Origin of the sequence: uncultured Porphyromonas sp., assembly GCF_902489635.1 — a bacterium.
In the GTDB taxonomy this organism is placed as follows: Bacteria; Bacteroidota; Bacteroidia; order Bacteroidales; family Porphyromonadaceae; genus Porphyromonas.
On the sequence record NZ_CABUAN010000001.1, the window covers coordinates 1 to 115,343 of the forward strand.

A 115,343-nucleotide genomic window follows, 5' to 3' on the forward strand; every position below is an offset into this window, starting at 1 on the left:
AAAATTCTTCGGACTTATGATTTCATTCTTCCGAAGTTTCATTTCATTCTTCCGAAGTTTTGTTTCTCCTCTCCGTGGGGATTTTTTGTTTGCTACGTAGCTATTGGAGATTTTCTCAGGTGAGATCCGAATCCTCGCAAATATCGGAGTGCTCAGCACATCTATTCCTCGTTTGTCGTTGTGTTCTAGTCCATGAAAAAGCAATATATGGGCTAATCCTTGAGACTCCTTTGCGATATCTTTGTTGATTTCAGAATGGGTTTTATGTTTAGTTACGTGGTGAGATTATATGTTTTAGAAGTGAGAAGTGTCTAGTCCCCCAATTCCGTAAATCTTACGAAAAGCACATTTGCAGGGATGCATTTTTATAACTCTCTAGTATTGATCGATTACGTCAAAACCATCGTATGGAAAGTGTTTCCCGTGCCAAAGGTCTAAATAGAATATGATTACTCGCTTTTCAATCGGGATGGAGCTGTCAATAAGCACTCCATCGCAGTCCCCAGCCGCCAGTCCCTCTTCCAATGAGTCTTTCATCCTTTGGAAGAAACGCTCATCTCGAGATACATTGTCAGCTAGCATCTTCTCCCCGCTCCACCAAAGAGCATCAATAGAGCCTCCGTCAAACGGATTCTCATCTTCGCCTTTGTAGTATCGGCACAGCTTAATCAATTCGTCTCTAGTCATAACTCAATACTTTGACACCAAAGATACAAACTAACAAATACAACAACACCATGAACGACAACAACGCACCGCACTACACCGAGCTACCCATAGTACAGCTCGAGGCGAACAAAGAGCAGATTGACGGGCTACCAGCCACCCCCCGCAACATACAGCCCGACAAGCTAGCCAAGCTCAAGCGGAGCATACTGGACAATCCCGAGATGCTCCAGCTCCGTGGCATCCTCGTCTATCCGCACGGGGACAAGTACATCGTCATCGGGGGCAATATGCGCCTCCGAGCTATGGTCGAGCTGGGTATGACCTCCGCCCCCTGCGTCGTTATCCCGAGCCACGTCACAGCCGACATCAAAGTGACAAAAATAACTCCCCGACAAACTTGCGTATATCACAAGTTTGTTATACCTTTGTATTGTCAAAGTAAAGCAAGGATGAAGTACAGCGAATTAGTAAGACAGATTAAAGCATTGGGCTGGTACAAGCTCAAGCGTGGCGGGTCGCACGATGCGTACGCCCACCCGACTATAAGAGGACGCATCACAATGCCAAGGCACGGATCTAAGGAAGTGCCCGCAGGTACAGAGAAAGCAATCCTAAAGCAAGCAAAGGGCGGTAAGTAGATCGCCCCGACACTCCTAGTAAAGAAAACACCTAGTAAAAACAAGCCGATATGAATACAATAACCGCACACATCGAGGGAACAAAGAGCAAAGGCTTTGCTATCTATGCCACCGCATTTGATTCCGCCATTGCATCAGATGGGGCGACAGTAGCTGAAGCGCAGGCAAGCTTCCGAGAAGCCATTGAGACGACAGCGCTATCATACGAAGAGACGGGCGACAACGATATAGCGCAGGCTCTCCGAGAAGCTGAGGTCGAGTATATCTATGACGTGTCAGCACTCTTCTCCCTATTCAAGGATTTAAACGCATCTCAGTTTATCAAGCGCACAAGCATCTCCAACGAGACATTACGACAATGGAGAGCGGGGCAAAAAGTTCCCAAGCACCGCCTGCAAGAGGTCGAGAGTGCCATACACCAGCTAGCAGAAGAGCTCCGAGCCGTACGACTACGATAATGTCAGTGCTTGCTTTACTTTGACAGGTCGCAAGCCGACTGCAAGCCCTCACAGCGTGAATCGCTCGTGGGGGCTTTTTTCGTATCCACACCTCACGCAGGTGACAAGAGATAGCCTTTGGCTTTTGGTCATTAGCCAGCCAAAAGCCAACCGCTAACAGCTAACCGCCAACCGCCAAGCTGGGCAGTTGTGTGCTTTTTCGTACATTTGTAAGCGATTGCAGTCGGGCTATGTAGAGCCGACTGCGACAGACCATTTTATTTCAGTAGACTTTATCGATCTCATCGTGCTATGCAAGAGCCAAACAAACCTAGAGTGATCATCAGTGGAGGCGGTACAGGTGGACACATCAACCCCGCCCTAGCTATTGCCGACGAGGTACGTCGACGCTACCCCGGGAGTCAGATACTCTTCGTGGGTGCACTGGGGCGTATGGAGATGGAGCGTGTCCCCGCAGCTGGTTATGAGATCGTGGGACTGCCCGTCATGGGGATGGATCGTAAGCGTCTCTGGCGCAACTTTAAGGTGCTGCGCTCTCTCATCAAGAGCCGCCTAATGGTTCGCAAGACTTTGACAGAGTTTCACCCCGATCTAGCGGTCGGTGTGGGTGGCTATGCGAGTGCCCCCACGCTCAAGGAGGCACAGCGTAGCGGCATCCCTACCCTCTTGCAAGAGCAAAACAGCTATGCCGGTGTGACCAATAAGCTCCTAGCTCGTGATGCGAAGTGTATCTGCGTCGCTTATCCAGGCATGGAGCGCTTCTTCCCGAGTGATCGGATCATCCTAACGGGCAACCCCGTACGTCACGCTATCGAGTACAATCATACGACCCGTGAGGAGGCGTGTGCGTACTTTGCACTCCCCTCTTCACTCTCGCGTACGATCCTAGTCATGGGCGGTAGTCTCGGGGCTAGGACGATCAATGAGTCGGTCGTGGCTGCGCTACCTGAGTGGAGCAAGCTAGGCTATCAGTTGATCTGGCAGACGGGACGGAGCTACGAGCATGAGGCACAGGAGCTTATCAAGGAGTACGATATTAGTAAGCGGGCTTATGTCTCGGCATACGTAGAGCGTATGGATCTAGCTTACCGCCTGGCCGATGTGGCGGTGTCTCGTGCGGGCGCGCTGAGTGTCTCGGAACTTTGTCTCTCGGAGCTTCCTGCTATACTGATCCCCTCGCCCAATGTGGCTGAGGATCATCAGACGAAAAATGCGCGTGCACTCTCTACTCGAGGTGCTGCGATCCTTCTCCCCGACAGCGAAGCGGTAGGTCAGATGGGGCTCACCATCACGGAGCTACTCAAAGACGAGACACGAAGGGATGATATGAAAGCTGCGCTCCGTGATCTAGCTACACCGCAAGCGGTGGAGCGCATCGTGGATCAGATGGAGCAGCTGTGGTAGCCTCTTATATTACTTTGCAAAGACCTTTCTCTAACGCATGAGTTACGTTTATCTTATAGGTATCGGCGGTGCTGGCATGAGTGCTCTAGCACGTTACTATCATCTCAAGGGGTGCAACGTGTCGGGCTACGACCGCTCTCACAATATGTACACGGACGAGCTGGAGCAGCTAGGCATCGCTATACACTACGATAGCGACGCGACGTGGCTGGAGACAGCTCCGATGACGCCTGACAATACCCTAGTCATCTACACGCCTGCTATACCGCACGACCACCCTGAGCTGTGCTATCTGCGTAGTCATCACTTCCGCGTCTTGAAGCGTGCTGAGGCACTGGGTGTCATAGCCGAGAGCTATCGTACACTGGCCGTTGCCGGTTCGCATGGTAAGACCACTACGACCAATATGCTAGCGCATATCCTAGATGGTGCCAAGGAGGTGGGCTGTACCGCATTCATCGGTGGACTGGCTGTGGATACAGGCTCTAACTTTATCTACTCCAACCACTCCGATCTGCTGGTGGTAGAGGCGGACGAGTATGACCGCTCGTTCCTGCATCTGAACCCCTATATGGCTGTCGTGACCTCGACCGATGCGGATCACCTAGACATCTACGGAGACTATGAGGGGTACCTCGCAGGCTTTGAGCAGTTTTGCAGTCAGCTAGAGCCTGGTGGCACGCTGCTGATGAAGGAAGGGCTTCCGATCAAGCCACATCTAGCCGAGAGGGTGCGCACATTGACCTATGGCAGTGCCTCTACGGCGGATGCTTACTACGATCATGTGACCGTCGGAGATGGGACAATCCGCTTCGACTGGCACTACCCAGAGGCGGGGCTTCATCTAGAGCAAGTGCGTCTAGGGGTGCCTGTACGTACCAATCTGGAGAATGCTACGGCAGCTATGACCATCGCTTACCTCAATGGAGTTGCTCCGGCTGACATCGTACGAGGTGTGGAGAGCTTTCGAGGCACCAAGCGGCGCTTCGAGCTGGTACTGCAGACGGATCGACACCTACTCATCGATGACTATGCGCATCACCCCGTAGAGCTAGACAGCTCCATTCGCTCGATCAAGGAGATCTACGGCTCGGAAGATGTGCTGGCTATCTTTCAGCCACACCTCTACTCGCGTACGGCAGACTTCTATAAGGACTTTGCCGAGAGCCTCTCGCACGTGGATCAGGTGATCGTGCTAGACATTTACCCAGCCCGTGAGGAGCCTATGCCTGGCGTCACTTCTGAGCTTATATATAAGGAGTTGACAGCGCCACACCGCTGGCTATGTACCAAGGAGGAGCTACTCCCCCTACTGCGACAGATAGAGCTGCCACGCGTGGTGGTCACGGTCGGTGCGGGAGACATTGACAAGTTGGTCCTCCCGATCAGAGATTATCTAGCTACACTATAATAATAAGGCATGCGCTACCTATACCTCTCTCTCGCTCTGCTCCTCGTGGGACTACTCTGCTACCTGGCGGTCTCGTCACCACAGACGGCACCAGTACGTATCTCCGATGTGAAGGCGGATATTAAGTACGAGGGTGAGCACCCCTTGATGCCTGAGCGAGATCTCGTGAGCGAACTGAAGGCGCTAGGCTTTCGTCCCATAGGTCAGTCGGTAGACTCACTCTCTACGATGGCTATCGAGTCGCAGCTGATACGCAACGGGCTCTTTAGTCACATAGACCTCTACACCACTCCTGGGGGCGTGCTGCACGTATCTATGCTCCAGCGCGAGCCTCTCTTTACGTTGCTCACGCCACAGGGCAACTACTTCGTCTGCAAGGATCAGACGGTGGTGCCGATAGAGCGTAGCGAGGACTACTACACGACCTTCCTACCGGTCAGTGGCAGCATCTCTGTAGATCAAGCGGCGCACGAGCTTTACCCGTTGATGCAGCTGATCCTTGCTGATCCGCTCTGGCGAGATCTATTCATACATATCTATGTAGATCCCCTCCGAGGGGTCATCGCCACGCCACGAGCTAGCAATACGGAGATCATCCTGGGGACTAGCCCCAACTGGGAGGAGAAACTGGATAATCTCAGACTCTTCGTCGAGCAGGTGATCCCCATATTTGGCTGGAATAGCTTTATTTCTGTACATTTGGAGTACAAAGACCAAATAGTAACCGTCCCGTCAGAGGAGGGAGCTTTACAAAGACCTTGATAGAGCCTCTCGAATCTGGCTTAACACATAATCGTATACTCTCAACGCACTCTAATGTTATACAACGAAGATCTCTACACTGCCATAGACTTAGGTAGTGCTACCATACGGGGTATGGTAGGTACCAAGAAGGATGGCAAAGTCCTCCCTATCGCCATAGCCGAGGTGCCCACAAGCAACGCAATCCGCAAGGGGGTCGTCAACAATATGGAGGAGCTACACAACAAGCTCAAGGTACTGATAGATCGTCTCAACGAGCAGCTCCCGGATCAGCACACAGAGATCAAAAAGGTCTACGTCGGCTTCGGCGGTAAGTCTCTTATGTCACGATCCTACAAGATCAATCATAAGATGGACAACCCCGACGGTGAGGAGATCAGCGACTACCATATCAACCTCATCAATAAGCGAGTCAAGAACTACCGACTCAACGCTCACGAGGTGCTGGATGTGTCGGACCCTTACTGTCTCGTAGACGGACGTGTGGAGAGAAATATCAAGGGACTGCTCTGCACGGAGTTTTCGATCCACTTCAACCTCATCACAACTCGCTCTAGCAATGTCAACTTCATCCGTATGGCTATCGAGGACCGTCTAGGACTCGAGCTAGAGGCTATACTCCCCTCTCCATGCTGCGAGGCGGACGTACTCCTCTATCCCGATGCTAAGACGCTCGGCGTAGCACTAGTCAACATTGGTGCGGGCACTTCCTCTGTCGCTATCTACAAAAACGACACGCTGAAGTGCTTACGGGTCATCCCCTTTGGTTCGAAAAACATAACCAACGACTTGATGTCTCTCCACATCACTTACCCCGAAGCAGAGAAGATCAAGCTGGAGGAAGCACACCCCTTTACCGATGCTTATGATGATGAGTCTATCACGCTCAGCTCTCCAGACGGTACTCGCGAGCGAGAGATCAAGATGCGAGACATCAACAGCCTCGTGACAGCCCGTATGAAGGAGATCACCGCCAATGTGCTTCGAGTCATTCGTGACTTTGAGGCGGGTGCTAGACTGGGTTCTGGCATTGTCCTAGCTGGGCAAGGCGCACTCATGAGAGGCTTCATAAACTACCTACAGGGCGAGAGCAAGTTCGTCTCACTAGCGCGAGAGTTCAACGATAAGGTGTACAAGGACAACACACCCCTCTCTAGCGATGTGGACTACGCCGGCTGCGCGGGACTCATCTATCGCGCTGAGGTCAACTGCGTCGGAGCTATCGACACGCCTCAGACGACGGTCTCTCCGTCAAGCAAGGCTACCACACAGCCTCAGCCTGCAGCTGTACAAGCCGATACGCCCCAGGAGGCTCCCGAAGAGACGACCAGTACCGCCACACCTCAAGAGGAGCCTGAACAGCACACCCAGCAGCAGGCTCAGGCATCGCTCTTTGACCTGCCCGATGTCGACCAGCCGCATAAGACTGTAAAGCGGGAGCCCAAGAGTGTCAAGCGCAAGAAGTCCTTCAACTGGTTCTCCAAGATCAAGGACGTACTGACCAACGACGACATCGACTAGTCCTCCCCGCTTACCTTCAATTTATCTAACCTCTTACCTCTTTCGACAAATGGATAACGCAGACAAGCTCGTCAACTTCAAATACAATAAAGCGGTCGCTCAGAGAAAGCTCATCAAGGTGATCGGCGTAGGTGGTGCTGGAGGCAATGCCGTCAAGCACATTCACGCTTCTGGACTCCAGGGCGTATCCTATCTGCTCCTCAACACTGATGAGCAAGACCTCGCCAAGAGCGGACTAAAAGATGTAGCCGTCATCGGGCAGAAGCTAACCCAGGGACTAGGTGCCGGAAGCAAGATCGAGGTCGGCGAAGAGGCCGCCTTAGAAGATCGAGAGCTCATCCACTCCCTCCTGGACGACAACGAGACACAGATGGTCTTCATCTGCGCTGGTATGGGAGGCGGTACGGGTACTGGAGCTGCACCTGTCATTGCGAAGATAGCGCGGGATATGGGACTGCTCACCGTCGGCTTTATCTTCATGCCTTTCGTCCGTGAGGAGAGACAGCGTATGATCAAAGCGGCACAAGGTGCCGAGCGTATGCGACAAGAGGTAGACTCGCTGGTCATCATTGCCAACGAAAACATCAACCAAGTCTACGGTGAGCTACCCTGGAACGAGTCTCTCAACAAGGCAAATGAGATCCTTGCCAATGCGGTACGAGCCATTACGATGGTTATCACCAACGAGATGGAGATGAACCAAGACTTTGCCGACGTACGCACCACGCTCAAGGACGGAGGCATCGCACATATCAGCATCGGTTATGGCGAGGGTGTAGACCGTGTGAGCAAGGCTATCGACTCCGCTCTGCGCTCACCGCTACTCAACAATGACGACATCACCACGGCGACAAGGCTTCAGCTGGCTATCTTCTACGATCCGTCCGACGCGCTGACGACAGACGAGATGGACGAGATCAAGAAGCTCACCTCCTCCATCCGCAATCTGCAGAACAATAAGTCGGGACACGCCTTCAATGAAGAGCTGGGCAACAAGGTGATGGTGGTCATCATCGCATCAGGCTTCCAAAAGGAAGCGCACATGCCTATGACCGCTATGGATGTAGAGGACTATGTGCGCCAGACGGAGATCGAGAAGGAGCAAAACAAGCTGCTCAACCAGTACTACTCCGAGTTTGACCTGGAGCCACGCAGCTCTCTGCCTACCTTTGTGCCTATCGTGCTGACTGACGATGAGCTAGATCGTGACGACCTGATAGACTACCTCGATGAGGAGCCTGCTAAGAACCACAGCTACTCAGAGGTCGAGGAGCGACGTGCCAAGTACAAGTACGGCAACCAGACACCTGCTATGTCTCAGACGCTTGATACGTCAAAGGTTGCCCAGCGCTCCACACCTACTCGGATGCCTGGCGCAGACGTAGAGGAGCTACCCAACGTCGATCCTACGAAGGAAGGTACAGAGCCTACCACCCAATCAGTTAATCAGCCCAAGATCATCAAGTTCTGAGCCGGAGCTCTAGCAAGTATGTCCCCCTCCATTGTCTTGCTATGCGCTATGGGCAAAGAGCACATGGCGATACAATCCGCTCTACAAACTCTAGCACCCGCTGTCGAGCTACTGGAGCGCACTTTGGTCGAAAAGGCTCCTTTTGCCGTCTATCGCTACACCTTACGACTAGAGGAGCGTGCCACAGAGTGGACCTTTCACCTCATTGAGACAGGCATTGGCAAGGTGCACGCAGCGCTTGCCACACAGCGAGCCATCGAGCACTATCAGCCCCAGCTCTTAATCAACGTAGGCGTATCGGGAGGACTTTACGCAGGGGCACAAGTCGGCGACCTTTGTCTCTCGACGGCTTACCGCTACCACGACGTCTGGTGCGGTGAGGGCAATGAGCGTGGACAAGTACAAGGCATGCCAGCTCAGTTCTCCGCAGATGCCGCAGCCATTGCGGCTGTAGCAAAGCAACTAAGCATACCGCTTCACGAGGGGTTGCTCCTCTGTGGTGACACTTTCATACCCGACGCCGAGCATCTAAGAGCCTTCGCGCAGCAGTACCCCGACCTCGTTGCGGTCGATATGGAGAGTGCTGCCATCGCTCAGACAGCTTATCTATACCAGACGCCACTCGTCAGCCTACGCATCGTCAGCGACACGCCACTCACGCATCAGGATCATGGTAAGCAGTACGCAGACTTCTGGCAGCAGAGAGACCTTTTCCTACCGCCCTTTGCAGATGCTATGCACCTCGTCTGCTCGCTCGCAGGGAGCCTCTAGCTGTAGGCACCTCCCCACAAAGCGTCTAAACCGATTCCTTTCACTATCTTTGCAACAAAGTCAATCAAACCATTCATATTATGAAACACTTATATCGCAACTTACTCCTACTCTGCATCCTCAGTCTAGGACTCTTCAGCTCTTGTCAAGAGCCTGATGCTATCGTTCCTGCCGACTCGGAGGAGATAGCTAATAGTCAGCAAGTCAGTGGAGGCGTCGTAGGCTTCTACCTACTTAATGAGGGCAACTTCCAGGCAAACAACAGTTCGCTGGACTACATGAACCTCGTCAACGGCACCTACACACGAAACATCTACGCCTCAGTCAACCCCAACGTCGTCAAGGAGCTTGGCGATACGGGCAATGATCTACAGGTATACGGCTCTAGACTCTACGCCGTCATCAACAGCTCTAACAAGGTAGAGGTGCTCAACGCTCAGAGTGGTAAGCGCATCGGTCAGGTAAACATTCCTAACTGTCGCTACATCTGCTTCAAGGGCGACAATGCTTACGTCTCTAGCTACGTCAGCACCTCAGAGACACGAGACGCTCAGGGGCAAGTCCGTGGAGCCGTCTATCGTGTCAATCTCAACACACTAGCTATCACGGGGCAGGTCGTCATAGGCTATCAGCCTGAGGAGATGGTTATCAAGGGCGAAAGACTATACGTCGCTAACTCTGGTGGCTATATGAAGCCTAACTATGAGCGCACCGTATCGGTCATCGACCTCAAGAGCTTCACCGAGGTAGATAAGATCGAGGTTGGTATGAACCTCCACCGCCTCAGAATGGACCACAATGGTAGACTATGGGTCACCTCGCGTGGTAACTACGGCAACGTACCCTCCAACCTCTACTACATAGACATCGATCCAACTACGCAAAAGGTTGCGAAGCTCGACTCGCTCAATATACCTTGTGCTGAGATGGCCTTCTATGGGGACAAGCTCTACTACTACAGCAGCATCTGGGACAATGAGACTCAGAAGATGAAGACAGGCTTCGGTCTGGTTGACATCAACGCTGCAAAGCCTCTCACCGAGAGCTTTATCACAGATGGTACGGATGCAAACATTCAGACAGCATACGGTCTCGCCATCCACCCCGCTTCAGGCGACATTTACATCACGGATGCCAAGGACTTTGTCTCTAGTGGTACGCTATACTGCTACACACCCGATGGCAAGCTCAAGTGGCAGACTGGACGCACCGGTATGCTACCCGCTCACATTGCATTCGTAAAGCAATAACTAGACAGCAACGAGGCACACGATAAGTGCCCATATCTGTCCGTTAGACAGCTACGTAGGGGCGGACTCTTAGGGAGTTCGCCCCTACCCTTTTTATATACAGGTTTCTATCTCGATGACTACTCTCATCTTCTCACTCATCCTCCTCTGCGCTGCCACTCCTTATATGTATGGGCAGCAATACACCTCTCCAGACAGCGTATCCACGCACCATCTGGAGACAGTTGTCGTCCGCGCTCCCCGTGAGCCAGACTACAAGCGAGGAGTCATACCCGCACAGCAACTCTCAGGGCAAGAGCTCAAGGCGCTCAGTGCCTTCTCCATAGCAGATGCACTCCGCTCCTTCTCAGGCGTTCAGGTCAAGGATTTCGGCGGGGTCGGTGGACTCAAGACGGTCAACATCCGCAGCATGGGTACCCACCACGTTGGGATCTTTTACGATGGTGTGGAGCTGAGCAATGCGCAGAATGGGCAGATAGACCTCGGCCAGTACTCCCTCGACAATATGGAGGCGATACAGGTCTTCAATGGGCAGAAAGGCAGCTACCTACAGCCTGCCAAAGACTTTGGCTCTAGCGGTACCGTCTACCTGCAGACACGCAAGCCGATCTTTACCGATGGTGCACAGACCAATCTGAGAGCGAGCCTCAGGACTGGCTCCTTCGACCTCTTCAATCCCGCCATACTGATCGAGCACCGACTAGAGCCCAGGGTTACCATGTCCTTCAATGCGGAGTGGATCAAGAGTAGCGGCAAGTATAAGTTTAGGTACAAGAAGGTCCTGCCTCTCACCTACGAGATAGCTTACGACACCACAGCCGTCCGGCACAACGGAGACATCAACGCCACACGACTAGAGGGCAATCTCCATATCGGGCTCCCCGACGGACAGATGCTCGTCAAGCTCTACAACTACAACAGCGAGCGAGGCATACCAGGTGCTATCGTCAATAATGTGTGGCGTCGTGGTGAGCGTCTCTGGGACAACAACAGCTTCGTCCAGACCACCTACGAGCAGCAGCTCAGCGACCGCATACGACTACATGCCATCGCCAAGTATGCCTATTATCAGACCCACTTCGTGCGCAACGAGGCGACAGCAGCCTTCAAGGTAGACAACCTCTACCAGCAGCAAGAGCTATACGGCTCGGTCGCCTCAGCCTTCCAATTGATTGACCACTGGTACCTCTCCGCCGCCTATGACCTACAGTGGAACAAGCTCGATGCCAACCTCTACGACTTCGTCTACCCACACCGCTTCACACACCTGCTCGCTCTCGCCTCGACCTATACCAACGACTGGATCAATGCACAGGCCAGCCTCCTCGGCACGCTAGCTCAGGACAAAGCAAAAAAGCTCACCAAGGCTCCCCTCTTTCGCAAGCTCACACCCGCAGCGATCCTTTCGATCAAGCCGTGGCAAACCGTAGACCTACGGTTCAACGCCTTTTACAAGCAAAGCTTCCGTTTACCCACCTTCAACGATCTATACTACACCGAGATAGGCAATATCAAGCTCGACCCAGAGCACACGACCCAGTACAACCTGGGGTTACAGTACCAGCTCACACCGCAGAGACCGTGGCTCTACGCCCTAGACTTCAAGGTAGATGCCTACTACAACCTCGTGACCAACAAGATCATCGCCTACCCTAAGGGGCAGCAGTTCCGCTGGACCATGATCAACCTCGGCAAGGTAGACATACGTGGCATCGATGCGCAGTGCACCTGGAGCCTCGTGCCTGTCCGTGACCTGCAGCTATCTCTGCGGGCTCAGTACACCTACCAGAGAGCTATCGACATCACAAGCCCTAAGGACAGTTACTACCGCCACCAGATCCCCTACATCCCCTGGCATAGCGGCTCCGCCACGGCAATCGTTCAGTACAAAGGGTGGCAGCTCAACTACAACTTCATCTACGCTGGCGAACGATACAGTCAGCTGGAAAACTTCCCCGAGAATCACCTCCAACCGTGGTACACCAACGACCTAGCCCTCGCCTACGAGCGCACCCTACGAGGGTACGGACTGCGTCTGCAGCTTGAGTGCAACAACCTCCTAAGCCAAGCCTACGACGTCATTGCCAACTACCCCATGCCGCTACGCAACTACCGCCTCACACTCGTCGTCACCCACTAGTCAAGCTAGACGAAGCAGTAAGCTTCGCCCCGATATTTGATGAGAGGAGATGTCTTCACCGGCATCTCCTCTCTTTTTGTCGCGTGGCTCTATCGTCGTCCGAGACGGTAGCACTGAGGGCATACACCCCAGTAAATTAGCAGCGGCGTAACGTCACCATAGCGAGGTGGCGTGACCGTCTGAAGCTCCGTTAGTGCGGCGGTGCTACGATGGAGCAACGCGGTGCCACAGTGCCGGCAAAGCAGTAACGCCTTGCTTTGACATAGTGACTGCCGCACTAATGAGCCAGCTAGCCCCATCGGTAGGGGTAGCAAGATCCCGATCTTGAGAAAAAGGTCTACGCAAGTATAGATTGTCGTATTTCCGATAGCTAGGTCACGCTCCTTAGCGAGTGCGATCAGGTCCTCTGACGAGAAGATCCCCATCTGCTCCCCTATCAACTCTAAGATAGCTTCGCGAGTGCGGCTACGGTTCAACCCCTGCTCCTTGATATAGTTTTGTAGCAAGAGACGCTCCTTAGCCTTGAGACTCTCAGAGAGACGAGACATACGACCTAGCTGCGATTAGAGACCGAACTCTTGTCTGATACGCTCCACATAGTCCAGCTTCTCCCAGGGGAATAGCTCGACCTCCATCTCTATGGTACCCCTGTGAAAGGTCTCGAAGCTCTTCTTGACCCGACGCACATCACGTCCGAAGTGACCATAAGCTGCGGTCTCCTCATAGATCGGCTTGCGTAGCTCAAAGCGCTGCTCGATAGCATAGGGTCTCAGGTCAAAGACCCGCAAGACGCGCTGCGCTATCTCGCCATCACTCATATTGATCTTCTTACCCGAAGTGTGGACGTAGATGCTCACAGGCTCTGCCACACCGATAGCGTAAGAGAGCTGTACCAGCATCTCTGAGCAAACGCCCGCAGCGACCATGTTTTTGGCTATATGACGTGCTGCATAGGCACCTGAGCGGTCTACCTTAGAGCAGTCCTTGCCCGAGAAGGCGCCACCACCATGAGAGGCGCGACCACCGTAAGTGTCTACGATGATCTTACGACCTGTGAGACCCGTATCTCCGTGAGGACCGCCGATGACAAACTTGCCCGTAGGATTGACCAGCAGGCGATACTCCTGCACCGCAAAGAGATCAGCGTACTGCGGGTAGTACTTCTCCACACGCGGGAGCAGGTAGCGGCGTATGTCCTCTGTGATTTGCTCCTGCATCTTCAGGTCGGCAGCATGCTGCGCCTCGTAAGAGTCGTCAGCAGGCTTGATGAACTCATCGTGCTGCGTACTCAAGACGATCGTATCGATACGCACGGGATGGTTGTCCTCATCATACTCTACCGTCACCTGACTCTTAGCATCAGGTCTTAGGTAAGGCATCAGCTCCGGCTCCTTCTTGCGTATCTCAGCAAGCTCGAAGAGCAGCGCATTAGAGAGGTCGAGAGGCAGTGGCATATAGTTGGCCGTCTCGGTCGTTGCATAGCCAAACATCATGCCCTGGTCACCAGCTCCCTGCTCCTCAGGGTTGGCACGATCCACACCACGGTTGATATCGTTACTCTGATCATGGATAGCACTCAGTATGCCACAGCTACGAGCGTCAAAGCCATACTCAGGCTGGTTGTACCCGATACGATCAACCACACGTCTCACGGTCGCATCTAGATCTACATAAGCATTGCTACGCACCTCGCCAGAAACGATCACCTGTCCCGTGGTGACGAGCGTCTCACAGGCGACACGCGAATTAGGATCGCCAGCTAGCAGCTGGTCTAGGATGGCATCGGATATTTGGTCTGCCACTTTATCTGGATGTCCTTCAGACACCGACTCGGATGTAAAGAAGTAATTCATACTACTGATATACTGATTGATGTAAATATATTGAGTCGAGGCTACTAGACCGAGCCAGAGCCTCTGGTTACAACAAGAAAGCACCTCACCAGTCTGACGGATCAGCTCGTGGGGTGCTTTGATATCTCTATGCTTGCTTAGAAAAGATCCTCCTGCTGCGATCTCTGCTAGAGAGTGGTGCGGAGGTAAGTTTTTAGCATTTTTCTAAGTGGTTGCAAGCTTATCAAATCCATCCACTACGATCCCAAGATTGCATCAGAGCTTCTTGTCATCTCGTGGATGCAAAGGTAAGACAAACTTTTTAATCCTGCAAGGGGTGGCATCTGCCCTAGCTGAAAATCCAACGCTAGCTTGTTACAATAATTTAGAACCGACTACATATCGAAACGGCACCATGTCGGGGAAAACTGATTTCCACGTGGATATTTCGAAATTCCCACGTGGAGAAGAAAAAATTCCTCGGAAGTTTCATTTGATTCTTCCGAAGTTTCATTTGATTCCTCCGAAGTTTTATTTCACGCCCACGTGGAAAATAAAAAATATCCACGTGGAGATTTGAGATTTTCCACGTGGATATTCGAGAAAGGAGGGGATCGGACGAATTTCCCCGTAAAGATATGTAAATGGAGATTAGAGGTTGGAGGTTAGAGAGCAGGGCTGACACATTATATATATAGTGACCTCAGCTATGCCTTGCTTGTCGCTCATGTGTAGTCCCTGACAGAGCGATTACAATGCCTCACCTCTGGTTTGCGCGTACAGAGCCAGTGGCGAGTCCCGCACAAGCTATCTCTGCCAGCTCTGGGGCTAAGAAATAGACTTCGCCGATGAGTGATGCAGTGCAGACGGATGTAGTCTAATGATGCGCTGATTGGAGCTGCCTCTGAAGGGGAGCTGTGGGTCGTGCAGGCTCTGAACGAAGCGTCCGTCAACGAGTACATCTATGTAGTCTAGTAGCGGGGCGCGTGTGGGATCTTGCTCTATCTGCTCGAGCGTGTAGCCCGTGTAGCACCAGATCTCTTGCCCCGTGTCGTGCTTGAGCCGCTGGAGCAGCGTGAGTAGCTCCTCAGGACTAAACATCGGGTCCCCTCCACTCAGCGTGATGCCGTCGAGGAGGGGGTTGCCGTTGATGTCGTCGATGATCTGCTGCAGGTAAGCCTCCGTCAGGGGCGTCCCTACGAGCGGATTGTGACTCTCAGGGTTGTGACACCCTGGGCAGTGATGGGAGCAGCCCGCTAAGTAGATCGAGCAGCGTATCCCATCACCGTCGAGGATGGTCTCGGGTATGACCTTGAGGACGTTCATCCGAGAGAAATCTGACTAGTGATGCTTGACGCGATCAGCCTCCTCGGCACGCTTGGCAGAGTTCCACGAGGCGAGGTCGCCCGTCAGGTAGCCCGTGATGCGACGCATACGTAGTATATCCTCGCCACCACATATCGGGCACTTAGCATAGATGACCCCCTTGTAGTGACACTCGCGACAAGTATCTATCGGGTGATTGATCGAGCCGTAGCCAATGTGGTTGTCCTGCATCAGCTTGACAATCTTGGCAATTGCTTTGACATTCTTCTTAGCCTCGCCATCGAGCTCTATATAGGTGATGTGTCCTCCCAGTGTGAGTGCGTGGAAGGGCGCCTCCAGACGTATCTTGTCCGCGATGCGTATCTCCTCCTTGACATCAATGTGGAAGGAGTTGACATAGTAAGCTCTGTCGTTGACCCCCTCGATGATCCCGTAACGCTTACGATCGAGGCGTGTGAAGCGACCTGAGAGCCCCTCGGCTGGAGTGGCTAGTACCGAGTAGTTAAGGTGATAACGCTCCTTAAACTCCTGTGCCACCTCACCCATGATCTCGATACAATGATAGAGCGTATGCCAAGCATCCTCGTTGGTGCCGTGCCCCTCACCGTAGATAGCGCACATAGCGTTGTGCCCTCCGATGAAGCCGATGCCGAGTGTGCCACTGTCTATCACGTGACCGACAGGATCGTTGGGACGCAGAGCTCCCCCACCCTTCCAGACATCATTGCCCATCATAAAGGGGAACTGACGTGCCAAGGCCGTTGCCTGAAATTCGTAGCGCGTGTGTAGCTGTTCGCCCACGAGGCGAGCCATCTCACGTATCGAGGTGTAGAGCTTATTGATAGCTATACTGCGCATCTTGCCCAGATCCTCCTTCGTACCCATCTGCTCCTTAGCATAGCGCATCGCCTCGATCGCTAGGCGCGGCAGATTGATCGTCGTAAAGGAGAGATTGCCGCGACCTATTGAGGTGCGAGGGCCATTGATATTCTCGAAGACACGCGTACGGCATCCCATCGTCGCTAGCTCATGTCGGTAGCGCAGCGGATCCTCCGCATCCCACTCATCACTATGATTGAAGGGCGTATCGAGAAAAACAAAGTTCGGGAAAAGCGCCTTCGCCGTCGTCTCGCAAGCTTTCAGGAAGAGGTCAAAGTTTGGCGTCTCAAACTCTATCTCCCCAGCCACGGCACGGTCGAAGTCTTTCATCGCACGGTCAAAGTCAGCCTCGGAGTAGTTGACCCCCTCCTTAACCTTAAAGATCTGTATCGGGAAGACTGGCACCTCGCCACCTACGCCTAGCCCCTCGGTCGTTGCTTTCATCAGCTCCTCGATCACCATACGTCCCTCAGCAGAGGTGTCGGTACCATAGTTGATCGAGCTAAAGACCACCTGATTACCTCCACGTGAGTGCATTGTGTTGAGGTTGTGTATGAAGCCCTCCATCGCTTGATGCGTGTCACGACGTGTGCGCTCGAGTGCTTGGTTGATCAGATAGACCAGCTCTTTGCGAGGTATCTCCTTATTGACCCGCTGGCCCAGAGCTTGGCACAGATTCGTCACCGCTGTCGAGGTCGGCACGATACTGTCCAGATGCTGCCCCGCCAACTCTCGTATCTCTCGTACCGTGGGCAGGTCTGTAGCACCCTGACAGTGGAGGAATAGGAGTGTCGTGTCGGCCACATGCTTGAGAAAAGTCTTGTAGACCCCAGGTGCCATGAAGAAGTCAAAGGCTGGTATCGCCTGCCCTCCGTGCTGCTCGTTTTGGTTCGTCTGGAAGACGATCGTCGCCAGCGTCGCATAGCTCTGTATGCTCTGAGGCGTGCGGATGCTACCATTCTTCGTGTGGAAGCCTCGCTCATAGAGATCCGCCAGGTCGTACTGGATGCAGGTTGTCGTCTTCGTGGGGTAGTAATCGAGGTCGTGGATATGTATATCTCCACGACGATGCGCCTCAGCGTACTGCGTGGGGAGCAGGTAGCGGTAGGTGTAGTCCTTAGAGACCTCCGAGGCAAAGGTCATCATCTGCCCAGCGGGTGTGTGACTACTCATATTAGCGTTGCTCAGGTTGACATCGTTACTGTCGATGGTCACGATGCCGTCCAGGTTGCGCTTGAGCTCGCTCTTCTTCTGACGCTCCGTGTTGCGCCACTCACGATAGAGTATGTAGCGCTTAGCCACCTCAGGCTGCACCTTCATGAGCTCGCTCTCGACGAGGTCCTGCACCTCCTCGACAGAGATGACCTCCTGGTCGATGCGCGCTAGCACGCCCATGGTAACGGTCTTCGCCTCTTGGAGACACTCAGTCTGACCTGTGGCGATGTAGGCTTTGAGAACGGCGTTCTCAATCTTCGACGGGGTAAATGGCTCTTGCAGCCCATCCCGCTTGATGATTTGTTTGATAGTTGTTGTCATACTTCAATTCCCGAAAGTAATGTGAGGACATCCACATTTCTTCCTTCTCTCGTGCTATCTCCGTCTACTAGGGTCGGTCTTCTGACTTATCTCGTCGGGACTAGGCTGTGTGTGGCGTAGCCCTACTTGGAGCGATCTCCTTCCCATCTTACATTGTTCAGACAGTGGATTATGTGATCCTCCTCTATAGCGAGAATTACAGCAGCGGGTTCTGTACTGGACTTGCACCAGTTTCCCAGTGACTAGGCGATGTGCACTAGTACACCCTATTAGTATTATGAGATTGCAAACGAACGAAAGGAGGTCGGCGTAAAACATCCTCGTTTATTGCAAGTGCAATATTACAACATTCCAACGAGATAACCAAATAAAACAACTTCAAAATCGATAGCTGTTGAAAAGTTATCCAAAGCAAATTCGTAATACGCTGTTGTTTAGTAATTTGTGAAAACGCTACTTCCGAGAAGTTTTCCAATTAGGATATTCTGATACCTCGTTTCGTCTACGAACTTGTCGACACCGACAACTATAACCCTTTGTATGGACGCACGACCATGCGTCCATACAAAATCGTTACTCGTTTCGCTTTGATACTAGAATGTGCGAATGCGTGCAATACCGCCAAAAGTTTTGTAGTATCAAAAGTTTGTTGTACTTTTGCATCGTCAATGAGACGCCGAAATAGCTCAGTTGGTAGAGCAACTCATTCGTAATGAGTAGGTCGCCGGTTCGAGTCCGGCTTTCGGCTCTTATATCACCTACTTAGGGCGTCGTCTATAGTGGTCTACCCGACCCTGTAGGGGGTGCCTTTTTTCTTTATAACTAACAACATAGTACCACAATGAAATCAGATATTCAGATAGCTCGTGAGTGCCAGCTCAAGCCTATTGAGGAGATCGCTCACCAGCTCAACATCACAGATCAAGAACTAGAGCCTTACGGGCACTACATCGGTAAGGTATCGCACGAGCGCATGGATCCCGACAAGATAGCCCAGAGCAACCTCATCCTCGTGACCGCGATCACACCGACCAAGGCCGGTGTCGGTAAGACCACCGTCTCCATCGGTCTCGCTCTAGGACTCAACAAGATCGGCAAGAGTGCCGCCGTGGCTCTTCGTGAGCCCTCGCTCGGACCCTGCTTCGGTATGAAGGGTGGTGCCGCGGGTGGTGGATACGCACAGGTGCTCCCCATGGAGAACATCAACCTCCACTTCACCGGCGATTTTCACGCCATCACCTCGGCGCACAACATGATCACCGCACTCCTAGACAACTATATCTATCAGAATAGAAATAGCTGCGAGGGACTCTCCGAGGTGCTCTGGAAGCGCGTCCTCGACGTTAACGACCGCTCACTGCGTAACTGCATCACCGGTCTAGGGGGCGTAGGCAATGGCGTCCCCACAGAGACCGGCTTCGATATCACCCCCGCGAGTGAGATCATGGCGATCCTCTGCCTCGCATCAGATCTAGACGACCTGCGCCGTCGTATCGACAATATCCTACTCGGCTATACCAAGGCTAAGGAGCCATTTCATGTCAAGGATCTAGGCATCGGAGGTGCTATCACCATCCTCCTGAAGGATGCCATCAAGCCTAACCTCGTACAGACCACCGAGGGGACACCCGCCTTCATCCATGGCGGACCTTTTGCCAATATCGCTCACGGCTGTAACTCGATCATCGCGACTAAGATGGCTATGTCTTGCTGCGACTACACGATCACGGAGGCAGGCTTCGGTGCCGACCTCGGTGCAGAGAAGTTCCTAGACATCAAGTGTCGTGTAGCGGGCATCACTCCCAAGCTGACAGTCATCGTCGCTACCCTCGCGGGTCTTAAGATGCACGGCGATGTCAACGAGAAGCAGATCTACGAGAAGGACATAGAGGGTGTGCGTAAGGGTCTTGCTAACCTCGATCGTCACGTGCACAACCTGCACAACTTCGGGCAGACGGTGGTTGTCGCCTTCAACCGCTACGCTACCGACACCGACGAGGAGATCGAGATCGTACGCAATCACTGCGAGCAGGTCCTAGGCTGCGGCTTTGCGATCAACAACGCTTACAGCGAGGGTGGCAAGGGTGCTACCGAGCTGGCTAAGCTGGTCGTCAAGACCATCGAGGAGCACCCCTCAGAGCCTATCGATCACGTCTACGAGCTCAGCGAGCCGGTCAAGACAAAGGTCGAGCACATCGCTAAGCGCATCTACGGCGCTGCCAACGTCACCTACAGTAGCAAGGCAGAGAAGAAGCTCGCTCGCATCCACGAGCTCAACATGGAGCGCTACCCTATCTGCATCGCCAAGACGCAGTACTCCTTCTCGGCAGATCCCAAGGGTTATGGCGACATACGCGACTTCGACATGAAGGTCGAGGACATCGTCCTCAACAGCGGCGCTGAGATGATCGTCGTCATCATGGGCAGCATCATGCGTATGCCAGGACTACCCAAGGAGCCACAAGCCATCCACATGGACATCGTCGATGGCGTCATCGAGGGGCTGAGCTAAAAGCAAGTCGGGTAAACCGACGAGACGTAATCCCCACTGTAAGGATCACGTCTCTAACATCTAATTCAATAGCCACGGAGAAGGTAGATATCTTCTCTGTGGCTATTTTTCATTCTCCACGTAGGGAAGAAAAAATTCCTCCGAAGTTTCATTTCATTCCTCCGAAGTTTCATTTCATTCTTCCGAAGTTTTATTTCGCGCCCACGTGGAGATCTTTTCGTCCCTCCGTGGGGATTTTGAAATCCCTTCCTTGGAATTTTTTCGTCCCAACCCAGGTGGGACAAATTCGTCTCATGGGTATGGGACGACTCTTCCGGACTATTTACCACATTATATAGGTAGCCTAGTCGACACGTGTAACCCGCTAAAGGTTCGCTAGCACCTACTAGACGACGTCACACTTTGGCACAATGCATAACTCCGTAACCATTGACGGGGACGGACGCACAGATCGTGCGTCCATACCAGTCGTTACACGTCTTGCTGTATTACAACGACCATGCGTCCGTATGTCACGGCTGGTTCGGAGACAGACGCTCCGCGGGAGTGCGTGCGTCCTTTGAGGAGTGGAGGGTGAGAGCTTTTTTTGTACCTTTGTGGCGTATATACCTTTTTTGAGATGATTGCAGCGAGCAAGAGTCTCCTTATTATATAGTCGACTACAACACACCACTTATGTCTGATCAGATACATATCACACTACCCGATGGCAGTGTGAAGGAAATGAAGCAGGGGGTGACCCCGCTAGATATAGCGAATAGCATCAGCGAGCGACTGGCGCAGGAGGTGCTGGCTGCTGAGTGCGATGGCAAGCTCATAGATGTGCGTACACCGCTGATGCATGATGCCCACATCAAGCTCCTCAAGTGGGAGGACGAGGGCGGCAAGCACGCCTTCTGGCATACCTCGGCTCACCTTATGGCGGAGGCACTGCAGGAGCTTTATCCTGGCGTACAGTTTGGCATAGGGCCTGCTATCGATGCGGGCTTTTACTATGATATAGATACTGGTGACGAGGTGATCAAGTCGGAGGATCTGCCGAAGATCGAGGCTAAGATGCTGGAGCTGGCACGTCGCAAGGAGACGCTCGAGCGTAAGTCGATCTCTAAGAGCGATGCTCTGGACTTCTTCAAAAAGACGGGTCAGGGCTACAAGCTAGAGCTGATCAACGATCTAGAGGATGGCACCATCACGACCTATACGCAGGGTGCCTTCACGGACCTCTGCCGTGGTCCGCACCTCCCCTCTACAGCACCTATCAAGGCGGTCAAGCTACTGAGCGTGGCTGGTGCTTATTGGCGTGGCGATGAGACGCGCAAGCAATTGACTCGTATATATGGTATCACCTTCCCCAAGAAGAAGCTCCTCGATGAGTATCTCGCACTGCTCGAAGAGGCGAAGAAGCGTGACCACCGCAAGATAGGTAAGGAGCTAGAGCTCTTTGCTTTCTCACAGCGTGTCGGACAGGGCCTGCCTCTATGGCTACCACGTGGTACGCAGCTGAGACTCAAGCTCGAGGACTTCCTCAAGCGTATCCAGAAGCGCTACGGCTACCAGCAGGTCATGACGCCTCACATCGGCAATGTGGAGCTCTACAAGACGAGCGGTCACTATGCTAAGTATGGTGCTGACTCATTCCAAGTGATCACGACTCCTCAGGAGGGTGAGGCCTTCATGCTGAAGCCGATGAACTGCCCCCATCACTGCGAGATATATAGGCTCAAGCCGCACTCCTACAGAGATCTGCCAGTACGTCTGGCTGAGTTTGGCACAGTCTATCGCTACGAGCAGAGCGGTGAGCTACACGGCTTGACGCGTGTACGCGGCTTTACGCAAGACGATGCACACATCTTCTGCCGTCCTGATCAGGTCAAGGAGGAGTTCCTCAAGGTGATGGACATTATCTTCATCATCTTTAAGGCTCTAGACTTTGAGAACTTTGAGGCGCAGATTTCTCTACGTAGTCAGACTGACCGTAGCAAGTACATCGGTAGCGAAGAGAACTGGGATCGTGCTGAGCAAGCGATCATCGAGGCTTGTCAGGAGGCTGGTCTACCAGCCCATGTCGAGTACGACGAGGCTGCTTTCTACGGTCCGAAGCTTGACTTTATGGTCAAGGATGCTCTCGGTAGACGCTGGCAGCTGGGTACGATCCAGGTAGACTACAACCTACCAGAGCGATTTGACCTAGAGTACACAGGCGAGGACAATCAGAAGCACCGCCCCGTGATGATACACCGCGCACCCTTTGGCTCTATGGAGCGATTTGTAGCGGTACTCATAGAGCACACAGCGGGCAAGTTCCCCCTATGGCTGGCACCCGACCAAGTGGTCATACTGCCTGTCTCGGAGCGTTTCAACGATTACGCTTATGAGGTGGCTGCAGCCCTGAGCGAGCAAGACATTAGCGTATCCGTTGACGACCGCAATGAGAAGGTGGGTCGCAAGATACGTGACAATGAGCTCAAGCGTATCCCCTACATGCTGATCGTCGGTGAGCAGGAGCAGGCCGACGGCACAGTTTCAGTGCGTAAGCAGGGCGAGGGTGATGCAGGTACAGAAAAAATTAGTACCTTTGCCGAGCGTATCCTTCAGGAGATAGAGAGTCAGATGAATGCCAGAGGGTAGTCATCCGCCTTTTATCTCAAGAGAAAGATAAGTCGTATCAATCTAAGCACTAGATCAAATAACCCCAACCTAGCACACTGCTAACGAATCACTAACTGCTAATTGCAGACGAATGGCAAACAGTAGAAATTTCAGACGTCCACCCATCAAAGAGCAACCGAACCGGATCAACGAGCAGATACCTCATCGTGAGGTACGTCTCGTCGGTGACAATGTAGAGCAGGGGGTCTACCCTATCCAGCAAGCTCGTCGTATAGCCGAGCTGCAGGGTCTAGACCTTGTGGAGATCTCTCCGAATGCGGAGCCGCCCGTATGTCGTGTGACTGACTACCAGAAGTTTCTCTACCAGCAGAAGAAGCGACAGAAGGAGCAGAAGGCTAAGCAAGCTAAGGTGGTCGTCAAGGAGATCCGCTTCGGACCTCAGACGGATGACCACGACTACAACTTCAAGCTACGTCACGCCGAGGGCTTCCTCAAGGAGGGCTTTAAGGTGAAGGCGTACGTCTTCTTCCGTGGTCGCAGCATCCTCTTTAAGGATCAGGGCGAGATACTTCTCCTGCGCTTTGCCAACGACCTAGAGGATCTGGCACGTGTCGAGAACATGCCCGTGCTGGAGGGCAAGCGCATGACGATCATGCTAGCCCCCAAGCCAGCCTCTGCCAAGGGTAAGAAGAAAGAGCCTAAGCAGACCAGCGAGGAGCAGGCTGATCAAGATGCCTCTGAGAAGAACGATGACGAGTAGTCACAGTATAGACACATTCATGAGCAAATAAAGTCACCTACCCTACCAGCTATGCTCCGTGCGTAGCAGACTATCCAAACAGGCATAGGCGTGCCTCTAGGTAGTTGGTCAGGATGGTGCATCTAACAATAGTTTCACACAATTCAAAATCCAAACAAAATGCCTAAACAGAAGACAGTATCAGGCGCTAAGAAGCGTTTTTTCCTGACAGGTAGCGGACGCATCAAGCGTAAGCATGCGTACAAGAGTCACATCCTCACCAAAAAGAGCAAGAAGCGTAAGCGCAACCTTACCTACACCGCTCTCGTGGATCCACACAATGAGAAGAGCGTCAAGGAGATGCTCAACCTTTAATCGAGGACTCAACAGAGTTTAGTACGTATTTATCAAACACACTAATCGACACAAGAAATGCCTAGATCAGTAAATCACGTCGCTTCACGAGCTAAGCGCAAAAGAATACTCAAGCTAACACGCGGATACATCGGTGCCCGCAGCAACGTCTGGACCGTAGCCAAGAATGGCTGGGAGAAGGGTCTCACCTATGCTTACCGTGACCGTAAGAACAAGAAGCGCTCTTTCCGCGCTCTATGGATACAGCGTATCAATGCTGCTGCACGTCTAGAGGGTATGACCTACTCTACACTGATGGGTGCCCTACACAAGCAGGGGATTGAGATCAATCGTAAGGTCCTCGCTGACCTCGCTATGAACAATCCCGCAGCCTTTAAGTCTATCTGCGAAAAGGCTAGAGGCTAAAGACGGGCTCTATAAATACAAAGCCTAGGCGCAAGACACAGGACGCACGATGTCTCCTTGATGACATCACGATCTTGAGTCTTGCGTCTAGTCATTAATCTATCTTCTATCGAGTCGCTATGGCTATGGTCAGCAGACGTCTCCAGCTGTAGCAGGCTTAGGTGTGGCGACACACTCCTTTCTGTCATCTTACAACACTCTTCAATCCATAATATAGTATGTCAGCTCTTCAAGCAATCTCACCTCTAGATGGGCGCTATGCGAGCAAGACGGCTCCTCTAGCAGCTTACAGCTCCGAGTCGGCGCTCATCCGCTACCGTGTACGTATCGAGGTGGAGTACCTCATAGCGCTAACCCAGGCGATACCCGCACTGAGCAAAGCCCTCCCAGAGCCTAAGCAAGAGGCTCTCAGAAAGCTCTACAAAGAGTGGTCTACAGAGGCCGCACAAGAGGTAAAAGATATCGAGGCTACGACCAATCATGATGTCAAGGCTGTCGAGTACTACATCAAGCGTCATCTACCTCAACTAGGACTAGAGGAGATTGAGGAGTTTGTCCACTTCGGACTAACATCGCAAGATGTCAACAATACCGCCTTCCCGCTGATGCTTCGCGAGGCACTGCACGAGGTCTACCTCCCCACGCTCCATAAGCTCATCGAGCAGTTGCGTCAGCTCGCCAATGAGTGGCACGATGTCGCTATGCTGGCTCGCACACATGGTCAGCCCGCTAGCCCCACACGTCTGGGCAAGGAGATTATGGTCTTCGTCTACCGCTTGGAGCAGCAGACCAAAGCTCTAGAGCAGGTGCCTATCACGGGCAAGTTTGGCGGTGCTACGGGCAACTTTAATGCGCATCATGTCGCCTACCCCACCATTGACTGGGTTGCTTTTGGCAATAGCTTCCTCACATCACTAGGGCTAGAACGTGAGCAGTACACGACGCAGATCTCTAACTACGACAACCTCGCTGCCCTCTTTGAGGCGATGGCGCGTATCAACACGATCCTCATCGACCTGGCTCGAGACTTCTGGAGCTACATCTCCATGAGTTACTTCGGGCAGAAGATCAAGGCGGGAGAGGTCGGCTCCAGTGCTATGCCTCACAAGGTTAACCCCATTGACTTTGAGAATGCTGAGGGCAACCTCGGGCTAGCTAATGCCGTGGCTCTACATCTAGCCTCTAAGCTCCCCATATCTCGTCTGCAGCGTGACCTGACCGACTCGACGGTGATACGCAATCAGCTCGTCCCGATGGGCTACACGCTGATAGCTTTCAGTAGTCTCTCTAAGGGTCTTGGCAAGCTAGTCATCCACCCCGAGCGCATCGCTCATGACCTCGACTGCAACTGGGCCGTGGTCGCCGAAGCTATCCAGACGATCCTGCGTCGTGAGGGTTATCCGCACCCTTATGAGACGCTCAAGGCACTGACCCGCACAGGTGAGGAGATAAGTCAAGAGACGATCGCTCACTTCATCGACACCCTAGAGGTTGCCGAGGAAGTCAAAGAGGAGCTTCGTCAGATCACTCCGCACAACTACGTAGGGCTCTAGTCTGCTAATAAATTAGTACCTTTGTCGTAGCTCGATCAACTAGTAAGATCCACAGTTAGTCAGATCCGAAGGAAAGCCTGTTGACGTTGTTTTAACAGCGACAGAGTCCCCTTGATACAGAACATACCACGCAACACACTAAACTTGTTGTGTAGTCATCAAACAGCTTCATGTCTATAGACAGCAATCCTACATCAGAGGCACAGCACAAGAAGAGTTCCTCTGCTGATTCATCTGCCGAGGTGCCTGCGTCCGCATCTACTGGCAAGCGCAGACGTCAACGTATAGCACGGCCCGCTACCAATGAGTCCTTGATCCGTGTCAAGGTCAGTGGCGAGGAGAGTGCCACCGTAACGCATCGCAACATAGATGCCTCTGAGATGGTCAAGCCCCGCGACATCAATGCTGAAAAAGCTTTAGAGCGAAGGCATAACTTCGATGAGCAGCATACTGGAGAGCAGAGTTTTCACAAAGTCGTGGCACCGATGTCTCTTGTTGGCGATAGCAATCAGGAGGACCCTGTCATATACCCATACGCCAAGCAGAGAGGCAAAGTTACCCACCCCAAAGCACATAGCGGAGAAACTCGCACCTCATCACCACGACGCAAGAGAGGAGCCAATGCAACGGATCGTAAAGATAAGCGCTCCGCAGCTCCTCGCAAGAACGCGGGTCAGCGTCCTAACAAGCAGCGCAAGGGCGAAGCTACGCCACGCACTTCTAAGGCTCCCGTAGAGCCAGTACGCTACGCCTCTCCCCTAGTTGAGGCTGGCGAACCGATACGACTCAATAAGTTCCTCTCCAACTCAGGACTATGTTCCCGTCGCACGGCAGACCAGTACATCGCCGCAGGACGTGTCAAGGTCAACGGCACCGTCGTCTCCGAGCTGGGCTCGCAGGTGCTGCCGACCGACCAAGTGATGGTCGATGACAAGTCGGTCTCTCTAGAAGCTAAGGTCTACGTCCTACTCAACAAGCCGAAGAACTGCGTCACCACGCTCACCGATCCCGAGGGGCGGCGTACCGTCATGGATCTCGTGCACAACGCTTGCACCGAGCGCATCTACCCCATCGGTCGACTAGACCGCAACACGACCGGCATCCTCCTTCTGACCAATGATGGCGACCTAGCGGTGCGCTTGATGCACCCTGCCTTTCGCAAGAAGAAGATCTACGAGGTAGCCCTCGACAAGGAGGTCACCGTAGAGCACATGCAGATGATCGCTCACGGCTTCGAGCTAGAGGATGGCGAGATACACGCCGATGCTATCAGCTATATCACCGGACAGACCCACGACAAGGTCGGCATAGAGATACACTCGGGTCGCAACCGCATCGTGCGTCGCATCTTCGAGCATCTAGGCTATCGCGTCGTGCACCTAGACCGTGTCTACTACGCAGGTCTCACCAAGAAAGATCTACCCCGCGGTCGCTGGCGCTACCTAACGCCCGAGGAGGTACGCTACCTCCGCATGGGTGTCAAGGAGCAAGAGGAGAGCGGCGTAGCACCCACCACCAAAGTCTATCACAAGCACCAAGAGACGCCAGATCATCCCTTCTCATCTGAAGAGATAGAAGACTAAATAGGTATAAACCATATCAGCAGATACTATGAATAACTCACTACCACGCACTACTATCAAGGAGCTCCCCCAGCTAGCACAGTGTCAGCTCCCCCAGCCCGTCTGTGTCAAGGGATGGGTACGCACCAAGCGAGGCAACAAAGCTGTCTGCTTCGTTGCGCTCAACGATGGCTCGACAGTACATAACATACAGATCGTCATTGACAAGACCCAGACCGACCCCAAGCTCCTCGAGCAGATCACCACAGGCGCCGCTATCGGCGTTGTTGGCACGCTCGTCGCTTCACAGGGTCAAGGGCAAGAGTACGAGATACAGGCTAACGAGATAACCATCTATGGCACCTGTGATCCCGTCCGCTATCCACTGCAAAAGAAGGGGCACACGCTAGAGTTCCTCCGTGAGATCGCTCACCTGCGTCCACGTACCAACACCTTTGCAGCCGTTCTCCGCATTCGCCACAACATGGCTTATGCGATCCACACCTTCTTTCACGAGCGTGGTTACTTCTACCTTCACACCCCGATCATCACCTCGAGCGATGCCGAGGGTGCTGGGCAAATGTTTACCGTCACCACGCTAGACATGAACAAGCTCCCCCTCGCTAAAGACGGGAGCGTGGACTACAGCAAAGACTTCTTTGGCAAGCACACCTCGCTGACCGTATCGGGACAGCTAGAGGGTGAGCTAGGAGCCATGGCACTAGGCGGTATCTACACCTTTGGTCCTACCTTTAGAGCTGAAAACTCCAATACCCCACGCCACCTCGCTGAGTTCTGGATGGTCGAGCCTGAGGTTGCCTTTATGGATAATGAGGGCAACCAAGACCTCGCCGAGGCATTCACCAAGCACTGCCTCCAGTGGGCTCTCGATCATTGTATGGACGACCTTGAGTTCCTCGCCGAGCATTACGACAAGGAGCTCATCGATCGCATCCGCTTCGTCGTGGAGCGTCCATTCGTACGCACCACCTATACCGAGGGTGTGGCGATCCTCGAGGAGGCTGTCCGTGGCGGCAAGAAGTTCGAGTTCCCCGTCTACTGGGGTGCCGACCTCGCCAGCGAGCACGAGCGTTACCTCGTCGAGCAGCACTACAACGCGCCCGTCATCATGACCGACTACCCGAAGGAGATCAAGGCCTTCTATATGAAGCAAAACGACGACGGCAAGACCGTCCGCGGTATGGACGTCCTCTTCCCGCACATCGGTGAGATCATCGGAGGTAGCGAGCGTGAGACCGACATCGACAAGCTCACGGCACGTGCCGAGGAGGTCGGTATCAAGGACAAGGATCTGTGGTGGTACCTCGACACCCGTCGCTACGGCTCAGCACCACATGCGGGCTTCGGACTGGGCTTCGAGAGACTCCTCCTCTTCGTCACTGGCATGACCAACATCCGTGACGTGATCCCCTTCCCCCGCACGCCAAACAACGCCAACTTCTAATCCCCCCCACTCGCTAGAGGACTAGCAATCATATCTTATCAGTCAAGGCTGTAGCACCTCCCCATATGGTGCTGCAGCCTTTTCTATTTGTTGCCCGGCAAAGATAAGCTAACTATCAGTGCCAGTTGGGTGAAACTCCAGTGCCACCCCCCCATAGGCACTACAGTTTCATAGGTAAGAAACTACAGTTTCATAGGTGAGAAACTACAGTTTCATACGGAGGAAACTGGAGATTGGTCGAATAAAAAAGGAGTTGCCGCAGATACGACAACCCCTTGGTAGGTGTTAGTGGATCAATGTATAGAGAGCGTGAGTAGTAGCCGACGAAGCTTTTACTGGAGATCTGTGCTGTAGATCGAGTCGGGATAGGTTGCCTCGACGAAGAAAAGCGCACGAGCTGGTGCCGCTGAGCCAGCTAGCGTGCGGTCTTCGCTCTGGATCAACTCTGCGATAGAGTCTGGCGTGCGCTGTCCGTAGCCCACCTCGAGGAGTGTGCCCACCATCGTACGCACCATGCCGTGGAGGAAGCGATTGGCACATACCTCGTAGCGCATCGCATCCCAGAGACCAGGCATCTCAACCTGCTCCCAGTGCGCTGTGTAGACGGTACAGCGATTGTGCTTCGTCTGCGTGTGTAGCTTGCTAAAGGAGGTAAAGTCGTGCTCACCGATGAAGTGGCGACAAGCTTCGTTCATCAGCGCCATATCAGGGAGCGTACGTCGCTCCCAGCAATAATCGCCCCAGAAGGGGTTGCTACAAGCCGAGATGTAGTAGTGATACCTTCGTGAGGTAGCGTCAAAGCGTGCGTGAGCCGTCGGGATGACGGGCGTGACAGAGCGAACGGATATGCCACCACGCAGTATGCCACACAAGCCTCTCTGTATCTGTGCTAGTGGCGGATGTGGAATCGGCAAGTCGGCATGTGCCATCATGCTGTAGGCGTGTACCCCAGCGTCTGTACGCCCTGCGCCTGTGACCGGTATCGGCTGGCGAAAGAGTATCGCGAGGGCGCGCTCTAGCTCAGACTGCACCGAGACACCACGAGGCTGTACCTGCCAGCCACAATAGTTGGTGCCGTCGTAAGCGACCTCGAGGAATACACGCTGTACAGGAGCCTCCATGGCTTTAAGAGTAGGTAGCTATCACGACTTAGAGGCCGCACTACGCTTAGGCGCAGCCTTTTTGGCAGTGCTAGTCGTCTTCTTGGTCGTACTCTTCTTCTTAGCCGTGCTAGTGGCCTTTTTCGCTGTTGTGCGTCCCTTCTTCGGGGTCTCTTTGTCTTGCTCAGCGATGATAGCGACGACCTCGGCGTACGTCAGCTTCGTGGGCTCAGCTTTCTGCTCCTTGGTGAGCTTGTAGTTCTTCTTGCCCACCTTGATGTAAGCACCCCAGCGTCCGTCACGGATCGCAATATCGGGATCCTCGGGGAAGGTCTTGAGTAGACTGGCTGCATCCTTACGACGCTTCTCCTCGATAAGCTCGATTGCCTTCTGAAGGGTGATCTCCTCGGGTGTCAGACCGCTACTCTTAGGGATCGATGTGAAGGCACCTTTGTGGCGTAGGTAAGGTCCAAAGCGCCCCACGGCAGCAACCACTTCGCCACCCTCAAACTCACCGACCGTACGAGGCAGGTCAAATAGCTTGAGCGCCTCCTCTAGCGTAATAGTCTCTATGAGCAGATTGCTCGGGATACTGGCAAAGCGAGGCTTGAGACGCTCCCGCTCCGCCTCGGGTAGAGAGTTGTCGGGTGTCTCTCCGATCTGCACCATCGGGCCGTAGCGTCCGATGCGAGCGATGACCGGCTTGCCACTGACAGGATCGGTGCCGAGGAGTCGCTCGCCGGTATAGCGCTTGGCTCCAGACTGACTCTGCTCCTCGATCATCGGGTGAAACTTATCGTAAAACGTGCCGATCAGATCTTGCCACTGAGCCTCACCCTCGGCAACTTTGTCAAAGCGCTCCTCGACATCTGCCGTGAAGTTGTAGTCGACGACACGGGAGAAGTTTTCCATCAAGAAGTCGGTCACGACCATTCCCATATCCGTCGGAACGAGCCGTCCGCGATCGCTGCCATAGCGCTCCTTCTGCTTGTGCGACTTGATCGTTGTATTTCCAGTGCTGTGCTGCCAGCTGAGGTATAGCACATCGCGACTCTCGCCTTGGCTCTCGCCACGACGCACATATTCTCTGTTTTGGATCGTCTGGATCGTCGGAGCATAAGTAGATGGACGACCAATGCCTAGCTCCTCCATCTTGCGAACGAGGGATGCCTCGGTGTAGCGTGGCTTCGGCTTGGTAAAGGATTGCCGTCCCTCTATCTCTCGTAGCTGTAGCAGGTCACCCTCCTTCAGCTTGGGAAGCTCATTGCTGCTGGTATCTTCCTCGTCATCACGGCTCTCTGTGTAAGCACTGATGAAGCCATCGAAGACAATCACCTCGCCACGAGCCTCTAGGCGAACGGGGTCAGCACCCTGCGAAGCTATCTGCGCTATCGTTCGCTCGATGCGAGCGTCGGCCATCTGACTAGCGAGTGTGCGCTTGCGTATGAGGTCGTAGAGTGCTTGCTCCTGCTTGGAGCCTTGTATCGTAGCGTTGCGCAGATAGGTGGGGCGAATAGCTTCGTGCGCCTCCTGCGCCCCTTTGCTCTTAACGTGATAGCGTCGGCGCTGATAGTAGTCGGCGCCCCACTGCTCTAGGATCACCGTCTCGGCATCGTGGAGTGCGAGGCTAGAGAGATTGACCGAGTCGGTACGCATATAGGTGATGAGACCTCGCTCGTAGAGTGCCTGCGCCACACGCATCGTATTGGAGACGCTCATACCGAGCTTGCGAGAAGCCTCCTGCTGGAGCGTACTGGTGGTAAAAGGTGCCGACGGAGAGCGACGTCCAGGCTTCTGCTCCACCTGCTGCACAGCAAAGGCGGACTGACTATCGATAGTTCGCTGCATGAGCTGGCGAGCAGCCTCCTCTGATGGGAGGTTGTCAGGGAGTGTCGCAGAGAAGGTGTCCCCCCCCTTGGTCTCTAGGCGTGTCGTGATGGCAAAAGAGGTCTCCGGCTGGAAGGCTAGTATCTCGCGCTCCCGCTCTACGATGAGACGCACCGCAACGCTCTGCACACGTCCTGCCGAGAGCGAGGGGCCGACACGTCGCCAGAGGACTGGCGAGAGCTCAAAGCCCACGATACGATCTAGGACACGACGCGCCTGCTGCGCATCGACTAGGTTTTCGTTGATCGAGCGTGGATTCTGTATGGCATGCTGTATGGCACTCTTGGTGATCTCGTGGAATGCGATACGGTGAGTCTCCTTGTTCTGTAGGTCTAGCACATGATAGAGGTGCCAAGCGATCGCCTCTCCCTCGCGATCTTCATCGGATGCGAGCCATACGATGTTACTCGCCTTGGCAGCTTTGCGTAGCTCCGATACGAGACGCTGCTTGTCTGCGGGGATCTCATAGATGGGTGCGAAGTGATGCTCTACGTCTACACTAAAGCTACTCGGCTTGAGGTCACGTATGTGTCCATAGCTCGAGAGCACTTTGTAGTCATCACCGAGGAATTTGCCAATTGTCTTCGCCTTTGCGGGGGACTCTACTATTACTAAGTTCTTCTGCTTTGCCATAATCTCACGCTGTCAGAGACTCTTGCCATAGTCTCAATTGGTGCAAAGGTACTCTTTTATAAGGAAACAAACGCTTTAGCAGAAAAAGAGAAAGCGTCCGTCAATCTAATGAGTAGATCGGCGGACGCCTTGTTATTGTTAGTGTAAGGGTCTCTGTAGACTAGTTGACCTTGACTAGACTATCCATACCACGCTTGATAGCCTCCTCGTTGAGGGGGATCAGCTTGTGGTGACGCTCAGGCAGAGACTTCTTGAGTCCTGCGATGATGCTCTCAAGCTTTAGCATAGGAGCAGCCTTGAGCATACCACCGAGTATGATCATGTTGAAGATCTTGTCATTACCCATCTCTAGGCTCTGCTCAGTAGCAGGTACCTCGTAGATGTTGATATCCTTACGATCAGACTTGTGCTGGATGAGAGCTGGGTCGTAGATGAGGATGCCGCCCTTCTTAACACGGGGGCCGAACTTGTCGAGTGATGGCTGGTTGAGTACGATGACTACATCATACTCGTTGACAACAGGCGAGCTAACAGGCTCATCGCTCACGATGACCGTGACGTTACTCGTACCACCACGCTGCTCAGGTCCGTAAGAAGGCATCCACGATACCTCCTTGTCCTCCATAATGCCTGAGTAAGCGATGATCTTACCCATAGAGAGTACGCCCTGACCTCCGAAGCCAGATATGACTATTTCGTAATTCATAGTTGTTCCTTTCGTCTGATTAGATTTTCATTGTAACCACCTCGTCGTTGCTACCCTTAGACTCGACATCCTTGATGTCACCAAGAGCGTACTTGTCGACCATAAACTTTGCCATCCACTCATTAGCCTTAGCGGGGCTCATCTTCCAGCCTGTATTGCAGGTTGAGACAAACTCAACGACGCTGGTACCCTTGCCTGCGAGTGAATTTTCAAAAGCCTTGCGTAGAGCCTTCTTAGCCTTACGTACAGCACCAGCTGTATGTACACTCTGACGAGTGACGTAGCAGGTACCATCTAGCTCAGAGAGGATCTTAGAGATGACGAGTGGATAGCCGTTAAGCTCTGGCGTACGACCATCAGGACAGGTGACTGTCTTCATACCGAGTAGTGTGGTAGGAGCCATTTGACCACCAGTCATACCGTAGATACCATTGTTGATAAAGATGATGACAATGTTCTCACCACGGTTTGCAGCGTGGATCGTCTCAGCTGTACCGATAGCAGCTAGGTCTCCATCACCCTGATAGGTGAAGACGAGCTTATTAGGGTATAGACGCTTGATAGCAGTAGCTACAGCGGGCGCACGTCCGTGAGCAGCCTCCTGCCAGTCGATGTCTATATAGTTGTATGCGAAGACGGAGCAGCCCACAGGAGCTATACCGACGGCCTGGTCGCCCATGCCCATCTCCTCGAGGACCTCTGCAACCAGCTTATGCACGACACCGTGGCTACAGCCGGGGCAGTAGTGCATCGTGTTGTTGTTGAGCAGACTTGGCTTCTGATAGACCAAGTTCTCTGGTTTGGTTATATCCTTTATATCCATGATATTTGTTGTCTATTACTGGTTATTGATAAGGGTAAGCTTACTTGACGAGCTTCGTACGCAGAGCGTTGAGGACCTCGTCTGGAGAGAATAGCATACCACCCATACGTCCGAAGTGCTCTACAGGGCAGCGGCCATTGACAGCTAGTCTGACATCCTCGACCATCTGACCAGCATTGAGCTCGACAGAGAGGAAGCCCTTGACACCACGCTCAGCAAGCTTGGTGATCACCTCGTATGGATAAGGCCATAGCGTGATAGGACGTACGAGACCTACCTTGAGGCCCTCTTGGCGAGCTACCTGAACGACCTTCTGGCAGATACGTGCAGAAGAGCCGAAAGCTACGAGTACGTAGTCAGCATCCTCTGTCATCGTCTCCTCGTAGCGTATCTCGTTCTCCTCAATCTTACGATACTTCTCCTGGAAGCGTAGGTTGTTTTGCTCCATCACAGCTGAGTCTAGCTCGAGAGATGTGATGATAGAGCGCTTGTCAGGTGTATGACCTGTAGTAGCCCAGGGGCAGCTAGCAGCGATCTCCTCATCAGTGTGACGAGGCTTCTGCTCGGGTAGAACCACCTTCTCCATCATCTGTCCGATGATACCATCGCTCAGTATCATAACAGGGTTACGATACTTAAATGCTAGATCCATACCGACACCGACGAAGTCGACCATCTCCTGTACAGAGTAAGGAGCTAGTACGATGAGGCGGTAGTCACCATGTCCACCACCCTTGGTGGTCTGGAAGTAGTCAGCCTGACTTGGCTGGATCGTACCTAGACCAGGACCACCACGCATCACGTTGACGATGAGTGCGGGTAGCTCAGCACCAGCGATGTAGCTGATACCCTCAGCCATGAGGCTGATACCAGGGCTAGAGGAGGAGGTCATGACACGCTTACCAGCGCCAGCACCTCCATATACCATATTAATAGAAGAGACCTCGCTCTCAGCCTGTAGGACGACCATACCGGTCTTCTCCCAGGGGCGTAGCGACATAAGAGTCTCGAGCACCTCAGACTGAGGTGTGATAGGATATCCGAAATAGCCATCCAGTCCGTTAAGGATTGCCGAGTGTGCCAGGGCCTCGTTGCCCTTCATCAGTTTTACTTCTGCCATGATAGCTATAGGATTAAAGGGTTACTTTATAGACGCTGATACAGCCGTCGGGACAAACCACGCCACAGTTAGCGCAGCCAATGCATGTTTCGGGGCTGCTCATATAGCAGTAGTGATACCCCTTGTCGTTCACCTCGTCTGGGTGAAGTGAGATACTCGCAGTAGGACACGCTACAACGCAGAGGTTGCACCCCTTGCAGCGTTGCTCGTTGACTACGATTGCTCCTCTAAATTTTGCCATGTGTAGTACTTTATAGATATTGTACCCTCCTCCCGTCTACTGACAAAAATCGGGTACTGTGATACAATTGGTTTTCTTCGACCTCAAAGTTACAAAGAATATTCGGAATACCTACCATTAGGTAGAGAAAAAGATTGTTTTCCCGACATGTTCTTCGTAAAGAGGCTCTTTTGAAGATGAATAGCCCCCTAAAAACAACTAGAGACTGCAGCTAACGAGCGACAGTCTCTAGAAGGATAGGTGCGAAAGATACGGACTACACAGCCGACTATTGCTGTCCCGTTAGCGTCATCGAGCGAAAGTCATCAATAGCCTTCACGAATTCAGCTAGGGATACGCCATCCCACGTGGCACCCTCTGTTGGACGCTGATACTTAGGGAGGATTACGATGTGATTGTCTTCTAGAGTAAGTGCAGAGGCGAGGTTTGTAGCCTCCTTCTCACTGTACTCTTTTTGGCCAGTGAGGGCTCGCACAACCTCGACAGCCTTACGTGTCGTAGCATCAGTCTGATCGAGGATAGCCTCCTGCTCAGATAGGTGCATAACGGTCTCTATGACCTTAGCGATCTCTTGCTGAGATTTGTCCAGCGTCACCTGCTGCTGTCCCTTTGCCACGAGTGGTAGCATGAATAGGAGCAAAGCGCATAACCATGTCGTATGTTTCATAATTATAAAGCTTAGAAGTTAGTATTGTTGGTTTGTCATTTCGCTCTAGTTAGATCTCTCATTGAAGTCTCCCGCTGATTCAACACCTTGTACCAGAAGGTGAAACAAGCAGGAAACAATCACTACGCCACAAAGATAGTTTTTTTTGCAGACAACAAAACGCTAAGCTCCACTGGACGGGTAGCAACGTAAGGCACTAGAGAGTGGAATGTACGGAAGGCGGCATATTTTGCTCTCAGCAGTTATTTCAGTAGATTTGCGTTAGAATCGATCGGGCGTATCCGTAGGACCTCGCCCCTAAGTAAGACTATTACCGATGAACTACAAAGGATTCCTATATACGTTACTGCTCTGCGGCAATCTGCCACTAGCCTACCAACTACAGGCGCAAGAGACCTTTAGCATACCCACCGAGCAGCATGCTATCGAGGTGACCCTCGCAGCGGGCTCACCGCTACGTACCACGATGCTCCTCACCCCTGCACAACGTCTGAGCAAGGTGGATGGGTGGTTTGCCACCTCTGGGGCGCATCTGCTGGGTCGTCCGAGTGCTGCTGCCGAGCTGGAGGAGTATATCACCACAGATCCCATCTCCCGTCAAGCACAGGTCGCGCGCATAGCTCGTGCTACACACTACCTATATAATAAGGAGTACAATCGTGCTCGCCATACGCTAGAGCAGGTACGTGAGCGGACCTTGACACGTGAGGTGCGCAGCGAGTGGCAGGTCAAGATGGCCTACGCACTCCTATTGTCTGGTCGTCCTGTGGAGCAGGTAGAGCAGCTCTTTGAGATGACCGCTGCAGGTGATGACTACTGGGGCGATGTGGCTAGGCTCTATCTAGCGCAGCTATACATCGCGCAAAACAATTTGGACAAGGCTGAGCGCACGCTCATCCCAATACAGGATCAGGGAGATCTGCAGTACGACGCTCGTCTGGGACTGGCACGGATAGCACTTTATCGGCAAAACTATCAGTCGGTACTCACGCACACCGAGGCACTCGCCACGGCACATCTCTCGGAGGAGCAACGCACGGAGAGTCAGATTCTAGAGGCAAATGCTTGGTATCGTCTCGAGGAGCCGAGCAAAGCGATCGAACGTCTGGCCCCATTAGCAGAACAAAAGGCTAATGCCCTGACTCCCGAAGACCAACTCATACTCGCGGCTGCCTACATGGAGACAGAGCGCACGGAGCAAGCGATCCCGCACCTACTCCTAGCGACCCGTGGCGACGCGGAGACCAGTGGCGTGGCCAACCTTTACCTAGCACGTGCTCGTAGAGATATGGGGCTTTACTCCGAAGCCCTTGCCTCCTATCAGGTGGCGGCAGATAGAGCCGTAGCACCCACGATCCGTGAGGCTGCCATGTATGAGCAGGTATTGCTGATGCGCAGCAAGGCGAGCGGTTCGTTTGGTCAGGAGGTGAGGCTCTGCGAAGAGTTTCTCAACACATTCGCCCAGTCGGCACACCGCGAGGCTATGGAGCGTTTTCTCATTGAGAGCTACTACCGCAGCCCTGACTACCTAACTAGTCTAGCCTCCATAGGACGTATCCAGAGACCTTCGCCCGTAATTGTAGAGGCGCAGTGCTATCTGCTCAATCAGCTCACACAGCAGGCGCAACAGGCGGGCGACCTAGCCCTAGCACAACGCTATAACCAGCAGGCGCAGCAACTTGCCACAAAGTCTGCTCACCAGACCGAGGCTGAGCTGCTAGGGGCGCAGCTTCTCTCTCAGCAGGGTGCCTACAAGCGTGCTTCACAAGCCCTCACGGCCATCCTCAATAAGCGCACAGCCTCTAGCCAGCAGCTACAGATAGCTCGCTACCTACTAGGCTATAGTCAGATCAAGCAGAAGCAGTACAGTGCTGCCACACAGACGCTCTCCATACTACTCCAAGAGGGCACGCTCGACAACACGCTACAAGCTGATGTCCACGCCCGTCTAGGTGACGCACACTATATGCAGGGTCACTACACGCCAGCCGTACGCTACTACGAGGAGGCTTATAGGCTCGCACCGGACAATCAGGTCTATGCGCTCTACATGTTGTCAGACATTGAGGGCCTCAAGAAGGACTACAAGGCGCAGATAGCTGCTCTCGATAAGTTGGTCGCTCGCCACCCCAATAGTCTCTATAAGCCTCGTGCTATGTACGATCAGGGACGCGCTATGGAGCTGTCGGGACAACATGCGGAGGCTATCGGAGCCTTCACACGCCTAGCGCAAGAGTACCCACAGAGTGAGTATGGGCGCAAGGCAGCCCTGCAGTTGGCACTACTATATTATAATAGGAATGAGACGAGCCGAGCTATCGAGACCTACAAAGCACTCCTAGCCGAGGCACCACAGAGTGAAGAGGCAAAGCAAGCTTACGAAGCACTCAAGAGTATCTACATCGAGGAGGGACGCTCCACAGAGTTTGTTCAGTACGCGAATAGCATTGGCGGAAGCTACGCCATCAACGAGAGCGAGGCGATGAGCATCTCCTTCGAGACAGCTGAGCGAGCTTACCAGTCGCGACAGCCACAGGCGGAGCGTCTGCTCAAGGAGTATCTAGCACTGAAGCCTCAGGGAGCCTCTTCGCTCTTAGCGCATTACTACTTGGCCGATATCTACGAGCGAGCTGGTAAGGAGGCGGACGCTCTAGCACTCTATGAGCGCATCTACCCCAGCCGCAAGCAACTGTCGCAGGAGCTACACATAGGTTTGCTTCAGAAGATGTCAGCCATGCGCCTTCATCAGCGAGCTTATGCGCAAGCATTGCCCTTGCAGCAGGAGCTACTCACACTACCGCTAGAGCCAGCGAACTACCAGACGACACTGCTCTCGGCCACCGAGAGCGCGCTCCAAGCGGGACAGTATGAGTGGGTCATCAAGGTCGTAACCCCACAGCTAGACAAGTCTAAGGGGTGGAGCCAAGAGCAACTAGACCTCCTGACTTGTCGCCTAGCGACCAGCTACGTGAAGACAGGTCGAGGCAACCAGATCGAGCCACTCCTGAAGCCACTTGTCGCCCGCATAGAGACCTATGCCGGCACCCAGGGCACGCTCCTATTAGCGCAATACTACGTCTCCAACAAAATCCAGCAGAGCTACTCGAAGCAGCTACTCGACAAGTTGGTCAACGACGCTTACCCAGACCCCGAACTATCTGCCGAGACGATTATAACGCTCTCCGACTGGTACCTCGCCAAGGGAGACCCCGACACGGCAAGACTATACCTCGAGAGCCTGCTCAAGAACTACACCGACGAGACCTCGCCGATACGTCAGCGTGCTGCCGAAAAGCTTGCACAGCTTCGCCAGAGCACCGCTCGCTAATATCTCTCTACCCTACTATTCCAACGATTAAGTCTACAAGCGATGAAACGACTATATAGTCTCCTCCTAATCCTGCTCAGCACACTACTCCCTGCTTTAGCTCAAAACACCAAAACATTGGCCGAGCGTGACACGATCAGCCGCGAGGTCACCGTGGTGAGCGACAAGGTGAGACAGATCGATGACACCAATCCTATCTTTACCCCTATACCTCTGACGAAGCCTCAGATCGAGCGCTACAATCCAGCTACGCCTCGCTCCACGAGAGACTTCACGCCGACCCTCTCGCCAGCACCGACGCCACAACTGTCGGGCTTTGCCCGTGAGGTGCCTCAGCCGTACAATGGCATCATGGCTCGCCTCTTCGGAGGCTTTGCTCCAGCTTTCGGTGGAGATCTGGCGGGACAGTGGCACTTCGGGAGCCAGCACAACGTCCTCTCCCTCGATCTGACGCATCGGTCGGAGCTTTTCTCGCTCAGCAAGAACTGGCCCAACCACTCTGTGCATGGCCCGATTGATGAGTCCGATGCGGACTATCACTACCTCGAGGAAGTCCCCGACCAGACGAATATGTACCGCCACGCTACAGAGGGCGTCCTAGGCTACAGCTACCACTGGCGAGAGAGTATGATCAAGCTGCAGGGAGGCATACGCAGCCACATCTTTGCGCATACGCCTACGCAGCAGAGAATGCAGATGAACGAGATACCCCTACTAGACCGCACTGGCTGGCAAGATGCACTGCGCGAGTACAGTCTGACGGGTCGCATAGACAACCTCCAGGCGCAGAACTGGTCTTTTGACCTTGGCGCACGCTACTCCTTCCTATCCCACTCACTACCCAGCCCAGCTCAAAGGGATCTCATTGCAAGCGAGCACATGCACGTGATAGACGCCGATGGAGCTACCGCTGTGCAGCTCTCTGACGATTGGTCTCTCGGATTGGGAGCCGATATGCGTATCCGCACGGGCCAGCCGTCACAGCTCTTCCTCCTAGGGGCGCACCCGCAGTTCCGCTATCGTGGGTTCGTCAACTTTGCCGATCTCGACTTCTCAGGCGGTGTGGGCGTGGACTTGGCCAACCAAGAGGTGCTGGTCTACCCAGAGGTTCGTCTCTCGCTCTCTGATCAGAGACGCTGGGAGTGGTACCTGCAGGCATCAGGTGGGCTACAAGATGTCAATCCCTTTGACTACCTAGCCCGCATACCAGGCATCATGCTCGACGCACTGCCTAGACCTGAGCGTCAGCAGCTCGGCTCTCGCACAGGCGTCAAGCTACAGCTCGGCTCAGGCACTTACGAGCTATACGGCGGGTACGATCACTACGCCCGCACTTACGGCTTCAACCTCCTACCCTACTACACGGGCGAAGAGCTGTACGGCTCATGGCTACAGTCGCAGCGCAACGAGTACACTAAGCTCGACATCTTCTACGCTGGTCTAGACCTCTCTACCGTCATTGCACAGGTCTGTGAACTAAGCCTCGGAGCGCAGTTTAACCATCTTGCCAACTACTCTTGCCGCGTTCCCAAACCTTACTTCCAAGGCTATGCGAAGCTAGCCGTCCGTCCTACCAAGCGCCTAGACCTTCGTGGGGTGGTCTACTACGACACCAGCCTCACGACCAAGATCCTGCACCCCGCCCAGGCTCCCAAGACTGGGCTTCGCGAGGGTGCCGCTAGGGGTTCACTCACGCGACTCACCGCTGAGGTGACGGCGCAGTACCGCTTGACCAAGATGTGGACGCTCTTTGCCACCTTCGACAGTCAGCACTACGGACTAGGTGCTTACGACATGTCGCAGCCCTACAGCGGGCGTATCGGGGTACAGTTTAACTGGTCCGCATTATAATAAGGAGTAATATGATGAATCAAGCAAAGAGTGGCGGCTATAAGTTCCTCGCCATCAAAGACCGCAACTGCCTACTCGGGAGCAATGGCGAGATCGCTCTGGAGGACCGCGAAGCTCTCCTAGAGGTGCAGGAGGAGTACGCCCTGCGTGTGGCGGTCGCCAGCGAAGCGCCTATGAGTAGTCTCCTGAATATCTCGGAGCAGCTGCAACTACCGCGCAACAGCGGCTACATCATCTCCCATCTAGGCGCACGCATTCACAACTGTCGCACGGGCCGTGAGCTAGCCTCTCGTCCTCTGCGTGCTGAGCAGCTCACGCATCTCTATGAGCTGGTCGATAGCGACTACACGCTGGCACTCATAGGTGAAAAAGCACTCTACGCTACGAAGACCCATCAGCCACGTATCCTCCAGCTAGCCAAGCTCTGGGGCATGCCGATCCTAGACTTGACCAAGGCAGATGAGCCCTTCAAAGCTCCCGCCGAGCCAATCTTTAGAGCCCTCATCTTAGCCAGACAAGATCGCCTGGCTAAGCTGAGCGACCAGCTCAACGCAGAACAAGGTTTGACCGCCACCCTCTACGATGAGCCGATGAATGAGCTCTCGATCGTAGCCTCTGGCGTCAGCCTGCGCGGTGCACTCGACTTTATCCTCGACCGACTAGACCTCAATCAGCAAAACATCATCGCCGTCGGCACCACCCTAGAGGATGTTGCCATGGTACAGCGCGCTGGACTGGGCGTAGCTATGGCAAACGCTCCCGAGCCACTCAAGAGTTGCGCCGACTACATCACCACCTCTTGCGATGCTGCGGGCTTAGCCCACATGATCACCAAGCAGATCAAGCTGCGCTACGACGGAGTCCCCTTTGACCCTGAAGATGCCAACGAAATCATGCCCAATACGCTCATGGGTACGCTCGGCATGCGTTGCACAGAGATAGCCCGTGGCTATGTCACGGGTACGATGCCCGTGGACAATCGTACGAGACAACCGATGGGTATACTGCACGGAGGGGCTTCGCTAGCCTTTGCCGAGACCCTTGCGGGACTAGGATCTGTAGCCATCGCCAACGAAGGCGAGATACAAGTCGGCATGCAGGTGAGTGGCTACCACGTCTCCTCGACAGTCATCGGAGACACCGTGCGCGGCGTCGCTACGATACTCCACAAAGGGCGCAGCACACATGTCTGGAACGTAGATATCTACTCCACCCAGAGTGGCAAGCTCATTTGCACTTGCCGTGTCATCAACAGTATCATCAAGCAGCGCTAAGCATCGGCACACGCTATGAGCCAACTTCTAGAGCGATTTCTCCGCTACGTAAAGGTGCACACCACCTCCGATCCGAATAGCCCGACGAAGCCCTCGACACCCTGTCAGTGGGACTTGCTCCACCTGCTTCACTCCGAGCTAACGGAGCTACAGATACCCTCCACCTGCTACGATGCAGGCTATCTGATAGCGCAAATCCCTGCCACTGCTGGCTACGAAGAGGTGCCTCGCATCGCGCTCCTCGCTCATGTAGACACCTCGCCCGAAGCTCCTGGCGAAAAAGTCTCTCCCTGTCTCCACCCCAACTACGACGGCAAGCCGATACAGCTCAAGGACAGCATACTAAGTCCCAGCGACTACCCCGACCTGCTGCGCTATGTGGGGCATACGCTCATCACGAGCGATGGGACGACACTCCTCGGAGCTGACGACAAGGCGGGCGTCGCTATTTTGATGACCCTTGCTGCGGAGCTTCAGAGCAAGCCCGAGCTAGCGCACGGACCTATCGCACTAGCCTTCACGACAGACGAAGAGGTCGGGCGAGGACTAGAGTCCTTCGACGAGAGCCAGCTTCAGGCGACCTACGCCTACACCATCGACGGAGGACTCGAGGGCGAGTTTGAGTACGAGTGCTTTCACGCAGCCTCTGCACGCATCACCGCCACGGGGCACAACGTCCACCCAGGCAGTGCCTACCACACGATGCGGCATGCCCTCCAGTCGCTCATCAAGCTCGACTACAGACTAGGTTACATGAGCGAGCGGCCCGAGGTGACCCAGGGACGGGAAGGCTTCCTGCACCTATGCCACATGTCGGGCGATGTCTCGTCCGCAACCGCTGAGTACATCATCCGCGACCACGACCGCCAGCTCCTAGAGCAGCGCATAGTCCGCATCCAAGAGGTGGCTCAGCAGATCAACGAAGAGCCACACGCTGCACAGCTAGCGGTCGAAGTCTCCTACCAGTACCGCAATATGTACGACTACATCGCTCCGCACCCAGAGGTCATCGAGCACGCCATCGCAGCCTACGAGGCGGTCGGTGTCCAGCCGATCATCCAGCCGATACGTGGAGGCACAGACGGGGCGGTTCTCTCGGAGCGAGGCATCCCCTGCCCCAACATCTTCACCAGTGGGGGCAACTTCCACTCCCTCCACGAGTACTGCTCGCTCGATGCTATGGAGCGCTGCCTCGCCATCGTGACGCAGCTAGTTCGTCGCTACGCCACATCGCAGGCCTTAGACTAAGAGCCAACGCATTAAATCTGTAGCCCGCTAGTAGGAAATCTCTCCTGCCAGCGGGCTACATCCTTTTTTAGCGGTCCCCTACTATAATAGGATGCTGTCAAAGCGCCTTCATATCGCACTGAACTCTTGACAGATACGAGTTCCAAAAGTTGTTCCCCTCTTGGAACTTTTTAGTTCCAAGGGAGGAACTTTTTAGTTCCAGCGGAGGAACTTTCGAGTTCCAACGGAGGAACTTTTAGGGGGAAGGACATTAGGAAGAGAATTGCGGGTAAGTGAATGGAAATGAGAGCGGTTCGCACAATATCTCAGTGGTTTGCACTGCGAGGTAAAGTGCAAAAGAGATGGATTTGAGCAGAAGTTCCGTTACCAAATCGTTAGCCCATTCTCCGAATGGTAACGAAGAGGTAGGAGTAGGTAACTGACGGAAGAGTATTCAGTAAGTGAACACTCCGCAATTGTGGTGCTGTTTTGAGCCGTATGAGATGGAGTTAGAGGCTGCTCGCAACCTCTTGGCATTTCCGTTGCAGGATGAAGGAGCAGAACTAAGCCGAAGAATGTTCCTTTTCTCCGTCTTTACAGGCTTGGCTTTTGTTGACTTGCAGGGGCTACGAGCTTCGCAAATCGAGACGAACAGCGAGGGGAAGCGGTATATTCGCAAGGCAAGACAGAAAACGGAGGTGGAGAGCTTGATACCCCTGCATCCGATAGCGGAGCAGATACTCGCCCTTTACACGAAGGCGAAGAGCAGAGGAGATTACAAGATATTCCCCGATACAATGAGCGACTGGAAGCTACTCCGTCATCTCAAAGCCGTGGGGTTGGCATGTGGCATCCGTACTCCGTTGACTTGGCACTGTGCAAGACACTCGTTCGGCACGCTAACGCTAGAGGCTGGTGTGCCTATCGAGAGCATCGCTAAGATGATGGGGCATTCGTCTATTGCCAGCACGCAAATCTACGCCCAAGTCACCGACCAGAAGATTGCAAAGGATATGGACAGATTGACAAAAAAACAGCTGTCAAAGACTTCCTCTTTCTCACAAGAAAGATAGACATAGATAATAATATAGTCAATGATCCTTTTTGTAAAGGACCATTGACTATACCATCATTGGGAGACCTTTGCACAGAGGTCTCGGTCAGCTTTGAAAAGTTATTTAAAGCTGTATTTGGAATACACATCCGTGTCAGACTCTCTATGATATAGAGCCTTACAATCGTCTATGATATCCTCTGTACCAAATCCTTGAATGGCTCGGCCCATTAAGAACGAGACCGTATAGTCGTTCCAGTCTTTGCCTAATGACGATGCTTTCACCGCTCCTTCATTGAGGTACTTCCACATTTCCGCTTCACTGATGTATTGCAACCAATAACACCATTTTGCCAAGCTCACCAGTCGGCATACGTCCCAAGCATACGTGGAGGTTGTGGTCCGGACTTGAGCCAAATCCGTTTTTAGCCCGTCTGCTATCAAAGTCTGCAGCTCAATAAGTTCCTCGGAAGAACCTCTTTGAGCAAGGACTTCGTCCAATTCCGTACTCTGCTCTAAATTAAGCAGAGCGTTTAGCGTCTCTAGAGCATCTTCCCGACCATTAATGCCCCATTGTTTTTGAAGCCCGGTCTTGTATACATTCATATTATCATCGGTGATAATACTAAGGATGTCCTCACTGCGATAACAAGACAAGATGGCTCCAAATACCAGTAACCTTTTCTTTTCCTCGGTGAGCGGTGTTTGAGGATGAGAAGCCAAAAAGGCTTTCAGGTTTTTCTTAGCAAAGATCCGAGACACGATTTCAAACACGATAAAAGCAATAATCAAGACAGCGACTATTGCCACGATGATTTTCCAGATCATACAAGTATTATTTTGAAGTTAAACATAAGTCTATTATATCATATTTCCTACTTATCCACATGCTTCCCCATCATTTCTTCTACAGAAAGACAGAACCCGATCTCTTGGTAGATTTCAAGCAATAGGTCTTCGTTTAAAGATGTTTTCCCGCTAAGGCGAAGAAATCCTTTTGGCATATTGGAGGCATAATAAAATGTATCTCCGCTAAAGGAGAGCATCAAGTCATGAGTAAAGGAACAACGAAGAGCGGTAAGTTTCTTCATCATTGCCGGGGTCAAAATCATACGGGCTTCTACCTCGTCATCGGCATATACGGTAAAGAGACGTTCAAACTCAGGGTCTTCCAAATAAACAAACTTTGCTTTATGTCTCTCCCTCAGTTTTTGTATCGTCAGAGCGAAGTAGCCCAACTTATCCTCCAAATGGTCGGGGAGCAGCATAACAAATCCCCTGCAAGTTCTTGGAAGACGGCAGTAACCAAACATTCCCCTAAAGCTGAACATCGTGCTCTCTACTTGTGCGCCCCACATCGGACTGAAAATCGCCCGACAGAGGAGCCTAAAGGATCTCCATGGTTTAGTATTCTGTTCATTTGTTGCCGTTACTCCTATATCGGCTATTGTCAATGCTTGATGCTGAGTTGGGAAACTCAATGCACCGTAACTTGCCACTTGCAGAGTACCCTCCGACCTATTTGGGGTTCCGAATAGTCTGCTTGCCCGAATATCGGACACCTTTACTTCTTTTGTCGGAGAATAATTTGCATCCGGAAATAGCTGGTTGATAATTTGCCCCATTACTTTTTCCTCTTTCTGCTTTAGTACATTTAGGCATAAAGAGAACAGCGTATTGAGGACCACAAAGGCGACAAAGAATATGACGACATACGTTGCCGTTATTTGTGAGGTTTCATAATTGTCCGCATCGACGATATACCTTCCGAATATAGTGAATGCAAGCCAAAGCAGAGCCAAAGGGTAAACGGAATAAATGAGAAGCCTAACAATCTTACGCCACATAGCTATGTGGGTTAGTTGCCCTCTCATTTGTTGAGCGACAATCTTGAAGTCAATCAAGTGGTCTTCTTTCATCAATTATCCGAAAATCTCCTTGATATGAATGTCTCCCAACTCACTTTCAGGAATTTGTATCAATGCTTCTTTCCCAAGATGTTTTCTTGAAGCGATGTATGAAGACGGGAACATTTCTACGGCATTGTTGTAATCCGTTACGGTTGCGTTATAAGTTCGGCGTATAGCCTGCAATTCGTTCTCCATATCCGTTATCTGATATTGGAGATAGACAAACTGCTCATTGGCTTTGAGATCCGGATTACTCTCAACAACGGCCTTAACTTGTTTGAGAAGAGCGGAGATTTCTGTCCCGTCCTTGATTTGTTCTGCTTCGGGGGCTCCGTCTGCTCGAGACCTTAGTTCGGCTATGCGGGTAAGGATTTCATTTTCGTGTCCCATATACGCTTTAAGAGATGCCACCAAATTGGGTATAAGGTCATTTCTCTGCTTGAGTGCCACACAAATGCCACTCCGGCATTGTTCCACCCTGTTTTTCTTGGCAATGAGATTATTAGAGGTGATTATACCCCAAATCAGTATAAGCACAGCTATTGCGATAAGGACACTCCCGGCAATTATTGATGCAGTCATACCAATTCGCTTGTCTCAATGATTATTTCTTAGTACTCTTGTCGTCTTCATAGTGGCGTCGTACTCTTTCCATACCCCCGAACGTTCTCCATCGGCATACTGTCCCTCTACAACCAAAATCGGATTTCCGTTGCGCAAAACTTCTTCTTTGTACGCCCCATGTAGCACGCCCATGCGATAAGTTCGTGTGACTTTGCTTTCAACGCCATCTCCCTGTTTCGTGAGTTTCCACTCGACCCCGTCTTTCTTCCCATTCACCCAATGGGTCTCAAGTATTTGAGCACCGTTTTGGCTGTCATACCGCTTCTCAAAGCCGTTTTCCACACTTTCCTGGTATTCTTTCTCCAAATCCAAACGACCGTCTTTGAAATAGGTTTTTACACAGCCATCGATTTTGCCCTTCTTCATAGGGGTAATCTTGCTGACAGTTTTGCCGTCTTGGTAGTACTCCGTGAACACCCCATTTCTTTTCCCCTGGTCATACGCTCCCGTTTCTCTCAGTACACCATCCCGATAGCGGTGGTACTTGCCATCCATCAGTCCGTTAGAAAAGGAAATAGTCTCTTCGTCAAGCCCCCGCTTGATACGCCACTCTCCCTGCAAGGGTTTTCGGCTGTCCTTTTCGAAATAAACTGTCGTATTGTTTTCGCCCGATAGGGGTAAGAGTTCATCGCTTAGAATCACCTTTTGAGCCGATACCGAAAGGCTCAGCAACAGCGAGAAGAAAAAGAGAATATATCGATTCATATTATAATAGGATGCCCAATTATTTAATTGGTTACTTTTGCTTCATTGCCTGTTTAATAAACGTGAAACTATGTGCTTCGCTTCCTTTGTCCTTTGTTGCTTTAAGTTTCTCTGCTCTCGAGCATATAAGAAAATATCCTGCCTCTTTTATCAAGAGGCAAGAGCATACACAGATACTCAATGGCAAAGATAGAGTTTTTTTGCGATACTCTGACCAAAACAATGGATAAAAACAAAGACCTACATCATTACCGATGAAGGTTTCTGTTGACATAGTTCTCACTCAGTATTCTGTTGATGTCTGAGAGGCGATAGAGAATCTTCCCTGCGATTTGGGTGTAAGGGATAATGCCCTTATCCCGATAGTCTTGCAGGGTGCGAGGGGAAAGGAACAGTCTCTCGCAAACCTCCCGTCCTGTGAGGTAGATTTCACCTTTAAAAAGAGGACGATGAGTTTGAGCGATATTTCTCACTCGATTCGTCAAACCTTTAATGCCAGAGAAGCGGCAAAGCGGATCTTCCCGACAGTTTTCCAAAAACTTTCCAGCCTTGGAAAATAAAATTTCCAACGGTAGAAACTTTAATTTCCAAGGGAGGAAAAGAAGTTTTCCAACGCTGGAAAGTTTCTTTTCCAACGCTGGAAAACTTCAGTTTCATGAGAAGGAGCTCGTCAAGCTCCCCTAAATGCTTATTTAGTATGGCCTAATTTGCTACCTTTGCAACGATGAATGAGAGAGAGATAGAGGCTACTGATCAAGCCGAAGACAATAAGCGAACGCAGGACCTGCGCACGCAGCCGATCCCTAAGCTACTCCTGAGGTATGCTATACCAGCCGTGGTGGGTACGGTCGTGCAGGCGCTGTACAACATCGTGGACACGATCTTCATCGGCCAGGGCAGTGGCGAGCTGGGCATCGCTGCGGTCTATATTGGCTTCCCCTTGCTGATCCTCCTCATCGGCTTCAGCATGCTCGTGGGGACGGGTGCCTCTGTTGGCGTATCGATCGCTCTAGGCAGGAGGGACTCGGATCGCGCCGATCGCATCCTGAGCAATGCGGTCTATCTGACCTTTAGCTTCTACATCCTAGCGGTCACACCCTCGATGATCTTCCTAGATGATCTATTGCGACTCATCGGGGCGAGTGACAATATCATTCCCCTGGCAAAGGACTACCTCCACATCTACTTGCCAGCTATCATACTGAGCAACCTGACCTACGGATACAACAATGTGATGCGTGCGTCGGGCTACCCGACGAAAGCAATGATCACGATGCTCATCGGGGCGGTGATCAACGTGGTGCTGGACTACCTCTTTATCATGCGCTTCGGATGGGGTGTCAAGGGTGCTGCCTGGGCAACGGTGATTGCGATGTTCTGCACGATGGTCTTCGTGCAGTATCACTTCTTCCAGCGCAAGAGCTTGGTGCGCTTCAAGCGACAAAATATGAAGCCCTCGGGACCTATCCTCCTATCGATCATCAGTGTCGGTATAGCACCCTTTGCGATGCAGGTAGCGGGCAGTGCCGTGAGCTTTGTGCTCAACCATAACTTTGCGCACTTTGCTAAAACGGTGGCTGAGGCGGATCTATCCATAGCAACCTACGGCATCATCAACAACTACACGACACTCATCGCACTCACTATCATCGGTGTGGCGCAGGGCATGCAGCCTATCGTGGGGTACAATTACGGGGCGGGACATATCGAGCGCTCGCTGAGCTGCTACAAGCTCGCTGTCGGGGTCAATACGGTCATCTCTATAATAGGCTTTGCGGCCGCCATGCTGCTACCGGAGCAACTCTTTAGCCTCTTCAATGCGTCGCCTGCGCTGATCGCGATAGGTCAGCGTGCCATACGTATAGTCTTCTGCGTCTTCTTCGTCGTAGGCTTTCAGATTACCACCTCGCAGCTCTTCCAGAGTCTTGGGCTGAGCCGTCAGGCTATCTTCATCAGCTTGACACGACAGATCATCTTCCTCCTACCAGCACTGCTGATCCTCCCCCACTTCTACGGCATTGATGGCGTCTGGTATGCGATACCTCTGGGCGACCTCTTGGCGACGGTCGTCTCGGCTTCGATGATTATCTACTACTTCAAGAAGTGGACTAGCGAGCAAACTTCACCCTTAGCGTAAGACATTCTAATATGCACGTACTCCTCTATACGCTCTTCATACAACTCATAGGTATCCTCTACCTCGTGTGGCGTGGAGGGCAGGCGGTGCCTCGTGGCTGGTGGCGACGGTCGCTGCGTGGGGTGCTACTGGCCGACCTGCTCTTCGTCCTTGTGGTCGTTTTGCTGCGCCATCAGCTCTCATCGGCGTTGCTCACCTTTAGCATCGTCTTCGTCTGCTCGTGGGCTTTCGTACTCCTATATATAGTACCGCTAGCACTCCTGATCAATGGCGGACGACTACTCTACAAGCGCATCACGGGGCAAACGCTTCGCGCACGGCTCGGCGATACGGGATACCAGCGAGCTAAGTGGGTTCTCTTTTTCGTAATGGTAGCGATCTCGGCAATCCTCATGATGTATGGCTACCAGCAGGCTGCGACACCGCACATAGTGGAGCATAAAGTGGAGCTGACCAAGCCGCTAGGTGCTGATCGGGAACATCTGCGGGTGCTCTTCGTGTCGGACCTCCACTTTAGCGAAACGATCGGCCGACCCTTTGCAGAGCGGCTCCTAGAGCTTTACAAAAAGACAGATCCTGACTTGATGCTCGTAGGTGGGGATATCTTTGACTACTACCCCGACCTCGCATATCTAGACAGCATCCCCGAGATTATGCAGCAGATCACCCCGCCACTGGGCTGCTACTACGCACTGGGCAATCACGAGTATCGCTCCGATATGGCAAAGAAAAAGGCCTGGATCAAGCTCGTCGGGGGCATCCTCCTCGTGGACTCTATTGCAACGCCTGGCGGAGCGGTGACGCTCATTGGGCGGGATGACTATACGCAGCGTGGGCGGGCTACGCTTTCCGAATTGGTCCACCAGATACCGCAAGAGAGCCAGCAACTACCGCGCATCCTCTTCGAGCATCAGCCGAGACAGTTAGACAGCCTCGCAAGCAACGGCATTGACTTGGCACTATATGGGCACACCCACGACGGACAGATCTTCCCCTTCTCCCTACTGGTGCGTGCTTACTATCCGATAGCGCACGGCTGGACCGAGCGATACGGCACGCCTGTCTACGTCTCTAGTGGATATGGTGCTGCGGGGCCGGCGATGAGGCTTTTTACCAATAGCGAGGTGGTTGTCTTCGACTTGTACAGCACTAGCAAGCAATAAAGCCTTGGCACAGCAGATCATACTACTGACCAATACGGGCTCTCCACGGACGGCCAACGAGGAGGATGTGCGAAGATACCTGCGGGAGTTTCTCACCGATGGGGACATCATCTCCGTGCCCTATCTGATGCGACAACTACTGGTACGGGGTATCATCGTGCCACGTCGCACGCACTTCTCATCAGAGCGGTATCATCGTCTCTTGGCACTCTCCGATGGGGTCATGCCTCTGCCCGCAGAGATGCAACGACTCGCAGAGCAAGTCGCTCAGCTGACGCAGCTCCCGACGCTCTATACGCCACGCTATGCACAGACAAGCCGCGCTGAGTGGGGCGAGCGTATCGCCCAGCTTGTCGGTACAGACGATGTGGAGGTGCTACTGCTCCCGCTTTTCCCTCAGTACACAAGGAGCAATGCGGGGAGTGCTATCACCTACTTCTCGGATCTGCCCAAGCCTACTGGCGGGGAGTACAAGACGACTGTGCTGACTCCGTGGGGTACCGACGCGCACTATATCCAGCAATTGGCCGATCTGCTCCAACGGCATGTAGATACGAGCGACAGCACCTACCACTACATCGCCTCCTATCATAGTATCCCCGAGGCGCATCAGAAGTACGACCAGACGCACGGCTGGGACTACCATGCGCAGTGTGTCGCTACGCTACAAGCGGTGGTCAGCAGGCTAGGCGTACCTGAGGAGCGTGTCCATCTCACCTTCCACTCCGCTATGGGACATGGGCGCTGGCTAGAGCCGACGCTCGTCAGCGAACTGCAAGAGCTCGCCGCACAGGGCGTTCATCGCGCCGTACTCTTTAGTCCTAGCTTTGTCGCAGATTGCTTGGAGACAAAGCTCGATCTAGAGCTAGAGGCTCATGAGCTATTCCTCGCAGCCGGTGGCGAAGAGCTTATCTACGTCCCCTGTCTCTCCACGCACCCCGATAGTGGTGCGCTCATCGCCAGCTTAGTCGAGCGGGTACAACGGCAACGCTAGCCAGCACAATGGTGTGACAGCCTGACGCCAACAAATTAGACGCTACTGGGGATCGCTCACCGATCCCAATACCTAGCTATTAGTAGAGATGTGGCACGGCTCCAAGGTGAGCCGACACATCAATGCCGCAAATCTTACGAGCGACCCTTTGTGGGGGAAAACGAGACGTGTAACCCTTTGTGGGGACGCACGGCTCGTGCGTCCGTCCCCGTTAAAGTCTCGATGCAGTAACCTTTGACACAACGGACGCCCTCCCACTAGACACTAGCCGAGCGTCCCCCTACCAGCCATTACTCGTGAGATTTGCGAGGTGTAGGGATGCTCTCTTTTGCTTGTTTGTATCTTTTCGAGTATCTTCGGGGTATCAAAGAAACTAGATTGTATTATGAGACTTCGCACCACACTATCTATATTGTTTGCCACCTTACTATCTGTCACTATGACTATGGCACAGCAACCAACCAAATCTAGCCAAGCTCTCTACAAGGAGCTACAGGATTTACAGAAGAAGCGGCTACCGACACAGACACTCTCCTGCGCCGAGCGACTCGCCACTCAGGCTCTCCGTGAGGGCAATCTCAACTACACCATCGAGGCTCTGGAGGCGCACAAGACGGCTCTTCGCAGACTAGACTACAACCGTCTGCTGGAGCAGTTTCCCCTACTCCACACCACGTGGCAAGGACGCAATAAGTTGTCGGTGCGAGATCAGCGCTTCCTCGCTCTATACATAGCATGGGAGTATATCGACAAGAGCTCTGATTGGAGCTTTAGGTCAGAGGGACTAAGCCTCACGACCCAAGAGCAAGACAGTGTCACGCCTCGCTACTGGAGTGAGGCGGACTATATGAAAGCTATCGATCCGCTACTGGAGATAGCTTTCGCTCCCAGTGCTGAGCTCTACAAGGTGATACCACGGCAAGAAGCGAAGCAACTACCCGATGCGCTTTACGCTAATCGCCTTCCCGAAGAGGGTAACTATACGTTTATAAGCCACCTGCTGAAGGCTCTACCCCTCTCCCAGTTGCAGAAGCTAGAGCAGCAAGTCGGACGCACACAAACTTGGTCGGATCGGATTGGCTCGCTCATAACGGAAGATCAACTCCAGCAAGCGGACGAGGGGGCTAGGCTCTACGCCCTTTATCAAGCGGTAACCCTCGAGGAGACAACCCGTGGCGCAACTCTCAGTACCGTAGCGGAGCAATTAGAAGGCTTACTCCAGCAGAGTCAGCAGATGCACCTTGAGACGATGGAGATATACAAGCGACTCTTCCAATACTACTATGCCAACGGCTCTGACCCTCTGCGTGCCTACCACTTCATCACGCCTTACCTGGAGTGGCTAGACAAGCAGGGCAAGTACTCTGAGTTCTGTAAAGGTATCCGCCGACAACTGTTTACGCCACAGGAAAGCATCTCTCTGACTAGCTTTATCTTGGCCGACCATCGGGGAATGGTAAAGGTGGAGCTGGCCAATGTGGAGCGACTGGAGCTCAAGCTCTTTGCGCTTACGCCACAAGACGCTATCAAGACGAAAAGAAGCTCTATTCCCGAGCAAGCCAAGCTCGTCTGGAGTCACACACATCAGGGGAAGCAAGGTCTAGAGGCGATGGTGCACCAGAGCGACTCGATAGAGCTTCCCACCCTGCCCACGGGACACTATCGCCTGCAAGTAGTCTTTCATCGCACAGCTGAAGCAAAACAGATAAAGTACGTGAAGCAGACGAAGACCCTTGCTTACGACTGCACCGTAAGCGACCTATGGACGCTGGATCTAGGCAACGGAACAACTCAACTGCTGAATGCCCTAACGGGGCAGGCACAGACGGCGCCCATACAGCTGTGGAGCTATGGGGACAAGCGCTCAGGGTGGCACTCGAACTATAAGCCTACACTAGACAAGATTGGCGAGCGAACACCCGACAAGCTCGGCATCTTTGCAACACCTAGGCAGGCTCAGCGACAGCGTGCTGAAGCTTTTCGGGTGGAGAGTGCAGACCATCGGTTGCTCTTACCCTTATGTAACGATTGGTATGGCTACCGTGGCGAGCGTGGCACTTTTCAGCTATCCAAGACGGTAAGCACGGCGCTCCTACAGACAGATAGAAGTATCTATGAGCTGGGTGATGAGATTCAGCTTTACGCTGTCGCTTACCGAAGGGGCTACGACCCGAAGCAAGCGATGGTGCTGCCCAAGCTTGACCTGACTATCGAGTTATACACGCCACAGGACGATATGATCGACTCGATCACAGTCCAGACTGATCAGTGGGGACGTCTCCATGCGACCCTCCAGCTTCCCAAAGAGGCGATGACGGGCGGCTACACCATTGAGGTCTCTTGTGATAGCGATCTAGATGATTTCGCTGACAATACGACAACCATTCACGTAGCGGAGTATAAGCGTCCGAGCTTTAAGGGTGCCTTGACCCTGCCCGAGGTGGCTATGAAGCTGGGAGACACGATTACCGTTCGTGGCTCTGCAATGACTTACAGTGGCTATCCGCTCGCAGAGGCATCTGTAGCCTACAGCGTGACGGGAAGCTATAGGAACTGGTTGTTTGATGAGGGTGTTCCCGATCAGTTACTCACCTCTGACACGCTCCAGGTCAATGAGCAGGATGGGAGCTTTGAGTTTCCGATTACCCTCTCAGACTTACGCACCGAGGCTATGCGTCAGAACACGCAACATTGGGCAGTTCACACCTACCGCATAGAGGTAACCATCACGGCACCCAGTGGCGAGACGCAGCGACTGGAGCGATCTGTTTGGATCGGCTCGAAACCTGTATATATGGAGTATGAGGGGGCGGATACCTTCTTCAAGGGAGAGCAAAAGGACGCTCAACCTTTTACCATCCATGTGACCAACGAGGACGATGCTCCCATAGCCACAACGCTAGAGCTACGACTCACCTCGCTCGCTGACACGACAAGCTCTTGGTCGGTGGAGGTGCCAGCCAACGAGAAGCTACACCTGCCCGCTGAGTGGCTTCGACTACCTTCGGGCTCCTACCGCTTGACTTACATTTATCACGATAAGAGGGGCGAGACGCTAGCGAAGGAGCAAGAGATTGTTCTCTTTGCAGAGCGTGACAAGCATCTATCAATACAAAGTACGCTGTGGGCGGCTTCGCCCTCGGAGGAATACCCACGAGGTGGCGCACCTACGATATACTATGCCAGCAATGAGAGCCAGCAGTCAATCTACTACGTCATCAATACGGTAGACCAGCCCGCTATCTACGGACAGCTCCCCGCGCTCCCCGCTCAGCAGGTAGGACGCTGGCAGCCGACGCTCCCCAAGAGTGTCGACCCGAAGGGGCAGATCTGCATAGAGCTGTACTGCGTGCGCGACGGACGCTACACCTCTCAGAGCTTAGAGTATCGCTATACGGCTGACCAGCCGACCCTGCAGCTCTCGTGGATTGAGATGCCCGACAAGCTTCTCGCTGGCGAGACCCACACGTGGCAAGCTCGCCTCACGTACAGCGATGGCACGCCTGCTCGTCGCATCCCCGTCATGGCGTGGATGTATGACGCTGCCTTGGAGAGCCTGCGCTCGCACAGCATCCGCCGCCTGACTCAATACAGACCGCTTTACCCTCAGAATGTCAGTCTTAACCCTTGCTTCCGATTTGGCCTAGAGGAGGACACGCCAATGGGTTATGATGCGCTTTCTGGTGCGCTTTCTGGTGCGGTTTATGGTGCTAGAGTAAGCGTTCCGCCGATGATGGCTCTTGCTAAGAACGAATCCTTAGTAGACGATGACCTAGAGCTTGCCTATGACGAAGCCGGAGCAAAAACAGAGAGCAGCAACAGACTAGAAGAGGTGGTGGTCACTGGCTTCGCCGCGCCTATTTTGCGGAAGGACTTCTCTCAGACCGCCTTCTTCCTAGCAGACCTCTACACCGACGACGAGGGCGTTGTCACCTTTACGGGCAAGATGCCCGAAGCACTCTCCAGCTATCGCCTTGCGCTCTTTGGCTACGACAGCCGACTGACGGACTGCGCCGCAACGACTGACATCAAGAGCTACCGCCAGCTGATGGTTGAAACGTTACAGCCACGCTTCCTCATGCAGGGAGACCAAGCTTACCTGACGGGGGCGATTCGCAACCTCACCGAGGAGCCGCTCCGTGGCAACCTTCGACTAGTTCTCTACGATGCTCTGGCGGCGGACAGCACGGCGACACCGCTTGCCGACGGCATGCAGGAGCTCGCTCTCACCATTCCCGCCAGTGGTGTGGCGCCCTACGCCATCGCCCTGCCCGCTCTGTCTGATCTCTCGGCACTGCGGGTGCAGGTCTACTTCGTCAGCGACTCACTTAGCGATGGCGAGGAGTACGTCATCCCCGTACAGCCAGCGACGGTACGCACCGTCGAGAGTATCCCCTTCGCATGGGACAAGCAGGCGAGCTACTCCTACCCGCTCAGCGCGTTGCTCGGGCAGGCAAGCGATCCGTCAGCTTCGCTACACTTACAGCTCTGGAGCAATCCACGCTACTTCGCCTTACAACAACTGCCGATCCTCTTTAACAATGAGGAGCGAGACGCGATCAATACGGTCCTACGCATCTACACTTTGACCCGTACGCAGCAACTGCTACGCCAGCCAGAGATAGCTCAGTGGGTTCAGGCACAAGCTCAGGCGACTGAGGGAGCCAACAAGTTGACCAGCAACCGTGAGACCACACTCCTACCGCTAGACGAGACTCCTTGGCGTGCTACCGAGCGATGGCTAGACGGTGCGCAGGAACAGCTCTGGGCACTCTTCAAGGCACCCAATAAGCGCACCGCTACTAAGGACATAGCGCAGCTGAGCAACCTACAGACTGGTTCGGGAGACTGGTCGTGGTACCCCGATATGCCTAGCTCCTCTTACCTCACGCCGCTCATCCTCGACTACCTCGCAGCGGTCAGTGAGCTAGAGGAAAACGAAGAGATAACCGCCATGCTCTCTTGTGGTTGGCAGGCTTACGACCGCTCCACGACCAAGCTGATGCAAGAGATGAAGAAAGAGCTAGCCAAGAGCAAGCGGAAACCCACCATCCCCGCATGGGGTGCCGAGTGGCTCTACCTCTCCTACCGCTGGCGTGACGCTAAGGCTCTGCAAAAGGACCCGACCACGAAGGCTCTCATCGACTACCTCACGCCACTCCTCGTCAAAGAGGCGCAGCAGCTCCCCCTCTACGCCCTACCGCAAGCAGCCTACACGCTCTGCAAGCTGGGCAACGTAGCGCAAGCACGACAGCTCGCCGAGATACTGCACGACCATCTATCCTACGAAGCGGCTCAGGGAGCTTTCTTTGCCAACACCCTCGTTGGTGGTTACTTCTGGCGAGACCGCTCTATGTCGCTACAGCGAGAGACCATTGAGCTCTTCGAGCTGCTAGGTCTCTATCCCGACACAGTACAGCAGATGCGTCGCTGGGCGATGGAGTACCTACGCACCAATCTGCGCGCCTCCAACCTCACGCAGCTAGAGCTCCTGCTCACGCTCCTAGAGGACGGCGCTGGGGAAACGGCTACGCACGACCAGGTGACCATCTCCATACCTCTTGCCGATGGTACGACCGAGCGCATCGAGACCAACTCCTACTGCGGACTACAATACAAGCCTAGCCAACTAGACCGCACGGGTAGCATCGTCATCACACACAGCGACCCGCAAGCTATCCTCTGGGGTGGCATCCTAAGCGTTGGCGAGAAGCCACTTAGCGAAGTGTCCGAGCGGCAAGGTGAACTGATGATCGAGAGCAAGACTTACGTTCGTGAAGAGATCAACGGTCAACTGCAAGAGCGTCCCATCCAGTCTGGCGAGAAGCTCACCGTCGGGACTATCCTCATCACGAAGCTTCGCATAACAACCCGTCGTGACCTAGACTTCGTCACCATACGAGACATGCGTCCCGCATGCTGTGAACCGCTAGAGCAGCTCAGTCACTACGAGTGGCAGGGCGGTCTAGGCTACTACGTCGAGGCACGCCACTATGCGCAGATATACCATATTAATAGCCTACTTCGTGGCTCCTACGAGATTAGCTACGAGCAGAGTGTGGTACGTCCAGGCACCTACCAGCGTGGTATCACGCAGGCTCAGTGCGCTTACGCTACCGAGTACTCCGCACAGACCGCTATGCCAACCCCTTACATCGTAATAGCAAATGATTGACCCCATACAGATCATCGAGCGTTACTACCCTACCGACACGGTCGGCTACCGCATCCTGCTGACCCACAGCCAGCAGGTTGCCGAGCTGGCGCTTGAAGTTGTACGTCAGCACCCCGAGCTAGCGTGCGACGAGCGATTTGTCTACGAGGGAGCCATGCTCCACGACATCGGCATCTACCTCACCGACGCCCCCACGATCGGTTGCTACGGCACCGAGCCCTACCTACGGCACGGCTACCTTGGTGGCGAGCTACTACGCAAGCTAGGTCTAGAGCGTCATGCGCAGGTTGCCGAGCGGCACACCGGCACAGGACTAGACAGCGAGACCATCCGCGCTCGAGGACTGGACCTCCCGACCGACCGCCTCTATATGCCCCAGAGCATCGAGGAGCGGGTCATCTGCTATGCCGATAAGTTTTACTCCAAGAGCCAGATAGAGCATCAGAAGCCCCTGGAGAAGGTTCGCGCCTCGCTCGCCAAGTATGGCGCCGACTCCTTAGCGCGCTTCGACGAGATGCACCAGCAGTTTCAGGTGCCCAGCACATTAGTCTAAAGCACCTATCCATTCATCCTCCAAGACCCAAACCACAATGTTAATACACTCCGCCACCTTCGTACAGAGCAGCCCTTCAGTAAAGTCCTGCCCCCAAAGCACACTACCCGAGTACGCCTTCATCGGGCGCTCCAACGTGGGCAAGTCCTCGCTCATCAACATGCTCACTGGGCACAAAGGGCTAGCGATGACCTCGCAAAAGCCGGGTAAGACGCAACTCATCAACCACTTCCTCATCAATGAGTCGTGGCATCTCGTCGACCTGCCCGGCTACGGCTATGCACGTCGGAGCCTCGAGCAGCGGGAGCAGTTTCGCAAGCTAATCACCGAGTATGTCTCGAAGCGTGAGGCCTTGGTCAATCTCTTCGTCCTCGTGGACATACGCCATGAGCCACAGCGCATCGACCTCGAGTTTATCAACGAGATGGGCGAAAAAGGCATCCCTTTCAGTATCGTCTTCACCAAAGCCGACAAGATCGGCAAGCAGGTACAGCGGGATGCTGTAGAGGCTTACCGATCTCGTCTACTAGAAGATTGGGAGGAGCTGCCGCCCCTCTTCGTAACCAGTGCATCGACTGGCATGGGGCGTGACGAACTCCTCGATTATATTGATCAGCTCAACCGTATGATAGGTGAGCTAGAGGGCTAAAACTCCATCTCCAGTCCGAGCATCAGGTGCTCTGGCGTGAAAGAAAAGCCGAAGCCATTCGAAGGCACGTCAGGCTCCTCCCCGTGAAAGCTCTTACGATAGCCCAAGAATCCCAGACGCATACAGAGACACAAGCCCTCAGCAAGGTCTAGACAAGCGCCTGGACGCAAGCCCACCTCAAAGCCGTGGTGACCATCTCCGCCGCCATGGATCTCATAGTTGTACCCTACATTGCCGTCTAGATAGAGGTTGAAGGGGCCTTTATGCAGGTAGTAGTAGCGCACGAAGGGAGAGAGCGAAAACTCGTGCTGTAGCACCTTCTTACCATCCGTCTCTTGCGACTTCAGTCCATAGCCTGCGATAAGCCCCACAGCCCACGTGTCATTCAGGAAGTGACCTAGCTCAGGATTAAACTCTAGCGACGTCGTCTTGGCATCACTATTAACCCAAAAGCTAGCGACACCGCCCACGAACCACGATGCGTGGTCTTCGTGTTCATTCGTTGTAGTCTGTGCCTGTAGGGAGCCGCAGCTCCAGAGGAGGGCTAGTAGCCCTGCGAAAAGTGTAAACAGTTTCTTCATGTTTAGTCGTATATGTGATTATTCGGGGGCAAAGGTCGGAATCTTTCAGAAGATACGCAATACCAATACCCTAAGATCGGTGGCAGTATCGGAGGCACTCTAGCAAGAAACCGGTCTCCATGTGGATATTCAGAAATCTCCGGGCAGAGAAAAACAATTCTCCACGTAGGAGAGAAATAAAACTTCGGAGGAATGAAATGAAACTTCGGAGGAATGAAATGAAACTTCGGAGGAAATGATTCGCGTCCACGTGGAGAATAAAGGATATCCACGTGGATGTTTTGCTTTTCCTCGGAGTCTTTGTCATTGTAGTGACAACCTTTATCGACAAATCAACGTAACTATCAGTGCCACCTAGGTGAAACTGGAGTTTCATAGGTAGGAAACTGCATTCGTCTCCATAGCGGTCGATGAGTTGTAACGATGCGAGGAGTAGCAGATCGGCTATTTAGCTTCACGAAGAGGGGGATGAGCTCAGCCTGAGAGTCATTTGTATCGCTTATTTTGCTAACTTTGTCGCCAGAGCAGTCAGAGGAGAGGAGCTTCCCTTGCTAAGGTGTCAGACGCTCCTCTATTGCTTGCACTTGTAGTACAGACGCTACATTTGCCCCACAGCACCCCTACCTTATTGTGTGGAGGGTTGTAATGCAAACCATAAGCTTAAATCATGGCAGTAGAAATCAGACAAATAGATGGACGCAAGGAGCTGAAGAAGTTTGTTGAGTTCAACCTCGAGCTATACAAAAACAATCCTTACCACGTCCCTGGCATCATCAAGGATGAGATAGACCTACTGGATAAAGACAAGAACCCCTCCTTCGATGTGTGTGAGGCAGCTTACTTCCTAGCCTACAAAGATGGCAAGATCGTAGGGCGCATCGCTGGTATCATCAACCATAAGGCAAACGAAACCTGGAATCAGAACTACGCTCGCTTTGGATTCGTTGACTTTATCAATGATGATGAGGTGGTCGACAAGCTCTTTGAGACTGTCGAGCAGTGGGGGCGTAACAAGGGCATGGACTACATGCACGGACCGATGTCCTTCACCGATATGGATCAGGAGGCGATGCTCGTGGAGGGCTTTGACCAGATGGGCACGACTGTAGGTCTCTACAACTACGCGTACTACCCCAAGCAGCTGGAGCGACTAGGGTATGTCAAGAGTACCGACTGGAAGGAGTACCTGATCAAGATCCCCAAGGAGATCCCTGAGAAGCATCTGCGTATCGCCAATCTAGTCAAGGAGAAGTATGGTCTCAAGGTGGTTAAGTACAAGAGTCGCAAGGAGATCATGTCTCACGCTGAAGAAATCTTTACCACGCTCAATAAGGCGTACGCACCGCTCTACGGCTTTAGCGAGTTGTCGCCCGCACAGATGGAGTACTACGCCAATGCCTACCTACCTCTACTGCGTCTAGACTTCTTTACTGCGATCGTCCGGGAGCGTGACGAACAGATGATTGCTTTCGCTATCACCATGCCCAACCTGAGCAAGGCGATGCGCGCTGCCAAGGGACGGCTCTACCCCTTTGGCTTTATACCATTACTGAATGCCCTCAAGACCCCGCCCAAGGTGGTAGACCTTTACCTCATAGGCGTCCTGCCTGAGTATCAAAACAAGGGAATCAATGCCCTCATCTTCGCCGACCTGATACCGATCTATAACAAGCTAGGTGTTGAGACCGCTGAGAGTAATCCTGAGCTAGAGACGAATATGGCGGTACAGTTACAGTGGAGCTACTTCGAGCGTAAGCACCACAAGACGCGCCGTGTCTTCATCAAGGAGCTCTAATCTCTTCCTTTATTTACCTTCACCTTCATGCCAACACCAGAACCTCTAAATAACCCAGATCTGCTATCCCCAAGTGCCGTAGCGGGATACACCGAGGAGGACTTTCGGACGCTCTCCTGGAGTGAGCATATCCGCAAGCGACCGGGTATGTATATTGGTAAGCTCGGTGATGGTACACAGGCTGATGATGGTATCTACATCCTCATCAAAGAGGTGATAGACAACTCTATCGATGAGTTTGTCATGGGCGTGGGGAGTGAGATACGTATCACGATAGACAGTGAGACGAACGAGGTCACGATACGAGACTACGGCCGTGGCATACCGCTCGGCAAGCTCGTTGATGCGACCTCTAAGATGAATACGGGTGCCAAGATCGACTCGCAAGCCTTCAAGAAGTCCGTCGGTCTGAATGGTGTCGGTCTCAAAGCGGTCAATGCGCTCTCCTCAACCTTTACTGTCCAGAGCTGGCGCGAGGGGGAGACCTCTTCAGTCACCTACGAGCGGGCTGAGATGATCGCTCATACGCCAGCAGAGCCGTGGGAGGACAAAGAGGCTCACGGCACATTGGTCACCTTCACACCAGACGCTGAGGTCTTTCGCAATTCACACTACGACCTGCGCCATGTGGAGGCACTCGTGCGCAACTACTGCTACCTCAACACGGGACTGACGCTCTACCTCAACGATAAGAAATATATAAGCCGCCACGGGCTACAGGACTTCCTCTCAGACACCATCACGGGCGATCCGCTCTACCCGATCATACGCCTCACGGGTCCCGACATAGAGGTTGCTATCACGCACATTGATCAGTACGGAGAGGAGTTTTACAGCTTTGTCAATGGTCAGTACACCACACAGGGAGGTACCCACTTGACCGCCTTTCGCGAGCAGGTGGCTCGTGTCATCAAGGAGTTTTCGGGCAAGGGCTTTGAGTATGGCGATATTCGCTCTGGCATGGCGGCGGCAATCAGCATTCGCATCATCGAGCCAGAGTTCGAGAGCCAGACGAAGATCAAGCTCGGCTCCAAAGAGATGGTGCCTCAAGACCCGATGTTTGAGCATGAACCGCTACGAGGCGTGACGGTACAGAAGTTTGTCGGTGACTTCCTCAAGGAGAAACTCGACAACTACCTCCACATGCACCCCGACGTCTCCGAGGTGATGCTCCAGACGATCCAAGCCAACGAGCGTGAGCGCAAAGCGATGAGTGGCGTGACCAAGTTGGCGCGTGAGCGTGCTAAGAAGGCTAGCCTGCACAATAAGAAACTACGTGACTGCACCGAGCACTACAACGATCCGAAGGCTAAGAATCCCGAGCTGACCAGTATCTTCATCACCGAGGGTAACTCGGCTAGTGGATCGATTACCCAGAGCCGAGATGCACGCTACCAGGCGGTCTTTAGCTTGCGAGGCAAACCGCTCAACAGCTACGGGCTGAGCAAGAAGGTGGTCTATGAGAACGAAGAGTTTAACCTCCTCCAGGCTGCGCTCAACATCGAAGACGATATCGACGGCTTGCGCTACAACCGTGTGATCATCGCTACCGATGCCGATGATGACGGTATGCACATACGACTCCTGACGCTGACCTTCTTCTTGCAGTTCTTCCCCGAGCTGGTACGACGTGGACACGTATATATATTGGAGACACCGCTCTACCGCGTCTCGCTTCCAGCCAAGCGCAAGAAGAGCATCACAGCACGTGTTGCCTCCGCGGGTAAGAAGAAGAGCGGCAAGAAAATAACCATCGAGCCTGAGTCTGAGAAAGAGACCTCTGCCTACTGCTACAGTGATCAGGAGCTCAATGCGGCTGTGGAGCGGATGGGAGCTTCGGCTCAGATCACCCGCTTCAAGGGTTTGGGCGAGATCAGTGCCAACGAGTTTAAGGAGCTGATCACGGAGGAAAACATCAAGCTCCGTCAGGTGTCGCTGCGCAAGGAGGACAATCTCAAGCGAATGCTACACTTCTACATGGGCAAGAATACGCCCGACCGTCAAGACTTTATCATCGACAACCTAGTCATCGACGAGGAGATCGTCTAAGTCTCCCCAGCTAGCTTAGCAGACAGATATGAAGCGTATCGGATTCTTTGCGGGTTCCTTTGATCCCTTTACACTAGGGCATGCAGACATTGTGGCACGTGCTCTCAAGATTTTTGACGAGGTGGTCATAGGTATCGGCACGCACCCAACGAAAAAGCCATTCTTCACCTCCGAGCAGCGCGCTCTACAGATAGAGACCGTCTATGCGCAGGAGCCGCGTGTCCGTGTTGTGAGTTATAGCGGCATGACCATCGAGGCGGCGAAGCAGTGCGGCGCGCAGTTTCTCATACGTGGCGTACGCTCCACGAGCGACTTCGAGTACGAGCAGAGTATCTCTCAGATCAATGACCATCTGCAGGGGCCTATGACCGTACTCCTCTTTGGGGCGCAAGGGCTGCTCCACATCTCTAGCTCTATGGTACGGGAGCTGCTGAGCTGGAATCTAGATGTATCCGACTACGTACCCAGTGGCATGCCTTTGACTTTTGACTAATTAGCTATCTCCTACCCTCTTACTATGCGACAATCAGCTGACATCAATCATATCTACGACCTACTCCTCCAGAGTGATGGTATCTGCACCGATACGAGACATCTGCGTCCCGACTCACTCTTCGTATCGCTGCGAGGCGCGCACTTCGATGGCAATCGCTTTGCGGTGGATGCGCTCAAGCAAGGCTGCAAGTATGCACTCGTCGACGACCTTAGCTATATAGATGAGGTCGAGGAGTCTGACGCCGACCTTCGCGAGCGACTTATCTATTATAGAGATGGTGGCTTTGAGGCACTCCACGAGCTGGCACTTCTACATAGGGCGAAGTCTGAGGCGACCTTTATAGCGATCACGGGGACCAATGGCAAGACGACCACCAAGGAGCTGGTCGCTGCAGTCTTATCCGCAAAGTATCGGGTGCATGCCACGCAAGGCAACTACAACAACGAGATAGGCGTCCCGCTAACCCTACTGCAAGTTCGTCCCGAGCATCAGTTTGTCATCGTCGAGCTCGGTGCTTCGCACATCGGAGACATAGCTTCGCTCTGCAAGCTGGCACAGCCACAGTACGGTATCATTACGAATGTGGGGCGAGCTCATCTCTCAGGCTTTGGCACGCCCGAGGGGGTCATCAAGGCTAAGAGCGAGCTGTACGCTTATCTGCGAGAGCATGACGGACAAGCCTTCTGCAATGGCGAGGACAAGACGCTCATCAGCAACCTTAATGGGCTGCCCACGATCTATTACAATGGCACTGCGTCGCCACGCGTCACAGGCTCCGTGCTCCCCACCGATGAGTCTGGACTACTCAAGATAGAATGGCGTGACCAGGAGACTGGCGAGAGCTACCAGCTAGCGACAAAGTTAGTCGGGGACTACAACCTCAACAACATACTGGCAGCCATCACCGTGGGGCTGCACTTCGGCTTAGACCCGAAGACGATCAATGAGGCTGTGAACAATTACCAGCCACACAATGAGCGGTCACAAGTCCTCCCTCCGACGGCGCAAGGCAACCGCGTCATCCTCGATTGCTACAACGCCAATCCCTCTAGCATGGAGGTGGCACTCAGCAGCTACTTCACGATGGACTCGCAGGGGCTCAATCGCATGCTTATCCTCGGCGATATGAACGAGCTAGGCGATGCAGCCGAGAGCGAGCATATCACCGTCATCAGACAGATACAGAGCTATCTCCTACGCTATCCTAAGATGGTCACTTACCTCTGCGGGCCCAACTTCTTCGCTCTGCAGGCTCGCTACGGGAGCGAGCATTTCATCTTCTTCCCCTCGGCGACCGCTCTCAAGCAATACTTCACCAGACACAAACCGCAGCACAGCTTTATCCTGATCAAAGGTTCTAACTCGCACCATCTCTCGTCCATTGCGGAGCTATGCTAAAGAATCGCCAGCAACAGCAGCTAGAGCAGCGACAGACCCTCACCGCCCGGCAGATACAGCAGATACAACTGCTGGAGCTGCCTGTCACCGAGCTGGAGCAGCGCATCAGTGCTGAGATCGAGCGCAACCCCGCCCTCGAAGAGGGCTATACTGCTCGTGACGATTCCAATGAAAGCAACGCAACCAACGAGCAAGTAGACTCTTCCCTAAGCCAGTCCGACCAAGATCGGCTCGAAGCGCGCAACGAGTTTGGTAATGACGACGAAATCCCAGCTTATCGGCTCAGGATGATCGCCGAGAGAGAGCAGCAGCGCGAGGAGATCCCCTTTGCTGCGCACGGACTCTCCCTCACGGACTACCTCGACAACCAACTCTCCACCCTAGAGCTCACCGAGCGGCAACAGTTACTCGTACCTTATATAGTAGGCAACCTCCGTGAGGATGGTTACCTAGACCGCTCGCTCCCGCTCATTGCTCAGGATCTGCTCCTCAAAGAGGGCGTCGACGCCTCCGAGCAGGAGCTCACCGAGCTACTTCAGATCATTCAGAGCTTAGACCCTCCAGGCGTAGGAGCTAGAACGCTACAAGAGTGCTTACTACTACAACTGCACCGCATGGAGCAGAGCGAGACCGTCGTCAATGCGGAGAAGATCGTCTCTCGCTACTTCGACGACTTTGCTTACAAACGGTTCGAGCGACTCACCAAGCGAGGCTTTGATCAGAAGCAACTCGAAGAGGTCTCGAAACTCATTCACCAGCTCTCGCCCAAGCCGGGCAACGGCTTTGACTCCTCAGCAGAGACCCTTCTCTCGAAGGTGACGCCCGACTTCATCATCACCGAGCATGAGGGCGAGCTCACCCTGACCCTCACCGACCAGCGCGAGATACCCGCCCTCACCGTATCGCCGAGCTACAAGCAAATGATCGCCGACTACCGTGATGCATCAGAGAGCGAGCGCGCTAAGCTCAAGGAGACCATACAGTACACCCGCGACCGAGTCAAGGATGCTGAGTGGTTCATCTCCGCTCTGCAGCAGCGCTACGATACCCTCCGCACCACCATGACCATCATCATGACGCTACAGCGAGACTTCTTCCTCTCGGGCGACATCGTAGACCTGCGCCCCATGATCCTCAAGGACGTTGCCGAGCTAGCCCGACTAGACATCAGCACCATCTCACGAGTCAGCAATAGCAAGTACGTGCAGTGCCAGTGGGGCATCTACCCCGTCAAGTTCTTCTTTAGCGAAAGCATGCAAGCCAAGGACGGTAGTGACGTCTCCACCAAAGTGATCAAAGACTGCCTCAAGCAAATCATCGAAGGGGAAGATCCACGCCAGCCGCTCACGGATGACCAACTGACGGAGGCACTCTCACAGCAAGGCTACGATATAGCGCGTCGCACCACGGCTAAGTATCGACAGCAGCTCGGACTCCCCACGGCTCGCCTGCGTCGCAAGCTGACTAAGTAACCGCTTATGCAAACGAAGCGTAGCTACCTCATCCTGCTCTGGGGCTTCCTGTGCCTCCTCCCCTCCATTCTCACTGGACAAGTCTCTAGCAGTACCACCATCTCGGGCATCCTATACGACCGGCAGACAGGAGAGGCAGTTCCCTACGCCACCATCTCTACCCAGACACGCCAGAGCATCACCGGAACAGCCAGCGACGACAAGGGAGCCTTCACCATCAAGCTACGATACGAAGAGATAGCACAAGACACCATCGTGCTACAGATCAGCTGTATAGGCTATGAGGGGCGAACATTGCGTTTGGACAAATACCAAGACTACGAATTAGGACGCATCCCGCTCTCACGAAAAGCAACAGACATAGAGACAGTCGTCGTCAAGCCCAAGAAAGAGCGCTACCGACGCAAGGGCAATCCCGCCGTGGCCATTATGCGCCAGGTGATGCAGCACAAAGAGCGCAACCATCTATCCGCCCTACCCGACTACTCCTACCAGCTCTACCAGAAGACCCTCCTCGCTCAGGGAGACATAACACGAGGCAAGGGCTACTGGGGCATCCCCAAGTGGCGCATGAAGAACTTCGTCGATAGCTCCGCCCTCGCTAGGACGCCCATCCTCCCCTTCTCCCTACGTGAGCGACATCTCGTCTATGCACAGCAGGGCGGACACCCAGAGAACCCGCTACTCCTCGGCACACGACACAAAGGGATCGAGCAGATCGTCGACGAGGGACTGCTATCGAGTAATATAGACGCCCTCCTCGCTCCCGTAGACATCTACGACAACGATCTGCCACTACTCTCCAAAGAGATCATCGGTCCTCTACATGCGCAGCTCGGCATCACCTTCTACAAGTACTATCTCCTAGACACCATCCCAGACGCTTCGGGCAATCCCTGCTATCAGATACAGTTCGTACCGATAGAGATGCGTGACGCAGGCTTCTCGGGCACACTACTGGTAGACACCGTGGACTACAGCATCCATGGTGTAGAGATGCGCTTACCCACCATCGCCAATGTCAACTGGGTAGACCGCCTAGAGATCAGCATCGACTACGCCCCGCAGAGCATCACACGACCAGACGGACGGCGCGACACCCTATGGCTCCCCGAGCGGCAGTGCCTCGATGCACTCTTTCGCGTCTCCAAGCGACTAGAGATCTCCGCCTTAGCTCGCGTCACCTCCCTCTACAGCCACTACGAGACAGGTGCTACAGCACTACGACCTGAGACGCTCGATCCTCGTCTCCTCCTCCCCGCCGACACGCTCCAGCAGCTCATGACACGCGTCATAGACGACTACGGGCTGGTCGTTCGTCCCGAGCCGATCGACTCTACCGAGCAACGCGCTACACAGCTCGTCGACTACATCCTCCACGACCCAGGATACAAGCTCTTTTCGCTATGCGCCAGGATGGCTTCCGTAGGCTTTATCCCGATACCTGCCGAGCCACTACATCGTGAGCGCGTCTACGTAGATCTAGGTCCCCTAGAGACTCTCATCAGTGCCAACCTGATCGAGGGCGTACGGCTTCGCCTCGGAGGTATGACCACGGCCAGACTGCACAATCAGCTCTTTGCCGAGGGATATGTCACCTACGGCTTTAAGGACAAAAAGTGGAAGTACTACGCCCGCCTCACCTACGCTACTAAGCCCAAAGAGCTACACCCCCACACCTACCCCCGAAACAACTTTGCGCTCTCCATACGCAACGACCTCTTCTTCCCTGGGGAGGAGAGCTACGGACTGTACAAAGATGGCATCGCCTCCATCTTTGGCACTTACGGAATCACGCGGCGCTACTACGGACTAGATATAGAGGCTTCACACGAGATAGACTGGTCGCCTAGCTTATACTCCAACATCTGGGTCGACTACCAGCGCCAGCGCCCCACGGGCACGCTCCACTACTACACGCTCGATGCTGAGGGCAATCAGTACGAAGTCCACGAGCTACGACAGACCGAGATCGGTGCCTCACTCAGCTGGACACCTGGACGCACCCCCTACTCAGGGCGCAAGCCTGGTAGCATCGTCTCGGCAGACATCTACAAGCCCACCTTTACACTCTCTGGGTCAATCTACCCACGAGGCCTATGGGGCAACGACCAGACCCACGGTGCACTCCATCTCGCCTACAGCCAGAGACTATACCTCAGTATATTTGGCGCACTAGACATAACCCTCCAGAGTGGCATTGCGCTAGGCAATACGCCACAGTCTCAGCTCTTCACGCCCTACGGCAATCGCGCCTGGCTACTCGTCCCCGATGCCTTCCAAACCATACAACCCCTTGAGTTCATAGCTGACAAATACCTCGACTTCAAGCTACTCTATCGTATGGAGGGTCTACTCTTCAACCGCATCCCACTCATCAAGCGACTAGGGCTGCGAGAGCTCGTCGGCATCCACGGCTACTGGGGCGACACATCGCCACGACACATCACCCCACGCCCAGGGCAAATCCTCCTACCCACCTACGCCGAGCCTATGCGCAACGACCTACACCTAGAGCTCTCGGCTGGGCTGAGCAACATCTTCAAGGTGCTCTCCGTCCAATACTTCTACCGCATCACAGGCAAAGGGATCCCCCCGCTCCAGCGCCACTCCGTCCGCCTAGGCATCTCCGTCTCCTTCTGACATAGTTCAGAGAAGTCGCCTATTGTCTCGTGAGATTCTCTTTTTCTTCCGTATATTTGTAGGGAGTTATGCGATCTCTGTGAGAGGCGTATAGTACTCATCATACAATCCTTTCAGTATTATTTACTTAGCATCAGTTTATGCTTCTATCCACTGAGACCTTTCTGATTATTGGTTCCATCGTCATCTTTGTCGGTATCTTGCTGGGTAAGGTAGGAGCTCGCTTTGGAGTGCCAGCCCTGCTCCTCTTCTTGCTGACGGGTATGCTCTTTGGCGTAGATGGTATCGGTATACATTTTAGCAACATGCGGGGTGTGCAGTCCATCGGTATTGTAGCACTCTCGATCATTCTCTTTTCTGGTGGTATGGGTACCAAGCTCTCACAGATACGTCCCATCATCGGCGAGGGTATCGCCCTAAGTACCATAGGCGTGCTGCTCACGACCATCTTTACGGGCCTACTCATCTTCGGCGTGACGCACTACCTCTTTGCCTCACTCACCTTCTCGCTACCTATCGCGATCTTGCTAGCGGCCACGATGTCCAGTACCGACTCCGCCTCAGTCTTTGCTATCCTGCGCTCGCAACGTGTGCATCTTAAGGAAAACCTTAAGCCACTCCTAGAGCTGGAGAGTGGTAGTAACGACCCGATGGCCTATATGATTACCGTCGCGCTCATTGGCTTCGTCATGGGGGGCGACACCTCCCTATGGGGTGTGGCGGGGAGCCTCGTACTGCAGTTTCTCTTTGGCATCATCGGAGGCTTCTTCTTTGGCTGGCTATGCGTCAAGATGCTAAACAATCTGAACATCCAGAACGAGGTGCTCTACCCCATCGCGCTGCTTTGCCTCGTCATGATCACCTACGTGAGCACGTGGTATATAGGTGGCAATGGTTATCTAGCAGTCTATATCGCGGGCATCTATCTAGGGAATAGTAAGATCACAGCTCGAAGGTCGGTGTACGGCTTCTTCGATGGTATCACCTGGCTGGTGCAGATCGTACTCTTCATCATGCTAGGACTACTGGTCAATCCGAGCGATATGCTCCCCGTATTGGTTCCGACACTTATCATAGCTGTGCTGATGATGTTTGTGGCTCGTCCGCTGGCTTGCTTCGTGACGCTACTCCCCTTTCGCCAGCTATCCTTCAAGGCTCGCCTCTTTACCTCTTGGGTCGGTCTACGTGGGGCGGCGCCCATCCTCTTTGCCACCTATCCCGTACTAGCTGAGGTACCCCAGTCCAATCACATATTTACCATCGTCTTTGTCATTACACTGGTATCGCTCATCTGTCAGGGCATGACGATCACCCCCGTAGCTCGTGCGCTGCATCTCGCTGAGCCTGCTCCCCCTGAGGGCTACTTCATGGGTGTCGAGATCCCTGAGGAGACCAATACAAGCATGGAGGAGCGTGTTGTCGTAGAGGAGATGCTCTCCGAGGGGCATCTGCTTAAGGACTTAGCACTCAATCCCGACGAACTGGTTATCCTCGTACGTCGTAATGATCGCTACATAGTGCCTAAGGGTGGACTACACCTGAACCCTAACGACATCCTGCTCATCGTCTCCGAACGGAATGAACCGGATCGCGAGTATCTAGAGATCCCTAGCGCAGACCTCTTCACTCGCTTGAGGAAGACCCTCGGACAGGTCACCATCCACAAGGGGAGGAAGAGATCTGATAGTTAAGCGGTCACACCGGCTCTCTAACCTCTAACCCCTATTTACATATCTTTACGGGGAAATTCGTCCGATACCCTCCTTTCTCGAATATCCACGTGGGAAATCTCAAATCTCCACGTGGATATTTTTTATTTTCCACGTGGGCGTCATTCATTTCCTCCGAAGTTTCATTTGATTCCTCCGAAGAATTTTTTATTCCCTACCTGGGAAATAAAAATTCTCCACGTGGGGATTTCGAAATATCCACGTGGAAATCAGTTTTCCTCGACACGGTGCCGTTTCGATATGTAGTCGGATCTAAATTATTGTAACGGGTTAGCGTTGAATTTGCCCAGTCAGGATGAAGCATCATAATCGTTTTTTCAAGAGCTACACATTGGCGACAAGCGAGGAGTAAATGAGTGCATCATATATATATCATGTGTCAGCCTGGATTTTTTACCTGTCCGTGCAATGGTTTCCACATATTTTGCTATCTTTGCTCAGGGAGTTGTGAGAGTATTGAGATGCTACTACAATACCTCCTCTTGCTATCCCATCATGGCTCTCTCTGCTTAAACAGACTCATGGAGGCACTATATGTCATCACTATACGCAACATCACTCCTCCTTGAGACCACGTTGAATACATCATAGAACCAGTACTTCATGTCTCCAACCAATCGTATCCTTAGACCTATTCAGAGGTTTACAATCCGTAAAGTAGATTCCACCGTCGTACTCTTTCTTGCGACCATCGTAGCACTTATTGTGGCCAATAGTCCTCTCAGAGATCTATACCATAATCTGCTCGCTATACCGATCAACCTGAATATCCTAGGGCTAGACATATTTCATTATCATGGCGAGCCGATGAGCTTTTTGGTTTTTGCCAATGATGTCTTGATGGTCTTCTTTTTTTTCGTTGTGGGGCTAGACATCAAGCAACAGCTTCTCGTGGGGGAGCTCTCTTCTGTCAAAAAGGCGATGATGCCTGTCGTGGGGGCTATCGGTGGTATGATCGTACCTATTCTCCTCTTTTGGCTGATTGCTCCTGCGGGTGATGCGAGCCGTGGTGCGGCTATCCCGATGGCTACAGATATAGCCTTCGTACTGGCGGTGCTGATGGTGCTGAAGGATCATGTACCCGTCTCACTGCGTGTCTTTATGACTACGCTAGCGGTGGCTGACGACATAGGCGGTATCATCGTGATAGCACTCTTTTACTCCTCTGGGATCAACCTGTTGATGCTAGGACTCGGACTGGCGGTCGTTGCCCTCTTGGCTCTCTTAGGACGATCGGGAGTACGCAATATAGTGATCTACATGATCGGACTCTTCGTCGTATGGTTCTTCTTCCTACAGAGTGGAATCCACACCACCATCGCAGGTGTCATGGTCGCTCTGACAGTACCTATGACGACCTCTGTCTCTCGTCACCAGTTGAGCCATCTCGCGGGTACGGTCTCTAAGATATTACCACATACAGAGGATGCGCAAAAGGGTCAGACCACACACCTTGATGAAGCTGATCTTGCTCTGATCAACAGCTTGCGCCAATCTGCTTCACGAGCTATACCCCCAGTACAGCGTTTAGAGCATGCGCTCACAGGTTGGGTCAACTATTTGATCTTACCTATCTTTGCATTTGTCAATGCGGGGATCGACTTCTCCACCTTTGCGATGGGTGGCATCTCAGCACTCCCCGTTGCAGTGATCTTAGGGCTATTCGTCGGCAAGCCCGTCGGCATCTTCCTCTTTACCTATGTCTACATTCGTCTCACGAAGCATCAGTGGAGTGATGGGGTCTATCCCGCCATGCTCTTTGCGGTATCTATCTTGGGTGGTATCGGCTTTACGGTCTCTATGTTTATCGCCAGTCTATCATACGATGTACATCTGCACCTAGACTGGCTCAGCGAGGCCAAGCTGGGTATCCTGACAGGTAGCCTTATCTCAGGCATCGTGGGTTACATCACGGTGCTGGCTGTAGGCAAGCGGCATCAGAAGAAACTGGCTCAAAAAGCAAACTAAACTACCCATCACTCCAAATATCCACGTGGGGAAATCGCATCTCCACGTGGGGATTTGGTGTTAAGGCTCCCATATCATTGCAGTAAGACACAACGATCGGTTATCTGCCTTGTATCAAGTTCAGTATAGCAAAAAAAAAGCAAGAGGCGACGAAGGTATTGTACCCTCGTCGCCTCTTGCGTGTGAGTTTTTACCTCTACCTTAAGAGATGACTAGATCTTTTTGATCTGATCTTGTGGTATCTCTTTCATCGGAGTAACGAGACGGTAACCCTTGCCGTGTACATTCTTGATCTCTAGCGATGGATCAGCCTGGAGGATCTTACGGAGCTTGGTCACATAGACATCCATGCTGCGTGCATTGAAGTAGTTAGCGTCAGCCCAGATAGTCTTCAGTGCATAGTCTCTCTCGAGAGTCTCGTTGGCATATACGCAGAAGAGCGTCAGCAGCTCGTTCTCCTTTGTAGTTAAGGTGAGCACCTTACCATCTTCAGTCGTCAGGGTCTGCTTCTTCGTATCGTAGAGTAGCTTGCCTAGCTGATAGAACTGCTGCTCCTCATGCTCTTCACCGATGATGCGTCGCATGATCGCAGAGATACGCGCCTCGAGCTCTTGCATGCTAAAGGGCTTCGTGATGTAGTCGTCAGCTCCGAGCTTGAAGCCACGCAGTACATCTTTCTTTTGATCCTTTGCAGTGACAAATATAATGGGGATATTGGGTTTAGCAGCGCGTATTTGCTTAGCCAGCTCGAACCCATCCATCTTGGGCATCATGACATCGATAAGGCAGAGCGCATACTCTTCCTTACCAAAGGCCTCTAGCCCCGTTTCACCATCTGTAAAGAGGTCTACCTCATAGTCCTTTGCTATAAGGTACTCTTGAAGCATCAAGCCTAAGCTCTCATCGTCTTCGCAGAGGAATACTTTAATCTCTTTCTTGTTCATAGCTGTATTTGATTTATTGTGAATTATCTAGCTTCTTATTAGTTAGATGTTCTTGTTAGTTAGATGTTCTTGTTAGTTAGATGTTCTTGAATAAGATTCGTTTACTTTTTCTTGTTATGCATTTTAGAATCACCCTCTACTAGGAAGGGAATGCGGAGAGACATCTTAGTGCCCTCTCCGAGCTTACTAAAGACTTTAACCTCGCCTCCCATACCTTGAATAGCCCGCTGTACGTAGGCCAGACCAAGACCAAAGCCCTTGACGTCATGGCGATCACCCGTATGGACGCGATAGAACTGATCGAAGATATGCCCCCTATCTTGACGAGAGATACCGATACCATTATCCTGTATATCTATAATAAGGTAGGTGTCATCGTTGCGCGTGGAGAGCGTGATGATCGGTGGCACATCCACCTTGCAATACTTCAGACTATTGTCTATCACATTAGATATAACGTTCTGAAAGGCGATTTTATCACAAAAGACTCTATGACGCTCAGCCTCTAGAGCTAGCACAAGCTCTCCATGAGCCTCTGTGATCTTCATACCATAGGCACTACTTAGATCTCTAATCTCCTCGTGCGCATCTAGCTCGACAGGATAAATCTTGAGCACCCCACGCTCCATCGTCGAGGACTGCAAGACCTGATCTACTAATAGCGTGAGCCTATCTACCTCCTTAAGCATGGTCTGGGTGATGCGTTTGCGTCTCTCCTCAGACTCCTCTACAGAGGGATCTTCAAGCATCTCACAGGCTAGACGTATAGAGCTCACGGGTGTCTTAAGCTCATGAGTCATGTTGCTCACAAAGTCCTTACGCTCACGCATGTAGTGCTGCTGCCGTACGAGGATTGCAATGGCCAGCACGCTCAGTATCACGATCACCACGAGCGTAGCAATTGGAGGGATCGTATAGATTAGATTACCCATGTGATGGCTGTGATTTGTGAAGATCAACTCAATATAGGGCAGGTTTGATTCGTCTGGTGTATCCATATAGGAGTTAGATCGGACGAAAAGATCCCTCCGCAATACTAGCGGAGCCTTTCGTGAAGGGTCGTAAGTGTCTGGTACCGTCGTGTAAACTGCCTGCCCACTACGATCATAAAGGGTAAACTCAAACTTCTCCGTAATACCTACCAGCCCCAGCTCACGCACCAGTGCACTCTGCAAGAAGTCTACATTGACCCTCTGTCTAAGAGGCTGATCATTGCGCTCTAGGATAGTGCGTAGTACCGCCTCATCGAGGAGGCTGCGGTGGTAGAAGTACGTGTTGAGCAACTTACTCTGCAATACGTTAGCATGCTCTGTGCCTTGCCTATTCACACGAGCTTGTGCCCATGGCGGACAGGTCGCACGCTCAGCATTGCCGTAGCCATTCCACACCTCGCTACCATCAGACATATAGCTCGACGAGAAGGCACTAGATGCGACATCCGGATGCTGGAGCGTATCATCACTCAGCCCTAGTCTCTGCACATCGTCTTGTGTGAGTACTGAACGTAGCTGACGCTCGACCTCATCTTGCTCCAACGAGAGAGAGACCTCATCCAATGCTCTCTGAGCCAAAGTCTCAAAGTAGTCATTGTATAGCTCAGTGACATAGCTGAAGTTTCTCAACTGCATCAAGATAGATGCTGTAGCAATAGTCACTAGCAAGATGATTATAGTCCAGATAGTTCGCTTTCCCACGTTAGTTACTTTCTTATCGTACGCAAGTAAGACATCTCATCAGAGCTTGATCTGATCTATGTGTATGAGTTCATCTAGATCGATCGTCGTCACGCTGCCATAGGGTAGGATCTGAGCAAAAGCTTCTTGTAGCGTGATGCGACCCGCCATAGCTCTCACAGCGTTGATGACACCGCCATGGGAGAAGAGGAGTACCCGCTGAGCTCCTGATGTGTAGAGCTCATCAAGTAGCTCTGCGACACGCTGTGATAAGTCCCGTAGCGACTCACCACGAGGGGCTGGCTGCTCGATGAAGTACTCGAAGAAAGCTGCTACCTCCTGCTCTTCCTTTAGGATGCTGTCCCAATGCTTCCCCTCCCAATCGCCAAAGTTCATCTCCTTCAGACGGTCGTCTACCTCTATATTGGTACCCTGGGGTACACAGTGCTGCGCCAGCTTGAGCGCACGAGACAATGGACTAGAGAGGATGCGGTCATATAGAGACAGGTCAATCTGAGCAGCCACACGAGGCGCCTCCTCGGCAAATGTGTCTGCCAGCGGTATATCTGTATTACCATAGCAGATGACCTGCCACTCAGGTGATACAGCGGTATGTCTGACCAATGTTATCTGCATCCTTTCGTTCCTTTTGATCTATTCATATCCAGCGACATGATAGGTGATAGACTCACCACCTATCGTCATTGTTAAAGTCTTTGCCTCGGTTGTCACGTCGACGACCATGGGCATCACCGCCTTTGGCTTTGTAAGGTTTATTGCCTTTGGGGCCTTTAGGATGTCCCTTAGACTCTCTAGGCTCATCACCATATCGGTCTGACCTCATTCTCTTGGGGCCAGACTTGGCAGGACGATTAGAGCGTCCGCCACCTCGTGGGGCGTATTCTCGAGCAGCATCTCTGGTCTCTCGCTCTTCCTGCTGAGCCTCTAGGTAGTGCTTCATCGAGAGTGCCTCACGCAAGATGTCGTTGACAGGGAGCTCCTCACCGTCTAGCGTCACGATATCATCCTCTACCACGAAATCCGTTAGCTCAGCTCGCTCGCCATTGAGCGTGACACGCCCAGCGACGATGTACTTCTCCACTTCACGGCGCGATCCGATACCTGCATCGCTCAGAAGTTTGTTGATACGCAAACTCATGATTCAGTCGTTATATCTAAAGTTTAGTTCATTGATTACTTCGATCCATGTAGCTATAGCTTGATCTCCTCTATAGCGTGTTGCATACGTCGTACGCTCTCGGGGATGCCCAGCAGGTATATGATCTCATGAATACGTGCGCCACGTGGTGCTCCCACCAGTGCCATACGTATACCGTTCATCACCTTACCCATAGGTAGCTCATCACCATTGATCTTGTCGTAGAGAGCCTGCTCGATCGTGTCTAGTGATGCTTCACTCGGGAGTCCCTCGAGGAGGGTGATCATCTGCTGTAAGTAGCCAGGTGTCTCTGCCTTCCAGTGCTTCTTGAGTCCCTTAGCGTCGTACTCGGTGGGAGCTACGAAGAAGTAAAGCACCTCGGGGAGTAAGTCGGGCAACAGTTGCGCCTTATCACGGACCGTCAGGAGTACATCTCCGAGCAACTCATCCGAAGGATTCAAGCCACGCTCGCTGAGAGCTGGGCGTATATAAGCTATGAGACGCTCTACGGGGACGAGCTGTATGTACTGGTGGTTGAACCACTTGGCCTTTTCAAAGTCAAAGCGAGCACCGCTCTTGCTACAACGATCTAGCGAGAAAGCTGAGATCAGCTCAGACGAGATAGACTTTTGCGGATCTGCAAAAAGCTCTTGATCGGTACCGGGATTCCACCCTAGTAGTGCTAAGAAGTTGTTCACAGCCTCTGGCAGGTAACCCTGCTCACGATAGCCCATCGATATAGAGCCATCCTCCGGACTGCGCCACTCTAGCGGGAAAACTGGGAAGCCCAGCTTATCCCCATCGCGCTTACTCAGCTTACCACTACCCTGAGGCTTCAGGAGGAGCGATAGGTGTGCAAACTGAGGCATCGAGTCCTGCCAGCCAAAAGCCTCATAAAGCAAAACATGCAGCGGTGCACTAGGGAGCCACTCCTCGCCACGGATCACATGCGTGATCTGCATCAAGTGGTCATCGACGATATTGGCTAGATGGTAGGTAGGCAGGTCGTCTGCACTCTTGTAGAGGACTTTGTCGTCTAGCTGCGTGGAGCTGATGACCACCTTGCCACGGATCAAGTCATCGACCTCAACCTCGCGGTCGGGGTCTACCTTAAAGCGCACCACATACTCCTCACCAGACTCTAGCAGACGAGTCACCTCCTCGCTAGGTAGCGAGAGGCTATTGCGCATCTTAGAGCGGGTAGAGGCGTCATAGCTAAAGTTGGGCATCTCTTCGCGAGCCTGCTCTAGCTCCTCCACGGTATCAAAGGCATAGTACGCTGCGCCACGCTCTATGAGCTGCTGCACATACTCCCGATAGATGTCCCGCCTCTCACTCTGACGATAGGGGCCGTAAGGCTGATTGGTACTACCGATCCCCTCGTCGATCTCTATCCCTAGCCACTGTAGAGCCTCGATGATGTAATCTTCAGCTCCAGGCACAAAGCGCTTGCTATCCGTATCCTCTATACGCAGCACCATAGTGCCACCATGATGACGTGCGAAGAGATAATTAAAGAGTGCTGTCCGCACGCCTCCGATGTGTAGGGGACCCGTGGGACTAGGCGCAAATCTAACTCGAACCATTGCTGTTACTATTTATTACTATTGTCTGCTGCTTACTCAGCCCTTTAGTTTGTTTCTGTATTAGTAGCACACAAGCTTAGAGAGCTCCTTGTGCCGATTCTTTATAAACGTGCCACAAAGATAGTAAAAAGTGAGGTCTCACTCTACTAGTTCGGCTGTGCAACATCGAAAAGCGACAAGAGTTTGGATTTTTCACTACCTTTGGAGAGCTAAAACCATTATGTTAACGACTTATCTTAACCTAATCAGATGAACACACCATTACTAAATGCTCAGGGCAAACTAATGCTAGCGACCATACAGGGCTACGATCGCCCAGGCGTGACCGCTTCGCTCATGAGCATCCTCGCAGAGCATGGCGCATATATCCTAGACATCGGCCAGTCCGACATACATAGTCACCTCAACCTGGGCATCCTCTTCCAGATGAACGAGAATGACTCAGGCTCTGTACTGAAGGATCTACTCTTCAAGGGGTACGAACTTGATGTACAGATACGCTTTACCCCTATCTCTACAAACGAATATGGAGAGTGGGTCAATGCCCAAGGCAAAAATCGCTACATCATCACCGTCGTAGCGCGCAAGATGACAGCTGAGATGCTATCGGCTGTGGCTGGCGCGGCTGCCGATCAGGGGCTTAACATTGATAACATCCGCCGCCTCACGGGTCGTATTCCGCTAGACCCAATGCAGCAGGCACCGATGGCGAGCATCGAGTTCTCCATGCGTGGCAATATCAAGGATGTTCACACCTTCCAGCTAGACCTCCTACAGATGAGTGGCGAGCTTGATATGGACATATCCTTCCAGAGGGAGAGTATGTTTCGCCGTATGCGTCGCCTGATCTGCTTCGATATGGACTCGACACTGATTCAGACCGAGGTGATCGACGAGCTGGCTATGAGAGCTGGCGTGGGCGACCAAGTCAAGGCAATCACCGAGCGAGCTATGCGCGGTGAGATAGACTTCATCGAGAGCTTTACAGAGCGTGTCGCTCTGCTCAAGGGGCTCGACGTCTCTGTCATGGAGGATATAGCGCACCACCTCCCCATTACCGAAGGGTGTGAGCGACTCATGCGCACGCTCAAGGTGATGGGCTACAAGACCGCCATCCTCTCAGGAGGCTTCACCTACTTCGGCCATTACTTGCAGAAGAAGTTTGACATAGACTATGTCTACGCCAACGAGCTAGAGGTGGCCGATGGCAAGCTCACGGGTCGCTACGTAGGCGACGTGGTCGATGGGCGACGCAAGGCTGACCTGCTTCGCTTGATCGCTCAGGTAGAGCGTGTGGACCTCATGCAGACGGTAGCTGTAGGCGATGGTGCCAACGATCTACCTATGCTCTCGCTCGCTGGACTAGGTATCGCTTTCCACGCTAAGCCCAAGGTCAAGGCAAGTGCCGAGCAGCGCATCTCGTCTGTCGGTCTCGATGGCATCCTTTACTTCCTTGGCTACAAGGACTCGCTCTTTGATGAGCAGATGATCGAGTGCATGAAGGATGGCACCTGCTCGACACTCTTCCCCAAAAACTAATCGTCTAACCCTTTACTCCCCCATAATACATGATACGTCATTGCGTCATCTTCACGCTACAACTACCAGGCTCCGCTGAGGAGCAGCAGGCTCATCTGAAGAAGATCGAGCAACTCCTCGAAGACCTCCCCGAGCAGATCCTCGAGCTGGAGTCGATGGAAGTCTTCTTCAACTGCAACCCCAGCGAGGAGTCTACCTTCATGCTTCAAGCTGATGTAGATGATCTAGAGGCTCTCTCGGCTTATGCCACACACCCCGCTCATGTCCAGATAGTAAATGACCTTATCAAGCCGTACAAAGTGGGTCGCACTTGCATTGATTATAAGTTGCACGACCATTATCCTCACTAACGCTATGTGTAGAGAAACCGCACAGCCTCAAGAGCTAGACACCGTCTACCTCGCTGGGGGGTGCTTCTGGGGTATGCAAGCCTTCTTTGAGGAGGTCGACGGAGTCATCTCTACCGAGGTAGGCTATGCCAATGGCACGCTCAGTCGGCAGCCCTCTTACGAAGAGGTCTGTACAGGCGAAACGGGCTTTGCAGAGACACTGCAGGTAGTTTACGACGCAGGGCGTGTACCGCTCAGCTTTATCCTAGAGCGCTACTTCACCGTCATCAACCCCACCACGCTCAACCGCCAAGGAGCCGACCAAGGCACGCAGTACCGAACCGGTATCTACTATACGAAGAAGGAGCAGCGACCGATCATTGAGAAGGCGCTCACTTCGCTACAGCAGGCTTATGCCGACTCCGTCGTGGTCGAGTGCAAACCTTTGGACAATTACTACCCCGCTGAGCAATACCATCAGGAGTATCTGCGCAAGAACCCGGGAGGCTACTGTCATATCGGCCGTACGCAGATAGCGCGTGAGAGCTACGTACGCTACGTAGACCACGAGGCACTTCGCAAGCGTCTCACGCCGATGCAGTATCACGTGACGCAGGAGGCTGGCACGGAGCCTCCCTTTGACAATGAGTACTACGACCTCACTGAGGCGGGTATCTACGTGGACGTTGTCTCTGGCAAGCCACTCTTTCTCAGCTTAGACAAGTTTGACTCAGGTTGCGGTTGGCCTGCCTTTGCGAAGCCTATTGACGACCAACTGATCAAGGAGTCGACCGACCGCTCACACGGCATGGTGCGTACGGAGGTGCGTAGCAAAGACTCGGACGCTCACCTCGGGCACCTCTTTGAGGATGGCCCCGTCGAACTAGGCGGACTGCGCTACTGTATCAATAGTGCTGCGCTGCGCTTCATTCCCCTAGACAGCCTAGAGGCTGAGGGGTATGGCGACTACCTGCGCTACTTCAAGAAGTAACTGTGACAAGGGTCCTACACCTCAGCACTTATGGGGCTAATAGCGGTGCTGGCATCGCAGCACTACGACTGCTAGAGGCTGAGCGGAGTTACGGCTTAGGGGCTGAGCTACTGCTCATGGCTCCGAACTTGGAGACCCTAGCTGGGGTGCACGCCCTTGGCAATGATCGGAGACTTTACCGAGCTTGGCAATGTAAGCTCTGGAGCGAGCGCGCCATCGTTGCCCTGCTCAACGGCTTCAACCGTGAGCAAACTTTCAAAACATCTCTAGGCCGACTCGGCATCTCTATGCGTGCCCTGCGCCCCTACCTCGCAAAGGTGGATCTCATCCATCTGCACTGGACGCAGCACGCCTTCCTCTCGCTCCGCACCCTCGAGGAGCTCTGCAAGCTCGGGCTACCCGTCGTAATCACACTCCATGACTATTGGTGGGCGCAGGGCATCGAGCAGATGGCGACTAAGCCTGGCGAACTGTCAGCCCCCCTGCGCCGACTAGACCGACAAGTTCGGCAGCGCAAAGCGGAGCTAATGGCGCACTACCCTATTCACTGGGTCACTGTCTCCAGTAACCTTGCCAATGAGGTGTCACGCTCCCCCATCGTACCCCGCCTAGGCATCAGCACCATCGGCAACGTCCTCTCCGATCAGTACTATCAGCAGGCACAGAGCCAAGGAAGCCGAACCACCAATGAGCAGGCACCTTATCAGATTCTCTTCGTAGCGACGCGTGTGGACGACCCGATCAAAGGGTGGAGCTACCTCACCGAAGCCATGCGACAACTCGCCGATCTGGCAGGCGAGCAGAGAGCGCAAATGCGACTCACACTCGTCGGCGCCCTCTCCGACCGCACACTCCTCAAGCAGATCCCCATCCCCGTAAAGCATCTGGGCAACATTTCCGATGCGGAGCGACTACGCTCACTTTACGCTGAGAGCTCCGTCCTCATCTCAACCAGCGAGCGCGAGAGTTTTGGCCAGACACTCCTAGAGTCACTTGCCTGCGGTACGCCCGTCATTGCCAGAGACTCGGGAGGTCCCGCAGATATAGTCATCGATGGAGTCAATGGAGCCCTCGTGGCGCACGACAAACCGCAAGAGATGGCGACCGCTCTCTGGCAGCACTTCACCGAAGCCACAGCTTATCAGCCCGAAGCGTGCCGAGCATCTGCCCTGCGCTTTGCCCCCACCGCTATTGCCCAGCAGTATGCCCAGCTTTACGCACAGTTAATAGATGACACCCAGCGAGCAAACTCATGACCACCACGCCCCTACTAACCATCATCACCATCTGCTACAATGCGGAGGCAACCATAGCACCCACGCTGCGTAGCCTTGCCGAGCAAAGTGACCAGAGCTTTGAGTACCTCGTCATAGACGGAGCTTCCCAAGACAAGACGCTCTCGCTCGTCCAGACACTCTACCCTCGTGCTACCGTCCACTCCGAGCCCGATCATGGGCTATACGATGCGATGAATAAAGGGTTGCGTCATGCCACCGGCACCTACATTTGGTATCTCAATGCGGGCGATACGCTCCGCACGCCCGACACGGTCCGCACCGTCTGCGCTACTCTTGAGACGCACCAGCCCGACCTCCTCTATGGCGACACGATGATTGTAGACGGTGCTTACCAAGACCTCCATCCTCGTCGGTTGCGCCCGCCCCATCAGTTGACGCAGCACTCCTTTGCCAATGGTATGCTCATCTGCCACCAAGCTTTCATACCACGACGCAAGCTCGCTCCGCTCTACGACCTGCGCTATCGCTACTCGGCAGACTACGACTGGTGCATCAACATCATCGACGCCATCCATAGCCAGTACCGCATCGACGACTATCTCGTCAACTACCTCAACGAGGGGGTCACCACACGCAACCACCGCGCCTCGCTCCTCGAGCGGCTCCGCATCATGGCTCGGCGGTACGGCTGGTTCACCGCCCTGACACGACACGTCAGCTTCCTCTTCTGTCGTCAGCGATAAGAGTGGCTTCATAGCCCCTGCTGTCACAATTGCAGAGCAAACTATCTGCAACTTATGTCCATGACGCAAGAGACGTCAGGGTGGACTCATTATATATAGTGTGTCAGCCCCGCCCTCTAACCTCTAACCTCTAGTCTCCATTTACATATCTTTACGGGGAAATTCGTCCGATTCCCTCCTTTCTCGAATATCCACGTGGAGAATCTCAAATCTCCACGTGGATATTTTTTCTTCCCCACGTGGGGGCGAATCATTTCTTCCGAAGTTTCATTTCATTCCTCCGAAGTTTCATTTCATTCCTCCGAAGAATTTTTTATTCTCCACCTGGAGATTTCGAAATATCCACGTGGAAATCAGTTTTCCCCGACACAGCACCGTTTTGATATGTATTCGACTCTAAATTATCGTAACGAGCTGGCGTCGAATTTGCCCAATCAGGGCTGATGTATTATAATTGCTCTTTTAGGAGCTACAGATAACAACCAGCGAGAAATAGAGAGGCAGATGAGGTCATCGTATCTAATGCGTCAGCCCTGTTGAAGCCCGTCCCTCCTCCCGCCTAGTCGGATAAATGTGGTATATTTGCAAACAATACAAGCAGATTTGCGCAATAGATAGCTAATATCGCTTATATGAAAGAAGACAATTACGACTTTGTAGAGACCGACCTGCCCAACGTTGGACCTGGGGGCATGGTCATTCCTCTGCCGAACGTTATAGATGAAAATGAGATACTTGACGATGAGCATGACGCTCTTCTGTCACCACTGTTAGGAAGCACCTATCCCGTGCTACCTGTCTTTAATGCCGTCCTCTTTCCCTGCGTCTTGCAGGCAGTCATGTTGACTGAGGACAAGCAGATAGACGCCGTGAGCAACGCCATGTCCAAGGGACAATATATCGTTGCCACGACTTACATAGGATCAGACCCCGACACCCCCATCACACCAGGCTCTCTCGCCAAAGAGGGTGTACTCTGTATCGTCGAGGATATGATCCACCCCTCGCCAGACAATGTCGTAGCGATCATACGAGGCATCATACGTATCCACACCAGCAACTATACGCAGACGAACCCTTACCTGCGCTGCAGGGTTGAGTCTCCACTCGAATTACCTCATTCGGAAAGGGATCTGACGAACGACACGGAGCTTTTTGTCGCTTTCAACAAGCTGCGCTATGAGCTGATTGAACTGGTCAAAATGCGACGCATGGAGGGCGCTGAGGACTTTGTCGAGGCACTCAATGCTCAAAACAACCTCCCCTTCCTGATCAACTTTACCCCTGCTTATCTCTCTCTAACTCCTAGGGCTAAGCTGGAGCTACTCAAGATCTCCGACACGAAGCATCTCGTTATGGAGCTGATCTCCTACGTACGTCAGACGAACGAGTTGGTACAGATTAATGAGAAGATCGCAAAGCAGACCCAGTCGGACATGGACGAGATGCAGCGCAAGCACTTCTTAGAGCAGCAGATACGCACCATTAGAGAGGAGCTAGGCGAGAGCGACTTTGCCGACCAAACCATTGAGGAGCTACGTGAGGCAGCTACGAAGAAGAAGTGGAGTGAAGCGGTACAGAAGACCTTCGACCGTGAGCTAGGCAACCTAGAGCGCATCCCGACACAGGCTCCCGAATACTCCATACAGCTACAGTACCTGCGTCTGATGATCGACCTACCATGGCAGGAGTATAGCCAGGATCAGTTTGACCTCAAGCATGCGGAGGAGATACTAAACCGTGACCACTTCGGTCTAGAGCGTGTCAAGGAGCGTATCCTAGAGCATCTAGCCGTCATCAAGCTCAAGAACGATCTCAAGTCCCCGATACTCTGTCTCTATGGTCCTCCTGGTGTGGGTAAGACTTCGCTGGGCAAGAGCATCGCCGAGAGCCTCGGACGTAAGTATGTGCGCATCTCCCTCGGAGGTCTGCACGATGAGGCGGAGATACGTGGACACCGACGCACCTATATAGGAGCGATGTGCGGACGTATCATAGACAGCATCAAGAAGGCGGGCACAGGCAATCCCGTCTTCGTACTAGACGAGATAGACAAGATCTCTTCGGACTACAAGGGCGACCCCGCAGCCGCACTCCTAGAGGTGCTAGATCCGGAACAGAATGTGGCCTTCCATGATAACTACCTAGACGTAGACTATGACCTGAGTAAGGTACTCTTCATAGCTACCGCGAATACGCTCAGCACTATCTCTCGTCCGCTCCTAGATCGTATGGAGCTGATTCAGGTGTCGGGCTATCTGCTGGAGGAGAAGGTCGAGATAGCTCATCGTCATCTCGTACCTAAGGAGCTGGAGGCGCACGGACTAACGAGCGAGCAGTTTGCCATAGACACAGCTGCGCTAACCTATCTCATCGAGGGCTATACCCGAGAGAGTGGCGTGAGGTCGCTACAGAAGAACCTCGCAGCACTCATGCGTAAGCAGGCTAAGCGTGTCGCCATGGGACAGAAGTACAGCGTGCAGATCACTCCTGAGATCATACAGCAAGACCTACGCACACCACCCTACACACGAGACATCTGGCAAGACTTTGGCATGCCAGGCATCGTCACGGGTCTAGCGTGGACTGAGGTGGGTGGCGAGATACTTTTCATCGAGAGCTCCACACATCGTGGTAAGGAGGGCAAGGTGACACTCACGGGCAACCTAGGAGATGTGATGAAAGAGAGTGCCGTCATAGCTCTAGACTATATCAAGGCACACTGCGAGGAGCTGCAGATACCTGAGAGCACCTTTGACAAGCTGGAGATACACCTACACGTCCCCGAGGGAGCTATCCCCAAGGATGGCCCGAGTGCTGGTATCACCATGGCCACCTCGCTGGTTTCGACCTTGACCAGGCGCACGGTGAAGCCTCGCATCGCTATGAGCGGCGAGATAACGCTCACAGGGCGTGTACTCCCCGTAGGAGGCATCAAGGAGAAGATCTTAGCAGCCAAGCGGGCTGGTGTCAAGACGCTGATCCTGAGCAAAGAAAATGAGAAGGACATCCTAGACATCAAGCCTATATACATTGAGGGCTTGACCTTCTCCTATGTAGAGACGATCAAGGAGGTGCTAGACCTTGCTCTCAACGACTAGCCCCCTTCACCCTAAAGCTTTAGAGTCTATGAATACAGAGCAGCAGTATCATCAGGTAGTTGCAGAGTGTAGGACGCTTTTCGCCCAAAAGCTACACGACTATGGAGCTTCGTGGCGCATACTACGCCCCTCCTCACTCACAGATCAGATCATGATCAAGGCACTACGCATACGCTCCCTAGAGACCAAAGCGGAGCAACGTGTCGATGAGGATGTGGACAACGAATATATCGGTATCGTCAACTATGGCATCATCGGTCTCATACAGCTAGATCGCACACCGAGCGACAAGCCCGACTTATCGCCCGAAGAGGCACTCGAGCTATACGACCAGCTCATCGAGGAGACTTACCAGCTGATGGCCGACAAGAACCATGACTACGACGAGGCGTGGCGCAAGATGCGCATTAGCTCGATAACGGACATCATACTGACGAAGGTCTTCCGCACCAAGGAGATCGAAGACCTCGCCGGCAAGACCCTCGTGAGCGAAGGCATAGCGGCTAACTACCAGGATATGATAAACTACGCTATCTTTGCATTGATCAAGTTACGCTTTGACTAAGGTATAGTATACGCCATTTATAGATAACCCTATGAGCCGTCAACGAGTCCAATATATCCTATCCGAACTCTCCCGCATCATACTAGTGGCTCTGCTACTCTTCTCGGGATTTGTCAAGGGAGTAGACCCTATGGGAGGGGCCATCAAGATAGAGGAGTACCTCAGAGTGATGGGGCTGGGGAGCTGGAGAGCTATGGCTCCGGCTCTTTCGGTCGCACTCTGCTCCTTTGAATTTCTCCTCGGGGCTTTTCTCTTAATGGGACTGTGGAGGAGGATCACAGTATGGGCTACCACTATCTTTATGGGCGTGATGACGCTCTTGACGCTCTATCTAGCTCTCTTTAACCCTATCAGCGATTGTGGATGCTTTGGTGATGCGCTCAAGCTCACCAACTGGCAGACCTTTGGTAAGAACGTCTTCTTCATGGCGATCACGATCGTTTACCTCCTGACCTATCGCAAGGCAAGTCGTCCTTTACGAGGCACAACAGCATTTGTGGCAGAGGCCTTACTCCTCTTAGGCTGGGGCATTTTCGTGGGAGGGAACTTAAGGCATCTACCGCTCATCGACTTTCGCCCCTACAAGATCGGAGCTTCGCTGCGAGAGCTGACCATGATCCCTGAAGACGCTCCTCAAGAGGAGATCGAGTACCTCTTTATCTATGAGAAGAATGGACTGCGGGAGACATTCAACATGGAGGACCTCCCCGACTCTACATGGACCTACATTGACCGCCAAGAGCGAGTCATCAAGGAGGGCTACAAGCCTCCCGTCATGGACTTTGCGATCTATGCCGGCGGCTCTCAGCAAGCGACAGAGCGTGAGGTAACCCAGACGATGCTACTCAATGAGAGTCCGCAGATATGGGTTATAACGCCAAACTGGGAGACGACGCCCATACAGATCGGGCGTAAGCTCAACGCACTCTATGACTGGGCCGAGTCTGTCGGCATCGCTATGTACGGCATCTCTGGCAGTACAGCCGAAGAGCGTGGACGCTGGCGCAATAAGACGGCAGCCGCCTACCCGCTCTACTTCTGCGATGGTACAATCATCAAGACCATGGCACGGGCTCAGCCCTCTGTCATGCTTATCTCTGACGGAGTCATCCTAGACAAGAAGGCGGCTCGAGACTTGCCTGACGAGTATACAGACAAGGATTACGAAAAGCTCTCCTCCATGCTACGACAAGCACCTCACGCAGGACTACACCTAGAGCGTTGGGGGCTCCTCGTTGCCTGGATAGTCTTTTGCCTTGTTATGCTGATCCAAAGCATCCAGTGGGAGGATAAGGCTAAGTACTCCGAGTATCAAATCAAGACTAAATAATCAATACACATATATCATGGACAAGAGAACACTCATCGTAGCTGGGAACTGGAAGATGAACATGACCCTCGACGCAGGGCTCCAGCTCATCACGGATATCAAAGAGCAGGTGGCAAAGCTCAACAATCCCTGCAAGGTAATCCTAGCTCCACCCTACATTCACCTAGGAGCGATGAAAGGACTACTCGCTGGGAGCAACATCGAGTACGCTGCGCAGGACTGCTCAGCACACGAGGCTGGAGCTTACACAGGTGAGGTATCTGCTGAGATGATACGCTCCTGTGGTTGTACCTACGTCATCATCGGGCACAGCGAGCGTCGTGCTTATCACAAGGAGAGTGCCGAGCTACTAGCTCAGAAGATCGATCAGGCTCTCGCTTATGGGCTGAAGGTCATCTTCTGCGTTGGCGAGCAGCAAGCAGAGCGTGAAGGCAATCGCTACTTCGAGGTAGTCGATGAGCAGCTACGTGGTTCCCTCGGTCATCTCTCACACGAGCAGATGGCGCAGATCGTCATCGCTTACGAGCCTGTATGGGCTATCGGCACAGGCTTGACAGCAACACCAGAGCAGGCGCAGGAGATGCACCAGCACATTCGTCAGACGGTAGCATCGCTCTTTGACCAGAAGCTCGCAGATCTCACTACGATCCTCTATGGTGGTAGCTGTAAGGCTTCAAACGCTGATGCTCTCTTCTCACAGCCCGACGTCGATGGCGGACTCATCGGAGGAGCTGCCCTCAAGGCTGATACATTCTTACCCATTATCACAGCAAACAAATGAGGCTTTTAGCGTCCATCAGGCATTCGCTCGTCCTACTCTTGAGTGTGACCATACTCTCTGGCTCACTTGTGGCACAGGAGCGCACTCAGGGGCAGGACATCTTTGCCCAGATAACGACACAAACCAGTGGGGGCCAGGTGACTATCACTCAGCCCAGCTGGTTGCGTGCTCTCGTGGGGAAGACCTTTCACGCCCCAGGTAGCGTCATCACAGGATATCGCATACAGATCTATACGAGCAATATGCGCGGAGCTAAGCAGGAGGCCTACCGCTTAGCCAGTCAGATAAGGGGGGCAGCGCCTGAGCTCTCTTCTTACGTCACTTATAGCGCACCCTTCTGGCGTCTATCGATCGGAGACTACTCTTCGCGACAAGAAGCTCAGCAGCAGCTCAATGCTCTGCGTGCCTCCCACCCACGCTTAATGCGAGAAGCATACATCGTGCGGGAGAAAGTGCGAGTACGCTGAGATTTACTCAGAGTAGCTACCCATAGACTTATCATCGAATTCTTTTTTCTGAAAACCATCTTACATACATGGAAGAGCCCCAGCACATATTACACACTGATCAAAACTACGTGGTCAACGACTTCCTACCTGATCCACAACTAGAGAGAATGAAAGAGCACGTCAAGGCACTCATCACAGAGCTAGGCGAAGACCCGACACGCGAAGGGCTGCTCAAGACTCCCGAGCGAGTCTCCAAGGCACTCCACTTTCTCACCAAGGGCTATCAGGAAGATCCCTTAGCGATCCTACGTGCTGCTACATTTAGAGAGGATTATCAGCAGATGGTCATCGTACGGGATATAGACTTTTACTCCCTCTGCGAGCATCACATGCTACCTTTCTTTGGCAAGGTACACGTAGGCTACATCCCCAACAAGTATATCACGGGGCTCAGCAAGATACCGCGTATCGTTGACGTCTTCGCCCGTCGCCTACAGGTACAGGAGCGACTGACCACACAGATCAAAGACTGCATCCAGCAGGCACTCTCACCATTAGGCGTCATCGTCGTCATCGAGGCTCAGCACATGTGTATGCAGATGCGTGGCGTACAGAAGCAAAACTCACTCACCACGACGAGCGACTTCACGGGAGCCTTCAAAGAGTCGAAGACTCGCGAGGAGTTTTTCAACCTAGTGCGTAGAGGTTAGCTGGGCATAGTCATTTAGTTCACACAGCACGACATTTTCTTTATGATACATCACTATCACGTAAGCTCCGAGGCTGAGGAGACCTTCTCTCTAGACTTTGAGATACAAGCTGATGCTACCTTTGCACAGCTTATGGATCTGCTGATCGACACGCTCGACTTCGATCCAGCATCGATTGGTATGTTTTACCTTTGCGATGATCGTTGGCAAAGTATAGGACAGGTAGCCTCCAGCGACTTCTTTGAGACCGATGCCGGCAATCAATATGAGATCGAAAGCTCTCGCCTAGAGGATCTACTTGACGAGACGGGAGCTCGGATGCGTTACCTCTATGATCTCTTTGAGGATCGCTATCTACGCCTTCAGCTAGTCAAGATACATAGTGGCTCGCTGTCCAGCCCTGAGATCATCTCTCTAGAGGGCAAGAAGCCTCGACAGACCGATCCCGATGAATTTGTTGGAGGTCTGGGCGGTGACGCGCTCTCTGGCGATGCTCCCTTAGGGATGATGGACGAAGCCTTCGACGAGGAGCTCTTTAACGCTGATGAACTCTCTAGCGATGGCTTTAGCATCGTAGATGAAGAGTAAGAGTTAGCTTTCCTCTCCGATGAGCGGCTGCCCTAGCAAACTAAAGGAGGTCTCCCCTACACTGATCGTACTCACAGGAGCTACAGGTGTAGGGAAGACCTCCTTTGCTATAGCAGTGGCGCATCATCTAGGCTCCCCCTCCCAGCCCCTACCTATCCTCTCGGCAGACTCTCGACAGATATATCGTGGCATGCCAATCGGCACCGCCACCCCAACGGAAGAAGAGCGGCGACTGGCTCCTCATTACTTCGTAGCGACCCATGAGATCACCGAGCAGTATAGTGCCGGACGCTATGAGCTGGAGGTGATGGAGTGCCTAGAGCAACTCTTTCGGGAGCAACCCGTCGTCATCCTTTGCGGTGGTTCTATGCTCTACATCGACGCTATCTGTAGTGGAATAGATGACATTCCCCCCGTTGATCCAGAGGTGCGAGCGCAACTTCACGAGCGTTATCAGAGAGAAGGGCTAGCAGGCATCCTCGCTGAGTTACAGCTCGTCGACCCGCTTTACTATAATAAGGTAGACCACTGCAATCATCGTCGTGTGATGCATGCGCTAGAGGTGTATCTCAGCAGCGGGGCACCACTCTCCTCCTACCACTCAGGCGAAGATGCCGAGCGTCCCTTCCGTCTGCTCACCTATGCCTTGACACGTCCCCGTGAGGAGCTCTACCAGCGGATCAACCAGCGCGTGGAGATGATGATCGAGGAGGGCTTGGTCGAGGAGGCCAAGACGCTCTACCCTCATCGACAGCTCAATGCGCTCAATACGGTAGGATACAAAGAGCTCTTCGCACACTTCGATGGGCAGTACGATCTGACAGAGGCGGTACGTCTCATACAGCGCAACAGTCGTCACTTCGCTCGCAAGCAACTCACCTGGCAGCGTCGTCATCCTGAGTTCGCTCCGATCGATCTCTCCACACCTTGGGAGCCCCTCCTAGAGCGCATCCAGCAAGACTTACTCACACAGCCACAGACCGATAGATGAAAGCAGACAAACCCCTTCAGCCAGCCAAGCCATTGTCCCAAAGCTCTACCAAAAACACCATCAAGCAGTGGAGCGAGGAGGATCGTCCTCGGGAGAAGCTCCTCAGACTTGGTGCTCGCAACCTCTCAGATGCTGAGTTGCTGGCTATCTTCATCAACTCTGGCACGGAGCAGGACACAGCTCTAGACCTAGCTAAGAAGCTTATGACTGGTCTAGATAACGATCTAGGTCGGCTCTTAGAAATAGACCATGCCTACCTCACTGGAAGCATACCTGGAGAAAAGAAAAAGCGATTTGCCGGACTAGGCGATGCACGCGCCTGCACCATACTAGCAGCCATCGAGCTGGGACGCAGACTACGAGACACACCACCTCCTCAGCGCACGCCGATCACCTGTAGCCTAGACGCTTACCGCGTTTTACGACGTCATCTCGAGGACTTAGATCATGAGGAGCTAAGGTGCCTTTACCTAGATGCTTCGGGACGAGTCATCAAGAATGTCTTAGTTTCCTCAGGAGGCGTCAGCCACGCTGTAGCCGATCTGCGACTCATCTTGGCTCCCGCTATCACGCTCTATGCCTCGGCGATCATCCTTGCGCACAATCACCCCACGGGTCACCTACAGCCCAGTGCCGAGGACATAGACCTCACCAAGCGAGTCAAGCAGGTAGCCTCTGTCTGCAACATACGTCTCAACGACCACCTCATCCTCGGTCGTTACCACGCTTCAGTCACCTCTGATGGTGAGCGGTCGCACTATCTGAGCTTTGCGGATAGTGGTATGCTCGCATCGATCTAGCTCCACACTTGCGGTAAAAGTGCTACCTTTGTAGCATAGATCACTATCTAAACTAACACTTGAGCATGAATCGCATCAAACGCATTGGCGTACTCACATCGGGCGGTGATGCCCCTGGCATGAATGCTGCTATACGGGCCGTCGCTAGAGCCTCTCTGTACCACGGCATATCCGTATGTGGCATCATAAAGGGCTACACAGGACTTATCGAAAACAATGTCATCGAGCTTACCGTCGAGAACGTAAGCAATATCATACAGCGTGGAGGCACTATCCTCAAGACAGCACGAAGCCATGAGTTCGAGACTACCGAAGGTCGTGCTCGTGCTTACCAAGTTATCCAGGAAAATGAGATAGATGGTCTCGTCGTCATCGGTGGTGACGGCTCTCTCACCGGCGCACGACTGCTAGCCAATGAGCATAACCTGCCCATCGTAGGCATCCCCGCTACCATCGACAACGACCTCGCTGGCACAGACCTCACGATAGGTTATACGACAGCTCTCAATACCATTATGGATGCTGTCGACAAACTAAGAGACACCGCCTCAAGTCATGAGCGCATCTTCTTTGTCGAGGTCATGGGACGTGAGTCTGGATTCCTAGCACTCAATGGAGCCATCGCTACGGGGTCAGAAGGAGCTCTCATCCCCGAAGACCCAACCAGTACCGAGGCTCTCAAGAAGATGATCGAGAGTGGCTTCCGCAAGACCAAGAGTAGTAGCATCATCCTCGTCACTGAGAGCGGTGAGCGGGAGGGACAGACACTCTTCATCGCCGATGACTTCAAGCGTCGCTACCCCAAGTTTGACATTCGTGTCACCATCTTAGGGCACCTACAGAGAGGTGGTATACCATGCGCTACTGACCGTATCATGGGTAGTCGAATGGGTGCAGCTGCCGTGCAGGCACTCCTCGATGAGCAGCGCAATGTGATGATCGGCTACGACAACGATGAGATCGTCTACGTACCTTTTGTCAAGGCGACCAAAAAGCAAAAGCGCATCGACCCCGACCTCATCGACTTGCTACACATGCTCTCTATCTAAAGAAGCTCCCCTTTTGAGTACACTACTCAACAAGCTACACAGCTGGTACCAAGAGAATCATCGTAAGCTACCCTGGCGAGACATAGACGACCCCTATCGTATATGGCTCAGTGAGGTGATCCTACAGCAGACGCGGATAGATCAGGGGACGAGCTACTACTTACGATTTGTCGACCACTACTCCACCGTCTCAGACCTCGCAGCTGCACCGCTTGACGAGGTGCTCAAGCTCTGGGAGGGGCTGGGCTACTACAGCCGTGCGCGCAACTTACATCGTGCGGCTCAGATCATCGTTCAGGAGCTTGGAGGCACCTTCCCGACAGACTATAAGTCAGTGCGAGCTCTCCCTGGCATTGGCGACTACACCGCTGGAGCCGTCCTCTCCTTTGCCTATGATCAACCATACCCCGCCGTCGATGGCAACGTGCTACGCGTCCTGAGTAGGCTCTACGCCTCTGAGGAGCCGATAGACACCACACAGGGAAAGAAGTACTACACCGCTCTAGCCAAACAATTGGTCGAGAAAGCTCCGCACCCAGGGCTACACAACCAAGCAATGATCGAGCTAGGCGCACTCATCTGCACCCCCCAGCTATGCGACTGCAGCCGCTGTCCCGTCCGTAGCGAGTGCCCCTCAGCCGATAGCCCCGAGCGAGCACGCCTGCCTCGCAAAGCACTCAAACTCTCCGTCCAGCCCCGACACTTAGGTTACCTCTTTGTACTCAAAGGGGGCCCAGACCACTGGCAGACGATCCTCTACCAGCGCCCCACTGGCGATATATGGGCCAAGCTCTATCAACCCACACTACTATACGATCAGCCCACAGCTCCGCAAGAGGAGCTACTCCTACAGCCTCTGCCTGAGCCTCCTGCAGCACTAGCGCATTGCCAGCTGCACCCCTTCAGACGCTATAAGCATCGCCTCACGCACCGACAGCTCTACATCGACTGCTACTACACCATACTCCCTGACAGTAGCACCCCACCGCTGCCCGATGGCGGTGTGTGGGTACCGTTACACGATGAGAGCGAGTGGCTGGCACTCCCCATCACGCTCAAGAAAGCACTCCAGCAGCTCACCGACCATATCGAGACTGCTGAGTAGTTCTTAAACTCCGTAAATCTTACGAGTAACGATTTATACGCCCACTCGCTAGCTCTCATCTGCGGAGACTGTTGCAAAAGTCAACAGTCTCACAATCTTGCTTGCAAGATTGTCCTGACTTTGCAGAAAGGATGAAGCGCAAGGCGCTGAGGGTGAGGTCTGAAGGGAGCATACCTCCGTATGTGACCGAAGCCGAATCCCGAAAGCAACACAGCGATTCGCCTTTATGCAACAGTCTCCTGTGAGTCGCTATTGAAGCGTGGGATACTCGTCTATGCAGTTTGTATCGTGCTGTAGTCGTTACACATACGAGTTCCAAAAATAGTTCCCTTCTTGGAACTTTTTAGTTCCAACAGAGGAACTCTTTAGTTCCAACGGAGGAACTCTTCAATTCCAAGGGAGGAAAACTAAATTTCCAACGAAGGAAATCTCCCCCCGCTCTGGACCATATATTGTTCGCCTATCGTGGGAGAGGCTCTAGCTCCTCAACAGAAGAGGTGCCCTACAACCAAGTCTTGGTCATAGGGCACCTCTTTGTTAGTTGTTGTGTCATCTAGTGATGACGTGGCACAGGCTTAGTCCTCCATTGGAGAGAACTGATCCTTAGATACGCCACACAGTGGGCACTCCCAGTCATCGGGCAGATCCTCAAAAGGTGTGCCTGGAGCTATACCGCTATCGGGATCGCCCTCTGCAGGGTCATATACATGGCCACATACATCGCAAACGTACTTCTTCATAATTCTTTCTTTGTAATAGAGTGTTAGTATGGTATGGGGCTACTTTTTCTTCTTATTGAATAGCCCTACGACAAATAGGATAACACAAGCTCCTACGACAGCACACACGAGTTGTGCCCACCAGGAGGTTCCTTGAGTTGCCCCGAAGAGCGAGTAGACCCAGCCTCCGACAACACCACCGAGCATACCGATGATGATGTTCCATAAGAACCCGAGAGACTGTCCACGCATGATCCAACCTGCAATAGCTCCTGCAGCTAGACCGATTAGTAAACTCCAAAGTAATCCCATAGTATTCAGTGTTTAATAGTTAGTGTAATGTTGGCTTAACAGCCCTGCGTCAGAGACTTCTACTTAGACAAGCCTCCTCTTCGGTGACAAAGTTAATCTAATCTTGTGACATAGGCAAACCGTCCAGCCAGCCCAGATTTGGCACAGCTCATTCGCCGATTGATAGCTATTCTGTACCTTTGTAGATGGAGGAGATTGCCCTCCTCCATTTAGTAGATAATGCTATGAAGAGTAACACACGACAATTACTATCCCCGCCTGATCGGCTCTACATCTGTGGTATAGACACAGACATAGGCAAGACCTATGGCACGGCCTTCCTCATACGTACGCTCAGAGAGGCTGGTCATACAGCTTGCACCTCGATGAAGTTGGTCCAGACGGGATGTCACGAGATCAGTGAAGATATAGAGACCCATCGTCGTCTACTCGGAGAGCCACTCTCGGAGTGGGATCGCCAGGGGCTCACCTGTCCCTACCTATACAGCTACCCTTGCTCACCACACCTTGCAGCACGTATGGATGGTGGTGAGATAGACCCCAAGCGACTCAACGAAGCTACCCGCCATCTGCAAGAGCTGGGTGCTAAGCCGCTACTCGTAGAGTGTGCCGGCGGACTGATGGTGCCACTCACCGAGCATCTCCTTACGATAGACTACATAGCGCAGCAAGAGGATCCACAGGTAGCACTCGTCACCAATGGCAAGCTGGGCAGCATCAATCACACGCTGCTCAGTATCGATGCTTGCATGCACCGAGGCATTGAGGTGCGATACCTTATATATAATGTGTATCCCGAACAGGATACCACAATAGAGCGTGAGACCATCACCTATCTCCAGGGATGGCTCGAGGAGCATCTACCCTCTTGCCTCTTTATGAAGATGCCTATAGCTGGCTAGATATAACAATAGAGCTACTGTCTAACCTTTTTTGTTCCCCTTACTATGGAAGACATTTACCCCGTAGATTATAGTAACTCGACACTCTCCGACGAGGAGATGATACAGCGTGAGTACGATGCGCTGATCTATGACTATGAGCACTCAAATCACCGCAAGAAGGTAGAGGTGATACAACGTGCCTTTACCTTCGCACGGATGGCTCACGAGGGGGTCAGGCGCAAGAGCGGAGAGCCTTACATCATGCACCCGCTCGCAGTAGCTCGTATCGTGTGCCGTGAGATAGGTCTGGGCTCTACATCCATCGTCTCTACCCTACTCCACGATGTGATCGAGGACACGGAGTACACAGAGGAGGATATAGAGCAACTCTTCGGGCCCAAGGTGGCACAGATCGTCGTCGGACTGACCAAGATAAGTAGCGAGATACTAGCTGAGCGAAACATAGAGAGCCTACAGGCTGAGAACTTTCGCAAGCTGATCCTAACGATGAATGCGGACATTCGCGTGATCCTTATTAAGATTGCCGACCGTCTGCACAATATGCGTACGCTGAGCTCAATGCCTGAGCATAAGAAGCTCAAGATAACGGGCGAGACTCTCTACATCTATGCTCCGCTGGCTCACCGTCTAGGGCTGTTTGCCATTAAAACGGAACTAGAAGAGTTGGTCTTCAAGCATGAGCACCCGAAGGCTTACGAGGATATCTGCAACCAGATTATCGATACGGAGCAGTCTCGTGCTGAGCTCTTTGAACTGTTTAGCACACCTATTCACCCACTCCTCAAGGCTCGTGGACTAGACTATGAGATGAAGACCCGTGTCAAGTCTTGCTACTCGATCTGGAAGAAGATGCAGAAGAAGCAGATCCCCTTTCAGGAGATATACGACCTCTACGCCGTGCGTATCATCTTTGAGGAGACACCTGGACTCAATGTCAAGGAGACTTGCTGGGGCATCTACACCGACATCACGAGCCTCTACCGTGTCAACAACGAGCGGACTCGTGACTGGGTCGCACAGCCTAAGAGCAATGGTTACCGAGCACTACACTTTACAGTCATGGGCCCCACGGGTAAGTGGATCGAGGTGCAGGTGCGTAGCCGCAAGATGGACGAGATAGACGAGCGGGGACTAGCAGCTCACTGGAAGTATAAGTCGGACGGTGTGGAGGAGGATCAGGAGATCACCAAGTTCCTCGACCAGATCAGCGAGCTACTGGAAAACCCCGACTCGAGTGCCATGGACTTCCTCGACACGATCAAGCTCAACCTCTACGGAGACGACATCATGGTCTTTACTCCCAAGGGAGACCCCATCACGCTTCCTCACGAGAGCACGCCGCTAGACTTTGCCTATGCACTCCACTCGACACTCGGACAGACTTGTATCGGCGCCAAGGTCAATCATAAGCTGGTGCCTCTCAGCCACCCGCTACAGAGTGGTGACCAAGTGGAGATCATCTCTAGTAACAACCAAAAGCCCTCAGCACTATGGCTCAAGTATGTCAAGACGGCTAAGGCTAAGAGCAAGATCAATGAGTTCCTCCGTACAGAGCGTCGCAAGCTAATCAGCCAAGGTGAGGAGAGTGTGATCAACTACTTCGAGCAGCACGATCTCTCTGTCGATGCGGGACACATGGATCTCGTAGCATCACTCTTTGGCTTTCATAAGCGCGAGGACCTCTTCTACGCTGTTGGCTCTGGCACGGTCAATCTTGTGGACTCACTCTACAAGCGGATCAAGTCGAGCAAGAGCAATCGCTTCTTCAAGTCGGTCAAGGAGGCACTCATAGGCAAGCAAGAATCCATGCCCAAACCTACAGAGTCCATCTCTCAGATCAGTGAGATAGACTACAAGAAGCCTTACCTCCTCCAGAGCGATGCGATCAAGAGCAACTACGTCATGGCAGACGACTGTAATCCGCTGCCAGGAGACGAGGTGGTCGCCTTCGTCATAGATAACCAAGTAGTGGTGCACCGACGTACCTGTACCGAGGCTATGCGCCTCAAGAGTAGCACTGGCAATAAGCTTCTCTCGACTATCTGGGGCGATCAGGGGGATACCCTCTTCACAGGTTCGATCATGATCGAGGGTATCGACTCTAAGGGCATCCTCAACGGGATCGTACAGGTGATCACAGAAGACTTTCTAATCAATATCGCCTCTGTACAGCTTCAGACGCAAGACGGGATCTTCGGAGGAAAGGTAGGACTAGAGGTGCACTCAGCTGAGCAAGTGGAGCAGCTCTGCGCAGCACTCAAGCAAGCTCCTGGCATTAGCAACGCTTACCGCGTCTACTGATAGAGACTGTTGCAAAAGTCAACAGTCTCACAATCTTGCTTGCAAGATTGTTCTGACTTTGCAGAAAGGATGAAGCGCAAGGCGCTGAGGGTGAGGTCTGAAGGGAGCATACATCCGTATGTGACCGAAGCCGAATCCCGAAAGCAACACAGCGATTCGCCTTTATGCAACAGTCTCGAGTGGAGCGGTGGTGTCGCAATCGAGGAGGGCCAGCTCTACTCAATAGGCTTTCACCCCTGGTCACTGCCTCCAGAGGGGAGCTTGACACCACTCATTGATCAGATGCAGAGTCGCCTAGCAACTGTTCCACAGATCGTCGCTGTCGGCGAGTGTGGCATCGACAAGGTGCGGAGCAATGCGACACTCGCAGAGCAACTCGTCTGGCTAGAGGCGCAGATGCGCTTAGCCTGTCAGTTACAGCGCCCGATCCTCCTACACACGGTACGTGCGTGGGCTGAGATGATTAAAGTGCGTAGTCAGATGGCGCAAGAGTTTGCGCAGCTCCCCCCGATGGTGCTACACGGCTTTCGCGCTAGGGGAGAGGTGGCGCAGATGATGCTGAGCAAGGGCTTTGTGCTCTCCTTCGGCCGTCGCTACGATGCTGAGGCTTTGCACTTAGCCTATGAGGCGAAGGCTCTCCTCGTCGAGACCGATGAGATCCCCAACGGACTTACGCATCGAAAGGCTATAGAGGCGACCTACGCCCACATCGCCGGGGAGCTAGCTACCACGCCAGAGGCCTTGGTAAGCCGAGTGGCGGCGACTCCATTCTGGAAGCAGATCGAAAGCTAAGCTCCGCAGGGCAAATTCAACGCCGGATCGTTACAATAATTTAGAACCGACTACATATCAAAACGGAGCTGTGTCGGAGAAAAGTGATTTCCACGTGGATATTTCGAAATATCCACGTGGGGAATTTTTATTTTCCACGTGGGGAAGAAAAAATTCTTCGGAGGAATCAAATGAAACTTCGGAGGAAATGAATCACGCCCACGTGGAAAATAAAAAATATCCACGTGGAGATTTGAGATTTTCCACGTGGATATTCGAGAAAGGAGGGAATCGGACAAATCTCTCTGTAAAGATGTGTAAATAGAGATTAGAGGGCAGAGGTTAGAGGGCAGGACTGACACATTATTATATATAGGGAGCTCATCTAAGCCTCGCTTGTTGCTCATGTGTAGCTCCTGACAGAGCGATTATGAGACTATTGCATAAAGGCGAATCGCTGTGTTGCTTTCGGGATTCGGCTTCGGTCACATACGTAGGTATGCTCCCTTCAGACCTCACCCTCAGCGCCTTGCGCTTCATCCTTTCTGCAAAGTCTAGATAATCTTGCAAGCAAGATTGTGAGACTGTTGACTTTTGCAACAGTCTCAATAATTTAGAACCGACTACATATCAAAACAGGGCTGTGTCGGGGAAAACTGATTTCCACGTGGATATTTCGAAATCTCCACGTGGATATTTTTTATTTCCCAGGTAGGAAATAAAAAATTCCTCGGAGGAATCAAATGAAACTTCGGAGGAAATGAATGACGCCCACGTGGAAAATAAAAAATATCCACGTGGAGATTTGAGATTTTCCACGTGGATATTCGAGAAAGGAGGGGATCGGACGAATTTCCCCGTAAAGATATGTTATTAGAGATTAGAGGTTAGAAGTTAGAGATTAGAAGTTAGAGAGACGTGTAACCCTTTGTAGGGGCGCACGGTCGTGCGTCCGTTGTAGAACGGCAAAACAAATAGCCCCGTAACTTTGACGGGGACGGACGCCCTCCCACTCGACACTCTCGTGCGTCCCTACAGGGTGCAGTAACACCAGCCAACAGCCAACGGCTAACAGCTAACAGCCAACAGCTAACGGACACAACGGACGCCCTCTCACTAGATACTCTCGTGCGTCCCTACAGGGTGCAGTAACACCAGCTAACAGCCAACAGCCTCATACATAATGCGTCAGCCCTGGAGCGAGGTCGGGGTGGTTCGTATATTCATTCATGATACTCTATTATCGGCTAACTTTACTATAAGTCCCAAGTGTAGAACTTGAGAAACCTTATCAAGAAACGCTTTCTTCATTGGGTTGTTGCTATGCGTAATAAGTAGCCAACCACCACCCAAGTCCTTTTGGCTTTTGCCATACTTTTCATCCCTTCTGTTAGAGATGACAGGAACCTTGCAGAATTTCAAGTTATAATCCTCCACCACTTTACGAACTTCGGCTACACCAATTTTCTTGACTACTTTCACGAGCGTTTCCACAGCGGTCTTTTCTGCTATTTCGGTGCCATCGGGGAAGATGACAGAAAGGTCGCGAGTCGGGCCACGCTCTATCTTATCATCTGTAGCCTTTTGCTCATGACTGGAGTGTGAAACCTCAGGGTCGAGTACAATTTCTTTGGCATCATCCAGCTCTGCTGTGAAGTTACGCTTACGACTAAGGTGAACACTGAGTGGCTGCCCGGGCACATAATCTACCACCAACACCAATTCACGCTGCACTGGTTGCAGTGCTGGTTCAATGGTCTTGGTCAATACGGGAAGAATCTCTTTCTTGATGATTTCTTCTTCAAGTTCGCTGGCCTTTTGTTCAAGGTCATCGTGTACAGGAAGCCCTTCTTTGCGAAGGGTCTCCATGGCTTTATATAGGTCGTCTAATCGGCTCATAATTTCTAAAGTTTGTCTTCTTCAATGCGGGAATTAGATAGTTTTCTCACCTCGTCAATCTCTCGGATTAATTCCTCCGAAGAGGGAAGATAGAGTTGATATTTCGAAGATAGGATGAATTGCGTCCGCAGTGTGGACGCAATTGGATAAAGTCGATAGATTAGGCCTCCTTAGTGTATTCTTCTTCTGTTATCGGAGTTTCGGGATCTACTATCTTCACTTCATCGTAGGTGAGACCGTAAAGATGATATACCAAGCGGTCGATTTCTTGCTCGTCGGCAGTAGTGTCGGCAGAGGGGTCGAGACGCTTGGAGTATAGGATGTTGTCTACGAGCGTTGTGATTCTACTCTCAATATTTTGCACTGCCTCGTAAGCAGGAATAGGGAAAGGCTTGATATAGTCAGGTTTATATCTGAAATATCCATTAGCCAATACCGTACCAGTGTTTACCAAAAAACGCCAACAGAGTGTTGAATTGAGCAAAGCCAACAAAAATTTGTAGCTATCTTTGACACCTTCTTTTCTGAGGTATCCATAAATGGTGGTTGTTTGATAGAATTGTCCATTTACATCATATGCAAAATTACCACCCATTGATATATCAGGTGCTACTAACTTCTCATTATCTGCTGCATCCATACCTTGTTTCCTTCCAAATTGGAACCATTCTCCTTTGATATCGAATCTACCGTGCTCTCTAGCTTTAAGAACATCTTCGCATTCTTTTAAGTAAGAGTATGCCTTAGGGAAGTCTTGAGATAAATAGTCTTCTTTCATTAAAACGACCTTAGAATCTGGCTTCCTTTCATACGGAAAAATCACCACTCTCTCCGTCTTAATATCATCATAGCGATGTACATCATCGCCTTTTAGCAAAGGACGTACTATGCCTTTCTCCACAGCTACCTCCTTGTCTAGTTCAGCAGACCATCCATAAACGATATCATTCTCTTCTCGACAATGATTAAGGAAATAGACGGGATCCTTGCTAGTTGCAAGACCTTGGAATATCTTTGAAAACACATCGCTCACTCGCCTTGGTTGTTCATTTAGCTTTTGAAGTACAGCCGTTATAGCACCTTGTGTAAGCACCCATGCATCGGATGTTAGACTTGATGCGTCTATTTGTCCGAAATCATTTAACCCTTGCAGATACGTATTCAGTTCATCATTAGTCTTGAGGTCTGATTTCAGCTCGTTGTAATCCAAGTGCTCACTCTCGGGAATAAACCATTGTAATCCTGTATAGGTGGAAGCATTGAATACTTGATATTCAGAGAAGTTAATAATGCGCGACATAGCCTTGCGTGATGCAACCACTTTACGCAAGCCTTTGCCAAAGGCTGCATTGGTCCATTTTACAGGCATAATGAAATTGACCACTCCTTTTTGTTGAATCATATTAAGAGCCTGTTCTGCAAAACAAACATAAAGATCAAAGGAACCAGTTGCAGACGTAAAGGTTTGACCTAGAAGGTCAGCAAAAGCAGAATCACTCTTTCGGATACCCTGTATGCGTAGATACGGCGGATTCCCGATAACTATATCAAAGCCTCCCTCCTTAAACACATCATGAAAATAGGTATGCCACAAGAAGAAATCAGTATTAGGAAGCTCTACAGTATCCTTAATACCAGCCGCATCAATGCACTGCTTTACGGCAAAGTCTATATTTTCACGAAGTTGACGTTTTTCCTCGTTGTCAGTGGCTCGGAAATACCTCTTCATATACTTGCCAAGCTCTTCCGCTTTGGGTGCAACAAATAAAGAATTGTTATGAAGTAGATTGGAAAGGTCTAACCCCTTGTAGCTCTCAATCAGAGAGTTTCCCTGCATAATCTTATAGTCCAAGTTAGGCAGCGGTTCCGGCTTTACAGAGTCCACCACAAGTGCCAACCAGAAGCGCAGGCGAGCAATATCTACAGCACCTTGCTCAATATCCACACCGTAGATATTATTCTGAATAATCTCACGCTTGATTTGACCACTCGTTTCTTCGTCGGTTTCCTCAATATTCTCATGCAGCACACTGCGACAAGCAAATATTTCATTCATCAAGCCCATAGGGAAGGCGCCCGAACCGATGGCAGGGTCACACACCTTCACGTTGCGCAAATGCTTGTTCAGGCACTCGCAGGTCTGGACATCCTCTTGAAGTTTGTCCGTCAGCTGGTGGTTGTTGACCAACGTCTTAATGGAGTCGGCATGCTCCACGCCATTATTCGAGCAAAGATAAGAGATCAAGCTCTCCTTGCACATATAGCGCACAATCTCCTTGGGCGTATAGAATGCGCCCTTATCTTTGTTGTCCTCCAAAAGGTTTTCGAAAATCTTGCCCAACATTTCAGGGTCAACGCCGATTTCCGCATCATTGGGGTCGTTTTCGTCGATGGTGAAGTTGTACTGCAAGAAGAGGTTCAGCAGGTCGTGGAAGTACTTTTTGGGAAACTTTGACTGCGCCTTATCCTCCTCCTTTTGTTCAAAGAGTTCACCATTTAGATAGGGTACCTTGACAGTGCCGATACCATTGACGTTGGTGTCGAATACATCATTAGGGCGGAGCACATTGAGGCAATTAAAGAACAAGGGTTCGAGTACTTGATCCAAGAAGTCTTCCTTCTGCGCTTCGGTGGCATAGTCGTAAAGATGCTGCATGAAGTAAGGGTCACCGCCTGCCCAATCATTTCTATCGGTAGGCACACCCATCCAGCCCTTCTTTTGAAGGAACTGTAGGAACACAATGCGTCCCATCAAATTCTTTACGTAGTCGCGGATGTACTTTTGGCTGTCCTCATTGCTATTCCACTGAGCAAACTCAGGACCGAAATAACGTCTATCATCTGCATTCTGATAAATGAAGTCACAAAAACGCTCATAGTGCTCTTTGTACAAGCCAAAGAACTCCTCGGTGAGTGCTTCAACAGAGAATGCTTTTTTTAGTACCTCAAACGAGGGTCCTTCTGAACGGATGAGTGCAAAGCGCTCGATAGCAGTACGGTACAGGTTGTCCTTCTCACCGAAGACAAAGGTATAGCGCTTGACTGCTGTAGCTTCGCCTTTAATATCGCTGATTAAAGACAAGCGCCAGTGCTTGCCATCGGAGAAGACAGCAAGGGCGGCATCAAATTGCCCCCACTTGGAATTGATGAAAGTACGCACAAGATTGCGCAGGCCTACCTTTTTACGAGCCACATTGCTATGACCTATTTCGTAATAGAACAGACCAATCCGATAGCTATCACTGGTATTGATGGCACCAATGTAGCAACCCTTATCACAGTCGGCAGGGTCGGAAATAGGCTCTGCCGTAGTACGCAGTTCGTCAGCCTTGAAGAAATCCCTCAGCATAGCAAACCACTTGTTATAGTCGAACTTTGCCTGAAATAAAGCTCTGAAATCTTCTTTTGAATAGTTCATATTTCAATCAGATAAAAGATTCAGAAATAATAATTTGAGGGTCACCGATGGCCACTTGGTTGCCTTCTTTGTACTTGTCTTGCGTGTTATACTCAGACACCAAAGTATCGAGTTTTGATTGCAAAACAAATTCGTCTTGCTTCATTTTCGCCCTATCGTTTTTATACTCACGGGCCAATTCACGGATGTATCTCGGTAACTTCTGATAGACACCGGCTGTTACAAAAGCCATGAGTGTATCGCAATGCTTCTTGAGAGTAGCATCCTGAGAAATCTGCTTCACAGTGCGCAGGAAGTTATTGGCTTCCAACGAGACCTTGTCAAGGTCGGTGCGAACAACCGTATTGGTGTCTGCTACCTCCACAAAATCGCGCACATACTTCTCCAAAGCCTTGTTGACATTCTTATAATGTGCTTCTTCGTTCGTGAAGGGCAATGCCTTCTCTTCGGGTTTGGCCCTGAGATAATCCACGGCATCCAAGAAGTCGATGATATGCACGTTGTTTTCTTCTGCAAGATAGAACTCAGTCTTGACGTTGGATGACACAAAGACAATGGTCTGGCCTGCACGTTTCTTGTTGTCTCGAAGTACACGGCTCTTCATGGGAAGTGCCTTAATCTTGTGGTAGAGTTTTCGGTCGCTATTATACAGTTCACGCACCTCACGCAGCAGGGCAATCTTCTTATCTACTGAGTCTTTTACCTTGCTGTCAAAGATTTCAAACTGCCTAACGATTTCTTCCTTAGAATAAATCTGAGCATCTTCGCCAAAGGCAGAATGGAAACCTTGCAGCTTCACCAAAGCATTGGCATATAGCTGAATCTCATGGTCACCCTGTTTTGACGGGTAGAACATGTAGTTGTAGATGTTCTCTGCTTTCGATCCGATACGGTTCACACGACCAATACGCTGCATCAGTCTGGTGGCATTCCAAGGTGAATCGTAGTTGATGATAACATTGGAACGGTGCAAGTTGACTCCTTCGGCCAATACATCCGACGTGATGATGATATTGTATTCACGACTATCTGTGCTGTCGTTGGCATCAAAGTTATGTTTGATGCGCTCCTTCATGTCGTTACGGTTCTTAGCCGTTACCATCAGTACGTCATTGCGCCCCAGCTCTTCGGTCAGTCGACCGTAAAGATAGGTCAGGGTATCTACACTTTCAGAGAAGATGACCAGTTTCTCTTCAGGGTTTTTATCTTTATCCAAAAAGTCTGGCATCAGATGTGCTTTAAACTCGTCGAACTTAGGGTCTTCGTTTTCTTTTGCCCAGTCTTCATTCAACACCTTCAGGAGTTTGACATCATTCTCAAGCATTTCTCGGAATGAGGGGTCGAAATCATCTGCTTTGAAGAGGAACTCACTTTCATTATATCCCTTACTAATAGCAAATTCAATAATTTCGTCCAGTTCCAGATCCTTCATCATCAAGTCTTTGACGTTGAGTTTAGGGGCAATGACGACCTTGTCTTCCTCGAACATCTTGATCATATCCTGCGTGATGCGCAGCAGTGTGGCCAATGATTTCTTGAAGGCATAGAAAGAGCTTTCCAGTCGTTTCACCATGTGAACACGATAGATGGCTGCCAATGTTTGGGCTACATGAACAGCATTACCAAATCGGGCACGAAATTCGGGCTTCAAGAACTCAATGGCACGATAACGAGCGTATTCAAGGTGCTTAGGGTTTTCTTCGTCCGAAAGCGTAGCCAGTGTTTCAAAGAAACGCTTGCTGGTGTCTTCATCCATCTTGTATTCCAAAGGTACGGGAGGGAAAATGTTAGGGAATACAATGCCCTGTTCCTGAATATCGTTGCAATAATCAGGGTCGTTCAGGATGTTGTTACGTGTACGACGTACAGTTACCTTATCAATCACCTTCTTACGAATATTGTCATAGAGTTTATCCACATCATCCGTCACATTGCGTGTCTCACGCTCCTTCATCAGCTTCTTGTAGTCCGTGATAATGGGAGTGAAGAATGCCTTCAAGTTGGGCACACCATCAATCGTGCAACTTTGGCTATTCTGAAAGAGCAGGAGCTGATTGAGCAAGTCCTCAGGACGATTGTTCAAAGGGGTAGCAGAAAGCAGCATCACTCGTTTCTGAGTGCTGCGCAGCAAGCCAGGGTTACAGCAAGGCGACTTGCAGATTTTCTGTAGTTCGTCATATTTGTTGGCGCTATCGCTACGGAAGCCGTGCGCTTCGTCCACGATAATAAGGTCAAATTCTTCCTTATCCTTATACTGGTCTTTCCCTTCAAGGATTTTATTTAAGCTACCATTGGTGATGAATTGGGCGTGCTTCTTGATACCAAACAACTTAAACGTGCTCTTCCAGTTATCTTCCAGAGCAGGAGGATATACAACCAAAATGCTGGTATTACGACCATTGGCTTCTATGTAGCGCTTAGCTATCATAGTAGCAATCATTGTCTTACCAAGACCAACGACGTCGGCAAGGAAGCATCCGTTGTGGTCGAGAAGCATCTGATACCCCTGTATTACAGCGTCCTTTTGGTACTTCAAATCTTTGACACCATCAGGGAGTTGAATCGTGAAATCATCTTCGACCTGATCACCAAAGGCATCGATGAGTACTTTGATGAACAGTTCGTAGGGAGTTGGCTGATAGCCCAAATAGGTTTTCTTTTTGAAGGCATCAATATCATCAAGCGTCAAAGGCACACCTTCTTCCCATAATCTTTTGAACTCCTCATGGCAAAAGTCAACATCTTCAAAGTCCTTCATGGATACGTTCAGCTCATATCTTGGCGGTTGTGTCAAGCCCAGACCTGAATCAGAGATATTTGACGAACCCATGATAACCCAACCATCCGTATTCTCATTATGGTTATTGGGTAGGCATAGATAGAACTTGGCATGTAAATTCTTTGAAGCATGAATGCGCATTTGCAGGCGACCATCAGCTATGTCTTGAATCATGGTCATGATACCTTCTTCCACTTCGGGGGTGTAACGAGCATTCTTAATATCCTCCACAAAGTCTTGTTCATAGATACTCATGGCTTTCTCCTCGTCAGAGAGGAAGAGCAGAGCCTTGTTGTGCCTGCGGAATATATCATCGATGTTGATACCCACTAATATCTTGATTTCTTCCACATCCTTACCATCGCCACCTTCTAACTCCTTGCGGAGCTTGAAGTAGCCAGACGAGCGGAAGAAGCCTACGACAGCCAGAAATCGGTCGAAGTTAGGCATATTCTGTGCAATGCCCCTCAATTTTGCAAAGAGGGAGTTGCCATCTGTATTATTGAAAAAATGAGTTCTAGCCATACACATTAATTGTTCGTCTCTCGTTCTTCTTTGTCAGTAATCAGGTCTTTCAAATCGACATTCAGTATCTTACCTATTTCAGCGAGTGTATTCAAACTCGGCTGTAGCCTTTGACTACAATAGGCATTTACAGTACTAAAATGACAGCCCAACTGCTTGGCTAACCAAGTTTGAGTTGTGCCCCGACTATCAAGCACTTCTTTTATACGATTCAGCTTTTCCATATAAAAATCTATATTGATGGCATGCAAATGTAGCGAACTTTATGCTATACCACAAACTTAATACGTTAAATCTGCGATTTTTGGTGCTACACTTGCTATTTAGTACCTTTGCAGGAGATTAAGTACTATGCTCCCTATGCAACCCCACAAGATGACCACACCTTACTACCTACTAGAGGAGTCTCTCCTGAGACGTAACCTCGAGCTGATACGATCCGTAGCAGAGCGGGCGGGCGTGGAGATTATCTTAGCCTTCAAGGCGTACGCTCTCTGGCGCACCTTCCCTATATTTAAGGAGTACATCCACGCCAGCACGGCTAGCTCGCCGTGGGAGGCTCGCCTAGGCTACGAGGAGATGGGAGCGCCCGTGCATGCCTACACACCCGCTTACAGCGAGGACAATATCGCAGACTTCGTGCGCTACAGTAGTCATATCACGCTCAACTCGCCCACCCAGTGGCAGCACTTCGGTCCGGCATCTCCTTACGCCGCCGAGCACATCTCTTACGGTCTGCGACTAAACTTAGCCTACTCGCCTGTCAAGACGGAGATCTATAACCCCGCCATGCCAGGGACACGCTTCGGCGTGAGTTCCGAGACGCTTCGACAGATGGAGCAAGAGGGTGCTTTGACAGGACTAGAGGGTGTGCATCTGCACGTCCTTTGCGAAGGTGATGACAAGCAGTTGGAGTCTGTATTGGAGCGTCTCGAGGAGCGCTTTGGCTTTATCCTAGACAAGGTGCAGTGGCTCAACCTCGGGGGCGGACACTTGATGACGCATCGGGAGTACGATACGGAGCATCTAGTGGCATTGCTGCGTGCTTTCCGTGAACGGCACCCAAACCTGAGAATTATCATGGAGCCGGGCAGTGCTTTCGCGTGGCAGACGGGCGACCTCTACGCTCAGGTGGTGGATATTGTTACCAACGACGGCATCAAGACGGCGATTATGAACGTCTCCTTCGCCTGCCACATGCCTGACTGTCTTGAGATGCCCTACCATCCAGTCGTGGAGGGTGCCACACAGTGCGATACACCCGAGGCTGGCACGCACAGCTACCGTCTAGGAGGCAATAGCTGTCTGAGCGGCGACTATATGGGCTACTGGACCTTCGACCATCCGCTGGATATTGGCGAGACGCTCGTCCTCAAGGATATGCTACACTACACGACGGTCAAGACGAACATGTTCAACGGGGTACAGCATCCCGCCATTGCGCTGCGTCATCTTGACGGCTCCGTGGAGACGCTCCGTAGCTTTGACTACTCGGACTACAAGTCTCGCATGGACTAATCATTAAACCTAGAAGAAAGAGACCAACTATGGGACTATTCGGACTATTCTCAAAAAAGAAGAAAGAGACACTCGACACAGGTCTTGAAAAGAGCAAGACCTCAATGGTAGACAAGCTGACTCGTGCCGTAGCTGGCAAGAGCAAGGTCGATGATGAGATCCTCGACGACCTGGAGGACATACTCGTGACCAGTGATGTGGGCGTAGACACAACGCTCAAAATCATCAAGCGTATCGAAGAGCGTGTGGCTCGTGACAAATATGTCGGCACGAGCGAGCTCAAAAGCATCCTGCGTGACGAAGTCGCGGCACTCCTTGCGGAGAATGGCACGACCGATGGAGAGAGCTTCACACTCCCCGCAGATGCGCATCCTTACGTCATCATGGTCGTTGGCGTCAACGGCGTGGGCAAGACAACCACCATCGGCAAGCTCGCCTATCAGTTCAAGCAGCAGGGCAAGCGCATCGTACTGGGTGCTGCGGACACCTTCCGTGCAGCTGCCATCGAGCAGCTAGAGATATGGGGAGAGCGTGTCGGCGTGCCAGTCATCAAGCAGCAGATGGGCTCGGATCCCGCTTCGGTAGCTTTCGATACACTTCAGTCGGCTGTGGCGCAGGATGCCGATGTGGTCATCATCGATACGGCTGGTCGTCTACACAACCAGGTGAGCCTGATGAACGAGCTCTCTAAAATCAAGCGTGTCATGGCAAAGGTAGTTCCCGATGCTCCACACGAAGTACTCCTCGTCCTCGATGGCTCTACGGGTCAGAATGCCTTCGAGCAGGCGAAGCAGTTTACCGCAGCCACCGATGTCTCTGCGCTTGCTATCACGAAGCTCGACGGCACGGCAAAGGGCGGTGTCGTCATAGGCATCTCCGACCAGTTTAAGGTACCGGTCAAGTATATCGGACTAGGCGAGAAGATTGAGGACCTACAAGTCTTTCGCAAGCGTGAGTTCGTCGACTCCATCTTTGGCGATGAGCTTTAGCCCAGTAGCAGCTCTGCGATGATTGCCAACCAAATAGATGTCATCAGTCTAGGGTGCTCTAAGAACCTCGTCGACTCCGATGCGCTCATGCATCGGCTCGCTCAGTACGGCTACACGCTACGTCACGACCCCGAGGAACTGACCGGTGAGATAGCCGTCGTCAACACCTGTGGCTTCATACAGGCGGCTCAGGAGGAGTCGATCAACCTGATCCTCTCTCTCATTGAGGCAAAAAAAGAGGGTCGCATCCGGGCTGTCTATGTGATGGGCTGCCTGGGCGAACGCTTTCGTGAGGAGCTAACCGCCGAGCTCCCTGAGGTGGACAAGATCTATGGCAAGTATGACTGGAAGCAACTCATCACCGACCTAGGGCCGGCACTCAGCGCAGATGGTGCCACGCCACTATCCTACCGAACGCCTCCGCCTAGCGTCACGCCTCGACACTATAGCTACATCAAGATCTCTGAGGGGTGCGATCGCACCTGCTCTTACTGCGCTATCCCGCTCATCACCGGCCCTCATCACTCCCGTCCCATGGAGGAGATAGTCCGAGAGGTCGAAGGGCGCGTCGCCGCGGGCTGTCGGGAGTTTCAGATCATCGCTCAGGATAGCACTTATTATGGTGTAGACCTTTACCAAAAGCAAGCTATCGCTCCCCTACTGGACCGCCTGGCTCAGGTAAAGGGCGCTCACTGGCTCAGACTACACTACGCCTATCCGAACCACTTCCCCCTTGCGTTGCTAGATGTGATGGCAGAGCATGACAACATCTGCAAGTACCTCGACCTCGCACTCCAGCACAGTAGCAATCACATGCTTCAGCTGATGCGTCGGCAGATCACCCGTGAGGAGACCGTCGCCCTGCTAGAGCGCATCCGCGAGCAAGTGCCCGGCATCGCCCTGCGCACCACCATGATGGTCGGGCATCCAGGAGAGACGGACGAAGACTTTGCCGATCTCCTCGACTTCGTCAACCAGATGCGCTTCGAGCGGCTCGGAGCTTTCCAATACTCCCACGAGGAGGGCACCTACGCTTACAAGCACTACCAAGATGACGTCCCGCCAGAGGTCAAGCAGGAGCGCTACGACGCCCTAATGTCTCTCCAAGCGACCATCTCCGCCAGCGTCAATAGCCGTAGGGTCGGCACCTCGCTAGAGGTAGTCGTTGACCGAGAGGAAGAAGGCTACTACGTTGGCCGCACCCAGTACGACTCCCCCGAGGTGGACGGCGAAGTGATACTCAGCAGCGACCGTCCGCTCCATGTAGGCTCCTTCTACCGAGCTGATATCACAGGCGTAGAGGAGTACGACCTCATCGCAACCACATCCCCAGAGCATCTCATCCTATGATTACGACCGAACAGTGGCTCCTAGAAGTCGCCGAGCAGAGCCAGCTCGCACAGACCACCTGCCAGCAACTATGGAGCGACCTCACTGCGCTACTCATCGGGCGGCTCACTCAGGGGAGCACCAGCTATATGCGTAGCGTCGGCCTCTGGTCCGCAGAGAGTCACAGCGCCTTCATCGCTCTACTGCCTAGTGGCGAGCGCTACTTGATGCCCCCGCGCGTGACGCCACGCATCACCAACCAAGAGCAACCACTCTCTGCCGAGGAGATCGGCGAACTACTTGCAAAAGGGGCGACCCAGATACCGCAGACCATCCAGAGCTTCTACAACAATGTCACGAAGCTCTTTGAGATGCACGAGCGACTAGGACACACCCTCGAGTGGGCTTCACTAGGCACCTTCGCCCCACAGTCCATAGCGGGTGAAGAGGAGGACTGCGAGACCAGCTACGCCTTCACACCCTGCGACGAATTGCTCCGGCAGGTCAACAAGCCCTTTGAGATGTTTGCCCCCACGCTGCTCAAGGAGGGCGTTCACTGGCCCGATGTCGAGGAGTACCCGGCCGAGAGCCTAGAGCAGGCTTACCCATCCATCATCTCCAGTCGTATCGCCGAGAGCGCAGACGTACCCCAACCAGTGGCCACTCCGCCCGCTTGGACGCCTCAATCTCAAGCCGAAACTCCCACTACGCCACCACCCTTCCCCACTAGCGAAAGCAACGAAACAGAAACCGTCGTTGCCACGCCACCGCTTCCTCCAACTAGCGAAAGCAACGAGCCTGAAGCTACTGTCACCACGCCACCGCCTTATCGAAAAGAGGAGCCACAAGAGAGTCAGCCCACCCCTTCCGAGCGAACGAATCGCAGGCTGTGGCTTTGGATCGTCATCCCACTAGTCGCTGTCCTACTGATGGCACTACTGCTGTGGTTCTTCGTCTTCGGCAGAGAAGAGAGGACGCAGAATCCAGTCGCCACGCCACCAGCCAGTACCACAGCACCCGTTGAGAAGACTCCGACGATAGACACCGTCGCACCCATCGATAGCGTCGCACCACCTGCCGACACGACTGCTCAGCAGGAGATCCTCACCACCGTGACCCTCGGCAATGGCGACTATCTAGCGCGCTATGCCCGTCGCTACCTAGGTCGTAGTGAGTACTGGATCTACATCTACCTAGCCAATAAGGAGCAGATCGAAGACCCCGACAACATCCCCCTCGGCACCGAGATCCAGATACCCTCGCCCCAGAGCGTAGGCATCACTGGCGATGAAAAAGCCGACCTCGCCGAGGCTAAGCGCCTCATACACGACTACTACAGCAACAAGCCAAAGTAGCTAGCTCGTCACCGCACAGGCTGGCACAGCTGATGAGACTGAGGTAATATGGGTACTAACCCCATAACAGCTTAACAGAGACTATCGAATAACTCAGTAGTCTCAGGGAATTAGATTCTAGCAATAACAAAATGGCCACGTGGAGGATTTGAAGTCCCCACGTGGCTGTTTTTCTTTTCCACGTGAGCGAGAGAAGACTCCTCCGAAGTTTCATTCCATTCCTCCTAAGTTTTATTCCTTTCTATTGCTGTCCGACTACTCGACTTCGACCAAACTAGAGTTTCTCCCGTATGAAACTTTAGTTTCACCCAAGTGGTACTGATAGTTAGCTCATTTCTGCAGGACGACCTACTCGATGCCCCCTCAAAGAACTCCTACTGGACAGCAATAACCTCTCACTTCTAATCTCTAACCTCTAATTCACTACCTTTGCAGTCCAATCTTTGAGTTAACCGTGATTTTATAGAGATGAAGTCTCTCGTACAATGCTTTTGGGTGCTCTTTTTCTTTGCCGTTGGTGAACTGATCGGCATGATGATCGGGCACTTTCTACCAGGGAGTGTGATCGGGCTGATACTGCTCTTTCTAGCTCTAGAGACGAAGCTGATCA

At 52.5% G+C, this 115,343-nt stretch carries 89 protein-coding genes, 1 tRNA gene, 1 pseudogene and 1 riboswitch (1 of these 92 running past the window's edge); of the genes and pseudogenes, 62 read left to right on the plus strand and 29 right to left on the minus strand.

All coding sequences use genetic code 11. The annotated features are described in order from the left end of the window. Positions 1-375 precede the first annotated feature (375 nt). Entirely contained in the window at positions 376-687 is a 312-nt protein-coding gene (locus RDM37_RS00005) for a hypothetical protein (RefSeq protein ID WP_308554056.1), read from the minus strand. 50 nt (positions 688-737) lie between these two features. Between RDM37_RS00005 and RDM37_RS00010 the strand changes: the two genes are divergently transcribed. The 10 genes from RDM37_RS00010 to RDM37_RS00055 all read left to right on the plus strand — a co-directional run bounded on the left by RDM37_RS00010 (position 738) and on the right by RDM37_RS00055 (position 12,495). Further along, the gene (locus RDM37_RS00010) at positions 738-1,307 is read left to right on the plus strand and encodes a type II toxin-antitoxin system HicA family toxin (RefSeq protein ID WP_308554057.1); all 570 of its coding nucleotides are present in this window, start codon (positions 738-740) and stop codon (positions 1,305-1,307) included. 50 nt (positions 1,308-1,357) lie between these two features. Further along, positions 1,358-1,765, plus strand: a complete 408-nt coding sequence (locus RDM37_RS00015) for a hypothetical protein (protein WP_299369703.1) — start codon at positions 1,358-1,360, stop codon at positions 1,763-1,765. Positions 1,766-2,056: 291 nt separating this feature from the next. Next, positions 2,057-3,169 (plus strand): undecaprenyldiphospho-muramoylpentapeptide beta-N-acetylglucosaminyltransferase, encoded by a 1,113-nt coding sequence (murG, locus tag RDM37_RS00020; protein ID WP_308554059.1) that lies wholly within the window; start codon positions 2,057-2,059, stop codon positions 3,167-3,169. A gap of 37 nt (positions 3,170-3,206) precedes the next feature. Next, positions 3,207-4,580, plus strand: a complete 1,374-nt coding sequence (gene murC, locus RDM37_RS00025) for a UDP-N-acetylmuramate--L-alanine ligase (RefSeq protein ID WP_308554061.1) — start codon at positions 3,207-3,209, stop codon at positions 4,578-4,580. A gap of 9 nt (positions 4,581-4,589) precedes the next feature. Then, on the plus strand, positions 4,590-5,342 hold the full coding sequence (locus tag RDM37_RS00030; RefSeq protein WP_308554063.1) for a cell division protein FtsQ: 753 nt from the start codon (positions 4,590-4,592) through the stop codon (positions 5,340-5,342). 54 nt (positions 5,343-5,396) lie between these two features. Then, a complete protein-coding gene (locus tag RDM37_RS00035; protein WP_308554065.1) occupies positions 5,397-6,863 on the plus strand; it encodes a cell division FtsA domain-containing protein in 1,467 nt (488 codons plus the stop codon). 49 nt (positions 6,864-6,912) lie between these two features. Beyond that, the gene (locus tag RDM37_RS00040) at positions 6,913-8,334 is read left to right on the plus strand and encodes a cell division protein FtsZ (RefSeq protein WP_308554066.1); all 1,422 of its coding nucleotides are present in this window, start codon (positions 6,913-6,915) and stop codon (positions 8,332-8,334) included. Positions 8,335-8,352: 18 nt separating this feature from the next. Beyond that, positions 8,353-9,105, plus strand: a complete 753-nt coding sequence (gene mtnN, locus RDM37_RS00045; protein ID WP_308554068.1) for a 5'-methylthioadenosine/S-adenosylhomocysteine nucleosidase — start codon at positions 8,353-8,355, stop codon at positions 9,103-9,105. An 80-nt stretch (positions 9,106-9,185) separates the two neighbouring features. Beyond that, positions 9,186-10,355 (plus strand): DUF5074 domain-containing protein, encoded by a 1,170-nt coding sequence (locus RDM37_RS00050; RefSeq protein ID WP_308554070.1) that lies wholly within the window; start codon positions 9,186-9,188, stop codon positions 10,353-10,355. A gap of 115 nt (positions 10,356-10,470) precedes the next feature. Beyond that, positions 10,471-12,495 (plus strand): TonB-dependent receptor plug domain-containing protein, encoded by a 2,025-nt coding sequence (locus RDM37_RS00055; RefSeq protein WP_308554072.1) that lies wholly within the window; start codon positions 10,471-10,473, stop codon positions 12,493-12,495. 89 nt (positions 12,496-12,584) lie between these two features. On the opposite strand, the gene RDM37_RS00060 is transcribed toward RDM37_RS00055, so the two are convergent. The 4 genes from RDM37_RS00060 to RDM37_RS00075 form a co-directional block, all read right to left on the minus strand. Beyond that, on the minus strand, positions 12,585-13,043 hold the full coding sequence (locus tag RDM37_RS00060) for a transcriptional repressor (RefSeq protein ID WP_308554074.1): 459 nt from the start codon (positions 13,041-13,043) through the stop codon (positions 12,585-12,587). A gap of 15 nt (positions 13,044-13,058) precedes the next feature. Beyond that, the gene (metK, locus tag RDM37_RS00065; protein WP_308554076.1) at positions 13,059-14,348 is read right to left on the minus strand and encodes a methionine adenosyltransferase; all 1,290 of its coding nucleotides are present in this window, start codon (positions 14,346-14,348) and stop codon (positions 13,059-13,061) included. A gap of 807 nt (positions 14,349-15,155) precedes the next feature. Then, positions 15,156-15,653, minus strand: a complete 498-nt coding sequence (gene nrdG, locus RDM37_RS00070; RefSeq protein ID WP_308554078.1) for an anaerobic ribonucleoside-triphosphate reductase activating protein — start codon at positions 15,651-15,653, stop codon at positions 15,156-15,158. Between the two features lie 15 nt (positions 15,654-15,668). Next, on the minus strand, positions 15,669-18,068 hold the full coding sequence (locus tag RDM37_RS00075) for an anaerobic ribonucleoside triphosphate reductase (RefSeq protein ID WP_308554080.1): 2,400 nt from the start codon (positions 18,066-18,068) through the stop codon (positions 15,669-15,671). A 53-nt stretch (positions 18,069-18,121) separates the two neighbouring features. Beyond that, positions 18,122-18,352: riboswitch (cobalamin riboswitch) on the minus strand. Positions 18,353-18,743: 391 nt separating this feature from the next. Here RDM37_RS00075 and RDM37_RS00080 point away from each other — a divergent pair. The 9 genes from RDM37_RS00080 (at position 18,744) to asnS (ending at position 29,289) form a co-directional block, all read left to right on the plus strand. Further along, positions 18,744-18,816, plus strand: a tRNA-Thr gene (locus RDM37_RS00080). Between the two features lie 93 nt (positions 18,817-18,909). After that, positions 18,910-20,580, plus strand: a complete 1,671-nt coding sequence (locus tag RDM37_RS00085) for a formate--tetrahydrofolate ligase (protein ID WP_299369673.1) — start codon at positions 18,910-18,912, stop codon at positions 20,578-20,580. Positions 20,581-21,255: 675 nt separating this feature from the next. Beyond that, on the plus strand, positions 21,256-23,208 hold the full coding sequence (gene thrS / locus RDM37_RS00090) for a threonine--tRNA ligase (RefSeq protein ID WP_308554082.1): 1,953 nt from the start codon (positions 21,256-21,258) through the stop codon (positions 23,206-23,208). Between the two features lie 112 nt (positions 23,209-23,320). Further along, positions 23,321-23,950, plus strand: coding sequence for a translation initiation factor IF-3 (gene infC / locus RDM37_RS00095; RefSeq protein ID WP_299369026.1), 630 nt, complete (start codon positions 23,321-23,323; stop codon positions 23,948-23,950). A gap of 159 nt (positions 23,951-24,109) precedes the next feature. Next, on the plus strand, positions 24,110-24,304 hold the full coding sequence (rpmI, locus tag RDM37_RS00100) for a 50S ribosomal protein L35 (RefSeq protein WP_004331667.1): 195 nt from the start codon (positions 24,110-24,112) through the stop codon (positions 24,302-24,304). A 57-nt stretch (positions 24,305-24,361) separates the two neighbouring features. Then, positions 24,362-24,709, plus strand: a complete 348-nt coding sequence (gene rplT, locus RDM37_RS00105) for a 50S ribosomal protein L20 (RefSeq protein WP_308554084.1) — start codon at positions 24,362-24,364, stop codon at positions 24,707-24,709. A gap of 218 nt (positions 24,710-24,927) precedes the next feature. Continuing rightward, entirely contained in the window at positions 24,928-26,262 is a 1,335-nt protein-coding gene (gene purB, locus RDM37_RS00110) for an adenylosuccinate lyase (RefSeq protein WP_308554086.1), read from the plus strand. 170 nt (positions 26,263-26,432) lie between these two features. Beyond that, complete coding sequence (locus tag RDM37_RS00115; RefSeq protein ID WP_308554088.1) at positions 26,433-27,845, plus strand: pseudouridine synthase; 1,413 nt, start codon at positions 26,433-26,435, stop codon at positions 27,843-27,845. 28 nt (positions 27,846-27,873) lie between these two features. Further along, positions 27,874-29,289, plus strand: a complete 1,416-nt coding sequence (asnS, locus tag RDM37_RS00120; protein WP_308554090.1) for an asparagine--tRNA ligase — start codon at positions 27,874-27,876, stop codon at positions 29,287-29,289. 332 nt (positions 29,290-29,621) lie between these two features. Here asnS and truA read toward each other — a convergent pair whose 3' ends face one another. The 7 genes from truA to RDM37_RS00155 form a co-directional block, all read right to left on the minus strand. Next, a complete protein-coding gene (gene truA, locus RDM37_RS00125) occupies positions 29,622-30,410 on the minus strand; it encodes a tRNA pseudouridine(38-40) synthase TruA (protein ID WP_308554092.1) in 789 nt (262 codons plus the stop codon). 21 nt (positions 30,411-30,431) lie between these two features. Next, positions 30,432-32,909 (minus strand): type I DNA topoisomerase, encoded by a 2,478-nt coding sequence (topA, locus tag RDM37_RS00130; RefSeq protein WP_308554094.1) that lies wholly within the window; start codon positions 32,907-32,909, stop codon positions 30,432-30,434. Between the two features lie 160 nt (positions 32,910-33,069). After that, positions 33,070-33,615 carry a 2-oxoacid:acceptor oxidoreductase family protein gene (locus RDM37_RS00135; RefSeq protein WP_308554096.1) on the minus strand — a complete coding sequence of 182 codons (546 nt, stop codon included), beginning with the start codon at positions 33,613-33,615 and terminating at the stop codon, positions 33,070-33,072. Between the two features lie 19 nt (positions 33,616-33,634). Then, complete coding sequence (locus RDM37_RS00140) at positions 33,635-34,438, minus strand: thiamine pyrophosphate-dependent enzyme (RefSeq protein ID WP_308554097.1); 804 nt, start codon at positions 34,436-34,438, stop codon at positions 33,635-33,637. 40 nt (positions 34,439-34,478) lie between these two features. Further along, positions 34,479-35,558 carry a 3-methyl-2-oxobutanoate dehydrogenase subunit VorB gene (locus RDM37_RS00145; RefSeq protein ID WP_308554099.1) on the minus strand — a complete coding sequence of 360 codons (1,080 nt, stop codon included), beginning with the start codon at positions 35,556-35,558 and terminating at the stop codon, positions 34,479-34,481. Between the two features lie 13 nt (positions 35,559-35,571). Beyond that, a complete protein-coding gene (locus tag RDM37_RS00150; RefSeq protein ID WP_296952485.1) occupies positions 35,572-35,799 on the minus strand; it encodes a 4Fe-4S binding protein in 228 nt (75 codons plus the stop codon). A gap of 268 nt (positions 35,800-36,067) precedes the next feature. Continuing rightward, on the minus strand, positions 36,068-36,466 hold the full coding sequence (locus RDM37_RS00155) for a hypothetical protein (protein WP_308554101.1): 399 nt from the start codon (positions 36,464-36,466) through the stop codon (positions 36,068-36,070). A gap of 316 nt (positions 36,467-36,782) precedes the next feature. Between RDM37_RS00155 and RDM37_RS00160 the strand changes: the two genes are divergently transcribed. The 5 genes and pseudogenes from RDM37_RS00160 to RDM37_RS00180 form a co-directional block, all read left to right on the plus strand. Continuing rightward, a complete protein-coding gene (locus RDM37_RS00160; protein WP_308554103.1) occupies positions 36,783-39,794 on the plus strand; it encodes a tetratricopeptide repeat protein in 3,012 nt (1,003 codons plus the stop codon). A 42-nt stretch (positions 39,795-39,836) separates the two neighbouring features. Further along, entirely contained in the window at positions 39,837-41,645 is a 1,809-nt protein-coding gene (locus RDM37_RS00165; protein WP_308554105.1) for a hypothetical protein, read from the plus strand. An 11-nt stretch (positions 41,646-41,656) separates the two neighbouring features. Then, positions 41,657-42,919, plus strand: a complete 1,263-nt coding sequence (locus tag RDM37_RS00170) for an HAD hydrolase family protein (RefSeq protein WP_308554107.1) — start codon at positions 41,657-41,659, stop codon at positions 42,917-42,919. 15 nt (positions 42,920-42,934) lie between these two features. Next, positions 42,935-44,167 carry a peptidase T gene (pepT, locus tag RDM37_RS00175; RefSeq protein WP_308554109.1) on the plus strand — a complete coding sequence of 411 codons (1,233 nt, stop codon included), beginning with the start codon at positions 42,935-42,937 and terminating at the stop codon, positions 44,165-44,167. 506 nt (positions 44,168-44,673) lie between these two features. Further along, positions 44,674-45,219 (plus strand): annotated as a pseudogene (locus RDM37_RS00180) (site-specific integrase); the annotation flags it as partial. A gap of 101 nt (positions 45,220-45,320) precedes the next feature. Here the strand turns inward: RDM37_RS00180 and RDM37_RS00185 are convergent. From RDM37_RS00185 to RDM37_RS00205, 5 genes are all read right to left on the minus strand, one after another. Continuing rightward, positions 45,321-46,028 carry a DUF1266 domain-containing protein gene (locus RDM37_RS00185; protein WP_308554111.1) on the minus strand — a complete coding sequence of 236 codons (708 nt, stop codon included), beginning with the start codon at positions 46,026-46,028 and terminating at the stop codon, positions 45,321-45,323. 47 nt (positions 46,029-46,075) lie between these two features. Further along, a complete protein-coding gene (locus RDM37_RS00190; protein WP_308554113.1) occupies positions 46,076-47,119 on the minus strand; it encodes a DUF3137 domain-containing protein in 1,044 nt (347 codons plus the stop codon). 3 nt (positions 47,120-47,122) lie between these two features. Then, the gene (locus RDM37_RS00195) at positions 47,123-47,692 is read right to left on the minus strand and encodes a LemA family protein (RefSeq protein WP_007173498.1); all 570 of its coding nucleotides are present in this window, start codon (positions 47,690-47,692) and stop codon (positions 47,123-47,125) included. 15 nt (positions 47,693-47,707) lie between these two features. After that, on the minus strand, positions 47,708-48,439 hold the full coding sequence (locus RDM37_RS00200) for a hypothetical protein (protein WP_308554115.1): 732 nt from the start codon (positions 48,437-48,439) through the stop codon (positions 47,708-47,710). 248 nt (positions 48,440-48,687) lie between these two features. After that, the gene (locus RDM37_RS00205) at positions 48,688-48,975 is read right to left on the minus strand and encodes a helix-turn-helix domain-containing protein (RefSeq protein WP_308554236.1); all 288 of its coding nucleotides are present in this window, start codon (positions 48,973-48,975) and stop codon (positions 48,688-48,690) included. Between the two features lie 188 nt (positions 48,976-49,163). On the opposite strand from RDM37_RS00205, the gene RDM37_RS00210 reads away from it, so the two are divergent. From RDM37_RS00210 to yihA, 6 genes are all read left to right on the plus strand, one after another. Then, positions 49,164-50,576 (plus strand): MATE family efflux transporter, encoded by a 1,413-nt coding sequence (locus RDM37_RS00210; RefSeq protein WP_308554117.1) that lies wholly within the window; start codon positions 49,164-49,166, stop codon positions 50,574-50,576. An 11-nt stretch (positions 50,577-50,587) separates the two neighbouring features. Further along, the gene (locus RDM37_RS00215) at positions 50,588-51,739 is read left to right on the plus strand and encodes a metallophosphoesterase (protein ID WP_308554119.1); all 1,152 of its coding nucleotides are present in this window, start codon (positions 50,588-50,590) and stop codon (positions 51,737-51,739) included. 4 nt (positions 51,740-51,743) lie between these two features. Beyond that, entirely contained in the window at positions 51,744-52,733 is a 990-nt protein-coding gene (gene hemH / locus RDM37_RS00220) for a ferrochelatase (RefSeq protein WP_308554121.1), read from the plus strand. Between the two features lie 445 nt (positions 52,734-53,178). After that, positions 53,179-58,908: an MG2 domain-containing protein gene (locus RDM37_RS00225; protein WP_308554123.1), complete on the plus strand. Its 5,730-nt coding sequence runs from the start codon at positions 53,179-53,181 to the stop codon at positions 58,906-58,908. Next, positions 58,901-59,461 (plus strand): HD domain-containing protein, encoded by a 561-nt coding sequence (locus RDM37_RS00230; protein WP_308554125.1) that lies wholly within the window; start codon positions 58,901-58,903, stop codon positions 59,459-59,461. Before RDM37_RS00225 ends, RDM37_RS00230 begins: the two co-directional genes overlap by 8 nt. Before the next feature lie 37 nt (positions 59,462-59,498). Then, entirely contained in the window at positions 59,499-60,110 is a 612-nt protein-coding gene (gene yihA, locus RDM37_RS00235) for a ribosome biogenesis GTP-binding protein YihA/YsxC (protein WP_297116924.1), read from the plus strand. On the opposite strand, the gene RDM37_RS00240 is transcribed toward yihA, so the two are convergent. Continuing rightward, on the minus strand, positions 60,107-60,691 hold the full coding sequence (locus RDM37_RS00240) for a hypothetical protein (protein ID WP_308554127.1): 585 nt from the start codon (positions 60,689-60,691) through the stop codon (positions 60,107-60,109). The two genes, yihA and RDM37_RS00240, sit on opposite strands and share 4 nt — an antisense overlap. Positions 60,692-61,358: 667 nt before the next feature. Here RDM37_RS00240 and RDM37_RS00245 point away from each other — a divergent pair. The 8 genes from RDM37_RS00245 to nhaA all read left to right on the plus strand — a co-directional run bounded on the left by RDM37_RS00245 (position 61,359) and on the right by nhaA (position 74,242). Further along, positions 61,359-62,486 (plus strand): hypothetical protein, encoded by a 1,128-nt coding sequence (locus tag RDM37_RS00245; protein WP_308554129.1) that lies wholly within the window; start codon positions 61,359-61,361, stop codon positions 62,484-62,486. 27 nt (positions 62,487-62,513) lie between these two features. Then, positions 62,514-64,535 carry a toprim domain-containing protein gene (locus RDM37_RS00250; RefSeq protein ID WP_308554131.1) on the plus strand — a complete coding sequence of 674 codons (2,022 nt, stop codon included), beginning with the start codon at positions 62,514-62,516 and terminating at the stop codon, positions 64,533-64,535. A 28-nt stretch (positions 64,536-64,563) separates the two neighbouring features. Next, complete coding sequence (coaD, locus tag RDM37_RS00255; RefSeq protein ID WP_004330359.1) at positions 64,564-65,028, plus strand: pantetheine-phosphate adenylyltransferase; 465 nt, start codon at positions 64,564-64,566, stop codon at positions 65,026-65,028. A gap of 24 nt (positions 65,029-65,052) precedes the next feature. After that, positions 65,053-66,429 carry a UDP-N-acetylmuramoyl-tripeptide--D-alanyl-D-alanine ligase gene (murF, locus tag RDM37_RS00260; protein ID WP_308554133.1) on the plus strand — a complete coding sequence of 459 codons (1,377 nt, stop codon included), beginning with the start codon at positions 65,053-65,055 and terminating at the stop codon, positions 66,427-66,429. Beyond that, entirely contained in the window at positions 66,423-67,901 is a 1,479-nt protein-coding gene (gene rpoN / locus RDM37_RS00265; RefSeq protein ID WP_308554135.1) for an RNA polymerase factor sigma-54, read from the plus strand. Before murF ends, rpoN begins: the two co-directional genes overlap by 7 nt. A 6-nt stretch (positions 67,902-67,907) precedes the next feature. Beyond that, the gene (locus RDM37_RS00270; protein WP_308554137.1) at positions 67,908-70,544 is read left to right on the plus strand and encodes a DUF5686 family protein; all 2,637 of its coding nucleotides are present in this window, start codon (positions 67,908-67,910) and stop codon (positions 70,542-70,544) included. Between the two features lie 140 nt (positions 70,545-70,684). Beyond that, positions 70,685-72,235: a potassium/proton antiporter gene (locus RDM37_RS00275; protein ID WP_308554139.1), complete on the plus strand. Its 1,551-nt coding sequence runs from the start codon at positions 70,685-70,687 to the stop codon at positions 72,233-72,235. A gap of 642 nt (positions 72,236-72,877) precedes the next feature. Then, complete coding sequence (gene nhaA / locus RDM37_RS00280; protein ID WP_308554141.1) at positions 72,878-74,242, plus strand: Na+/H+ antiporter NhaA; 1,365 nt, start codon at positions 72,878-72,880, stop codon at positions 74,240-74,242. 212 nt (positions 74,243-74,454) lie between these two features. Here nhaA and RDM37_RS00285 read toward each other — a convergent pair whose 3' ends face one another. The 5 genes from RDM37_RS00285 to gltX form a co-directional block, all read right to left on the minus strand. Next, positions 74,455-75,186 (minus strand): response regulator transcription factor, encoded by a 732-nt coding sequence (locus tag RDM37_RS00285; protein ID WP_308554143.1) that lies wholly within the window; start codon positions 75,184-75,186, stop codon positions 74,455-74,457. Positions 75,187-75,287: 101 nt separating this feature from the next. Continuing rightward, a complete protein-coding gene (locus RDM37_RS00290) occupies positions 75,288-76,814 on the minus strand; it encodes a HAMP domain-containing sensor histidine kinase (protein WP_308554145.1) in 1,527 nt (508 codons plus the stop codon). Between the two features lie 105 nt (positions 76,815-76,919). Next, a complete protein-coding gene (gene cobC / locus RDM37_RS00295; protein ID WP_308554147.1) occupies positions 76,920-77,495 on the minus strand; it encodes an alpha-ribazole phosphatase family protein in 576 nt (191 codons plus the stop codon). Positions 77,496-77,547: 52 nt separating this feature from the next. Continuing rightward, complete coding sequence (locus tag RDM37_RS00300) at positions 77,548-78,018, minus strand: S4 domain-containing protein (RefSeq protein WP_308554149.1); 471 nt, start codon at positions 78,016-78,018, stop codon at positions 77,548-77,550. A gap of 53 nt (positions 78,019-78,071) precedes the next feature. After that, on the minus strand, positions 78,072-79,604 hold the full coding sequence (gltX, locus tag RDM37_RS00305) for a glutamate--tRNA ligase (protein ID WP_308554150.1): 1,533 nt from the start codon (positions 79,602-79,604) through the stop codon (positions 78,072-78,074). A 249-nt stretch (positions 79,605-79,853) separates the two neighbouring features. On the opposite strand from gltX, the gene serB reads away from it, so the two are divergent. The 16 genes from serB to mutY all read left to right on the plus strand — a co-directional run bounded on the left by serB (position 79,854) and on the right by mutY (position 95,913). Then, a complete protein-coding gene (gene serB, locus RDM37_RS00310; RefSeq protein WP_308554152.1) occupies positions 79,854-81,143 on the plus strand; it encodes a phosphoserine phosphatase SerB in 1,290 nt (429 codons plus the stop codon). A 29-nt stretch (positions 81,144-81,172) separates the two neighbouring features. After that, entirely contained in the window at positions 81,173-81,493 is a 321-nt protein-coding gene (locus tag RDM37_RS00315) for a Dabb family protein (RefSeq protein ID WP_308554154.1), read from the plus strand. A gap of 4 nt (positions 81,494-81,497) precedes the next feature. Next, entirely contained in the window at positions 81,498-82,463 is a 966-nt protein-coding gene (gene msrB, locus RDM37_RS00320; protein ID WP_308554157.1) for a peptide-methionine (R)-S-oxide reductase MsrB, read from the plus strand. Between the two features lie 2 nt (positions 82,464-82,465). Beyond that, positions 82,466-83,719: a glycosyltransferase gene (locus tag RDM37_RS00325; RefSeq protein WP_308554159.1), complete on the plus strand. Its 1,254-nt coding sequence runs from the start codon at positions 82,466-82,468 to the stop codon at positions 83,717-83,719. After that, positions 83,716-84,444 (plus strand): glycosyltransferase family 2 protein, encoded by a 729-nt coding sequence (locus RDM37_RS00330; RefSeq protein ID WP_308554161.1) that lies wholly within the window; start codon positions 83,716-83,718, stop codon positions 84,442-84,444. Before RDM37_RS00325 ends, RDM37_RS00330 begins: the two co-directional genes overlap by 4 nt. 632 nt (positions 84,445-85,076) lie before the next feature. Then, positions 85,077-87,545, plus strand: coding sequence for an endopeptidase La (gene lon / locus RDM37_RS00335; protein WP_308554163.1), 2,469 nt, complete (start codon positions 85,077-85,079; stop codon positions 87,543-87,545). A 28-nt stretch (positions 87,546-87,573) separates the two neighbouring features. Further along, positions 87,574-88,110, plus strand: a complete 537-nt coding sequence (locus tag RDM37_RS00340; protein ID WP_308554165.1) for a DUF1599 domain-containing protein — start codon at positions 87,574-87,576, stop codon at positions 88,108-88,110. A gap of 31 nt (positions 88,111-88,141) precedes the next feature. Beyond that, entirely contained in the window at positions 88,142-89,440 is a 1,299-nt protein-coding gene (locus RDM37_RS00345) for a BT_3928 family protein (protein WP_308554167.1), read from the plus strand. 16 nt (positions 89,441-89,456) lie between these two features. Beyond that, entirely contained in the window at positions 89,457-90,221 is a 765-nt protein-coding gene (gene tpiA / locus RDM37_RS00350) for a triose-phosphate isomerase (RefSeq protein WP_308554169.1), read from the plus strand. Between the two features lie 44 nt (positions 90,222-90,265). After that, positions 90,266-90,688: an SPOR domain-containing protein gene (locus RDM37_RS00355; RefSeq protein ID WP_308554171.1), complete on the plus strand. Its 423-nt coding sequence runs from the start codon at positions 90,266-90,268 to the stop codon at positions 90,686-90,688. Between the two features lie 149 nt (positions 90,689-90,837). Further along, positions 90,838-91,380, plus strand: coding sequence for a GTP cyclohydrolase I FolE (gene folE, locus RDM37_RS00360; RefSeq protein WP_308554172.1), 543 nt, complete (start codon positions 90,838-90,840; stop codon positions 91,378-91,380). 42 nt (positions 91,381-91,422) lie between these two features. Beyond that, a complete protein-coding gene (locus tag RDM37_RS00365) occupies positions 91,423-91,968 on the plus strand; it encodes a hypothetical protein (RefSeq protein WP_308554174.1) in 546 nt (181 codons plus the stop codon). A gap of 19 nt (positions 91,969-91,987) precedes the next feature. Beyond that, positions 91,988-92,959 carry a tRNA (adenosine(37)-N6)-dimethylallyltransferase MiaA gene (gene miaA, locus RDM37_RS00370; protein ID WP_308554176.1) on the plus strand — a complete coding sequence of 324 codons (972 nt, stop codon included), beginning with the start codon at positions 91,988-91,990 and terminating at the stop codon, positions 92,957-92,959. Then, positions 92,956-93,759, plus strand: a complete 804-nt coding sequence (locus RDM37_RS00375; RefSeq protein ID WP_308554178.1) for a DNA repair protein RadC — start codon at positions 92,956-92,958, stop codon at positions 93,757-93,759. The genes miaA and RDM37_RS00375 overlap by 4 nt, the downstream gene beginning before the upstream one ends. 65 nt (positions 93,760-93,824) lie before the next feature. After that, positions 93,825-94,808 carry a 6-phosphofructokinase gene (pfkA, locus tag RDM37_RS00380; protein ID WP_308554180.1) on the plus strand — a complete coding sequence of 328 codons (984 nt, stop codon included), beginning with the start codon at positions 93,825-93,827 and terminating at the stop codon, positions 94,806-94,808. 13 nt (positions 94,809-94,821) lie between these two features. Continuing rightward, positions 94,822-95,913, plus strand: a complete 1,092-nt coding sequence (gene mutY / locus RDM37_RS00385) for an A/G-specific adenine glycosylase (RefSeq protein WP_308554182.1) — start codon at positions 94,822-94,824, stop codon at positions 95,911-95,913. Between the two features lie 575 nt (positions 95,914-96,488). Here the strand turns inward: mutY and rd are convergent. Then, positions 96,489-96,653 (minus strand): rubredoxin, encoded by a 165-nt coding sequence (rd, locus tag RDM37_RS00390; RefSeq protein WP_004330944.1) that lies wholly within the window; start codon positions 96,651-96,653, stop codon positions 96,489-96,491. A gap of 39 nt (positions 96,654-96,692) precedes the next feature. After that, the gene (locus RDM37_RS00395; protein WP_308554185.1) at positions 96,693-96,944 is read right to left on the minus strand and encodes a GlsB/YeaQ/YmgE family stress response membrane protein; all 252 of its coding nucleotides are present in this window, start codon (positions 96,942-96,944) and stop codon (positions 96,693-96,695) included. A 224-nt stretch (positions 96,945-97,168) separates the two neighbouring features. On the opposite strand from RDM37_RS00395, the gene bioD reads away from it, so the two are divergent. The 3 genes from bioD (at position 97,169) to RDM37_RS00410 (ending at position 100,942) form a co-directional block, all read left to right on the plus strand. Next, positions 97,169-97,846: a dethiobiotin synthase gene (gene bioD, locus RDM37_RS00400; RefSeq protein WP_308554187.1), complete on the plus strand. Its 678-nt coding sequence runs from the start codon at positions 97,169-97,171 to the stop codon at positions 97,844-97,846. Between the two features lie 45 nt (positions 97,847-97,891). Next, positions 97,892-100,150: a RelA/SpoT family protein gene (locus tag RDM37_RS00405; protein ID WP_308554189.1), complete on the plus strand. Its 2,259-nt coding sequence runs from the start codon at positions 97,892-97,894 to the stop codon at positions 100,148-100,150. Between the two features lie 69 nt (positions 100,151-100,219). Beyond that, positions 100,220-100,942, plus strand: a complete 723-nt coding sequence (locus RDM37_RS00410; RefSeq protein ID WP_308554191.1) for a TatD family hydrolase — start codon at positions 100,220-100,222, stop codon at positions 100,940-100,942. A gap of 1,206 nt (positions 100,943-102,148) precedes the next feature. Here RDM37_RS00410 and RDM37_RS00415 read toward each other — a convergent pair. The 4 genes from RDM37_RS00415 to RDM37_RS00430 form a co-directional block, all read right to left on the minus strand. Beyond that, positions 102,149-102,820: a hypothetical protein gene (locus RDM37_RS00415; protein WP_308554193.1), complete on the minus strand. Its 672-nt coding sequence runs from the start codon at positions 102,818-102,820 to the stop codon at positions 102,149-102,151. Positions 102,821-102,980: 160 nt separating this feature from the next. After that, a complete protein-coding gene (locus RDM37_RS00420; protein ID WP_308554196.1) occupies positions 102,981-106,238 on the minus strand; it encodes an Eco57I restriction-modification methylase domain-containing protein in 3,258 nt (1,085 codons plus the stop codon). Between the two features lie 7 nt (positions 106,239-106,245). Next, positions 106,246-109,542, minus strand: coding sequence for a helicase-related protein (locus RDM37_RS00425; RefSeq protein WP_308554198.1), 3,297 nt, complete (start codon positions 109,540-109,542; stop codon positions 106,246-106,248). A 5-nt stretch (positions 109,543-109,547) separates the two neighbouring features. Next, on the minus strand, positions 109,548-109,766 hold the full coding sequence (locus tag RDM37_RS00430; RefSeq protein ID WP_308554200.1) for a helix-turn-helix transcriptional regulator: 219 nt from the start codon (positions 109,764-109,766) through the stop codon (positions 109,548-109,550). A 127-nt stretch (positions 109,767-109,893) separates the two neighbouring features. Between RDM37_RS00430 and nspC the strand changes: the two genes are divergently transcribed. The 5 genes from nspC to RDM37_RS00455 all read left to right on the plus strand — a co-directional run. Next, the gene (gene nspC / locus RDM37_RS00435) at positions 109,894-111,060 is read left to right on the plus strand and encodes a carboxynorspermidine decarboxylase (protein ID WP_308554202.1); all 1,167 of its coding nucleotides are present in this window, start codon (positions 109,894-109,896) and stop codon (positions 111,058-111,060) included. Positions 111,061-111,089: 29 nt separating this feature from the next. Beyond that, positions 111,090-112,049, plus strand: a complete 960-nt coding sequence (gene ftsY, locus RDM37_RS00440; RefSeq protein WP_298542250.1) for a signal recognition particle-docking protein FtsY — start codon at positions 111,090-111,092, stop codon at positions 112,047-112,049. Positions 112,050-112,067: 18 nt separating this feature from the next. Beyond that, complete coding sequence (gene rimO / locus RDM37_RS00445) at positions 112,068-113,399, plus strand: 30S ribosomal protein S12 methylthiotransferase RimO (RefSeq protein ID WP_308554204.1); 1,332 nt, start codon at positions 112,068-112,070, stop codon at positions 113,397-113,399. Beyond that, positions 113,396-114,733: a hypothetical protein gene (locus RDM37_RS00450; RefSeq protein WP_308554206.1), complete on the plus strand. Its 1,338-nt coding sequence runs from the start codon at positions 113,396-113,398 to the stop codon at positions 114,731-114,733. Before rimO ends, RDM37_RS00450 begins: the two co-directional genes overlap by 4 nt. A 468-nt stretch (positions 114,734-115,201) precedes the next feature. After that, positions 115,202-115,343, plus strand: the 5' end (the start) of a protein-coding gene (locus RDM37_RS00455; RefSeq protein WP_308554208.1) for a CidA/LrgA family protein. The gene runs 230 nt beyond the window's last position; only the first 142 of its 372 coding nucleotides appear in the window; the start codon lies at positions 115,202-115,204; its stop codon lies beyond the right edge, outside the window.

What these genes read in the sequence shown, in the direction of transcription:
- RDM37_RS00005 (WP_308554056.1), bottom strand. Translation starts at nt 687, where the DNA reads ATGACTAGAGACGAATTGATTAAGCTGTGCCGATACTACAAAGGCGAA.
- RDM37_RS00010 (WP_308554057.1), top strand. Translation starts at nt 738, where the DNA reads ATGAACGACAACAACGCACCGCACTACACCGAGCTACCCATAGTACAG.
- RDM37_RS00015 (WP_299369703.1), top strand. Translation starts at nt 1,358, where the DNA reads ATGAATACAATAACCGCACACATCGAGGGAACAAAGAGCAAAGGCTTT.
- murG (WP_308554059.1), top strand. Translation starts at nt 2,057, where the DNA reads ATGCAAGAGCCAAACAAACCTAGAGTGATCATCAGTGGAGGCGGTACA.
- murC (WP_308554061.1), top strand. Translation starts at nt 3,207, where the DNA reads ATGAGTTACGTTTATCTTATAGGTATCGGCGGTGCTGGCATGAGTGCT.
- RDM37_RS00030 (WP_308554063.1), top strand. Translation starts at nt 4,590, where the DNA reads ATGCGCTACCTATACCTCTCTCTCGCTCTGCTCCTCGTGGGACTACTC.
- RDM37_RS00035 (WP_308554065.1), top strand. Translation starts at nt 5,397, where the DNA reads ATGTTATACAACGAAGATCTCTACACTGCCATAGACTTAGGTAGTGCT.
- RDM37_RS00040 (WP_308554066.1), top strand. Translation starts at nt 6,913, where the DNA reads ATGGATAACGCAGACAAGCTCGTCAACTTCAAATACAATAAAGCGGTC.
- mtnN (WP_308554068.1), top strand. Translation starts at nt 8,353, where the DNA reads ATGTCCCCCTCCATTGTCTTGCTATGCGCTATGGGCAAAGAGCACATG.
- RDM37_RS00050 (WP_308554070.1), top strand. Translation starts at nt 9,186, where the DNA reads ATGAAACACTTATATCGCAACTTACTCCTACTCTGCATCCTCAGTCTA.
- RDM37_RS00055 (WP_308554072.1), top strand. Translation starts at nt 10,471, where the DNA reads ATGACTACTCTCATCTTCTCACTCATCCTCCTCTGCGCTGCCACTCCT.
- RDM37_RS00060 (WP_308554074.1), bottom strand. Translation starts at nt 13,043, where the DNA reads ATGTCTCGTCTCTCTGAGAGTCTCAAGGCTAAGGAGCGTCTCTTGCTA.
- metK (WP_308554076.1), bottom strand. Translation starts at nt 14,348, where the DNA reads ATGAATTACTTCTTTACATCCGAGTCGGTGTCTGAAGGACATCCAGAT.
- nrdG (WP_308554078.1), bottom strand. Translation starts at nt 15,653, where the DNA reads ATGAACGTCCTCAAGGTCATACCCGAGACCATCCTCGACGGTGATGGG.
- RDM37_RS00075 (WP_308554080.1), bottom strand. Translation starts at nt 18,068, where the DNA reads ATGACAACAACTATCAAACAAATCATCAAGCGGGATGGGCTGCAAGAG.
- RDM37_RS00085 (WP_299369673.1), top strand. Translation starts at nt 18,910, where the DNA reads ATGAAATCAGATATTCAGATAGCTCGTGAGTGCCAGCTCAAGCCTATT.
- thrS (WP_308554082.1), top strand. Translation starts at nt 21,256, where the DNA reads ATGTCTGATCAGATACATATCACACTACCCGATGGCAGTGTGAAGGAA.
- infC (WP_299369026.1), top strand. Translation starts at nt 23,321, where the DNA reads ATGGCAAACAGTAGAAATTTCAGACGTCCACCCATCAAAGAGCAACCG.
- rpmI (WP_004331667.1), top strand. Translation starts at nt 24,110, where the DNA reads ATGCCTAAACAGAAGACAGTATCAGGCGCTAAGAAGCGTTTTTTCCTG.
- rplT (WP_308554084.1), top strand. Translation starts at nt 24,362, where the DNA reads ATGCCTAGATCAGTAAATCACGTCGCTTCACGAGCTAAGCGCAAAAGA.
- purB (WP_308554086.1), top strand. Translation starts at nt 24,928, where the DNA reads ATGTCAGCTCTTCAAGCAATCTCACCTCTAGATGGGCGCTATGCGAGC.
- RDM37_RS00115 (WP_308554088.1), top strand. Translation starts at nt 26,433, where the DNA reads ATGTCTATAGACAGCAATCCTACATCAGAGGCACAGCACAAGAAGAGT.
- asnS (WP_308554090.1), top strand. Translation starts at nt 27,874, where the DNA reads ATGAATAACTCACTACCACGCACTACTATCAAGGAGCTCCCCCAGCTA.
- truA (WP_308554092.1), bottom strand. Translation starts at nt 30,410, where the DNA reads ATGGAGGCTCCTGTACAGCGTGTATTCCTCGAGGTCGCTTACGACGGC.
- topA (WP_308554094.1), bottom strand. Translation starts at nt 32,909, where the DNA reads ATGGCAAAGCAGAAGAACTTAGTAATAGTAGAGTCCCCCGCAAAGGCG.
- RDM37_RS00135 (WP_308554096.1), bottom strand. Translation starts at nt 33,615, where the DNA reads ATGAATTACGAAATAGTCATATCTGGCTTCGGAGGTCAGGGCGTACTC.
- RDM37_RS00140 (WP_308554097.1), bottom strand. Translation starts at nt 34,438, where the DNA reads ATGGATATAAAGGATATAACCAAACCAGAGAACTTGGTCTATCAGAAG.
- RDM37_RS00145 (WP_308554099.1), bottom strand. Translation starts at nt 35,558, where the DNA reads ATGGCAGAAGTAAAACTGATGAAGGGCAACGAGGCCCTGGCACACTCG.
- RDM37_RS00150 (WP_296952485.1), bottom strand. Translation starts at nt 35,799, where the DNA reads ATGGCAAAATTTAGAGGAGCAATCGTAGTCAACGAGCAACGCTGCAAG.
- RDM37_RS00155 (WP_308554101.1), bottom strand. Translation starts at nt 36,466, where the DNA reads ATGAAACATACGACATGGTTATGCGCTTTGCTCCTATTCATGCTACCA.
- RDM37_RS00160 (WP_308554103.1), top strand. Translation starts at nt 36,783, where the DNA reads ATGAACTACAAAGGATTCCTATATACGTTACTGCTCTGCGGCAATCTG.
- RDM37_RS00165 (WP_308554105.1), top strand. Translation starts at nt 39,837, where the DNA reads ATGAAACGACTATATAGTCTCCTCCTAATCCTGCTCAGCACACTACTC.
- RDM37_RS00170 (WP_308554107.1), top strand. Translation starts at nt 41,657, where the DNA reads ATGATGAATCAAGCAAAGAGTGGCGGCTATAAGTTCCTCGCCATCAAA.
- pepT (WP_308554109.1), top strand. Translation starts at nt 42,935, where the DNA reads ATGAGCCAACTTCTAGAGCGATTTCTCCGCTACGTAAAGGTGCACACC.
- RDM37_RS00185 (WP_308554111.1), bottom strand. Translation starts at nt 46,028, where the DNA reads ATGATCTGGAAAATCATCGTGGCAATAGTCGCTGTCTTGATTATTGCT.
- RDM37_RS00190 (WP_308554113.1), bottom strand. Translation starts at nt 47,119, where the DNA reads ATGAAAGAAGACCACTTGATTGACTTCAAGATTGTCGCTCAACAAATG.
- RDM37_RS00195 (WP_007173498.1), bottom strand. Translation starts at nt 47,692, where the DNA reads ATGACTGCATCAATAATTGCCGGGAGTGTCCTTATCGCAATAGCTGTG.
- RDM37_RS00200 (WP_308554115.1), bottom strand. Translation starts at nt 48,439, where the DNA reads ATGAATCGATATATTCTCTTTTTCTTCTCGCTGTTGCTGAGCCTTTCG.
- RDM37_RS00210 (WP_308554117.1), top strand. Translation starts at nt 49,164, where the DNA reads ATGAATGAGAGAGAGATAGAGGCTACTGATCAAGCCGAAGACAATAAG.
- RDM37_RS00215 (WP_308554119.1), top strand. Translation starts at nt 50,588, where the DNA reads ATGCACGTACTCCTCTATACGCTCTTCATACAACTCATAGGTATCCTC.
- RDM37_RS00225 (WP_308554123.1), top strand. Translation starts at nt 53,179, where the DNA reads ATGGCACAGCAACCAACCAAATCTAGCCAAGCTCTCTACAAGGAGCTA.
- RDM37_RS00230 (WP_308554125.1), top strand. Translation starts at nt 58,901, where the DNA reads ATGATTGACCCCATACAGATCATCGAGCGTTACTACCCTACCGACACG.
- yihA (WP_297116924.1), top strand. Translation starts at nt 59,499, where the DNA reads ATGTTAATACACTCCGCCACCTTCGTACAGAGCAGCCCTTCAGTAAAG.
- RDM37_RS00240 (WP_308554127.1), bottom strand. Translation starts at nt 60,691, where the DNA reads ATGAAGAAACTGTTTACACTTTTCGCAGGGCTACTAGCCCTCCTCTGG.
- RDM37_RS00245 (WP_308554129.1), top strand. Translation starts at nt 61,359, where the DNA reads ATGGCAGTAGAAATCAGACAAATAGATGGACGCAAGGAGCTGAAGAAG.
- RDM37_RS00250 (WP_308554131.1), top strand. Translation starts at nt 62,514, where the DNA reads ATGCCAACACCAGAACCTCTAAATAACCCAGATCTGCTATCCCCAAGT.
- coaD (WP_004330359.1), top strand. Translation starts at nt 64,564, where the DNA reads ATGAAGCGTATCGGATTCTTTGCGGGTTCCTTTGATCCCTTTACACTA.
- murF (WP_308554133.1), top strand. Translation starts at nt 65,053, where the DNA reads ATGCGACAATCAGCTGACATCAATCATATCTACGACCTACTCCTCCAG.
- rpoN (WP_308554135.1), top strand. Translation starts at nt 66,423, where the DNA reads ATGCTAAAGAATCGCCAGCAACAGCAGCTAGAGCAGCGACAGACCCTC.
- RDM37_RS00270 (WP_308554137.1), top strand. Translation starts at nt 67,908, where the DNA reads ATGCAAACGAAGCGTAGCTACCTCATCCTGCTCTGGGGCTTCCTGTGC.
- RDM37_RS00275 (WP_308554139.1), top strand. Translation starts at nt 70,685, where the DNA reads ATGCTTCTATCCACTGAGACCTTTCTGATTATTGGTTCCATCGTCATC.
- nhaA (WP_308554141.1), top strand. Translation starts at nt 72,878, where the DNA reads ATGTCTCCAACCAATCGTATCCTTAGACCTATTCAGAGGTTTACAATC.
- RDM37_RS00285 (WP_308554143.1), bottom strand. Translation starts at nt 75,186, where the DNA reads ATGAACAAGAAAGAGATTAAAGTATTCCTCTGCGAAGACGATGAGAGC.
- RDM37_RS00290 (WP_308554145.1), bottom strand. Translation starts at nt 76,814, where the DNA reads ATGCAGTTGAGAAACTTCAGCTATGTCACTGAGCTATACAATGACTAC.
- cobC (WP_308554147.1), bottom strand. Translation starts at nt 77,495, where the DNA reads ATGCAGATAACATTGGTCAGACATACCGCTGTATCACCTGAGTGGCAG.
- RDM37_RS00300 (WP_308554149.1), bottom strand. Translation starts at nt 78,018, where the DNA reads ATGAGTTTGCGTATCAACAAACTTCTGAGCGATGCAGGTATCGGATCG.
- gltX (WP_308554150.1), bottom strand. Translation starts at nt 79,604, where the DNA reads ATGGTTCGAGTTAGATTTGCGCCTAGTCCCACGGGTCCCCTACACATC.
- serB (WP_308554152.1), top strand. Translation starts at nt 79,854, where the DNA reads ATGAACACACCATTACTAAATGCTCAGGGCAAACTAATGCTAGCGACC.
- RDM37_RS00315 (WP_308554154.1), top strand. Translation starts at nt 81,173, where the DNA reads ATGATACGTCATTGCGTCATCTTCACGCTACAACTACCAGGCTCCGCT.
- msrB (WP_308554157.1), top strand. Translation starts at nt 81,498, where the DNA reads ATGTGTAGAGAAACCGCACAGCCTCAAGAGCTAGACACCGTCTACCTC.
- RDM37_RS00330 (WP_308554161.1), top strand. Translation starts at nt 83,716, where the DNA reads ATGACCACCACGCCCCTACTAACCATCATCACCATCTGCTACAATGCG.
- lon (WP_308554163.1), top strand. Translation starts at nt 85,077, where the DNA reads ATGAAAGAAGACAATTACGACTTTGTAGAGACCGACCTGCCCAACGTT.
- RDM37_RS00340 (WP_308554165.1), top strand. Translation starts at nt 87,574, where the DNA reads ATGAATACAGAGCAGCAGTATCATCAGGTAGTTGCAGAGTGTAGGACG.
- RDM37_RS00345 (WP_308554167.1), top strand. Translation starts at nt 88,142, where the DNA reads ATGAGCCGTCAACGAGTCCAATATATCCTATCCGAACTCTCCCGCATC.
- tpiA (WP_308554169.1), top strand. Translation starts at nt 89,457, where the DNA reads ATGGACAAGAGAACACTCATCGTAGCTGGGAACTGGAAGATGAACATG.
- folE (WP_308554172.1), top strand. Translation starts at nt 90,838, where the DNA reads ATGAAAGAGCACGTCAAGGCACTCATCACAGAGCTAGGCGAAGACCCG.
- RDM37_RS00365 (WP_308554174.1), top strand. Translation starts at nt 91,423, where the DNA reads ATGATACATCACTATCACGTAAGCTCCGAGGCTGAGGAGACCTTCTCT.
- miaA (WP_308554176.1), top strand. Translation starts at nt 91,988, where the DNA reads ATGAGCGGCTGCCCTAGCAAACTAAAGGAGGTCTCCCCTACACTGATC.
- RDM37_RS00375 (WP_308554178.1), top strand. Translation starts at nt 92,956, where the DNA reads ATGAAAGCAGACAAACCCCTTCAGCCAGCCAAGCCATTGTCCCAAAGC.
- pfkA (WP_308554180.1), top strand. Translation starts at nt 93,825, where the DNA reads ATGAATCGCATCAAACGCATTGGCGTACTCACATCGGGCGGTGATGCC.
- rd (WP_004330944.1), bottom strand. Translation starts at nt 96,653, where the DNA reads ATGAAGAAGTACGTTTGCGATGTATGTGGCCATGTATATGACCCTGCA.
- RDM37_RS00395 (WP_308554185.1), bottom strand. Translation starts at nt 96,944, where the DNA reads ATGGGATTACTTTGGAGTTTACTAATCGGTCTAGCTGCAGGAGCTATT.
- bioD (WP_308554187.1), top strand. Translation starts at nt 97,169, where the DNA reads ATGAAGAGTAACACACGACAATTACTATCCCCGCCTGATCGGCTCTAC.
- RDM37_RS00405 (WP_308554189.1), top strand. Translation starts at nt 97,892, where the DNA reads ATGGAAGACATTTACCCCGTAGATTATAGTAACTCGACACTCTCCGAC.
- RDM37_RS00410 (WP_308554191.1), top strand. Translation starts at nt 100,220, where the DNA reads ATGAAGCGCAAGGCGCTGAGGGTGAGGTCTGAAGGGAGCATACATCCG.
- RDM37_RS00415 (WP_308554193.1), bottom strand. Translation starts at nt 102,820, where the DNA reads ATGAGCCGATTAGACGACCTATATAAAGCCATGGAGACCCTTCGCAAA.
- RDM37_RS00420 (WP_308554196.1), bottom strand. Translation starts at nt 106,238, where the DNA reads ATGAACTATTCAAAAGAAGATTTCAGAGCTTTATTTCAGGCAAAGTTC.
- RDM37_RS00425 (WP_308554198.1), bottom strand. Translation starts at nt 109,542, where the DNA reads ATGGCTAGAACTCATTTTTTCAATAATACAGATGGCAACTCCCTCTTT.
- RDM37_RS00430 (WP_308554200.1), bottom strand. Translation starts at nt 109,766, where the DNA reads ATGGAAAAGCTGAATCGTATAAAAGAAGTGCTTGATAGTCGGGGCACA.
- nspC (WP_308554202.1), top strand. Translation starts at nt 109,894, where the DNA reads ATGCTCCCTATGCAACCCCACAAGATGACCACACCTTACTACCTACTA.
- ftsY (WP_298542250.1), top strand. Translation starts at nt 111,090, where the DNA reads ATGGGACTATTCGGACTATTCTCAAAAAAGAAGAAAGAGACACTCGAC.
- rimO (WP_308554204.1), top strand. Translation starts at nt 112,068, where the DNA reads ATGATTGCCAACCAAATAGATGTCATCAGTCTAGGGTGCTCTAAGAAC.
- RDM37_RS00450 (WP_308554206.1), top strand. Translation starts at nt 113,396, where the DNA reads ATGATTACGACCGAACAGTGGCTCCTAGAAGTCGCCGAGCAGAGCCAG.